The following is a 111100-nucleotide window of genomic DNA, read 5'->3' on the forward strand; positions in this document are numbered from 1 at the left end:
TCGCCGAAGCCGGGACCGGCGCGTTGGCATTCTCGAAGTTCGACATATGGGATTCTTCTGCAACAACGTTGCAGCGAAGGGGGGCCTAGCTTCAACCTAGCATAGGGAACTCTCAGCCCGCCAGCCACCAGGTCTGGATCGTCGCCGCGAAATTGTTCAGCCCGTGCAGCAGGATGGTCAGCCAGGTCGATCCGGTGCGGAAGCGCAAATAGCCGAACAGGAGGCCGATCGTCAGCACCTGGCAGAGGAAGAACCAGTCGTACTGCAGGTGCATTACCGTCCAGACGATCGACGACAGCAGGATCGCGCCATAGGGTCCGAGCGCGGATTCCGACCAGCCGCGGTAGAGCCAGCCGCGCGCGAACAGTTCCTCCCAGAGCGGCGCGGCCACGGCGAAGGCGATCACCAGGAGCCACAGCGCGCTGTGCTCCTGCGCCGATTTCAGCACGTCGCCCATGAAGCCCGGCGACACCTCGCGGCCGGCGGCGCGGGACACCATGTCCCAGGCTCCGACCAGCACGACGAGCGCGACGATGCCGATGATCACGTTCTTCCACGACGTCCCGCGCAGCCCGAGGTAATCGGCGAACGGGATCCGGGTCCGGCGGATCGCGAACCACAGCACCAGCAGCACCATCGGCAGGCCGGCGAGGACCGAGAGCGAGATCGTCAGGCCGTCGGCGACCACATGAGTGATGCCGGCCGTCGACACCTCGCCACCCTGCGCGACGATGCGCCAGACGATGACCGTGACCTGGCCGACGAACATCGCGGCGAAGATCAACAGGCCCCACAGCGCGGTGCCCCAGAATTTCCAGACCCGCCGGGGGAGCGGCGGCGGTTCGATCGCGGCAGTCGCGTCTTGCGGCGTGAGAGAATCCATCAGCGAACCTCGGCTCTATCAATTCGTCATGGCCGGGCTTGTCCCGGCCATCCACGTCTTTCCTTGCCCTGTCGAAGCAAAGACGTGGATGCCCGGCACAAGGCCGGGCATGACGGTGGTCAATGTGGTCATGGCAGCGCCCGCGCCAGCAGCGCGCGCTGATTGGCATCGGATAAGTCCACCGCGCCGTACATGCCGGCGTGGCGTTCGGCAAGCCGTGTCACCGCGAACAGTTCGGCGTTTTTCGGCGAGACCTGGTTGAGCGCCGCGGTTGCTGCCAGGAGCGCCAGCTGCTCGACCGCAAGCCGCGCGACGCGCTCGCTGTCCGGCCGCCGGAACGACTGCCCGATCGAGGCAACAGCCTCGGCGGCGCCGGGCAGGCCCCTGGTCTCCTCGGCGAGCGCGCGCAGCACCGCGAGTGCGGCGTCAGCCTCGCGGCCGAGCGCGCGCAGCACGTCGAGGCACATCACGTTGCCGGACCCCTCCCAGATCGCGTTGACCGGCGACTCCCGGTAATGGCGCGCCAAAATGCCTTCCTCGACATAGCCATTGCCGCCGAGGCACTCCATCGCCTCATAGAGGAAGCCGGGCGCGCTCTTGCAGGTCCAGTATTTGATCGCCGGCGTCAGCAGCCGCATATAGGCGGCCTCGCCCGCATCGGCCGGCGCGCGATCGAAGGCACGGCAGAGCCGCATCACCAGCGCGATCGACGCCTCGACATGCAGCGCCATGTCCGACAGCACCGCCTGCATCAGCGGCTGGTCGGCGAGATGCTTCTGGAACACGCTGCGGTGCCGCGCGTGATGGAGCGCATGCGCCAGCCCCGAGCGCATCAGCCCGGCGGATGCGATCGCGCAATCCTGCCGCGTCAGCTGCACCATCTGGATGATGGTGCGGATGCCCTTGCCCTCCTCGCCGATCAGCTCGGCATAAGCGCCGTGGAATTCGACCTCCGACGAGGCATTGGAGCGGTTGCCGAGCTTGTCCTTCAGGCGCTGGAAGTGGATCGCGTTGACCGTGCCGTCGGACGCAAAGCGCGGCATGAAGAAGCAGCTCAGCCCATTCATGGTCTGCGCCAGCACCAGGAAGGCGTCGCACATCGGCGCCGACATGAACCATTTGTGCCCGGTGATGCGCCAGGCCTCGCCGGCGCGCTCGGCGCGCGTCATGTTAGCGCGCACATCCGTGCCGCCCTGCTTTTCCGTCATGCCCATGCCGAGGGTCATGCCGCGCTTGGTCCACCACGGCGCAAAGGTGGGATCGTAGGCGCGCGTTCCGATCACCGGCATCGTCTTCGCCAGAATGTCCGGCTGCGAGGCCAGCGCCGCGACCGAGGCGCGCGTCATCGTGATCGGGCAGAGATGGCCGGTCTCGACCTGGGAAGCGATGTAGAACTTTGCCGCACGCACCACCTCGGCCGCTCCGCCGGCCGGCTTGCCGTCGGCGCTCCAGGTCGAGTTGTGCACGCCTGCATGCGCGGAGTGCGCCATCAGCTCGTGATAGGCCGGATGAAACTCGACCTCGTCGCGGCGATTGCCCCTGGCATCGAACAAGCGCAGCTTCGGTGTGTTCTCGTTAGCGATGCGGCCGCGCTCCGCCATCGCGTCCGAGCCCCAATGCTTGCCGAAATCCGACAGCTCAGCCGTTGCCGCCGCCCCGCCATTGGCGGCAACCGCCGCGGCGAGCGGCGCATCCACCGTGAACAGGTCGACATTTTCGAACGGCGGCGACTGGTTGAAGACGTCGTGGGTGGCAAACGGAGCCTGCGTCATGGTCTCCTCGGCAACTGGTCTGCACGCATGCGGCCGGGACAACCGGCCTCTTCCGGCCGGGATCACGGGCCAGCCGCGGCGCGATGGAATCGGAGGATCATAAGCCTGCGAGCCGACGCGGGGCAGCGAAAAATGCGCATTCGGCCGCGTGCTGGTGAATCGGGGGTTATCGGGGTCCGCGCAGCCGATGTCCGCTCCGATCGCGGGGCGATATCGCAGCAGGGCCCATCAACGGACGCCCCTTGGGCTGTCCGCTATCATCAGCCGCCGCCGTACGGCCGGAACCGGCGATCCGGGCTGCCGTTCACCCGTTCCTCCGTGCGTCCGCCGCTCCTGCTGCAGGTTTTCCGCTCGGTTTCTGCAGCAACCAAATGCGCTCTGCGTTGTTGCAGTCCTAGCCATGCGCAGGGAAAAACAGGCAACCAATCACCAAGACGCGCTCTTTTAGGCCCTCCCAACCGAGAGAGAACTGATGATTGATAGATCTGAAACGCGCGGTACTGTGCGGAAACATCCCGGAATACTGAGAATATCCGCCATCGGCGTCGCCGGATTGCTCTCTGTCCTGATGCTCACCGCGGTGACGCCGCCGATCGTTGCGGATCAATCCGATCGTGCCGTGGTCAACGCCCCCGTTACGCTTTTGACCGCGCCGATCAGCGGCGAAGTCGGCCTGTTGACGGTGCTTCCGGGCCGGGACGTCCGCGATGGCGAAACGCTGGCGCGGATCAGCAATCCAAGGATCGATCGCGGGACGCTGATCGCGTTGCAGGAAAAGGCGTCCGACGCACGGCAGAAGCTCGATGCGACGCGCGCAAAGCACGAATCGGACTTCAACTATGTTTCGTCCCTCGATGGCGAGATTGCTGATCAGACCAGCCAGCTCAAGGGTCAGTTACAGTCGCGGATCGAGGAGCTTCGCGCCCGTGTTGCTCAATCCAACGCCGCGAGCGGTGAAAAGAAGGCCCTGGTCGACCGCCAGACCAATATGGTGACACGCAATGCCGCGAGTAACGACATGCTCCGGCCGACAACTCAGCAATATGCCGCGACCATACATGGTGCGGACGCAGAGGCCGCCAAGCTGAATCAGAAGATGGCACAGCTCAACGCCCTGAGCAGGGGTATCTATGTCGGCGAGGAACTGGTTGCTCTCAACAATCTGGCCCAGAAGCGCAGGGACATCGATCTCGACGCCACGCGGATGAAAATCGAGCAAAAGCAGCAAGCCGCAGTGCTTGCCGATCTCGAGCACCTGATCGACGCCGAAACGCGCAGGCTGGCGACGCTGGCGGATGCCGATGTCGTCGCGCGCGGCCAGGGCAAGGTCTCGAGCGTCGGCGCCGCGATGGGGCGGCATGTCAGCGCCGGTGATACTATCAGCTCCGTCATCGACTGCGACAAGCGCTTTGTCGTCGCCATCTTTTCCTACCGGCAGGGCCAGAGCATGATGCCCGGCACCCGCGTTCGCATCGACGGGAGTTCGTTGCGGTCCGGCGTCGTCACTGCGGTCGTACCGAAGACCAGCGACAAAGCCGATGAGCGCTTTGCCGTTCCGTTCCCGCAAACCGAGCGGCGCGAACTCTACGCCATCATCACGCCGGACCAGGCAGGCGACGGCGGACCGGTGCAGCAAGCGGGGACCGCCGACGCGTCCGCCTGTCCGGTCGGCCAATGGGTGACGGTGACGCGCGAGAATGGTGTGGTCCCCTCGATGTCGGTCACTTGGCACCGGCTCGGCCACTACGTTGCGTCGTGGATCGGCGGCGACGCAGGCACCGCCGATACCGCGCAGAAGACGCCGCCGGATGCGGATGCCCGGCGCGCCGGTATCGCTCGTCTGCATGACGCTTTCCATGCCTCGGAGCCGCCGCAGCCGAAGGCCGACGACAACGAACCACCACCCGGAACTCGTGCCCTCGTATCGCAATGAAATCGGCCATCGCGATGATGCTGTGCGCGGCGATCGTGGGCGCGCCGGCGGCAGGCCACACGGCGCAAACCGCAAGCACGTTCTGCGCCGGGCTGAAAAAGGCGGTCGCGCCGCACAGCAGCGCGGCCGACGCGGTCTTCGTCCGCAGCTATGAGCCCGGCGAGGATGAAGCGGCCCTTCCCGCGGGTCTCGCCACGACGGCGTTCGTCTACGACAATGCGCTCGCCGTCATTGCGCTTGTTGCCTGCGGCAACGTGTCGGATGCAAGGCCAATCAGCAACGCGCTCAGCCGCGCCGCAGGCAACGACCGGAGCTTCGATGACGGCCGTGTGCGCAATGCCTATCGTGCCGGCGCGGTGAACCAGCCTATTCCCGATCTACCGGGCTGGTGGGACGGACATGCCAGGGTCTGGGCGGAGGATCCGGCGCAGGACGGCACCTCGACCGGAAACGTCGCCTGGGCTGCCTTGGCACTGCTGACGCTGCATCAGGCAACCCACGATCCTCGATATCTCGCCGACGCGGAGCGCCTGGTCGATTGGATGATCGGCGCAACCGCTTCCGAAAATGGCTTTTACGGCGGCTTTCACGGCTACGATCCGAAGCAGGTCAGGCTCACCTGGATGTCGACCGAGCACAACGCCGACGTTCACGCCGCCGCTCGCTGGCTGTTCCGCCTGACTGGCGAACGGAAATACGACAGCGCGGCAGGACAGGCGCGGCGGCTGCTCGATCGCGCCTTTCGCGGCGATCACTTCCTGCTTGGGACGAAGCCTGACGGCAGCCTCGCGGACGAGGGCCTGCTCGCGCTCGACGCGCAGCTTTGGCCGTGGATGGCGATGCCTGAATCGCCCGCAGCATGGAAGAGCGCGCTCGGCTTCGCAAAAGCGCGGCTCGGGGTCGACGGCGGTTTCGATTTCAACGGCGATCGCGACGGCCTCTGGGTGGAGGGCACCGCGCAGGCGGCCTTGGCCTACCGGATCAGCGGCGACCTACACGAGAGCGATCGACTGCTGGCAGACCTGAAGGCGGACCAGACGTCGTCCGGCCTGCTCAATGCGTCACGGCCGGCGCGGCTGACGACGGGATTATCGATCGATCCGACCAGCGGCGGCGATCCCGACTTTTTCTACTACCGCCGCCCGCATCTCGGCGCGACGGCGTGGGCCGCGCTGGCCGAAACCGGCTGGAATCCGTTCACCGGCAAAAGGATACGCTAATGTTCCCATCCGCCGCGGATATCGTGTCAGTCCTGACCATCGACGTCGGCATTTTGCTCGGGCTTCTGGTCATGGCTCGGCTGTTGGAGCCGTCGCATGCCAGCCACCGTACGCTGTTCGGGACGACCACGGCGGCCCTTCTCGTCATGTATGCGCTGTGGCGATGGAGCGATACGCTGCCGCCGTTCGAGTTATCGGCGCAAAGTCTTTGGCCGCGGCTCTTCATTGCGTTCGAGTTGCTCGCGATCCTCTACACGCTGATCTCGATCGTCATCCTGTTCCGCAGCACCGACCGCACCGCGCAGGCCGACGCCGCCCAGCAGCTTTTGGCCGCGGACAATCGCGATCCCGCCGTCGACGTCTTCATCTGCACCTATGACGAGCCGCTCGAAATCCTCCAGCGCTCGATCCTGGGCGCGCTGGCGCTCGACTATGCCAATGTGACGGTGTGGGTTCTCGATGACACGCGACGCGACTGGCTGCGGGACTATTGCGAGCGGGTCGGCGCACGCCATCTGACGCGGCCTGACAACAGGGGTGCCAAGGCCGGCAACCTCAACAACGGGTTGGCCGCGGCTGGCCGTGCGACCGCCGCGCCGGTCATTCTGGTGCTCGATGCGGATTTCGTGCCGCGGCGTGACTTCTTGAAACGCACGGTCGGCCTGCTGCTGTCCGATCCGGAGGTTGCGATCGTGCAGACCCCGCAGTTTTACTACAACGCCGATCCGATCCAGCATAATCTCCTGGCTGAGAAGAGCTGGGTCGACGATCAACGCTTCTTCTTCGACGTCTTTCAACCCGCCAAGGATGCGTGGGGCTGCGCGTTCTGCGTCGGCACCTCCTTCGTCGTTCGCCGCGACCGGCTCGACGAGATCGGCGGCTTTCCCGAACAGGCGATCTCGGAGGATATCAACCTCACTTACACCATGCTGGCGCGCGGCTATCGCACGGTCTGGCTGAACGAGCCGCTCAGTTTCGGACTTTCGGCCGAAGGCATCCCGGAATATGTCACTCAGCGCGCTCGCTGGTGCCTTGGCACCATACAGGTTGCCCTGCTGCGCAACGGACCGCTGTTCGGCCGCGGCTTCAGCTTCACCGAGCGCTGGCACTATGTGCACGGCGTGCTGAACTGGCTCTCCAAACCCTTCATGGTGCTGCTATTGATCGCACCGACGATCTATTGGTTCGGCGGGCTGCCCGCGTTCGAAGCCGATTATCATTCCTTCCTGCGCTATGGCATGCCGGCGCTGCTCGGACAGATTATCTACATGAGCTGGATATCGCGCGCGCGGACGCTGCCCTTGTTCATGGAGGCCACCCACGCCGTCACCTGCTTTGCGGTGACCGCAACGCTGCTCAGCGCCATCGTCAAGCCGTTCGGACGTCCCTTCAAGATCACCGACAAGGGAGGTGATCGATCGGCGCCGCGCATCCACTGGAAACTCGCCGCCATTTTCGGATTGATCGCGGCAAGCTCCGCCGCAAGCATCGTGTGGGCGTACGTCTCCCCGTACGGCGCCAGCGAGATTTCCTCGCTCGATTTCTTCAACATGCTGTGGGCGGCGATCGCGATGCTGATCGCCTTCATCGCGTTCCTGGTCTGCTTCGAGCTGCCTCGCTCCGGTCACATGTTCGAGACGGACGAACTGGTCTGGCTCTTCGGCGAAGGAAAAATCCTGTCGTGCCGCCTGCTCGCGATATCACCGGACTCGGTGCGGCTCTCGGGTCGGTCGGGCGAGGGGCTTGAGCTTGCCGGCTGGCGCTACAGAATTCACCTGGAGGAGCTGGGGTGGACCGACATTTCCATGGTCTCGCGATCCCGCCAAACCGTGCTGGCGCGGCTTGAGCCGAGCGCCGAACAGTATCAGCGTCTGGTGGTGTGGCTGTTCAGCGCGTCGCACGGCAACATCGCCGCCGTCGCCAGTCTTCGCGGTGTGCTGGGCGGATTGCTGCGCCGCGGGTTTATCGGCGCGTAGGACCAGCCTGCGCCCAAGCTCATCGCGTTCAGATGCTGCCATGCTTGGGCGCATGGCGGCCGAGCCAGCGGTCGACCCAGTCATTGACGCGGGTCCGGTTCGCCTCCTTCCTGGAAGCCTGGACAGGAAAAATGTCGCCGCTGCTCAATTGCCGGTTATCTGGATAGGCCGCCAACTGCAGGTTGGACTCATGCGCGGCGCCGTCCACCGGCGAGATGTAGGCAAACCGGATCTCGATCTTGTGCTTGATGTCGGCGCCCTGCCATTTCGGATGATGGCGTGCCAGCAGCTCGGTAAGCTCGCACGGCAACAGATCGGAGGTCGAGCTCCGCGACCCCTCGGTCTTCTCCATGTAGCATTGTTCCTTGACGCTGCTGACGCGCGCGTCGATCGGCCGGAAGTTCAGCCGCTTGTCGAGCTCGCTATAGACATAGAAGCTCGCGACGGCGACAGCGATCATAGCGTAGAGGCCAAGGCGCATGGTTGTGCTTCCGTCCTGTCGAACCGCGTCGGTCAGATCGAACGCGTCTTGTCCGCCTTGGTCTTGGAGGCGAGGACAGGAAACACGTCCCCGGCGCGCAGCGGCTTGCCATTGGGGAAATAGGACATCTGCAGGCTCGACTGGTGGGTGGCTCCGTCGACCGGCGAGACATAGACGACCTTCACCTCGATCTTGTGCTTCACGTCATAGCCCTGCCACTTGGGATGCTCCTTGCGCAGCAGCTCGGCAATCTCGCAGCGGGTCAGATCGGAGGTCGATGTCGTCTTGGTGATGACCCCGCGCTCGACCTTTTCCAGATAGCATTGCTCGCTGACGCCGCTGATGCGGGCATCGACGCGCTGATAATTCGCGCTCTTGTCGTGTCGATCATAGATCAAGACGCCGGCGACGCCGACGACAACAATTGCAATGGCTGCGAAACGCATGCTGCATGCTCCCGTGTTGCCGGCACTTCATACGGCCACAATTAAGGAGTGTTGAAAGGTCGCTCAGCTACTTTTGCGATGGCAAGCGTCGTCTTGCGAAAATGCTTCGGATTTGAGGAAAATCCTGCGCTGGAGCTTCGGTTCTGATTGATCGGAATCGAAGCTCCAGTCTTTGTTCCGACGCGTTTTCTTCAACGCGAACCGGAGTCCACTTCGCTCGAAAACGCTCTACCGCGCCCGGACGATCGGGAAGTCGTAGGCCGGCCGGCCTGCCCCCGGCAGCGAAAAGTGCCACCATTCCTTGGCATAGTTCGCGAACCCCTGCCGGGCCATCGCCGCGACCAGCATGGCGCGCCAGCGTCTCTGCGCCGGCGTGATCGAGCTCGTCGCGGTGTGGGCCTTGACGTCGGAACAGTCGTAGCCGGTGCCCATGTCGACGCTGCCCTCGGGGGCGCGCGCGGCGGCCGGCGCGGTGCAGTCGGCATAGTCCCTGGCCGGATCGAACTTGCGCGAATTGTCGGCGCCAAGATCGACCAGCGTGAGATCGACCGCGGCCCCGGTCGAATGGCCCGAATGGGTGGCGATGTAGCCGAGGCGGAACAGGTCCGTCTTCGAAAAGGCCGGGTTGTAGCGCCGCTCGGCGGCGGTCTCGGTGCCGTTCTTCGACCATGCCACCATGTCGGCGACGGCGCGAGCCGGCCGGTAGCAATCGAACATCTTCAGCGACAGTCTTTGCCGGGCCAGTTCCTGCTGCACGGCCTTGAGCCGAAGCCCGACCTCCCGCTTCACCACGCATTCCGCCGCGCCATAGCCCGCGAGCGGCCGGCCCATGAAATTGTTCGCGCCGGCGTAGCGGATGTCCTGGATGATGGTCGGATCGATGTCGCGAAGGAACGCGAAGTCGCCGGGCAAGTTCTGAGCGAAGGCAGGCGAGATCGCCCCCGGGATCAATGCGATGGCCATCCATGCGATCACGACAATTTTCACGAGGTCTCGCTCCGGCGTCACGGCCGGGTATAGCCCGTCAGGAGGACGGCGGCGCTGCCGCTCCGCCTGTGCCCCGCCATCCACGTCTTGTTCCGGAAACCCCCGCAAAAGCAAGGCGCGGATGTCCCGCGGCGAGCCCCGGCAGGACCGCCGGGAAGGCGGCGATATCTTACTCGGGGAAAACTCCCGCGAGCCCTCTTCGCGCTTGCCCCACCGGCCATCCGCGCCTATAGCTCTCGCTTTAATGACCCCATCATTGAAATCGACTTTTGTCCTCGGTCACCGGCATCTGCTGGGCATCGAGGGCCTTTCCGCTGACGACATCACGGGCCTGCTCGACCTCTCCGAGGAGTATGTCGAGCTCAACCGCCAGGTCGACAAGAAGCGCGCCAGCCTGCGCGGCCGTACCCAGGTCAATCTGTTCTTCGAGGCCTCGACCCGGACCCAATCCTCGTTCGAGATCGCCGGAAAACGCCTGGGCGCCGACGTCATGAACATGTCGGTGTCGTCGATGTCGACCCGCAAGGGCGAGACCCTGATGGACACCGCGGTGACGCTGAACGCGATGCACCCGGACATCCTGGTGGTGCGCCACCACGCCTCCGGCGCGGTCGAGCTCCTGGCGCGCAAGGTTGACGGTTCCGTGATCAATGCCGGCGACGGCAGCCACGAGCACCCGACCCAGGCGCTGCTCGACGCGCTGACGATCCGCCGCAACAAGGGCCGGCTCGAGGGGCTGACGATCGCGATCTGCGGCGACGTGCTGCATTCGCGGGTGGCGCGCTCCAACATCTTCCTGCTCAACACGATGGGCGCACGCGTCCGCGTGGTGGCCCCCTCCACCCTGCTGCCGCCCGGCATCGAGCGGATGGGCGTCGAGGTCGCGCGCGACATGCGCGAGGGGCTGAACGGCGCCGACATCGTGATGATGCTGCGGCTGCAGCGCGAGCGCATGAACGGCTCCTTCGTGCCGTCGTCGGGCGAGTATTTCCACTATTTCGGCCTCGACCAGAAGAAGCTCGGCTATGCCAAGCCGGATGCGCTGGTGATGCATCCCGGCCCGATGAACCGCGGTGTCGAGATCGACACCTTCGTCGCCGACGGCGCGCAGTCGCTGATCCGTGAACAAGTTGAAATGGGTGTGGCAGTGCGCATGGCGGTGCTGGAAGCGCTCGCCCGCAACCTGCCGAACGCGTGAGACCGATGCTGACCGACCGCCGCCCCATCCTGCTCGCCAACGCCCGCGTCATCGATCCGTCGCGCGATTTCGACGGTCCGGGCGATGTCCTGATTGCCGACGGCGTGATCCGTGACGCCAAGCGCGGCATCGGCGCCGCCGGCGTCCCCGAAGGCACCGACATCGTCAATTGCGCCGGCAAGATCGTGGCCCCCGGCCTGATCGACATGCGCGCCTTTGTCGGCGAGCCCGGCGCCAGCCACCGCGAGACTTTCGCCTCCGCCAGCCAGGCCGCCGCGGCCGGCGGCATCACCACCATCATCTGCCAGCCCGACACCTCGCCGGTGATCGACAATTCGGCGACCGTCGACTTCGTGCTGCGCCGGGCCCGCGACACCGCGATCGTCAACATCCATCCGATGGCGGCGCTGACCAAGAGCATGCAGGGCCAGGAGATGACCGAGATCGGCCTGCTCAAGGCCGCCGGCGCCGTCGCCTTCACCGACGGCGACCGCAGCGTCACCAACGCCCAGGTGATGCGGCGTGCGCTGACCTATGCCCGCGATTTCGACGCGCTGATCGTGCATCACACCGAGGATCCGAATCTGGTGGGCGAAGGCGTGATGAACGAGGGCGAATTCGCCACAAGGCTCGGCCTCGCCGGCATTCCCACCGCGGCCGAGTCGATCATGCTCGAACGCGACATGCGGCTCGCAGGCTTGACCGGCGGGCGCTATCACGCAGCCTCGCTGACCTCGATCGAGTCGCTGGAGATCCTCAAGCGCGCCCGCGACGCCGGCCACAATGTCTCGGCCTCGGTCTCGATCAATCACGTGACGCTGAACGAGAACGACATCGGCCCCTACCGCACCTTCCTCAAGCTGGCCCCGCCGCTGCGCACCGAGGAGGACCGCAAGGCGCTGGTCGCGGCGCTGGCCTCCGGGCTGATCGACGTCGTGATGAGCGACCACAATCCGCAGGACGTCGAGGTCAAGCGGCTGCCGTTCGCGGAAGCGGCGAGCGGCGCAGTCGGCCTGCAGACCATGCTGCCGGCGGCGCTGCGGCTGATCCACAATGGCGAGATGGACTTCAAGACGCTGATCCGGGCGATGTCGACACGGCCGGCGGAGCTGCTTGGCCTGCCCGGCGGCACGCTGCGCGCGGGCGCGCCGGCCGACGTCATCGTGATCGACGCCGACACGCCCTGGGTCCTCGACCGCGACGATCTCAAATCACTGTGCAAGAACACGCCGTTCGACGACGCCCGCTTCTCGGGCCGCGTGACGCGGACGATCGTCGGCGGACGGACCGTTTACGAGCACGTCTGAAACTGGGGTGGAACTTAGCGCGACGCGAGTTGCGACATCGCTTCCATCGTTGTGCCAACGACGATGGCCGCGACGTAAACGACAAAGAAAAACTGCTCCAGCCGCCTGCGAACAGAAGCCATGATAAGCTCCCTCATTACCAAGGCCATGGTGCGGATTTATGGTTAATATTTCATTGACGGCACTGCCCCGTTCGGGCCGGACCGCTCCAGGGAACCACTGCGATGTCTGCTGATGGGCTGCTGCCGCTCGCCTTCCTGATCGGCTACCTGCTGGGCTCGATCCCGTTCGGCATGGTGCTGACCAGGATGGCCGGCACGCAGGATCTGCGCACGGTCGGCTCGGGCAATATCGGCGCCACCAATGTGCTGCGCACCGGCCGCAAGGGCCTCGCCGCGGCGACGCTGCTCGGCGACATGTTGAAGGGCACCGTCGCCGTCATCATCGCCGGCACCATCGACGGCCCGAACGCGGCGATGCTGGCGGCGCTGGGGGCTTTCCTCGGCCACCTCTTCCCGGTCTGGCTCAAGTTTCGCGGCGGCAAGGGTGTCGCGACCTATCTCGGCGTGCTGATCGGCCTGTTCTGGCCGGCGGCGCTGATCTTCGCCGTGATCTGGCTCGGCACCGCCTACACCACGCGCTACTCGTCGCTGTCGGCGCTGATCGCCGCGTTCGTGACGCCGCTGTTCCTGTGGTGGTTCGGCCATAACGCGCTCGCCTCGCTGTTCGCCGTGCTGACGCTGCTGCTGTTCTACATGCACCGCGAGAACATCCAGCGCCTGCAGGCCGGTACCGAGGGCAAGATCGGCGAGCGGAAGTGACGTATGTCATTCCGGGGCATCGTGCAGCGATGAACCTCAGGTGCGCAATTGCGCACCGGGGAATCCAGAGGTTGTGGCGCGAGATTCCGGATTCGATGCGGCGCATCGCCCCGGAATGACTAGGCCTACCGCTTCAGCGCGTCCTCGACAAAGCTCGCGGCCGCCAGCGCTTTGGCATCATCGCCAAACCCCGCGATCACGGTGACGCCGACCGGCAATCCGCCCTCGGCGGTCAGTGTCGGCACGTTGACGCAGGGCACGCCCATCAAGGTCCAGAGCCGGTTGTAACGGGGATCGCCGGTCGACGCCAAACCCTCGGGTGCCGCGCCCGGTGCCGACAGCGTCAGCAGCACGTCGACCTCGGTGAGGATCGTGGCCAGCGCCAGCCGTGCGCGCAGCGTGACGTCTATCGCCGCGTCGTATTCGGCCGGCGTGCCACCCCTGCTCTCGTCGAGCCGGCCGCGCAGCAGCGGCGGCATCGCATCGTAGTTCTGGCCGTATTCCCAGGCGAACGACTGATGCGCCTCGAACTCCTGCACCACCGGATGGATCCGCCACGCCTCCGCGACGACCTCGGGCATCGCGAGTTCGCGCACGGTCGCACCGGCCTGCTCCGCCGCACGCGCGGCCTTCTGCAACGCCTCCGCGCCGGAAGGTTCAGGCGCGCCGGCGAAGGCCTGCGTGACGACGCCGATGCGCGGCGCGGAAACCTTCGACGGCACCACCAGCTCGGGCCGCTTCGTCATCGCAGCGAGCCCCAGCGCGACGTCGCGCACGCCGGCGCCGAACAGCCCCACCGTGTCAAGCGTCCAGGAGAAGCATTTCACGCCGACGGTCGGCAGCAGCCGGTAGCTCGGCTTGATCGCGGCGACGCCGCAGAACGAGGCCGGCCGGATCACCGAGCCGCCGGTCTGCGTGCCGAGCGCGAGCGGGATCATCCCGGCGGCGACCGCGGCGGCCGAGCCCGACGACGATCCGCCCGGCGTGTGCGCGTGATTGTGCGGATTGAGCGTTGCGGTCGGATCGTTCGCCGCGAATGCCGTTGTCGTGGTCTTGCCGATGATGGTGGCGCCGGCCTGCTTCAGCGCCATCACGACCGGAGCGTCGGCGCGCGGCCGATGCCCGCGATAGATCGCGGCGCCCATCTCGGTCGGGAGGTCAGCGGTATCGATGATGTCCTTGATGCCGACTGCAATTCCACGCAGCGGCCCGGCCTGTTGCCCACGCGCCTTCTCGTCGAGGCGGACGAAGGCGCCGATGGTCTTGTCCTGCGCCGCGATGGCGTCCCGCGTCTGCGCAATGGCGACATCGGTGGACAATTCGCCGGAGGCGATGCGGCGTTGGAGATCGGCAAGCGAAATCATCGGCGGATTCCTGTTTCTTGACGGTTTTTGGCGGCTTCTTGCCCAGCGCTTTTAGCGCGTCGCGCGCGGCTGCGCCAATGTCGCAGTTGATCACAATCTCAGGTTGGGCGAAGCTGCGCCCCGCATGCATGACCGCTCGCCCAGCCCTCCAAAACTCACCGACACCGAACGGCTCAACCGCCTGCGGCTGATCCGCTCCGACAATGTCGGCCCGCGCACCTTTGCATCGCTGCTCCGCCATTTTGGCGATGCGGCGCACGCGCTGGAGCGCCTGCCTGACCTCGCGCGCCGCGGCGGCGCCTCCGGCCCCGGGCGGATCTGCAGCGAGGCCGACGCCGCCGCCGAGCTCGCGGCCTGCCGCAAATTCGGCATCGATCTCGTCGCGCCGGAGGAAGCGCACTATCCGGCGCGGCTTGCCACCATCGACGACGCGCCGCCGCTGCTTGCCGTGCGCGGCGCGCGCGAGGTCCTGACGCGGCCGATGATCGCGATCGTCGGCTCCCGCAATGCCTCCGGCGCCGGGTTGAAATTTGCAGGCACCCTGGCGCGCAATCTTGGCGATGCCGGCTTTGTCGTGATCTCGGGCCTCGCCCGCGGCATCGATCAGGCAGCGCACCGCGCCACCGTTGCCAGCGGCACGGTCGCCGTGCTCGCCGGCGGCCACGACAGGATCTACCCGCCAGAGCACGAGGATCTGCTGGCCGCCCTGCTCGAGCATGGCGCGGCGATCTCGGAGATGCCGCTCGGCCACGTGCCGCGGGCGCGCGACTTTCCCCGTCGCAATCGTTTGATCTCGGGCGCCTCGCTCGGCGTCGTGATCGTCGAGGCCGCGCATCGCTCGGGCTCGCTGATCACTGCGCGGATGGCGGCCGAACAGGGCCGCGAGGTGTTCGCGGTGCCGGGCTCGCCGATCGATCCGCGCGCCGCCGGCGCCAACGATCTGATCAAGCAAGGCGCCACCTTGGTCACCGAAGCCGCCGACGTCATCAGCGCGGTGACGCCGATCATGGAGCGGCCGGTGATGCTTGGCGCGCGCGAGGACGACGAGCCGCTGGACTTTGCCACTGATAGCGGCGATCGCGCGCGCATCATCGACCTGCTCGGGCCGAGCCCGATCAGCATCGACGATCTGATCCGGATGGCTGACGTGTCGCCGGCCGTTGTCCGCGCCGTGCTGCTCGAGCTCGAGCTCGCCGGCAGGCTCGAACGCCACGGCGGCGGGCTGGTGTCGATGATTTGACGAGCTGAATATCTCGCTCGCGCAAACGCCTGTCCGTCATCCTGAGGAGCGCGCAGCGCGTCTCGAAGGATCGACGGCTCGACTGGTGGCCGTGCATCCTTCGAGACGCCTGCTACGCAGGCTCTCAGGATGACGGGTCTGCTTGTCCGAACGCGAAGGCTCCGAACTCAGCCTTCGCCATTCCGCGCGTCGAAATCGTTCCGCGCGCCCTCGATTTCTGGCAGATGCGCGAACGCCCATTCGCCGAGCGCCATCACAGGCACCGCCAGTCCGCGCCCGAGATCGGTCAGCTCGTAGTCGACCCGCGGCGGAATGGTCGGAAACACCGTGCGCGTCACCAGGCCATCGCGCTCCAGGCCGCGCAGCGTCAAGGTCAGCATGCGCTGCGAGATGCCGTTGATCGTCCTCTTCAGCTCGTTGAAGCGGCGCGGTCCATCGCGCAGCAGCATGATGACCAGCACGCTCCATTTGTCGCCGACCCGCGACAGCACCGAGGCCACGCCGCGGCAGTCCTGATGCGTCCCGGGACCACGCGGCAGGCCGGTTTCGGCGGTTACATCGATGTGCTCGGGTTCCATTGGTGTGCTCGGGTTTCAAAAATGTGCGTTCTTGCGGAGATTTAGGGCGGTCACTCATATAGCGCCAGTTACAAACCTATACCAAAGGTGACCCCAGCCATGAAACTTCTGCACATCGATTCCTCGGTCCTCGGCCCCCACTCCGTCAGCCGCCAGGTCTCGGCCGCTGCCGTCGAGCGGCTGCGCCAGGCCAATCCGGGCCTCGTCGTCAGCTACCGCGACCTCAGCCAGACGCCGCTCGCCCACCTCTCCGGCCTGCACCTCGCCGCCAGCCAGGGCGCGGCGCCGGACCCGTCGGTACGCGACGACATCGCGACCGGCCAGGCGGTGCTGGACGAGTTCCTCGCCGCCGACATCGTCGTGATCGGCGCGCCCATGTACAATTTCACGATTCCGAGCCAGCTCAAGGCCTGGATCGACCGCATCCTGGTCGCGGGCAAGACGTTCAAGTATGGCGCCGGCGGCGTCGAGGGACTGGCCGGCAACAAGCGCGTCATCATCGCGATCTCGCGCGGCGGCTATTACGGCGCCGACACGCCGATGGCCGCGCTCGAGCACCTCGAGACCTACCTGCGCGGCGTGTTCGGCTTCATCGGCGTCAGGAATGTTGAGTTCATCCCCGCCGACGGCATCCAGGTCGGCCCCGAGCATCGCGAAAAGGCGGTTGCGGGCGCGCTGCAGGCCGCCGGCAGCCTGAACGCAGCCTGATGTGATTCAAAGTGCCTGCCGTCGCCTGGCGGCGGCAGGCCGTTCAGGTGGACGAACTCAGAACCAGACGCCCTGTATGCCGAGGATGACGGCGACCAGCGAAATCAACAGGCCGATGCCGGAGAACAGCGCGACCGTCACCAACTGCGTCGTATCTGAACTTTCGGATGCGGGCGAAACCGGGATCGACGTCGAAATGCGGGCTGCTTTCGGCATGGCGGCACTCCAAATGATTCCGTGGTGAAAAATTCCCCGCCCATTCAGGAGTCCGGGCAGTACGTCAAAGGTTCAATGCGCGCGATGATAGTCGCAAGCCAAACCGGCCGGTATGAAACGCTTCACACCGGCCGTTCGATACAATGAGAAACAAACCAGAGCGTTTTCGAGCGAAGTGGATACCGGTTCGCGTGAAGAAAACGCGTCAGAATAAAACCAGAGCCGCGTTCCGATTTAATCGGAACGGAAAGGCTCTATCCGCGATAGATCGGCGCGCCCGCCGGTGATGCCGTTGCACCGCCATCGATGAACAGCTCCTGCCCCTGCACATGCGCGGCGTCGTCGGACGCCAGGAACAGCACGGTCTTTGAAATGTGATCGGGCTCGCCGATCCGCCCGAGCGGCGTGGTCTTGCCGATCCGCTGCTCGAAGATCTTCTCGGCCTCGGGCGTCGCGATCGCCGCGCCCCAGATCGGCGTGCGCACCGCGCCCGGCGCCACCACGTTGACGCGGATGTTGCGCGGCGAGAATTCTGACGCCATCACCCGCGCCATCGCGCGCACGCCGGCCTTGCTCGCGGCATAGGCCGAGTAGCCGGGATTGCCGAGCACGGAGATCACCGAGCCGTTGAGAATGATCGATGCGCCGTCGTTGAGGTACGGCGCGACCGCCTGCACCGTGAAGAACACGCCGGTGAGATTGGTCCGGATCACATTCTCGAATGCGGCCAGCGTGGTGCCGCCCACCGGCGTCTGGCCGGGAATGCCGGCATTGGCGAACAGAACGTCATACTTGCCGAACTTCTCGGCGCCCTGCTTCACCGCGGCTTCCAGCGCCGCGACGTCGGTGGCATCAGCCACCACTGCGAGCGCGTTCGGCCCGAGCTCCCTGGATGCCGCCGCAAGCGTCTCCTTGTTGCGCCCGGTGATGACGACCTTGGCGCCCTCCGCCACGAACAGCTTCGCTGTCGCGAGCCCGATGCCGCTGTTGCCGCCGGTGATCAACGCCGTCTTGTTCGCCAGTCTCATTTCCGCCTCCAGTTGGTTGCATTATTAAACTTCTTTGCCTAGCTAAGGCATACGGTTTAATATTGCAACCACACAAGGTCGTGATGGCCCAAACTCCTGGAGACAGCCGGTGAAACGAACCAGCCTTGCAGGCGACAGCTGTCCTGTCGCACGCGCGCTCGACGTGTTCGGCGACTGGTGGTCGCTCCTGATCATCCGCGACGCCAGCCTCGGCCGGCGCCGCTTCGGCGAATTCCAGGCGAGCCTCGGGCTTGCCAAAAACATCCTTGCCACACGGCTGCGCACGCTGGTCGAACGCGGCATCCTGAAGACGGTCCCCGCCTCCGACGGCAGCGCCTATCAGGAATATGTCCTGACGCCGAAGGGCCACGGCATCTTTCCGATCCTGGTCGCGTTGCGGCAATGGACCGAGGAATTCGACGAGCATCCGGACGAGATCGCGACCATCCTGGTCGACCGCGACAAGGGCAAGCCGGTGAAGAAGCTCGCGCTCTATTCGCAGGATGGACGCGTGCTGGGTGCCGCGGATACGACGCTGAAGCCGCGGCCTGCAGCGAAGCGCGCGCGGCGCCTCGTGAGTGCGTAGGACGGGTGTTGCTGGTACGACACGACGGGCAACTCACCAAAAACTTGTCAATCCTCGCCCGCGAAAATATTTCGCTTTATCCGAATACGCCTCGCGTCGCGAGGATGCGGATGTATGACTCACATACGACGACCCATATTGGGTGTCGTCCCTGCGTTCGAAAGCAGGGACCATAACCACAAATGCGGATTGTTGAACGATGCTGGGACGACGAGTCCCGTTCTCAACACCCGCCGCGGCGTATGGGTCCCGGCCTTCGCCGGGACGACGGCGGTGGATGTGGCGCGAGCTAGCGTTCTTCCTTTCTCCAGGAAGGGTCGCAAATCACGACTTCTGTTTCGCCGCACCGCGCTGTTTGACATCTTGAATTGCGGTCCATCCCCACCGTCGTCCTGGCGAAACGACCCATTACCCAAAATGAGAGTTATTGCGCGACGCTGGGGCCGCGATCCCGTTCATGATCAAATGCGGTGGTTATGGGTCCGGCTTTCGCCAGGACGACGGCCGACCCTGCTTCCCGTAACGCCCCTCACGACAGCTTCCTCCGGCTGCGCGAGCGCAGCTGCTCGTCGGCCTCCAGACGGGCCATCGCGAACAGGCGGTCGAGGACTTCGGTTTGTGGCGCCGGGCGAGTTTGGCGAGTTAGGTCGCGGCGCCTGCGATCAGGACCAGGGCATCGTCGGGGCCGCCTTCCCCAGCCGTCTCGTCGCCCGCCGGTCGCCGCCCGCCGGACGCCTTGCGCTTCCGGCCGCCCCCTGTGCTGCTCAAAAGGCCTAATCCGATTCCTACGCTGTATATAAAGAGATAAGCCCTTTCCGGCCGCAACTCTAGGACGCATTTCGCAACCCTTGGGATAGAAACTCCACAGCTTGGCGCCTCCCTTCAATATCTGGCGATTTGACAGGGACCGCCCCAGCACCCATGTTCGCCCCGACACGGCGGGCCGCGAGTCTAGCGGAACCCACCTTCAAGTTTTCCCGTAAGCTATTGGAATGACATGAATATCGTCATTGTGGAGTCGCCGGCCAAGGCCAAGACGATCAACAAATATCTGGGGTCCTCCTACGAGGTCCTGGCGTCGTTCGGCCATGTTCGCGACCTCCCGGCCAAGAATGGTTCCGTCGATCCCGACGCCAATTTCCAGATGATCTGGGAGGTCGATGCCAAGGCCGCGAGCCGGCTCAACGACATCGCCAAGGCGCTCAAGGGTGCCGACCGTCTGATCCTCGCAACCGACCCCGATCGCGAGGGCGAGGCGATCTCCTGGCACGTGCTGGAGGTGATGAAGGAGAAGCGCGCGCTGAAGGACCAGAAGGTCGAGCGCGTGGTGTTCAACGCCATCACCAAGCAGGCCGTCTCCGAGGCGATGAAGGCGCCGCGCCAGATCGATGGCGCGCTGGTCGACGCCTATATGGCGCGCCGTGCGCTGGACTATCTGGTCGGCTTCACCCTCTCCCCCGTGCTGTGGCGCAAGCTGCCCGGCGCCCGCTCCGCCGGCCGCGTGCAGTCGGTCGCGCTGCGGTTGGTCTGCGACCGCGAGCTCGAGATCGAGAAGTTCGTTCCGAAGGAGTACTGGTCGCTGGTCGCGACGTTGCTGACGCCGCGCGGCGATGCCTTCGAGGCGCGGCTGGTCGGCGCCGACGGCAAGAAGATCGCACGGCTCGACATCGGCTCCGGCGCGGAAGCCGAGGATTTCAAGAAGGCGATCGAAGCCGCGCTGTTCAAGGTCGCGACCGTCGAGGCCAAGCCGGCGCGGCGCAATCCGCAGGCGCCCTTCACCACCTCGACCCTGCAGCAGGAAGCGAGCCGCAAGCTCGGCTTCGCGCCGGCGCACACCATGCGCATCGCGCAGCGGCTCTATGAGGGCATCGACATCGGCGGCGAGACCACCGGCCTCATCACCTATATGCGAACCGACGGCGTGCAGATCGCACCCGAAGCGATCACGCAGGCGCGCAAGGTAATCGGCGAGGACTATGGCAACGCCTACGTGCCGGACGCCCCGCGCCAGTACCAGGCCAAGGCCAAGAACGCGCAGGAAGCGCACGAAGCGATCCGCCCGACCGATCTGTCGCGTCGCCCGGCCACCATCGGCCGACGGCTCGATGCCGATCAGGCGCGGCTTTATGAATTGATCTGGAAGCGCACCATTGCGAGCCAGATGGAGTCGGCCGAGCTCGAGCGCACCACCGTCGACATCGAGGCCAAGGCCGGCTCCCGCGTGCTGGAATTGCGCGCCTCCGGCCAGGTCATCAAGTTCGATGGTTTCCTCGCGCTCTATCAGGAAAGCCGCGACGACGAGGAGGACGAGGATTCGCGCCGCCTGCCCGCGATGAGCGAGGGCGAGGCCGTGAAGCGCCAGAGCCTCGCCGTCACCCAGCATTTCACCGAGCCGCCGCCGCGCTTTTCGGAAGCCTCGCTGGTGAAGCGGATGGAAGAGCTCGGCATCGGCCGCCCCTCGACCTACGCCTCGATCCTGCAGGTCCTGAAGGACCGCGGCTATGTCAAGCTCGAGAAGAAGCGGCTGCACGGCGAGGACAAGGGCCGCGTCGTGGTCGCGTTCCTGGAGAACTTCTTCTCGCGCTACGTCGAATACGACTTCACCGCCGATCTCGAGGAGCAGCTCGACCGCATCTCCAACAATGAGATCGCCTGGCAGCAGGTGTTGCAGGACTTCTGGCGCGGCTTCATCGGCGCGGTCAACGACATCAAGGACCTGCGCGTCGCCGAGGTGCTCGACGCGCTCGACGAGATGCTCGGCCCGCATATCTATCCGCCGCGCGCGGATGGCGGCGACGTCAGGCAATGCCCGACCTGCGGCACCGGCCGGCTCAACCTCAAGGCCGGCAAGTTCGGCGCCTTCGTCGGCTGCTCGAATTATCCGGAATGCCGCTACACCCGTCCGCTCGCGGCCGACAGCGCCGAGAGCGCCGACCGCGTGCTCGGCACCGATCCCGACACCGGCTTCGATGTCACGGTGAAGGCCGGCCGCTTCGGCCCCTACATCCAGCTCGGCGAGCAGAAGGATTACGCCGAAGGCGAGAAGCCGAAGCGCGCGGGCATTCCAAAGGGCACCTCACCGGCCGATGTCGATCTCGAACTGGCACTGAAACTGCTGTCGCTGCCGCGCGAGATCGGGAAGCATCCGGAAACCGGACAGCCGATCACCGCCGGCCTCGGCCGGTTCGGGCCGTTCGTCAAGCACGAGAAGACCTATGCCAGCCTCGAGGCCGGCGACGAGGTCTTCGACATCGGGTTGAACCGTGCCGTCACGCTGATCGCGGAGAAGATCGCGAAGGGCCCGAGCGGCCGCCGCTTCGGTGCCGATCCCGGCAAGCCGCTCGGCGATCATCCGACCCTCGGCGCGGTCGCGCTGAAGAACGGCCGCTACGGCGCCTATGTCGCGGCGGGCGGCGTCAACGCGACGATCCCGAGCGACCGCACCCCCGACCAGATCACGCTCGCCGAAGCGATCGCGCTGATCGACGAGCGCGCGGCCAAGGGCGGCGGCAAAAAGGCCAAGAAGGCCAAGGCGGAAAAGCCCGCCAAGGCGAAGAAAGCCAAGTCCGAGGCGACCGAGACTGACGGCGACGGCGAGGCCGAGCCCGCCAAGAAGGCTGCGTCGAAGAAAGCCGCGGCGAAGCCGAAAACGGATGCGACCAGCAAGGCGCGCGCGCCGGTCGCCTCCGGTGCCAAGACGTCGCCTGCAAAATCATCGGCACCAGCGAAAGCGCCCGCGAAGAAAAGCGCCGGCAAGGCACGAGGATAAGTGAAACGAAAACCCGACCATGGCTTTCCGGGCCGGGACGCCATCGTCGCCTTCATCCGCGCCAATCCAGGCAAGGTCGGCACCCGCGAGATCGCGCGCGAGTTCGGCCTGAAGAACGCCGACCGCGTCGAGCTGAAGCGGATCCTCCGTGAGCTCGCCGACGACGGCACGATTGCCAAGCGCGGCCGCAAGATCCACGAGCCGGCGGCGCTGCCACCGACCCTGCTCGCCGACATCACCGGCCGCGACAGCGACGGCGAGCTGATCGCCACGCCCGCCGAGTGGGACTCGGACGAGAACGGCACCGCCCCGAAAATCCGTATCGAGACGCCGCGGCGGCCGAAGCCCGGCACCACCGCCGGCGTCGGCGACCGCGCGCTGCTGCGCGTCGAAGTCACGGACGAGCAAGACGGCACACCCTATCGCGGCCGCGTCATCAAGGTGATCGATCACGGGCGCACCCGGATCCTCGGCATCTTCCGTCGCAATCCCGATGGCGGCGGGCGCCTGATCCCGGTCGACAAGAAGCAGGCCGGCCGCGAGCTCAACATCGCCAAGGCCGACGGCGGCGGCGCCGAAGACGGCGATCTCATCAGCGTCGACCTGATCCGCACCCGCGGCTACGGCCTCGCCTCCGCCCGCGTCAAGGAGCGGCTCGGTTCGATCGCCAGTGAGAAGGCGATCAGCCTGATCGCGATCAACACCCACGATATCCCGCAGGTGTTCTCCACTTCTGCGCTGCGCGAAGCTGAAGACGCCAAGCCCGCAACCTTGCAGGGCCGCGAGGACTGGCGTGACGTGCCGCTCGTCACCATCGATCCGCCGGATGCCAAGGATCACGACGACGCGGTGCATGCGGAAGTCGATCCCGATCCGAACAACAAGGGCGGCTTCATCGTCCATGTTGCGATCGCCGACGTCGCCTTCTATGTGCGGCCCGGCTCGGCGCTCGACCGCGACGCGCTGCAGCGCGGCAACTCGGTGTATTTCCCTGATCGCGTCGTGCCGATGCTGCCCGAGCGGATCTCCAACGATCTCTGCTCGCTGGTGCCGGGCGAGCCGCGCGGCGCGCTCGCGGTGCGCATGGTGATCGGCGCCGACGGCCGCAAGCGCTCGCATACCTTCCACCGCGTGCTGATGCGCTCGGCTGCGAAGCTACATTATGCGCAGGCGCAGGCCGCGATCGACGGCAGGCCCGATGACACGACGGGCCCTATCCTCGATCCGATCCTGAAGCCGCTGTGGTCGGCCTACGAGCTGGTCAAGCTTGCACGCAACGAGCGCGACCCGCTCGATCTCGATCTGCCCGAGCGCAAGATCCTGCTGAAAGCCGACGGCACCGTCGATCGCGTGATCGTGCCGCAGCGGCTCGACGCGCACCGGCTGATCGAGGAGTTCATGATCCTCGCCAACGTCGCCGCGGCCGAAATGCTGGAGAAGAAGGCGCTGCCGCTGATCTACCGCGTGCACGACGAGCCGAGCCAGGAGAAGGTGCACAACCTGCAGGAATTCCTAAAGACGCTCGACTTGCCCTTCACCAAGCATGGCGCGCTGCGTCCCACGCAATTCAACCGCGTGCTGGCGCAGGTTGCCGGCGAGGACTACGAGCCGCTGGTCAACGAGGTGGTGCTGCGTTCGCAGGCGCAGGCGGAATACTCCGCCGAGAACTACGGCCATTTCGGCTTGAACCTGCGCCGCTACGCGCACTTCACCTCGCCGATCCGCCGCTATGCCGATCTGATCGTGCATCGCGCGCTGATCCGCGCGCTCGGGCTTGGCGAAGGCGCGTTGCCGACCGATGAAACCGTGGAGACGCTCGCCGAGATCGCCGCGCAGATTTCCGTCACCGAGCGCCGCGCGATGAAGGCGGAGCGTGAGACCACCGACCGCCTGATCGCGCATTTCCTTGCCGATAAGGTCGGCGCCTCGTTCCAGGGCCGCATTTCCGGCGTGACGCGATCCGGCCTGTTCGTGAAGCTCGACGACACCGGCGCCGACGGTCTGATCCCGATCCGCACCATCGGCAGCGAATATTTCAACTACGACGAAACTCGCCACGCGCTCATCGGCACGCGCAGCGGCACCATGTATCGCCTCGGCGACGTCGTCGATGTGCGTCTGGTGGAAGCCGCGCCGATAGCCGGCGCGCTGCGATTTGAGTTATTATCCGATGGTCAGGCAATTCCGCGCGGCAGAAAACGCGACAGCGTAAGGGCCGAGCGCCGTGCCGCCGGATTTGACAAGGGACCAAAACGATCAGGCAAGAAGGCGCACAAGGAGCGGAAATCGCGCAAGAAGGATCGCAAGCCGGCGCAGCAGAAGTCCGGCAAATCGAAGCGAGGCAAGTCATGGAAGTGACACCACCGACAGTGGTCTGGACTCGCGAGGCGGCCGAGCCCGAGAAGCGCGACGTGTGGAGCGCGATGAAGCGCGGGTTCCGCTGCCGCTGTCCGCGCTGCGGAAAAGGCAGACTGTTCCGCAAGTTTCTCAAATGCGACGGCCATTGCCCGGTCTGCGACCTCGACTTCACGCCGCATCGCGCGGACGATCTGCCTGCCTATCTCGTCATCGTTATCGTCGGCCATATCGTGGTACCGATGGCGCTGTGGATCGAGACCAATTATTCGCCGCCGGTGTGGCTGCAACTTGCGATCTATCTGCCGTTCACGCTGTTCGCATCGCTGGCGCTGTTGCAGCCGGTGAAGGGAGCCGTGATCGGCTTGCAATGGGCCCTGCGCATGCATGGCTTTGACGAGAATCCCCCTAGCGACATCCCGCCGGTCTAGCTAAACCGGGCCGCAAGAAGAAATGAAAGGGATGAAATGACTGAAGCTGCCGCGCCCGCCGCTGTCGTCCACCAGGGCGAAAAAGAAGCCGACCATCATGCGTATTTCCGGCCGAAGGATGCGGCGACGCTGATCCTGATCGATCGCTCCGGCGCCAAGCCGAAGGTGCTGGTCGGCAAGCGTCACGACAAGGTCGTGTTCATGCCCGGCAAATTCGTTTTCCCCGGCGGCCGCGTCGACAAGGCCGACAACCGTGTGCCGGTCGCAGCGCCGATCACGCCGGAGCTCGAAGCCAATCTGTTGAAGGGCAGCCCGAAGATCACGCCCGGCCGCGCGCGTGCGCTTGCCAACGCCGCGATCCGCGAGGCCTGCGAGGAGACCGGGCTCTGCCTCGGCCGCAAGGTCGAGAAGCCGCACAAGCTCGACGGGCCCTGGGCACCGTTCGCCGACGCTGGTCTCTTGCCCGATCCGTCCGGCCTGTTCCTGATCGCGCGCGCGATCACCCCGCCTGGCCGCGTCCGCCGCTTCGACACGCGCTTCTTCACTGCCGACGCGTCGACCATCGCGCATCGTGTCGAGGGCGTGGTGCATGCCGATGCCGAGCTGGTCGAGCTGGTCTGGGTCGAGATCGGCTCCGAGCCGCTCGCCGACGCGCATGCCATGACCAAGAACGTGCTCGCCGAGCTCGACCGCCGTCTCGCCACCGGGCCGCTCCGCCACGACGCGCCGGTGCCGTTCTTCCATTTCTACGGCGGCAAGATGCAGAAGGACGTGCTGGGGGCGTAGTATGATCCTCGTCATTCCGAGGCGATGCGCAGCATCGAACCCGGAATCCCGAGATTGCGGCGCGAGATTCCGGGTTCATCGCTGCGCGATGCCCCGGAATGACACTGTCGAGAGAGCGGCCAAAAACAAAATAATCTTCCCGATGGCGCGCCGCGAAACGCCTCCCTATCTGTTCCGCTAACGACATCAAGGACGGAACGGGGCAATGGCGAAGCGTCAACTCAAGCTCGGCGCGTTCATGCGGCCGATCAGCATTCACACCGGTGCCTGGCGCTATCCCGGGGCCTGGCCCGACGCCAATTTCAACTTCGACCACATCAAGACGCTGATCCGCAAGCTCGAGGCCGGCAAATTCGACGCCTTCTTCATGGCCGACCATCTTGCCGTGCTGAACATGCCGATCAGCGCGCTGAAGCGCAGCCACACCGTGACCTCGTTCGAGCCGTTCACGCTGCTATCGGCGCTCGCCGCCGTGACGGAGAATATCGGCCTGATCGCGACCGGTTCGACCACCTTCGACGAGCCCTATCACGTCGCGCGGCGCTTCGCCTCGCTCGACCACATCTCCGGCGGCCGCGCCGGCTGGAATATCGTCACCACGTCCAATCCGGACGCGGCGCTGAATTTCGGGCTCGACGACCATATGGAGCACGCCGAGCGCTACAAGCGCGCCCGCGAGTTCTACGATGTCGTCACCGGCCTGTGGGATTCCTTCGCCGATGACGCGTTCGTGCGCGACGTCGAGTCCGGACTGTTCGTCGATCCCGACAAGATGCATGTGCTCAATCATAAGGGCAAATATCTCTCGGTCCGCGGTCCGCTGAACATCGCCCGCCCCGTGCAGGGCTGGCCTGTCATCGTGCAGGCCGGCGCTTCCGATGACGGCAGGCAGCTTGCGGCCGAGACGGCGGAAGCCGTGTTCACCGGCGGCGGCAGTCTGGCCGACGGACAGAAGCTCTACGCCGACATCAAGGGCCGCATGGAGAAGATCGGCCGCGATCCCGAGCATCTGAAGATCCTGCCCGGTGCCTTCGTCGTGGTCGGCGACAGCGTCGAGGAAGCCAAAGAGAAGCGCGCGCTGCTCGACAGCCGCGTGCACTACGACAGCGCGATCGCCTCGCTGTCGGTGATCCTCGGCACCGATGCGTCCGGCTTCGATCCCGACGGACAGTTGCCGCCGATCCCCGAAACCAATGCCAGCAAGAGCGGCCGGCAGCGCCTCGTCGATGTCGCAGCGCGCGACAAGCTCACCGTGCGCCAGCTCGCGCAGCGCGTCGGCGGCTATGGCGGGCTCGCCTTCGTCGGCACGCCGCAGACTATCGCCGACCAGATGGAGGAATGGCTGACCGGCCGCGGCAGCGACGGCTTCAACATCATGTTCCCCTATCTGCCGCAGGGCCTGTTCGAGTTCGTCGACAAGGTGGTCCCGGAACTGCAAAGGCGCGGGATTTTCCGCACGGAGTATGAGGGGCGGACCTTGCGCGAGAATTTGGGCCTGCCGCGGCCGAAAAATCAGTTCTTCGAGGGGTAATAGGCCCGGAATCGAGGTGGTTTTGGTTCGGAAATCCTTGACTTTGAGCGGTTTGTGGCTAGTTTCCGGGCCAAACGCGGGCCGATTTGGCCGGCTCCCGAATTCCCCCGATTTTCGAGGTTTTGCACATGGCCAAGGCGGTCACCATCAAGGTCAAGCTCGTGTCGACGGCCGACACCGGCTTCTATTACGTTGCCAAGAAGAATTCGCGCACCATGACCGACAAGCTGGTCAAGAAGAAGTACGACCCGGTCGCGCGCAAGCACGTCGAGTTCAAGGAAGCCAAGATCAAGTAAGATCGGCTGCTTCCGACGTTTCAAACGGGGCCCTCGCGGCCCCGTTTTTGCTTTCTAGGCTTGCGTCATCCCTCATGATTCCCGGAGCAGTCCCGGGCGTAGGGCTCAGATGATCGCAACCTTGGACGAGGGAAACGTCGGCGGCTACTCGGTCGCTTACGGCCGCGAGGACATCTACTTTCCGGTCTATGTCACGGCAGCCCTCGCCGCGATCTTCCTGACCGCGACCTGGATCACGGGCGCGATCTATTGGCTGGCGCCGGCAGCGGCAGCGGGCGGCTTCACCTATTACAACATCCCCCTGCTGGAGGCTGGTCGTCCGACGATCGGGGCCAACCAGTACGGCATCTTCATCCAGGCCTTCGGGCTGATCCGCTGGCGCGCCATCACGCGCATCGACCTCGTCGAGATCGCTGAGCGCGCGATGACCGTTCACGAGTTGCAGATCGCGCTTAACGGACCGCTCGGCAGCGCGCTGGTGGCCGATTGGCGCAAGCGGCCGGCCTACCGGCTGTTGATGCGCCTGCCGTGGCGCATGGACCATCGTGGCGTGGTCCGCGTCAATCTGGAGCCATTCGACCGGACGCCCGACGAGATCCACCGGACGTTCCTCAGGATGTGGCGTTATTACCGGAGCTAACCCTTGAACGCCTCGTCACGCAGATGCGCGTCTGCGATCTCTGCATCCGGATTGTGTGTGATCGTCATGAACCAAATGAGGCTGAAGAACAGCGACCACGCTGTGTTCCAATAGAACCAGTTCATCGGATCACCTCGAACAGCTTAAATCCGCGCCAGCGGGCGAAGATCGCCAGCTGCGCGGAATGCCGCCAAAGTCTACTGCACGACCTCGCCGTGCAGTGCCAGATCCAACCCTTCGCGCTCGATGTCCCGCGTCACTCGAAGCCCGACGAAGAGATTGATCACGAACAGGATGATCAGGCTCACCACGGCATCATACACGAAAACCGTCGCGACGCCGATGCATTGATTGAGGAACTGCCCGGGATTTCCTTCCAGAACACCTGCCGTTCCACCATACTGCTCGACCGCGAACACCCCGGTCAGCAGCGCTCCGACGATGCCGCCAAGGGCATGGACACCGAAGCAGTCCAGCGCATCATCGTAGCTGAACATGCGCTTCAAGCCGGTGCATCCCCAGTAGCAGCAGACGCCGGCGGCGATGCCGATCGCGAAAGCGCCGACCGGCCCGACGAAACCGGAGGCCGGCGTGATCGCGACGAGGCCCGCCACGGCACCCGAGCAGATTCCGACGACGGTCGGCTTGCCCTTCAACGCCCATTCCACCAGCATCCAGGTGAAGCCCGCCACCGCCGTGGCGATCTGAGTCACCAGCATGGCCATGCCCGCCTGCATTCCGGCCGTGACAGCGGAGCCGGCGTTGAACCCGAACCAGCCGACCCACAACAGCGAGGCGCCAATGAAGGTCAGCACCATATTGTGCGCCGGCCCCGTCTCGACGCGCTTGCCGAGCATGATGGCGCACATCAGGCCCGCGACGCCGGCGTTGATGTGCACAACGGTGCCGCCGGCGAAATCGAGAACCTTGACATACGCAGCGTCGTTGCCGGCCGAGAATATGCCGTCAGGGCCCCAGACCCAGTGCGCGATCGGCGCATAGACGAAGATCGCCCACAGCCCGATGAACCAGAGCATCGCGGAGAACTTCATCCGCTCGGCAAACGCGCCGGCAATCAGCGCCGGCGTGATGATGGCGAACGTCATCTGGAAGCAGATGTAAACGGACTCGGGGATCGTCGCAGCGAGCGGATTGGGATTGCCGATGCCTCCCTTGCCGATGTCGCTCAGGATGTCCTTGAGGAACAGGCGATCGAGGCCGCCGATGAACGGCGTGCCGGCACGAAACGCAAGACTGTAGGTAAGGACGGCAAACAGGATCGTGACCAGGCAGGTGACCGCGAAGCTGGTCATCACGGTATCGCCGACATTCTTCTTGCGCACCATGCCGCCATAGAACAGGCCGAGCCCCGGGATCGTCATCATCAGGACGAGCGCGACTGACGTGAGCATCCAGGCGGTGTCGCCGGAATTCGGCGTGCACTTCTCGAGAATCTTGCCGCCACAGGCAGGCGGCGCCGCCGCATCCTCGGCCAGCGCGAGATCGTTAAACAGCAGGCAAAGGAACGCCACGCCCAACAAGGCAACCACGATTCTCACGAGCTTCTGGCGCGTGTGTGTCGCAGACTCCATCATCGACCTCCCATCACAAGAGAAATGCTGGCGTTCGGAATGGGCGCGGCGCGTTCGCAGCGTGAGCGCTGAAGGACAGCGCGCGTCCGGCTATCGGGATGTCTCGAAGTGCCGCGGTGCGGGTGGCGGGATGCAGCGAAGTCGCAGCGGCATCAGGCCCGACGCAGGGCACAAGGGCCTCCTGCTCGGCGGCGCGGCAAAGGCCGTGGTGCGCGGATGGCTGGAGAATGACGGCGACTAGCCCCATCGCGGCCAGCCCTTCCCAAAGTCCCCAGGCCGGAACCCTCAGCGAGGGTTTCCGGCACGATTTCTAGCCAAATTGAAACAAGATTCGTGCCACCACTGCGCGCCGCGTAACACTTTGAAAACGCTATCGCTTCGATCCGCGGCCGGAACAGCATCGCGCTCCATTGCACGCTCTTGCGGCAAGTGGCCGGTCAAAAACTAGGCAGCATCTGGCGACTGCCCTCGCAAGGAGCAGCCGCCAGCTTCGCAGGGATTCTGCTAAGCGGCCTTCAGCAGCGGCGGCTGCGCCGGCCGGATCAGCGCGAAGGCGAGCTGGATGATGCCGCCGGCAAGGCCCAGCGCGACGCCGATGCGCCAGGCCATGGTGTAGGAGCCGAGCGAGTCGTAGATCAGCCCTCCTCCGTAAGCGCCGAGGAAGCTGCCGACCTGGTGGCTCATGAAGGCGAGGCCCTGGATCATCGCCTGCCAGCGCAAGCCGAACATCTCGGCCACCGCGCCCGCGACCAGCGGACCGACACCCATCCAGAGGAAGCCCATGATCGCGCCGAACAGCAGCGTCGAGCCGGGCGTTGCCGGCAGCATGAAGTACCAGGCGAGCGCCAGCGAGCGCAGGATGTAGATCGCGCCGAGCAGCGCCAGCTTGTTCCAGCGCTGGCCGGCCCAGCCGAAGAACAGCGAGCCCAGCACGTTGAAGCCGCCGATCATGCCGAGCGTCTGCGCGCTCAGCATCGGATCGAGCCCGCAGATCGCGAGATACGACGGCAGATGCGTGGTGAGGAAGACGAGCTGCATGCCGCAGACCATGTAGGCGCAGGTCATCACCACGAAGGCTGCGTTGCCGAACGCGGTCTTCGCCGCCGTCGCCGCGGTGGCGTTGCCGATGTCGTCGCCAGCGGGCTTCGGCAGCGGAATCTTGTCGACGCGCCCGGCGTACAACGCCGCCGGGATCATGAAGATCGAGAGAATGACAAAGCCGGCAAGTCCGACGCGCCAACCGAAACCCTCATTGAGCATCTGGCCGATCGGCGCCGACAGCAGCGCGCCGAGCGAGCCCGCGGCGGAGACCATGCCGAGCACTGTCGAGCGTACCGTCTCCGGCACCGCGCGCGCCGAGACCGACATTGCGATCGCATTCGCGGTGCAGGCGAGCGAAAGGCCGATCAGGACACCGGCGCCGATCATGATGGCAACGAGCCCATGCGCCGTCGTCATCAGCACGAGGCCCGCGATGTAGGCCAGCGCGCCGACCACCATGATCGGGCGAAAGCCGTAACGCACCGTCATCGCGCCGGCGACCGGCTGCAGAAAACCCCAGGCGAGGTTCTGCACCGCGAGCGCCAGCGTGAAGTGGGATATCGAGATGCCGATGTCGTGCGTCAGCGGCTGCATGAAGATGCCGAGGCTCTGCCGCAGCCCCATGCTCAGCGTGAGCATGATGGAGGCGCCGATCAGGATGGGAAGGGTGGGACGCAGGACCTGCAACAGGGGCATTGTTCTTATTCTCCCATAACGGCACGGCACGCGTGCCATGGCCTGCGATTCATGCATGTTTTGGTTACACAGACCTGTGCACTTAGGCTATACAGGGGGCCGACTGTCAAGCGAAGAGGATCACGGCTGGCGCATGGCTTCCCCGCCTCCCAAACAGACCATGAAGGAGCGGATCCTCGAGACCGCTGACAGACTGTTCTACCTGCAAGGCATTCGCGCCATCGGCGTCGACACCATCGCGGCCGAGATCGGCATCAGCAAGCGCACGCTCTACAACCACTTCCCGTCGAAGGACGCGCTGATCGAAGCCTATCTGCAACGCCGCTTCGTGCAGCCGCGTCCCTCCGACAAGCCGCCGGCCGAGCAGATTCTCGCAACCTTCGATTCGCTGGAGCGGCGCTTCTCGGCGAAGGATTTTCGCGGCTGCCCGTTCGTGAACGCGGTGGCCGAGCTCGGGCCGGAGGACGAGGATCGCACCTTCAGGAACATCGCAATCGCCTTCAAGGAAAGCCGCCGGCTCTGGTTTCGCGATCTGCTGCGGCGGCTCGGCGTTGCCGATGCCGAGGGACTTGCGACCCAGCTCACGCTGCTGGTCGATGGCTCGATCGCGCAGGATCTGGTGCGCGACGATCCGGCGATGGCGCACGCGGCCAAGGAAGCCGCGCGCGTGTTGCTGGCAAATGCAGGCGTCAAGGTCGGCAGCCCCGCCCCCGCCGGCAAGAAACGCGCCGGATAAATCCGGTTGCGTGCGGAAGTCAGGTTTGGTTGTTAACACCGACCGCAGGCCACGGCATTCCCGGCTGGATATTCCGTCCGGCGAGATTGGCAGCGACCGCGCGAAGACCTGCTACTTAGAAGACTTGCGGCACAACAGGGGAAACGACCATGGAAGATCTGAAGGTGACGGCCACCGGCTATGATTTCGCGCCGGCGCGCGCGGCCATGCAGCGCTACATCGACAACGATCTCCTGTCCGGCATCTCCTGGACGGTTCTGGTCGGGCGCGACATCGCTGACACGGGCTGCGTCGGATGGGCCGACAAGGAAGCGCAGATTCCGTTGCGCACCGATCACATCTTCCGCGTCTTCTCCAACACCAAGCTGATCACCTCCTGCGCGGCGCTGCTGCTGGTCGAGGAAGGCCGCTTCCGGCTCGACGATCCGATCGAGACCTTCATCCCGCAACTCAGAAACCGCAAGGTGCTGCGGCCGGGCGCGACGTCGATCGACGACACCGAACCGGCGCAGCGGTCGATCACCATTCGCCATCTGCTGAGCCACTCGGCCGGCCTCAGCTACGGCCTGTTCGATCCGGGCACACCGATCTTCAAGGCCTACAACGAGCGCAAGATCCTCAATCCGATGACGACGCTCGCCGACATGGTCGACGGTCTGTCCGATCTGCCGCTGGTGTTCCATCCCGGCTCGTCGTGGGAATATTCCGTTGCCATCGACGTGGTCGCACGGCTGGTCGAGGTGGTGAGCGGCCAGCCGTTCGACAAGTTCATAAAGGCGCGCATCCTCGATCCGCTCGGCATGGTCGACACCGGCTTCCATGTTCCGGAGAAGGATCACAACCGGCTCGTCGCCTATTACGCCGGCGACGATCTGATGGACCCGATGAAGCCCGGGCTGACGCGCACCGACAACGCGCCCTATCCTGGCGCCTATCTGCGCCCGGTGCCGCGCTTCAATGGCGGCGGCGGCCTCGTCTCGACGCTGCATGACATGGTCGCACTGATCCGCAGCCTGCTGCCCGGCGGACCGACGCTGCTGAAGCCGGAGACGATCGCAGAGGCGATGACCAACCAGCTCACGCCGGGCCAATGGATCCGCTTTGCGATGATGGGCGAGCAGCCCGGCAAGACCTACGGTCTCGCCGGCGGACTGATCCTCAACCCCTCCCCGATCGATCATCCCGACGCCGCCGGCGAGCTCTATTGGGGCGGCGTCGCAGGCACGCAGTGGTGGATTTCGCCCAAAACGGGCATCGCCGGCGTCATGATGGCGCAGCGCCAGATGGCGTTCGTCCATCCGTTCTCGTTCGAGTTCAAGCGGATGGCCTATGACGCGGTGAGACGCGGCCGCTAAGGGCACTTCGTAGCCCGGATGGAGCGCAGCGAAAATCCGGGAAGCTGGTGCAAGCGGCGCGATACCCCGGATTGCGCTTCGCTGCATCCGGGCTACGAGATCGCGCTACGCTGCCGCAGACACCACGCGGTTGCGGCCGTCATGCTTGGCGCGATAGAGCGCAGTGTCGGCACGCTTGAGCACATCGGTGACCTGCTCGCCCTTGCGCTCCAGCGTGGTGAGACCGATCGAGATCGTGACGGTGATCCGCTTGCCGCCCTTGTCGACGGTGAAGGGCTCGCCCGCGATCGAGCGGCGCAGCCGCTCGGCGACCATCCCGGCGACATGCAGGTCGGTCTCGGGCATCACGATCACGAACTCCTCGCCGCCATAGCGGCAGGCAAGATCGATGCCGCGGATCGACTTGCGGATACGGACGGCGAATTCGCGCAGCACATCATCGCCGGCATCGTGGCCGTAGGTGTCGTTGATCGCCTTGAAGTAGTCGATGTCGAGGATCATCAGCGCCAGCGGCTTGCCGCGGATCGAGGCCTGCTCCGCCAGCGTCGCGAGGTGGCTTTCCATGTAGCGCCGGTTGTTGAGACCGGTCAGCGCATCCGTGATCGCCATCTCGATCGAGTTCTGCACATTGTCGCGCAGATGATCGGTGTAGCGGCGGCGGCGGATCTGGGTGCGTGCCCGCGCCAACAGTTCGTTCTTGTCGACCGGACGCAGCAGGTAGTCGTTGACGCCGATCTCGAGCCCGCGCATCAGCCGTGTGTTGTTGTCGGCATCTGAGATGGCGAGGATCGGGACCTGGCGCGTGCGCTCCAGCGAGCGGGCCTGGCTGCACAGCCGCAGACCGTCGTAATTGTCGAGGCTGAGCGACACGATCAGCAAGTCGTAATTGCCCTCGGCGGCGTGGAACAAGGCTTCCGACGGATTGATCTCGACGTCGACGTTGTGTTCGGCGGAGAGGATCGGCGCCAGTTTCTCGTAGGACGACGGCCGGTCGTCGACGAGGAGAATGCGGCCGCCGGTGCCCTTGTCGGCGATCGCGCTGCGCTCGGGCGCCTGCATGCCGATCTCGAGCGAGGTGATGGCGCGCATGCGCAGTTCGTCGGTCATCATCTTCAGCCGCGTCAGCGAGCGCACGCGCGCGATCAGCACGACGTCGGACACCGGCTTGGTCAGGAAGTCATCGGCGCCGGCTTCAAGGCCGCGCACGCGATCGGCCGGGCTGTCGAGCGCAGTGACGATGACGACCGGAATGAAATGGGTCGCCGGATTCGACTTCAGCCGGCGGCAGACCTCGAAGCCGTCCATGTCAGGCATCATGACATCGAGCAGGATGATGTCGCATTCGGCGCGTGCGCAAATTTCCAGTGCCTCGGTCCCGTTGGAGGCAGTCAACACATCGAAATATTCGGCTGACAGACGGGCTTCCAACAACTTGACGTTCGCCGGAACGTCATCGACCACGAGGATACGCGCGGACATTGCACCACAACTCCCCTATCCGATAAAGCGTCGGACAGTCTCAATAAATTTGCCGACCGAGATCGGCTTGGACAAATAGGCTTCGCAGCCGCCCTCGCGGATACGTTCTTCGTCGCCCTTCATGGCGAAGGCGGTGACCGCGACCACCGGAATCGCGCGCAGATCGGGATCGTCCTTGATCCAGCGCGTGACCTCCAGGCCGGAAACCTGGGGTAGCTGGATGTCCATCAGGATGAGGTCGGGGCGCAGCTTGCGGACGAGGTCGAGCGCTTCGAAGCCATTGCTGGTGCCCGAAGTCTGATAGCCGTGCGCTTCCAACAGATCGCGAAAGAGCTTCATGTTGAGCTCGTTGTCCTCCACGATCAGGACGGTTTTGGCCATCCCGTCCCTCCCAAACCCAGGAGACGGGCCCGGCTGCGGTACCTCACGCACCGCGCTCGGGGCGCGTCGAAAATGTGAATTCAAACTAGCGCCAGAATCGCTCTAACCCGTTAACCCGAAGTCCAACTTCCGCAGCGTGGTTTCCGTTGCTTGAACACATGAGGAAGACTCGGGCATGATGGGCCTCTCAATAGAGACCATAAGTTAACGGAAAGGCAAACCGGCGCGTTGAAAAAGCCTGTTCACAACCCCCGGGAAGTTGCTGAAATCGTTGCGATTCAGGCGCTCGGCTTCATTGCCGGCGATCCCGAGCGGCTGGGCCTGTTCCTGGCTGAAACCGGAATCGGTCCAGAGACGCTGCGGAACGCCGCGTCCAACCCTCAATTTCTTGCGAGCGTGCTCGATTTCGTGATGCGCGACGACGCCACCGTGAAGGCGTTTGCCAGGGCCTCGGAACTGCACCCGACCAATATCGCCGCCGCCCATCAGGCGCTGGGCGACCCGAAATGGGAGCGCGACGTGCCGTGACGACGGCAGCGGCAGCTTCCGACGGCCCCCTCAGTTTCTGCCGAGACTGCCTCGGCGACCTCGATATCAAGGTGAAGCGATGCAGCCATTGCGGCTCGCCGCGGCTGGTGCGTCATCGCGCCCTGCCCGCACTGGCGCTGGCGCACATCGACTGCGACGCGTTCTATGCCACCGTCGAGAAGCGCGACAATCCCGAGATCGCCGACCGCCCGGTCATCATCGGCGGCGGCAAGCGCGGCGTCGTGTCGGCCGCCTGTTACATTGCTCGCACCTATGGCGTCCGCTCGGCGATGCCGATGTTCAAGGCGCAGGAACTCTGCCCGGATGCGACCGTGATTCCGCCGGACATGGCGAAGTATGTCCGGGTCGGGCGCGAGGTGCGGCAGGCGATGCAGGCGCTGACGCCGCTGGTCGAGCCGCTGTCGATCGACGAAGCCTTCCTCGATCTCGCCGGCACGCAGCGCGTCCACGGCATGATCCCGGCCAAGGTGCTCGCCAAATTCGCCCGCGATGTCGAGCGCGACATCGGCATCACGGTGTCGGTCGGCCTGTCCTGCAACAAGTTCCTCGCCAAAATCGCCTCCGACCTCGACAAGCCGAGGGGCTTTGCCGCGCTGGACCAGGACGAGGCGCGCGAGATGCTGGCCAGCAAACCGGTCGGGTTCATCTACGGCGTCGGCCCCGCGACCCAGGAGAAGTTGGTGCAGCGCGGCTTCCGCCTCATTGCCGACCTGCAGCGCGCCGACGAGAACGAATTGATGAAGCAGTTCGCGAGCGAAGGCCGCCGGCTGTGGCGGCTCGCGCGCGGCATCGACGACCGGAGCGTGGTGGCCGATCGCGGCGCCAAGACGATCTCGAGCGAGACCACCTTTGAGACCGACATCCGCGACTTCGCAACGCTGGAAAGACTGCTCTGGAAACTGTCGGAGAAAGTCTCGGCGCGGCTGAAGACCAGCGAGCTCTCGGGGTCCACCATCACGCTGAAGCTGAAGACCGCGGACTTCCGCCAGCGTACCCGTTCGCAATCGATCCAGACCCCGACCCAGCTTGCCGCCAAGATCTTTGCGGTGTCGCGCGAGATGCTCGCGAAGGAAATCGACGGCACCGCCTTCCGCCTGATGGGCACCGGCGTCAGCGCGCTGCGCCCGGGCGCGCAGGCCAACGATTCCGACATGCTCGACCGCCGCTCGGCGCACGCCGAACGCGCGATGGACAATCTGCGCAAGAAGTTCGGCAATGCCGCCGTGATCAGGGGCATTGCCTATGAGGGGCCGCAGAAGAGCGCGGAAGAGTAATCGGTCGTCATGGCCGGGCTTGACCCGGCCATCCATCAACGAGGACTCTTTGAAAAGCGATGGATGCGCGGGTCGAGCCCGCGCACGACGACTGCGCAGCCCTTCAATCCGCGACCGCAACCGCCTCGATCTCAATCAGCCATTCCGGCGCCGCGAGCGCGGTGACACCGACCAGCGTAGAGGCCGGCGGCTCCATGCCCTCAAAGAACGCCGAACGTGCCTTGCCGATGATGGGACGGAGCTCCGGCTTGTAGCCGACGACCAAGGTCGTGATCTTCACGATATTGGAATAGCTGGCTCCGGCGGCCTTCAGCGCCATGCCGAGGTTCTGCATCACCTGCGTCGTCTGCGCGGCGAGATCGCCGGCGCCGACCACGCGGCCCTCCTCGTCGACGGAGACCTGTCCCGAAATGTAGATCGTGCGCGCGCCGGAGGCGACGACGACGTGGGAGTAAGCCGGATTGTGATGCAGGCCGCTGGGGCGAAGGTGGTTGAGCTCGCTCATGAGGTGCCTCCCTGACACGCGTGTTTGTGGGAAGCCTACTCGTGCCGGACGGTTCCGGCCAGTGCGGTGTCGTGGAGTGCTCGGGCTTGCTCCGCCGTCGTCCCGACGAAAGCCGGGACCCATCCACCGAAGGTGATTGTTGTGCGACGCTGGGGCCACAGCCCCCTTCAACAACTCACCCCTGTGGTGATGGGTCCCGCTTCGCTTGCCCGGGACGACGCTGAGTGGGTGGCGATAGCCAGCCCTCACTTGCAGGGCTTGGAATCCCTGACGTCGAACTTGTCCAGCGCGCCCGAGATCACGAAATCGTTGTAGTCCAGCACCAGTGCACGGGAGACGCCGTTCTCGTACAGCTCGAACGACATCGCGTAGACCGGCGTCTGCTCGCCGTCCTTCGCGCGCGCGTCGCTGTCGTAATAGCTCACCGTCACCGGCCAGCGCGTCATGGCCTTCATCGCATTGCTCGCCGTCGACGGATCGGGCGATGACGGCGCGCGGTCGCCTGTGATCGGCCGGCCGATCACGGTCAGCGTGTTGTAGATCTTCTCGCCGTTGTCGGAGCCGTCATAGACGGTCTGCTCGAGCACCGACTTGCCGTCGCGGGCGGCAGCGATGATGTGCTGGATCTGCTCGGTCGGGAACACGATCTTGCCGTCGATATTGAACGTCTTCTTGACCGGCTGGGTCAGCTTCACGGTGATATGATCGCCGACCCGCTCGGCGATGCCGTCGACCGGCGACGATTCGCTGTCGTTCATCCGCGTGTCGATCTTGAAGCGGTAGCTTTTGCCCGACGCGTCCTCCCAGGACGTGGAGCGAAGATCGGACAGCGTCACCTTGCCCTCGCCGCTGTCGAGCTCGGACACCTGGCGGAATTCGGAGGTGTAGCCTTCGCAGGAGTTGCCGGAGAAATTGTAGAGGATGCGCCCGCGCGCATCGCTGACCGAGTTGGAGCCGCGCGATTTCACCAGGCTGAGGTCGTAGAGCGCCTGATGCGCGAGAAACGGCCCGCTTGCCGCAGCGACCGCGGGCCCCTGAACCAGGCCGGATCCTGCGGCAACGGCGATCGCAAACACCAGGGCACGCGACGGAGTCCGGAACGGCAGGGTCATGTGGTTTCCTCAAGGAGGCAGGGATTCGCCACAATAGTGACGGTGGTATTGCGCCGCAACTGGGGCAAGTCTGACAAAATGGCAATGTATGCAGCGAAATTGCCGTCATTTTCGGCAGCTTTCCGTGCGATTCGGCACGTCATGGCCGCGTTGTCCTCACCTTACCGTCGCTTGCAACCGGCGGCACGATGCGCGAAACAATCGAAACAAACTTGGCCCTGACCGCGTTTCAGGCTTCGTGCAATCCAATTGGGGGACCAAAAATGGCGGGTACCGTCGAACAAAAACTGGCGTCACAGGGCATCACACTTCCCGAGCCGACCTCCCCGGTCGCAAACTATGTCCCCTTCGTCCGCAGCGGAAACCTGCTGTTCGTGTCCGGCCAGGTCTGCTTCAACGCCGAGGGCAAGCTGATCGCCAAGGGCAAGCTCGGCGCCGGCGTCACGCTCGAACAGGGCGCCGCTGCCGCGCGCGGCTGCGCAATCAATCTGCTGGCCCAGATCAAGGCCGCGCTCGGCGACCTCGACAAGGTCGTGCGCGTGGTGCGGCTCGGCGGATTCATCAATTCGGCGCCCGACTTCTTTGACGGGCCGAAGGTGCTGAACGGCGCCTCCGACCTGATGGTCGAGGCGTTCGGCGACAAGGGCCGCCATGCCCGTACCACCGTGGGCGTCGCCTCGCTGCCCGCGGACGCCGCGGTCGAAGTCGAAGGCGTGTTCGAAGTCGCCTGATCGATGCGCGCTCCTGATTGGCTGACGAAACGGCCGGTTGCCCATCGCGGCCTGCACGATGCCGCACGCGGCATCATCGAGAACATGCCGGCCGCGGCCACCGCCGCGGTAGCCGGCAACTTCGCCATCGAGTGCGATATCCAGCTCACCGCCGACGGCGAGGCCATGGTGCATCACGACGATGCGCTCGGCCGCCTCACCGAGGGGGCGGGGCTGCTGGCAACCAGGACGGCGGCCGAGCTGAAGGCCGTCAAGTTCAAGGACACCGCCGAGCAGATGATGACGCTCGGCGATCTCTGCGCGCTGGTCGCCGGCCGCGTGCCGCTGGTGGTCGAGGTGAAGAGCCATTTCGACGGCGACCGCAAGCTGGTGCGGCGGATGGCCGAGGTGCTGGCGTCCTATTCCGGCCCGGTGGTCGGCATGTCCTTCGATCCCGACCAGGTGCTGGCGCTGCGCGAGATCATGCCGAACCTGCCGCGCGGCATCACCGCCCAGCGCACCTATGACGACGGCCATTGGGACAAGCTGACGCCGGCACAGCGCGACAGCATGCTATACCTGCGGCACGGCTTTACGACCGAGCCGCATTTCGTCGCCTATTGGGTCAACCAGCTGCCGGCACCGGAGCCGTGGATCGCCCGCAACGTGTTCGGCTGTGCGCTGCTGGCCTGGACCGTGCGGACGGTGGAACAGCGCGAGCGCGCGGCGCGCTACGCCGACCAGATGATTTTCGAGGGGTTCGTGCCGGGAACCTGACATGTCCGAGACATGCCCTTGCAGTCTTGAACTCGTCGCTGCGACGCACGATGTTGGCGAGGGTTGGTCGTCATCGGCGATGGCGCAATGCGGGGCATGATCCGGAAGTGGAGCCAGCTGTTCCGGAAAGATCATGCTCAAACGAGGCACCGGTCTTCATTCTCGATGGCGTCTTCTGAAATCACCCTAGAGGCTGTAGCCGACATCGGCGGCATTCCGGCCGCCGAATGGGACGCCTGCGCCAATCCCAAGGCGGATGCGGACAGCATCCATCACCTCGACACGCTGGCCTCGCCCGGTTCCGCAAAGGATTGCCAGACCACCGCAAGTTCGAGCTATAACCCATTCGTTTCCCACGCCTTTTTTGCCGCCGCCGAAGCCTCCAAGTCGGCCTGTCCGCGGACCGGCTGGGGCCCGCGGCATCTGATCGCGAAGCTCGATGGCCGGATCGTCGGCGTCGTGCCCTGCTATCTGAAATCGCACTCGCAGGGCGAATACGTGTTCGACCGCGGCTGGGCCGAGGCCTACCACCGCGCCGGCGGCAGCTATTACCCGAAGCTTCAGGTGTCGGTCCCCTTCACGCCCGCGACCGGGCCGCGGCTGTTGATCCGCGACGGCGTCGACCGCGAGGTGATCGGCTCGGCGCTGGCGCGGGGCCTGCGGGCGCTCTGCAACGCCACCGAGGCGTCCTCCGTGCATGTGACGTTCGCCCGCGAGGACGAGGCCAGGTTCCTCGGCGCCCACGGTTTCCTGCAGCGGACCGACCAGCAGTTCCACTGGCACAATCAGGGCTACAAGACCTTCGACGACTTTCTCGGTTCGCTGAACTCCCGCCATCGCAAGGGCATCAAGCGCGAGCGCCGCGAGGCGGTCGCCGCCGGGATCACCATCCACTGGCTGGCCGGCTCGGACATCACCGAGGACGCCTGGGATGCGTTCTTCGAGTTCTACATGGAGACCGGCTCGCGCAAATGGGGCCGGCCGTATCTGACCCGAGAATTCTTCTCGCTGATCGGCGAGACGATGAGCCGGGACGTGCTGCTGGTGATGGCCAAGCGCAACGGCCGCTGGATCGCCGGTGCGATCAACTTCATCGGCTCCGACACGCTGTTCGGCCGCAACTGGGGCGCGATCGAGCACCACCCGTTCCTGCATTTCGAGGTCTGCTACTACCAGGCGATCGATTTCGCGGTTCAGCGCGGCCTCAAGGTGGTCGAGGCCGGCGCGCAGGGCGAGCACAAGCTGGCGCGCGGCTACCTGCCGCAGACCACCTATTCGGCGCATTTCATCGCCGATCCCGGGCTGCGCCGTGCGATCGCCGATTACCTCAAGCGCGAGCGCGACTATGTCGCCGAGGTCGGCCGCGAGCTCACCGAGGCCGGCCCGTTCCGCAAGACGGTCGACGACGACGCTTGACGTCTCCGCCGCCACCTAGGCAATAAATCAGCATCATCGAGGAGCCGCCGCCATGCCCGCCGCCTACGACAACAACAACATCTTCGCGAAGATCCTGCGCGGCGAGCTGCCCTGCTACAAGGTCTATGAGGACGAGCACGTGTTCGCGTTCCTCGACATCATGCCGCGCTCGCCGGGGCACACGCTCGTGATCCCGAAGGCCCCTGCCCGCAACATCCTCGACATCAAGCCCGACGACTACGCCCATGTCGCGCGCGCCTCGCACAAGATCGCCGCCGCCGCGATGAAGGCGTTCGAAGCCGACGGCATCACGGTCCAGCAATTCAACGAGCCGGCCGGTGGCCAGGTCGTCTTCCATCTGCACATGCACGTCATGCCACGCAAGGACGGCGTCGCACTGCTGCCGCCCGCGAGCCACAAGGAAGACGGCAAGGTGCTGGAGGCCAGCGCGGCGAAGCTGATCGCAGCGTTGAAGTAATCCCACCGCTGTCATTCCGGGGCGCGCGGAGCGCGAACCCGGAATCTCGAGATTCCGGGTTCGATGCTTCGCATCGCCCCGGAATGACCGGTTGAGAGATTCTACTCCGTCTCAAAGTCCCCGGCCTGCGGCGGAGCCAGCGGGGTGAACTCGCAGCGATCGGGCTTGACGTCGATCAGCGGCGTCTCGTCGAGGCAGTCGAGGCCGCGCACCAAGATGACGTTGCCCTCGACGCCGACCAGCTTGACGATCGCGGTGCCGATCGGATTGGGGCGCACCGGCGAGCGCAGCGAGAAGGTGCCGCGGGTGTTGCCGTTGTTCTTCGGGCTTTGCAGCACGATGTCGCGGCGCGACTGATGCAGCCAGTACAGCACCTCGAGATTTGAATAGAAATCGACGCCCTTGATCGCGGCGACCCAGGGCTCGAAAATCTCGAGCCGGCACACCGGGCCGTCATGGCGCCCCTGTCGCGGCGTCGCCAGCCGCGAGGTCCAGGGCGTGCGGATGCGGCCGATGAAGACAAGCGCGGCATCGCGCGCCGTCGGCATGTCGACGGCGACCTCGCCCTGGCGCAGTTCCATTTCACGTACCATGTGTCAATCCAGCGATATGTTCAGCGCCTTGACCACGCCCGCCCATCGCGCGCGATCGGTATTCACGAACTTGTCGATCTCGGCCTGGCTCTTCGCATGCAGCGGCGGGAAACCGATCTTGAGCAGCGAAGCGCGGAACGCTTCGTCGTTCAAGGCCCGGTCGAGGCTCGCCTTGATCTTGTCGGCGATGTCGTCAGGCACCCTCGACGGCGCTGCGATACCATACCAGACGCTGACCGCATAATCGGGATAGCCGCTCTCGGCGATCGTCGGCAGATCGGGCAAATCGGGGATGCGCTCCGTCGAGCTGACGCCGAGCGGCCGCAGCATGCCCGATTTGACCGGCGGCAGCGCGGTGCCGAGCGTGTCGAACATCAGCTGGATGTTGCCGGACAGCAGATCGGTCAGCGCGGGTCCTGCGCCCTTGTACGGCACGTGGGTCATCTCGACGCCGGCCATCTGCTTGAACATCTCGCCGGCGAGATGAACCGTGCCGCCGGTGCCCGCCGATCCGAAATTGAGTTTTCCGGGATTCTTCTTCGCGTAAGCGACGAACTCCGCGATCGTCCTCGCCGGCACCGACGGGTGCACCTCCATGATCATCGGCGCGTCCGTGATGACGGACAGCAGGCGAAAATCCCTGGCCGGATCGTAGGGCAGCTTCTTGTAGAGCATCGGATTGAGCACGAAGATCGAGGCGGCCGTCACGAACAGCGTGTAGCCGTCGGGATCGGAGCGCGCCACGGCCTCGGCGCCGATCGCGCCCTGCGCACCGGCCTTGTTCTCGACCACGACCACCTGTTTGAGATCGCGCCCGAGATATTCGCCGACGATGCGGCCGAGCACGTCGGTCGGCCCGCCCGCGGCATACGGCACCACGAGCTTGATCGGTCGCGTCGGATAATCCGCGGCACGCGCCGGCAGCGTCGCCGCCAGCAACGCCGTCAGAGCAACAATGATTAGCGATGATGCGCGCCGCTGCATGCCGTTTCCCCGTTGTCTTGTTCTTGGGGAGCGAGACTAGCGGATAATGCGGACGCCGCAATCAGGCGAGCCAGTATTTGCCAGCGATCATGACGACTTCGCCTGCGATCACGCCGGCGAAGATCGATTTCCTCGCCAGCATGAACACGACAAAGCCGGCGGCGACGGCGCCGTAGCGCAGCCAGTCCGGCACGCTGGCGAGCGCGCCCGGCGGTTGCACCACGATCTGCGCGATGATACCGGCGAGGATCGCGGTGGCGACCGCCCTCACCCAGACCAAGAGTTCGGAGTTCTCGTCGATGCCGCCGCCGAACCACAGGCCGAGCATGCGCCAGATCTGGTTGGGGATGACGCCCGCGACAAACAGGATCGCCAGCGCGTGCCATTCGCCGATGAAACCGCTCATGCGCGCGCCCCGACGATGCCTGCCCTCGCGCGGTGCACGGCATAGGCGATGGTGCCGGCGACGACGCCGCTGACCAGGATGTCGACGCCGCTGTTCAGCATCGCCGCCAGCGGGAACAGCAATAGGCCGAGCACCAGCGCGATGACATCGGCGAGCTCGCGGCAGTTGCGCGCCGTGGAGAACAGGAAGGCGAGCGGCGTCAGCATCAGCATGCCGGCGGCGAACAGCGGCGTGAGGTTGGCCGCGAGCATGTAGCCGATCGTGTTGGCGATCAGGCAGACCGTGACCAGGCCGCAGCCGAGCCCGTGGATGAAGGCGATCCGCCGGTTGCGCGGCACCTGCGGCAGGAAGCGGAAGCATTCGACCCACAGCGTCACGGCGGTGAGATGCGCCACCAGGATCAGATGCCGGCGCTTGGTCTGTTCGGTCCGCATCATCGGCAACACCGACACCACCATCGGAAACAGGCGGATCGCGCTGACGGTGACCGCGATCGCCGATTGCAGCACGGTGGCGCCGGAGCCGAGTGTCGTGATCACGATGATCTGCGCGGGACCGGCCCAGACGAACGCCGTGCTCGCCAGGGTCCAGCCCAGCGAGAAGCCGGAATCATGCGCCAGCGCGCCGATGCCGAGATAGGTCGCAAACAGCACCAGGGTCAACACGGTCGCGCCGATCGACCGTGCGCCCCACAGGAAGGCGCGGAACGAGGTGTGCCATTGCGGAGAATCGAGCGGAGGAAGCGCCACGGGGAACCGGATGGTTTGCAATCGCGGCGGCTTAGGGCGCTGACAACGCAGGGTCAAGCAAGAGACGGCACAGGGCGGGTATGCGCCTTGGTAGCCCGGATGAAGCGCCAGCGAAATCCGGGGCCGCTCTTGCAACCGGCGAGAGCTGTCCCGGATTGCGCTTCGCTTCATCCGGGCTACCGATCCACACAATCACGCCCTGTTCTTCAGCACGAAACACGCCCCGCCCGCCTTGCGAATGCGGTTGCACAGGCCGTCGGCCTCGGGGCGCGTGTCGGCGCCGATGCGCACCTGGTAAAAGGTCGCGCTGCCGCGGGTGCGTAGCCGCGAGCTCAAGAGGCTCGGATCCTGATCGCCGATCACGTTCGACAGCCGCTTGATGGCGCGGGCATACATCGCGAGCGCCTTGTCGCGGCTGAAGCCGGCGGCGAGCTGGACGCCCCAGACCTTGGCGGCCGACAGCGTGATGTGCTGCTCGAGCCCAGCGACGAACGGATTCGGCGCGCGCTTGAGCAGCGCCATCAGCTCGCGGCAGCTCGTGGTCGGCGCGCGCTGCGGCATCTTGCCGTTGCGCCCGGCAGCGGCCCAGTCGTCGACGCTGGAGCCGGTGATCGCGGAGACGTAATTGCGCGTCTCCTGCGGCATGTAGCCGGAGCCGGCGAGCCAATCCTGGATCCGGCGCGGGCCGGCATTGTAGGCCGCGGCCGCGAGGCCGAGATTGCCGAACTGGTTGCGCAGCTCGCTGAGGAATTCGGCCGACTTCGGCAGCGCCTGCACCGGATTGAACGGATCGAGCAACCCGCGCTCGTTTGCCGTGCCCGGCATGAATTGCGCGATGCCCTGCGCGCGCTGGCCGTTGCGGGTCATCGGACCAACCGCATCGGCCTGGAAGCGGCTCTCCTGCCAGATCACGCGCGCGAAGAATTCGAGCGGCAGATCGTTGGCCCGCGCCGCCGACTCGATCATCAGGCACATCGCCTCGCGGGTGTCGCTCTCGCGCACATCGTCCGCGGGCTTGTCGGTCGCCGCCGCGGGCTTCTCGGCCGGCGCTGCGGGCGTATCCGCCGGGGACGCGGCAGGTTTGTCGGCCGATGGTGCGGCCTGCTCTCCCGGCGGTGGCGCAGGCGGCTCCGCCGGCGCGGCCGCGGGCTGCTCAGCGGGCTTGTCCGGGGGCGGCGCTGCCGGCTGCTCGGTGCCAGGCGGCGGCGCCGGGGCCGCGGCCGGAGCGTCCTCCGCGCCGACGCGGGCCGGCGGCACCAGCAGCACAAGCATGACCAATGCGGCGCAACGACCGGTTCGCATGGCAATTCTGTTCCCGTGCGGGCGCGGCTTGACACCGCAAGCTCGTGGTCTAGCTATGGACTGAAATGATGGCGCGCAAAAGGGAGCGCAAAATGGCCGCAGCATCCGACGATCAACTCGGCTTTGCCCCCGATGACGACGCCCCGATCGGCTATATGAAGCGAACCCGCGATTATTACGCGGCTATCGGCTACACCGCCCCCTACCGCTGGGCGCATTACACCTCCGCCCCGTTCCAGCCCCTGAAGAAGCCGCTGAACCAGTCCCGGGTCGCCATCATCACGACCGCGGCGCCGTTCGATCCGGCACGGGGCGACCAGGGTCCCGGCGCGAAATACAACGGCGGGGCCAAGTTCTATGCGGTCTATGACGGCGACACGTCAAAGCAGCACGATCTGCGGATTTCGCACATCGCCTATGACCGCACCCACACCACGGCGACCGACAACGGCACCTGGTTCCCGCTGGCACAGCTCAAGCGCCTCGCCGCGGCCGGCACGATCGGCGACGTCGCGCCGCGCTTCTTCGGCGCCCCGACCAACCGCAGCCACCGCGTCACCATCGAGACCGACGCGCCCGAAATCCTCAAGCGTTGCCGTGACGACAAGGTCGACGCCGCGGTGCTGGTGCCGAACTGCCCGGTCTGCCACCAGACCGTCAGCCTGGTGGCGCGGCACCTCGAGGCCAACGGCATCTCCACCGTCGTGATGGGCTGCGCCAAGGATATCGTCGAGCACGCTGCGGTGCCGCGCTTCCTGTTCTCCGATTTCCCGCTCGGCAATTCCGCCGGCAAGCCGCAGGACGTCGCCTCGCAGGCGTTCACGCTGGAGCTGGCGCTGCGCGTGCTTGAGCAGGCGCCCGGTCCGCAGACCACCGTGCAGTCACCACTGCGCTGGAGCGCGGACCATGCCTGGAAGCGCGACTACAGCAACGCCGATGCGCTCAGCGCCGAGGAGCTGGCCCGCCTGCGCCGCGAGTTCGACGCGCAGAAGGAAGTCGCCAAGGGCCTGCGCGAGCGCGTGGCGTAAGGCTCGGCGCTAGACACGAGCACTTAGCCAACTCAAGGCGTCGTCGCTCGGCTCGACCGGGCGATCCGGTATTCCAGAGACACCAGTCAGTCACGGAGAAGCCGCGGCGTGCTGGCATGGCGCGGACAAGCCCGGCCATGACGGAGCAATGTTGAGGCGAGCTCTCAGGCGGATGGCGCCGCCGCAACCTGTATGGCGGTGAGCATGCCGGTCCGTTCATGGCAGCCGAGATATTCGAAGAACTGCTCGTCGGCGCCTGCCACCGTGACCTCGTGATACAGCCTGAGCTTGGCGTTCGGCCCCAAGGTCGAGAGATACTTCATCGCCGCGCCAAAAATCCTGACATGGGTCGGGTGCGATTCCGCCCAGCGCTCGAGTGCCGCAAGGCTCTTCCACCAGCTCTGGCCGTAGGACTTTTCGGTTGGCCTGCCCTCCGCATCGACAACGCGCATATAGCGGTTGGCATAGCAGCCGATCGGCACACCGTCGTCGCGCAGGAAATCCATGCCCTCGCGCAGCACCGGTTCGACATCGTCGAGATACATCTTGCGTTCCGCTGCCTCGGTATCGCTCCAGTCCTGTCCGGAACGGATCAGGCAGAGATTGTCATGCGCGACCACACGGATGCGTGCGCCGTCGCGGATCACGCGCGGCTCGCCGCCCGGCGTCATCGCGTCGGTCTGCGACAGCGGGATACGGTCGCGCATACCGCCCCAATAGGCGTGCTCCTGCACCTCGCCGCTCATGCCGTCGGCAAGCACCGCGACGCCCTCCGGACGGCCGAGCGACGAGAACAGCGTCTCGTAGCGCGCAACATGCGGCCGCAGCACCTCGATGAAGCGACCGACGCCATCGCCGGCGCCGCTGCCGGTCCAGGCCTCGCGCGCGCCGTCGAACCAGGCGTCGAAACGCCCGGCGTCGTCCCAATAGGCGACCGAGACGACGTTGGTGAAGCCGGCCTGGTCAACATATTGCGCGCGGTCCCAATGCGTCGGACTGTTTTCTCTGGCAAAGCGCGTGGCGATCTGCGCCAGCGCGTCGGTCGCCGCCGCGCTCCTCTCACCGCGATATTGCACGCCGAAATAGGCCATGATCACGCGCGTGACCGCGGGCTTGTGGCGCGCGACGAAGGATGGATAAGGCGGCGCGTAGTCGTCGGGCACACGCCGATGACGCGATCGGACTGTCTGCAAATGAGATGGAATGGCGGATTCCATGGCAGTCGCCTCCCGTTGGATGTCGTGCTTTCAGCTCGCGGCCGCGTCGATCTCCTCAAGGCTGTCGAGCGGAAGCGCGAAATGCTCGACGCGCTTCGAGGGCTTCTTGTTCAGCAGCAGACGCGTGACATCGGGGCGCGAATAGTGCCCGGCCGGATCGGCGGCATTCTTGGCGATCCCGATCGCGCCGAGATCGATATCGGCGAGCAGCAGGCCCTCCTGCTCGGGCGGCAGCTTCTCGGCGATCGAGCTGCCGTCCGGCCCGTAGATCGCGGCATGTCCGCCGCCGACATGCAGCAGCGCGTGCTTGTCGTCGCGGTCGCACATCTCGTCGACCATCGCCTGCGAGACCGTGGCGCAGGGCGCCAGCACGAAGCACGAGCCTTCGACCGCATAGACCCGCGAGGCCGCGTTGTTGACCTCCCAGCCGAGCGCCGGCGCGAACGGATCATACAGCGAGAAGCTCGGCCAGGCCGCGACATGGACCTGCTCGTTCTGGGCGTACATCGCGTATTTCGACAGCGGCTGCAGATGCTCCCAGCAGCACAGCGCGCCGAGCCGGCCGATGCCGGGACGGTCATGCACCGCAAGGTCGCTGCCGTCGCCCTCGCCATAGACGGTGCGCTCGGCATGGGTCGGCCGCAGCTTGCGCCGCTTCGCGATGGTCTCGCCGTCGGGCCCGATCAGCCATTGCGCGAGGTAGAGGCTGCCGCCGTCGCGCTCGGACAGGCCGAGCACCGCGGTCATGCCGGCCTTCTTGACCGCGAGCCGCAGCTTCTCGGCCTGCGGGCTGTCGTAGCTCAGCGAGTTGTCGAAATAGCGCTGCACGAAGCCGCGCCCGATCGCCCAGGCCGGCGAGTCCAGCCAGATGTACCAGGGATAGCCGGGGATGAAGGCTTCGGGAAACGCGATCAGCTTCGCCCCTTTAGCGGCGGCCTCCTCGATCAGCGCGATGGACTTGGCGATGGAGGCGTCGAGGTCGAGCCAGGCAGGTGCGGCCTGCACCACCGCAACGCGGTATTTCGGATGTTCGATGCCCATGATGTCCTCCTCGCGGCCGACGCTTGCGGCCGGTTCGTGCTTGATCGGCCATGGCGGCCTCTGACATCATGCTGCCCCGGGACCGGGCACGCCGTTCGACCAGGACGGAAGGAAAATTCGACTGCGGAGGAGATTCCCCGGCCGTCCCCGGTATGAAGCTTGCTTTGTTTGCGTGGCCAGCGTTTGCACTCGTGAAGGGAGGAAATCATGCCGGCCCTGTTCACCACGGAAGACGCGCCCACCCATCGGCGCCTTGCGCTCTGGCAGGACATCGTCTGCGACGTGTTCGTGCAGCTCGACTGCAAGTCCGACCTCGGCACCGCCTTCCACGGCGCCATCACCAGCGCGCAGCTGGGCGCGGTGAAATGCTCGGTCGTCTCGTCGAGCCGGCAACGGGTGCTGCGTACCCCGTCGCGGATCGCTCGCGCCAGCGAGGATTTTGTTCTGTTCGCCCTCGGCCGGAGTGGCGCGGGCGCCGTGCTGCAGGACGGCCGCGAGACCGTGATCCAACCGGGCGAGTTCGCATTCTACGACACCACCCGGCCCTATGAATTGCGCTTCAACGCCGACTTCACGCAGATCATCTTCCAGGTGCCGCGCGCCATGCTGCACCGGCGCTTTGCCGGCACCCAGGGCTTAACTGCGACCACGTTCACATCGGATCGTCCCGTGCAGCGGCTCGCCTGGCAGTTCATCGCGGGGCTCTCCGAGATCGCCGACAAGCTCGATCCTGACAACGCGATCCGCCTTGCCGACCAGGCCGCCGACCTGATGGCGATGGCGATGAGCGAGCGGCTCGGCGGCGCCGCGCTGCCCGCCTCGACCCACCGCTCCGCGCTGCTCTACCGGCTGAAGGCGCATGTGCTTGCGCATCTGCCGAACCCCGAGCTCAACCTCGCCGAGACCGCCGCCGCGCTCGGCATCTCGCCGCGCTACGTCAACAGCCTTTTGGCCGACGAGGACACCTCGTTCCAGCGCTTCGTGCTGGCGCAGCGGCTGGAGCGCTGCAAGCGCGACCTCGCCTCACCAGCGCACGCGCATCGCCACATCGGCGAGATTGCATTCGCCTGGGGCTTTAACGATCTCTCGCATTTCGGCCGCGTGTTCCGTGACCATTACGGCCTGTCGCCGCGCGACTGGCGGCAAAGCCGGCTGCCGAACTAAAAGCTTTTGAGGGAAGCCATAGGTCTCTTGCGGCGCAAAATAGCCGGGAATCCACGCCCTCACGGATGCAAATATTTACACTAACTGCAACGGGTTCCCCGGCGCCCTTCTTTTCGCTGGGGCGGACCGGTACAGTCGTGCCGTTCATTTGGAGGATTTCCCATGCAGGACCGGCGCCAGAACGTACGCGAGAAGGTGTTCTATGGTGCGGTTGCGGAGATCAATGGACGCGGCTCGACGATGGATTGCGTCGTCCGCAATATCAGCGAAGGCGGTGCCTGCGTTGAATTTAGCGATGCCGCGCACTTGCCCGAAGAGATGAATCTCAGCGTCGCACGCAAGGGCCGCTCGTTCCTGGCCCGCCTGATCTGGCGCCAGGCCAACAAGGTCGGCCTCGCCTTCCGGATCATGACCTCCGACACGCCGGTCAGCGATCTCGACGAGCGGGTCCGCCGCAGCGAGATCAAGAAGCGGCAGCTACAGCGGCGCATCAACGAATTGCTCGGCCAGGGCTGAGCCATCTCGGCTCGGAGCCCTCGTTCCAGTCGCGGCCGGCATCCGGCATTCGGGGTTGCAAAGGCCGGGCTAATCCAGCATGCGGTAACCCCCGCAACGCCGGAACCGAGAGCCACTCCACGACATGTCGTCCGCGATCATTGAGCATCCCGACGGGCTGCCGCAGCCGCAGCGCAATTGGGCCATTCTCACGATCGCGCTCGGCCTCGTGATGGCCGTCGTCGACGGCTCGATCGCCAACGTTGCGCTGCCGACCATTGCCCGGGATCTGAACGCCAGCCCGGCGTTCTCGATCTGGATCGTCAACGGCTATCAATTGGCGATCACGATCTCGCTGCTGCCGCTGGCCTCGCTCGGCGAAATCATCGGCTATCGCCGCGTCTATCTGGCGGGGCTGTTGCTGTTCACGCTGGCCTCGCTGTTCTGCGCGCTGTCGCACACGCTGCCGCTGCTGACGGTCGGCCGCATCCTGCAGGGGTTTGGCGCTGCAGGCATCCTCAGCGTCAACACCGCGCTGGTCCGCTTCATCTATCCGCATTCGCTGCTCGGCCGCGGCATCGGCGTCAACGCGTTGGTGGTCGCGATCTCGGCCGCGGTCGGCCCGACCATCGCCTCGTTCATCCTGGCGGTCGGGACCTGGCCGTATCTGTTCGCCATCAATATCCCGCTCGGTATCGTCACGCTGGCGCTGGGCTGGCGCTTCCTGCCGCACACCAGGCCGGCGGTTCACGCCTTCGACTGGCAGAGCGCCGCGCTGAGCGCCATCGCGTTCGGGTTCGGTATCAGCGCGATCGACAGCGCCGGCCATGGCGGGTCGCTGTATCTCTGCGCATTGGAGTTCGCTGTCGCCGCGGTCGCCTCGCATTTGCTGTACCGGCGGCAGCAGCATCTGCCCTCGCCGCTGCTGCCCGTCGACCTGCTGCGGATTCCGATCTTCGCACTCTCGATCGGCACCTCGATCGCCTCGTTCTGCGGCCAGATGCTGGCCTTTGTCGCGATGCCGTTCTATCTGGAAAATCATTTCGGATATTCGGCGGTTCAGATCGGCCTGTTGATCACGCCTTGGCCGATCGCGGTCGCGTTCGCTGCCCCGCTCGCGGGCTGGCTGGTGGAACGCTATCCGGCCGGCCTGCTCGGCGGCATCGGCCTGCTGCTGTTCGCGACGGGATTGGGCACGCTGGCCCTGATGCCGGCCAACGCGACGCCGGTCGACGTGATCTGGCGCATGGCGCTCGCCGGTGCCGGCTTCGGCCTGTTCCAGACCCCAAACAACCGCACCATGATCGCCGCCGCCCCGCGCGAGCGCTCGGGCGGCGCCAGCGGCATGTTAGGGACCGCGCGCCTGCTCGGACAGACCATCGGCGCCGCTCTGGTGGCGCTGCTGCTGGCGCGCTATCCGGCTGACGGCACCCGGATCTCGCTGATGGTCGGCGTCGGCTTTGCCGTCGTGGGAGCTGCGCTCAGCACGCTCCGGCTGTCCTCCGCCGGCAGCCGCGGCGCCGACCGGGTGCGAGTCCAGGAGGGTCAGCGGCTGAAGGGCGAGTGAAGGCACGGAGACGCCCCTCCCACCGCCAGAAACAAAAAGGCCGGCTGTTCAGCCGGCCTTTTCGTTTGGTTGTTCGCTCGCGCCTCAGACCTTGACCATCGGTCCCTTTGAGGCCGGCCCCTTGGTGCCGCCTCCGCCGCCGTTGGGACCGCCCTTCGGCGGCTTGCGCTTGCGCGGCGGCAGGTTCTCGGGCTTCGGCGTGACCGGGCCCTCGACATATTCGAAGCCGATCTTGTCCTTGGCAGTCGCCTCGTCCTTGACCAGGATGACGCGGACGTGTCCGCCGCCCTTGAGCTGACCGAACAGCACCTCATCCGCGAGCGGCTTCTTGATGTGTTCCTGGATGATGCGCGCCATCGGACGTGCGCCCATCTGCTCGTCATAGCCGTGCTCGATCAGCCAGGCCTTTGCAGGCTCGGACAGCTCGATCGTGACGTCGCGGTCGGCGAGTTGCGCCTCAAGCTGCAGCACGAACTTCTCGACCACCATGCCGATCACCTCGGCATTGAGGTGCGCGAAGGAGACGATCGCATCCAGCCGGTTGCGGAACTCCGGCGCGAACTGGCGATTGATCGCCTCGTGATCGTCGCCTTCCCGCTTCGAGCGGGTGAAGCCGAAGGCCTGCCGCGCAAGATCGGCCGCGCCGGCATTCGTGGTCATGATCAGGATCACGTTGCGGAAGTTGACCTGCTTGCCGTTGTGGTCGGTGAGCCGGCCATGATCCATGATCTGCAGCAGCACGTTGTAGAGATCCGGGTGCGCCTTCTCGATTTCGTCGAGCAGCACGACGCAATGCGGATGCTGGTCCACGCCATCGGTGAGCAGGCCGCCCTGGTCGAAACCGACATAGCCGGGAGGCGCGCCGATCAGGCGCGACACGGTGTGCCGCTCCATATATTCGGACATGTCGAAGCGCAGCAGCTCGACACCGAGCGACGCCGCCAGTTGCTTCGCCACCTCGGTCTTGCCGACGCCGGTCGGACCCGAGAACAAATAGCTGCCGATCGGCTTCTCCGGCTCGCGCAGGCCGGCTCGCGCCAGCTTGATCGACGCCGCCAGCGACTCGATCGCCTTGTCCTGGCCGAACACCGTGCGCTTCAAGGTCTGCTCGAGATGCTTCAGCACCTCGGCATCGTCCTTCGACACGCTCTTCGGCGGGATCCGCGCCATGGTCGCGATCGTGGTCTCGATCTCCTTGATGCCGATCGTCTTCTTGCGCTTGCTCTCGGCGACCAGCATCTGCGCCGCGCCGGACTCGTCGATCACGTCGATCGCCTTGTCGGGCAGCTTGCGGTCGTGGATGTAGCGCGACGACAGCTGCACCGCCGCCTCGATCGCCTCGTTGGTGTATTTCAGCCGATGGTAATCCTCGAAATAGGGCTTCAGGCCCTTGAGGATCGCGATTGCGTCTTCCACCGTCGGCTCGTTGACGTCGATCTTCTGGAAGCGCCGCACCAGCGCGCGGTCCTTCTCGAAGTGCTGACGGTATTCCTTGTAGGTGGTCGAGCCCATGCAGCGGATCGTGCCCGAAGCCAGCGCGGGCTTCAGCAGATTGGACGCATCCATCGCGCCGCCGGAGGTGGCGCCGGCGCCGATCACGGTGTGGATCTCGTCGATGAACAGGATGGCGTTCGGATGCGCCTCCAGTTCCTTCAGGACCTGTTTGAGCCGCTCCTCGAAATCACCGCGATAGCGGGTGCCCGCAAGCAGCGTGCCCATGTCGAGCGAGAACACGGTCGCGGCCGCCAGCACTTCCGGCACATCGCTGTCGACGATGCGCTTGGCGAGGCCTTCGGCGATCGCAGTCTTGCCGACGCCGGCTTCGCCGACGAACAGCGGGTTGTTCTTCTGGCGGCGGCACAGCACCTGGATCGCACGGTTGATCTCGGCATTGCGGCCAATCACCGGATCGATCTTGCCGTCGCGCGCCTTCTTGTTGAGGTTGACGCAATAGGTCTCGAGCGCCTCGCCCTTCTTCTTGGCGTCCTCGTTGCCCTTGGTCTCGGTTTCCTCGTCGACGCCGCGCACCGGCCGCGCCTCGGACACGCCGGGCCGCTTGGCGATGCCGTGGCTGATGTAGTTGACGGCGTCGTAGCGCGTCATGTCCTGCTCCTGCAGGAAGTACGCGGCGTGGCTCTCGCGCTCGGCGAAGATCGCGATCAGGACGTTGGCGCCGGTCACTTCCTCGCGACCGGACGACTGGACGTGAATCACCGCGCGCTGGATCACGCGCTGGAACCCGGCGGTCGGCTTCGCGTCATCGGCGCCGTCAGTCACCAGGTTTTCGAATTCGGTCTCGAGATAATTAACGAGGCTGGTCCTGAGCTTGTCGAGATCGACGCTGCAGGCCCGCATCACAGCCGCCGCATCCGAGTCATCGATCAGCGACAGCAGCAGATGTTCGAGCGTCGCGTATTGATGGTGGCGCTCGTTTGCGATCGCCAATGCACGGTGCAGCGACTGTTCAAGGCTTTGGGAAAAAGTTGGCATTCGCGTCCTCTATGGCCCCCTGCCATCATGATCGCCATTACCGGGTCAGGCAATAACAACCTTCGTGATCGTCTTTGATATAGTTACGACGGATCGTGGCGAAAGACCGGTCCCGCGATGATGGTTTTCTTCTAAATTCGGGGCATCGGGGCGTCGCGCGGCGACGCCCGTGATCGTACGGGAACGCCGTTCACCACCATCAAAAACCGCGATGCAAGACCCATTCCGCGCCTCGCGGCGGGTCAGTCGTTCCAGCGACCTATTTCTTTTCCATCACGCACTGCAGTGGATGCTGGTGCTTGCGCGCGAAGTCCATGACTTGCGTCACCTTGGTCTCGGCGATCTCGTAGGTAAAAACGCCGCACTCGCCGATCCCGTGGTGATGAACGTGCAGCATGATCTTGGTCGCCGCCTCGGCGTCCTTGTTGAAGAATCGTTCCAGCACGTGAACGACGAACTCCATCGGCGTGTAGTCGTCGTTCAGGATCAGGACTCGGTACAGGTTCGGACGCTTGGTCTTCGGCTTGACCTTGGTGATGACCGAGGTCGAGGGGCCGTTGCCCGTCCCATTGCGGTTGTCATCATTGTTCATTTTCGGCGCCGGCGCGGCGGCCACCGCCGGCATCGACGAAACCGGCTCGGAAATCGGGACTGTCAACGTGGATCGCAACATGGCTCAGGCGTTCGAATTCCCCAAGGGAAACCGGATGGCGGGAAACCGGATGGCAATTGGATGGTGGTCGCGATTGCCGCAAGACTGATCGCGGAACCCCCAGCAATGCTTTCCAGATTGCCGCTCCCGGTCCGATCCGGCGGCCGGATCGACTTCCCGAATATGGGCCTCGCGAGGCCCAGCCGCAAGCGCAGACCCGGCGCGGCCCACCGGTCCGATTCCGGGCGCGGCAACCCTCGGAAGGTTAATCATTTCTGCCCGATTTGACAAAGGAGTCGGGCGGCCAATTTAGACGTCATTGAGGATAGCGAGCGCTTTTGCCCGGCTTTTGAGCCTCCCCCGCGCCGCCCTGCCGGGTTTCCCGCGCCCGATTCACCATCTGTTTAGCGGCGCCGGTCGAGATGCCACCGCAATCCATTTCGACGAGAGTGCCATGCTTGGTTCAGCCATTTCCGATCGCGTCTGCGCGGTTGCTCGCCGGTTTTCCAGGGCAAATAACGGCAATGTCGCGGTGATCTTCACCTTCGCAATGCTGCCGCTCCTCGCTTTCGTGGGAGCCGCGATCGACTATACCCGCGCCAACAACGCCCGCTCCGCGATGCAGGCAGCCCTCGATTCGACCGCGCTGATGCTGTCCAAGGATCTGACCATGGGCAACATCACGGCTGCGGATATCCCGAGCAAGGCGCAGACCTATTTCACCGCGCTTTACACCAATAAGGACGGCCAGGGCATTTCCGTCACGGCGAACTACACCACCCCGACCTCGAGCGCGGCGGCCACCATCCTGCTGGGCGGATCCGGCCACATCAAATCCGATTTCATGCAGCTGGCCGGTTTTCCGACGCTGGGTTTCAAGAGCTCGACGACCACCACCTGGGGCAACGTCAAGATGCGCGTCGCCCTCGCCCTCGACAACACGGGATCGATGTCGGACGACAACAAGATCACCGCGCTGCGCAACGCGGTGGCCGGAACCGGCGGGCTGATCGACCAGCTCAGCGCGCTGAGCAAGAACAATGGTGACGTCTATATCTCCGTCATTCCGTTCGAGAAGGTCGTCAATGTCGGCACCAGCAATGTCGGTCAGAGCTGGATCGACTGGACCGACTGGCTCAATCCCCCGACCACGCAGCCCGCCAACGGCACCATGCAGGCAAGCCTGCCGATGAACTGGCACGCGGTCGGACCCGGTGCGCGATGCCCGTGGACCAACAACAACGGCGGCTTCACCTGCCAGAAGAGCCCGACAAATACGGGCAGCGCGAACTACATCCCCTCGAGCGGGACCTATTCAGGCTACATCTGCCCCAGCGTCGATGCGAACTCCTACACGCGCTACAATGGCTGCTGGGTGAGCACGCAGGTCGGCACCGGCGTGTTCTGCAGCGGCTCGACGTCGTGCAGCTGTCCGAAGAATTCGTCGGGTAACGATGTCTCCGGCTGCAGTTGCGGCACCTCCGGCGGCGTCTATCAATGCACCGGCAAGCTGTATACCCACGACTGGACGCAGCCCGGCCCCAACGACACGGCCGACAATCAGGGCCAGCCCCGGGTCAGCGCCGTCGTCGGATGGACCAACAATCAATGGACCTCGACCAACCAGATCCCCACCGTGAAAAACGACTGGCGGCAAGCGTCCACCAACCCGATCGGCAACTGGACGGGCTGCATCGCCGACCGCACCCAGCCGAATGATGCGACCGGCGTGCTGCCGGCGTCATCCGACGTCACCACGCTTTTCCCGGCCAACGAGCTCTTTGAGAACGGCTACTCCTACTGCAGCAGCAACTCCTCGCCGCAGCTCGAGCCGATCATTCCGTTGAGCTACAACTGGACCGCGCTCAAAAATGCGGTCAACGCGATGCAGCCGACCGGCGGCACCAACCAGGCGGTCGGCCTGGCGTGGGCATGGCAGTCGCTACTGGTGGGCGGCCCGTTGAACACGCCGGCGGAGGACTCCAACACCACCTACAACCGGGTCATCATTCTCTTGTCCGACGGTCTGAACACCGAGGACCGCTGGCCCGAATACGGCGACGGCCGCACGCAGGCCTCCGGCAACCCGATCGACGCCAGGCAGGCCCTGCTGTGCCAGAATCTGCAGGCCGCGAAGGACTCCAGCGGCCAGCCGCTGTACACGATCTACACGATCCAGGTGAACACGCACTCGCCCGCCGATCCGACCTCGACCGTCCTGAAGAATTGCGCCAGCACGCCCGACAAATTCTTCATGCTGACCAGCTCGACCCAGATCCTGACGACGTTCAACACGATCGGAACCGCCCTCAGCAAGCTGCGGCTGGCCAAATAGTCCCCGCTTCAGGCACAGCAAAAAAGCCCGGCCAAACAGCCGGGCTTTTCGCTTGTCTTGGTCCGCTGCGCTTACTGAGCAGCGGGCGCGAACTTGGAGACCAGACCCTCATAGGGCTTGAAGGTCTGCTTGGCGCAGTCGCTGTACAGGCCGGCGATCTTCTGCGATTCCGCAACGAAGGTCTCGTAGGACGAGCGCAGGTACTCGGTCTGCGCCTCGAGCGCCTTGTCCAGCGACTTCACGCCCGACAGCTTCTCGACGAACGACTTGGTGTCCTCAAAGGACTTCTTGGCATAGTCGCCATAGGCGGTGGCGATGGCCTGAACGCCGCTCTGCAGGTTGTTCGCCGACGCGGTGACCGACTCGAAATGCTCTTTGCCGTAGTTCTGAATGTCTTCGATCTTGACCATGGATGGAATTCCTTTTCCCAGACTTGAAGGCGCAAATTCCCATTGCCGGGAAGCTCCCGGCCCCCTGACGCCGATAGCCATATCGCATCGCACAATAGAGTCAACGAATATTGTGCGTCGCACAATCCCACAACCCCACAACCCCGAATCTCCGGCATTCGCGATAAACCCCGGGGGACTACGCAACGGTTGCTTAATCTTTTGGAAACTCGGTCCGCCTAACCTGATTCCCGGACTTTGTTCGCCTTCCGACAGACAGCCTCGAAAGCTGTTTGTGAACAACACCTTAGCTAGAAGAGCGACCTGAGCCGCCACCTCGGCCGATGGTTCTGCCCGAAGTGGTTTGTTGCGCAGGCAAGGATCGATGGCCGCCGGGCACAATTTCGCCTCACGAGCCAGTGATCTAGATAGAAATTGGGACGGGGAAGTAGATGCTTCGAACAACCTTGGCCTCCTCGCGGGCGCTGCGAGTTGGCGTTCTTGGGCTCGTGACCGTCACGACGGCGATCCTGATCACGAGTGATAGCGCCGAGGCGCGCCGTCACCGGCGCCACTACGCCCGTCACCACCACAGCCAGGAAGCGCGCGAGAGCTACAGCCCGCAATTCGCGTCGATCATCGTCGACGGCAACACCGGTTCGGTGCTGACCGCCACCAGTCCCGACGGCCTGCGCCACCCAGCCTCGCTGACCAAGATCATGACGCTCTATCTGCTGTTCGAGCGCCTCGATTCCGGAAAGATGAAGCTCGACACCGAAATGCCGGTGTCCGAGCACGCCTCCGAACAGGACCCGACCAAGCTCGGCCTGCGGCCCGGCTCGACCATCAAGGTCGAAGACGCCATCAAGGGCCTGGTCACCCGCTCGGCCAATGACGCCGCGGTCGTGATCGCCGAGGCGATCGGCGGCAGCGAAGACGATTTCGCCCGGATGATGACCCGCAAGGCCCGCGCGCTCGGCATGAGCCGGACCGTTTATCGCAACGCCTCCGGCCTGCCCAACGATGAGCAGGTGACGACGGCGCGCGATCAATCGACCCTCGGCCGCGCGATCCAGGACCGCTTCCCGCGCTACTACCGCTACTTCTCGACCTCGGTGTTTAACTTCCGCGGCCAATCGATCCGCAACCACAACCATCTGCTCGGCAACGTCGAGGGCGTCGACGGTATCAAGACCGGCTACACCCGCGCCTCCGGCTTCAACCTCGTGACCTCGATGCGCCGCGGCAATCGCTTCCTGGTCGGCGTGGTGCTAGGCGGCCGCAGCGGCGGCTCGCGTGACGCCATCATGCGCAACCTGCTCGCCGAGAACGTCGGGAAGGCCGCGACCACCCGCACTGCCGCCGCGATCACCGAACGCAATCCGGCCGACGCCAATGTCGAGGTCGCCGACGCGGATAATGCGCGCGCGCCGGACACCTCGCCCGTCGCGGCATCGGAGCCCGCCGCTGCAGCTGCCGCGATCCAGGCGCCGCGCCCGGCCAGCAAGCCCTCGCTGATGGCGGCGGCCGCCGCTGCGCTGCCGCCGCTCCCGGCCAAGCCGGAGCCGCAGGCCAAGCCCGAGCCGGCGCCGCTGACCTCAGGCGTGATCCAGACCCAGCCGATCGCCGCGATCCCCGGCTCGGCTGAACCGATGAAGCCGGTCAAGGTGAAGACGGTGCAGGTCAAGGCCGGCCAGATCAAGCTCGCCGCGGCTGGCCCGGCGCAGTCCGCGCCTCCGATCACCAACACGATCCCCTCGCGCGGCGAGGTCCCCGAGACCTCCAATGCGATGATGGCGCGGGCCGCCGAGACCTCGAGGCCGGAAATGCCGCCGCAGCCGGCCAATTTCGGCACCGGCAACGGCATCCTCGGCGTGCTGCCGGCCTCGGCCGTCCATGCACCTGCTACCCCGGCGCCGCAGGCCGTCGCGTCGATCGAATCTGCAACCCGCAGCGTGCAGGCCGCCCCGCCGACCAGCTCAGCAAAGCCGAGCGCCGCGCATACCGGCTGGATCATCCAGGTTGGCGCGCTGGAGTCCGAGGGCGAAGCCAACAAGCGCATCGACCTGGCGCGCAGCTCGGCCCGCGGCCTGCTCAGCAAGGCGGACCCGTTTACCGAGGTGGTCGCCAAGGATAATCGCAAGCTCTATCGCGCCCGTTTTGCCGGCCTCGAGCGCGATCAGGCCGAGGCGGCTTGCAAGACGCTGAAGCGCGCTGAGATCTCCTGCATCACCGTTCGCAACTGATCGTCAGCATCTGCTGATTTCGAACGGCCGGCGCCGCAAGCGCCGGCCGTTTTGCTTTTGCCGCCGCGAAAACAGCCGGCCGTCCGCGAGCGGCGCAACCATGAAACTTCTCGTCAAGATTTTACGGTTAAGTTTTCCCGAAAGAGCGATCGGCCACGCCGGAAGCGGCGGGCCAGACGGGGCATCAATCAGAAACGGAAGGCAGCTCTCGGCTGTGGCGTTGGTAGCGTAGCCGGAGTTAGAGATGCGTGCGAAGCAGAGTGTCCTTGGCCTCGTTCACACGGGCCGCGAGGTACGTCGAGCCCCCCTGGTCGGGATGGAGTTTCTTCATCAGGGTTCGGTGAGCCCGGCTGATGTCGTCGCGCGACGCTCCCGGCTGCAGGCCAAGGATCTGATAGGCCTCCTCGTTCGTCATTTTGCCGCCCGACGCCGCACGGCCCTGCCCCCGTGCCCGGTCGCCCTGTGCGTCCTGACGCCAGGCGGGAAAGCGGCGGTCCAGATAGCTTTCAAGTAGCGCGACGCTCTCGGCGTCGAAGCTCGGGACCATCGCCAATAGCTGCGACAGGTCGAACTCATCGAGCATGCGGCCGGCCTGCGGTCCGGCCACGATCTGGCCCCTGAGCACGCCGCTGCCGTGATCGAGGGTCATATCGAGATATTGCGAGCGCACCCGCGAGCTTTGTCCCTGGCTGCGCGAACCGCCGAACATACCGCCGAGATTGGGAAATCCGGTGCTTCCGAACGGCGACCAGCCGAGCAGTCCGGCGCCGAAAATGCCGAGCGGAATTGCCACCGCCAGTTCGCCCCGCACGCCGGTAAAGGCCGCGACCGCCAGCGCGAGCACCCCGCCGCCGATCTTGATCGCGCGCGCAAGCACGGCGGGATTGGCCGCACGGAACATCTGCAGCGCGGAATAAAGGACGACAACGGCGATGACGCCGGCGATCAGCGTTGGCATGTCGGGAATATAGGCGGCCCGGCGGCAAAAAGCATGCGAAGCTTCGTCTCCCCGGCATCAGGCGGAGCCTGACGCGACGCGGCGCTATTTCATCTGGCCGATCAGCTTCGCCGCGCCGCTCGTCGTCTTCGCCAGTTGCAGCAGCGCCTCGCGGCCGCCGGCGGCATAGGCTGCGGCGGCACGCAGCAATTCGCGGAGCTGGGCGGCCGCGCCGGGATCGAACCTGCACCAGGCGCCGCCGGTCAGTCGCGCGATCTCGCGAAACGTTTGCTCGGCGGTCGCATCCCTGCCCTCCTGGAACATGAAGACCGGCACCTTGAGCAGGCCGAGCTCACCGGCTTTGGCGCAGAGATCGTCGGCGCTCTCCTCCATCGCGTCGCCGACGAACACCAAGGCGCGCACCCCTGCCTCGACCGCTTCGCGACGCGTCTCGGACAGCACCTTGCCGATCTGGGTGTTGCCGCCCTGGCAATCGATCTTGCTCATCAGCCGCGCGAGCTGCGCGCTGTCGGAGATCCAGCCCGACGCACGGCATTCATTGAAGCCGCGATAATAGACGAGGCGGATATCGAGACTGCCGAGCGCGCCGGCCTCGCGGAACATGTCCGCCTGCAGCGTGCACGCCATGTCCCATGTCGGCTGCCGGCTCATCGTGGCGTCGAGCGCGAACACCAGCCTGCCGTGGGCGCCGGCGCGATGCGGCGACATCGCCCGCGCCTTGGCGACGAATGCCGCGATGTCGTTCGCGCTGGATGCCGGCACGCCAGGCGCATGGGCCGGGCGTACATCGCTTCCGGATGTCGGTTTGATCGTCTTGCCGGCCATCAGCGCTTGCCTCGTACAGCAAACACTATGTGGGCCGCGGCAGTGGATTGGTCAACGTGAGAGGCCAGCCTGGACCGCGAGCCGCCCGGTCAATTCGTGACCGACGGATCCTTCTTCGTCTCGGTCTTGGTCAGCGAGAGCGACTTCTTGAGCTTATCGGTCAAGGTCTGAGGTTTCTCGACCGGCACGTAAAGCGAGACGGGACCGGGCTCCAGAATCTTCGGCGGCGCATTCCTGGTGTCGACCGGCGCGACAGCGCTGTCGGTATCGGCGAGGAATTTATCGAGCATGGCCTGGATCGAGTCCTTGGCCTTCTCGGGCCCGGTGTCACGCATGTCGTTGTGCTGGAAGTTGGTGTTCACCACGGTGATGCCGGCCTTCTCGCATTCGTCGGCATCGGGAACGACGCCCGGATCCGGCTTGAACTGCGAGTCATGCGAACGGAACGACAGGATCTTGAACTTGCCGTCGGTCATGAACGGCACGCGCAGATTGTCCAGCGTCACCACCTTCTTGATCTCGTCCGGATATTGCTTGGCGAAATACATCGCGATATCGCCGCCATTGGAATGGCCGACCATCGTCAGCTTGCTGTAGTCCGCGTTCGGCTTGCGCTTCTTCATCTCCTCGATCGCGAACTTGATGTTGGTGATGCCGCGCTGGTACTGCGGCAGGCGGCCGACATAGAGCTCACCGACCTTGGTCACCATCGGTCCGTCCGACGGCAGGTCGTTCTGAATGCTGATGGTCAGATAGCCGCGCGCCGCGAACACGTTCGCGAGGAAGGAATATTCGGTGAATTTGACGGTATTGCCATGATTGAGGATCGCAACCGGCAGCGTGATCATGCCAGCGTCGGCCTGCATCTCCTTGTCGAAGCGCACGGCAACGTCGACCGCGACCGGCCGCTCATCGCGCGTCGGGTCCTTGAACATGAGAGTTTCATGACGGATCGCCCACTTGCTCGCGGTAAAATAGGCCGCCGTGATCACCACGGAGAGAGAAAGCAGAACGAGAATTCCACGCTTCATGACGTCCTCGAGGTGCCCGCCTTTTTAGGGCTATTCTTGGCCGGAGACTCTTCGGCCTCCTTTTGAGAATATATGTCACAGCGCTGTGACAGGAAGTCTAAAAGTTGGGACTTCGCAGCACGTTCATTGTGCGGTGCACACAACCTTTGTGCATTCGCTTCTGGCGCCATGGTTCTGCGGCACGATAATACCTCAAGACCAACCGACGGGGAGCGGAAACGCGGCTGGCTTGGGAAAACCGGATCTGGCCAGCTTTGTTCCGGCATATTGGCGACGGAGTGGCCGAAAACCCCGCAAGACTACCGTTCTTCTGGACGGGCCAGGAAGTGACGATAGTCACTTCCTGGACGCCCGACGCCCTGGAACCTGCCAGAAGGAGTGCCCGGCGGTCTAGCCGCCGATGATGTCGTCGACTTCCAGCGGCTTGTCGACCTGGCTGAACCATTCGGCCCGGTTGGCGGCCCTGCGGCGGCCGCGCTCGTCGAGCGGCAGCTTGAGCTGGCGCAGCAGGCTCATTACCTCCTCGCGGGCGGTGACGTGACCGAGGCTCGGGCGGGTGCCGAGCGTCGCCTCGTCGATGTCGTCGAGCGCCGTCAGCCCGCGCGGGAAGAATTCGCGATAGACCACCCGCTCGGCAAAGCCGTCGACCGCACGGAACCCGAGCCGCAGCGAGAGCTGTTTCAAGCCGTCGGCCACCAGCTGCTTGTTGCGCGAGCCGAGCATCGAGAGCCGGTTGCGCACCACGATCCAGTCGGTCGAGGCGCCATCGAGCTGGCGGCGCTTGCGTCTGGTGTCGCGCACCATCTCCGCATAATGGCTCTCGCCGGTCACCGCATAGGTCGCGGGATCGACGGTGCCGAGCACGTCGAAATCGAGGAAGCTGTCGTTGATCGGGGTTACCAAAGTGTCGGCCATCGAATGCGCGAGCCGCATCAGGTAGCTGTCCGCGCCCGGGGTATCGATGACGATGAAATCACAGGCGCGTTCCACCGCGCTCACAGCGGCCATGAACTGCTGGAATTCCGCGTTCTCGTTCTCCTCGATCTGCATCGTCTCGCCGTACTTGATGCAGTGGTGTGCCGGGAGCTCGAGGTCGAGCCCGGTGCGTCGCGCCCAGGCCTGGCGATTGCTGATGTAGCGGGTGAAGCTCTGCTGGCGGCAGTCGAGATCGATGCTGGCGACGCGTTGCCCGGCCTTCAGCAGCGCGACGGCGATATGCAGGGCGGTGGTCGACTTTCCCGATCCACCCTTCTCGTTGCCCAGCACGATGACATGTGCGGAGCCGGATTGACCCTGACGAGCCTGCACCAACATGATTCAAATCCCCGCAATGATCTTCAAAGCGAGCGCCGCTGCGGTCAAGTGAAATGCATCGCTGCGACAGGAAATCGATTGCGGCGGTGCTGATGAATCGATCAAGCAAGACTGCTGCGTCGATCGGCGGCTTTGATCCGCGCACGTTCGAGATCGTGTAAGGCTTATCGGCCGGTTTGCCGATCGTGGTTCGGACTTGGTAAGCTGCGTGACCTGCCGAACGCCAACCCGCCCCGCCCAGATTCGTTCCCACCCGGATTGCCCCACGAGCCGAGACCAGATGCCGAGAAATCCCACCGTCGTCCGTACCGTCCCCGCCCTTCGTCGCGCCGTCGACACGCTGCGCGTCAAGAAGGCAACCGTCGCGCTGGTCCCAACCATGGGAGCGCTCCATGACGGCCATGTGTCGCTGGTGCGGCTCGCCAAGCGCCGCGCCAAGCGGGTCGTCGTCTCGATCTTCGTCAACCCGACCCAGTTCGCGCCGACCGAAGATTTCGGCTCCTATCCGCGCACCTGGAAAGCCGACGTCGCCAAGCTCGCCGCCGAGGGCGTCGACCTGATCTGGCATCCCGAGGTGAAGGCGATGTACCCGGACGGCTTCGCCACCAGGATCGTGCCGGAGGGGCCGGCCACCGCCGGGCTCGAGGATCGCTTCCGGCCGCATTTCTTCGGCGGCGTCGCCACCGTGGTCGGCAAGCTGTTCACCCAGGTCCGGCCCGACGTCGCGATCTTTGGCGAGAAGGACTTTCAGCAGCTCCGGGTCGTCACCCAGATGGCCGCGGACCTCGACCTCGGGGTCAAGGTGATCGGATCCAAAACGGTGCGCGAGCGCGACGGTCTCGCGATGTCGTCACGCAACGTCTACCTCTCGCCGGAGGAACGGCGCGCCGCCCCTGAGCTTCACCGGGTGATGAAGCAAACGGCCGGCCGCCTGCGCGCCGGCGAGGATACCGCGACCGCAATGGCTGACGGCGCCGCGGCGATCACCAGGGCCGGCTTCGTGCTCGATTATCTCGAAGTGCGCCACGCCGCCTCCCTGGCGCCGATCGGCTCGCCGAAGGACGGCCCGATGCGGATGCTGGTGGCGGCAAAGCTCGGCAGCACGCGCCTGATCGACAATATCGCGGTCTGAGACCGGACCGGAAAAGTGTGAAACGGTTCATGCGCAGAGAGGATGCGAGCCTGTAATGAGGGCTCGGCCTCATCTGTGCGGCCGGGTGCTTGCGCCACGCTCGCGACGCATGGATGATCGCGCCTTTCAAGGGCGATCGGAATGAACCATTACTTCAGGCAAGGCATTGTTCTTGGCATCGCGCTGCTGGCCGCGGCTGGGACGCAGGCACAGACCCGGCCGCCGGTCGGCGGCGTCAATTCGGCGCCCGGCGCCATGATCTTCTACGTCGCGCATGGTGCGCCTGATGCCTGCGGCCCCGGCTGCTCGAACTGGATCGCGGCCGAAGGCGCGGTGCAATGGGACACCTACAAGCGCCTGCTAGCGATCCTCGACCGGCAGAACGGACGCAAGCTGCCGGTGGTGATCAATGTCAAACCGGGCTCCGACCTCACCGTCGCTGCCAGCCTCGGTCGATGCGGCGGTGGCGGCAACCGAGGTCGAGGCATGCAACGGAAAACCCGAGGAGGAATGCTTTGCACTGAAGCGGCCTGGCGGCCCGCTGGATGCGAAGGAAAAGCTCTCCGGTGTGCCCTGCGAGCTTGCATGTGTATTGATGCTTGCGGGCGGCGTGCATCGTAACCTGCCGCCCGGCAACCGCGTCATCCTGACCGCAAGGATGCAGATCTACGACCGGCTCGCACCCAACGTCTCTGCCGAGCACCGCGAAAGCCTTACCACAATCTTCACCGATCAGTTCCGGAGATATCTCAGCGAGATGGGGATCGGCCATGAACTGTTCGACGTCACCGCCGACAGGGCGGGTAGCCGTTATGTCGAGGTCCCGGCCTCAGAATGGGCTCGGCTGCATCTCGTGACCCAGTGATCCCGGATCACTGCCGTTCGATTGCTCAGAGCAGCCCGATTGCTTACAGCAAGCCGAGGTCGCGCAACTCGCGGCGCATCGGCTCGGGCATCGATGCCACGCTGGCGGCGCTCGACTTGGTGAGATCGGCCGGCGCGGAGTCTGCGGTCAGGTAGCGCCAGCCCTGGAACGGCCGCATCGGCCGCGGCGAGACCGCGATCACCTTGGGCTGCATCACCAGCCGGCAGCGTCCGATGCCGTCCTTGTCGCGGAACGGCTCGATGGCGATGATCTTCTCGCGCGCGGCGATCTCGCCGCGGATCACCCAATAGAGCGAGCCGCCGGCAAGGATCTCCTCCTCGCGCTTCGGCGTCATCCGCGTGATGTGGACGTGACGGAGCGGCAGGCCCTTTTTCTTCGCGGTCGCCATCCGTTCGGCAACCCAGCCCTTGAGTTCCTTGACGGAGTCGCAACCGACGGCGAGCTTGATGAGATGAAGCGGCATGCGCCGGATGTAGCGGCCGGCGAGCGCTTTGAAAAGGGAGCGCTCTCCGCGGCGGTGGATATCGGGACTAGAGCGCCTTTCGAGCCAAACGAAGCCGGAACGGCGCAACGACGGCGGCTCAAGCCGCCGTCATCACGCTCATTGCTCGTTCGCAGCCGCCGGTGCGCTGGCGGCGGCAGGAGGCGACGCCGGCGCGGCCGGGGCCGGCGCGATCTGGACCGGGCGCTTCGCCGCCGGCGGACGCTTCGGGGCTGCGGCGGGCGGCGCGGCGGCGCGCGCGGCCGGCGCTGGTGCGGCGGCGGCCGGCTTTGCCGGCTCGGGCGTCATGATGCTGACCGGCGGCGTGTTCGCCGAACTCGGAAACTCCGCATTGGTCGGCTTGCCGGTGGGCAACGACTGCGGCAGCGCCGCGACCAAGCCGGAGGCAGCCGATGCCTGGGCGCCGGCCGGCGCGTTCCACGACCCTGCGTAGCGCGTGATCAGGTTCTCGTAGGTCCGCTCGTTCATGTTGGCGATGATCTGATGGTTGTCGCCGAGCGAGCGGAACGCGGGGCACGCGGTCGGCGTGCAGTGGTCGCGCGCCATCAGCGCATAGGCGACCAGGCCATAGCGGTCATGCTCGATGGCGCGGCGCAGCGCCTGCAACTCGGTGGTCGAATTGCGCTCGGCAGTCGCGAGGTCGCCGAGCGCAGTCAGGCGCGAGACCTGCGCCGCCGCGTAGCTGACCGCCGCTGCCGCCGTATCCGATGAACCGAACAGCACCTTCTCGCAGGCGTTGAGAACGGCGTCTCCGGCGAGGTCGTCGACGCAGGCCAGCGCCGGCACCGTCTGGCTGGCCAGTTGCGCCGTCCGTGTCTCGGCCGGCGCCGCCTGCCCGCCCGGGCCGAAGCCACGGATCGTCGCGGCGACCGCAACCGCGATCGACAGCAGCGTGATCACGGTCAGCGCGCCGTTGGCGACGGATTTTTCCGCACGCAGCAGCGTGACCAGAACGACGATCCCAAAGAACCCCGCGGCGGCCAGCGTCAGCCACATCGGGAAGGTCGGTGAGCGCCAGATCTGATCCAGCGAGGAAGCCCAGTTCATGCGCGATGTCCCTCAACGCAGCGTAAGCACAATCGGCGACGGCGAACGCCGCCACCCCGACGTCCAACCTTCAGCACAATGGGTCTGCGAACAGGGCCTTTTGACGGCGGCGGCGCGGAACCCGCTCCAGCCGCCGGCTTGCGCGCAACTCCTTCAGGACAGCGCGAGCTGACTCTCCTTGGCCACCCGTTCGAAGGCTTCGGTCGAGCTCTTGATGCGATATTGGCAATCGTCACCGTCGGTCGGCAGCAGACGGATCACTTGATAGGTGCCGCTCGCGGCGGGGCGCGCCACGTTGCTGGCCGTGAAATAGACGGTCTCGCCAATCGAGTACTTATGCTTCAACGCCCTCTCCATTTTCTTAGAGATTGCTGGCTGAGCTGACAGTCCCGATAGCTCAGGCCGGCATTTTGAGAACCCTGCGGCAAGCTAGCACATCGCACCTCCCCAAATCCAGCAAGATTGGGGCATAGCGAAGGTGCGATTTTTGCAGGTTTTTCAGGGCGATAGGCAGCAATTTGCGTGCCAGCCGGAAATTGCCCGCCGAGCCCGGTTGGAACCCTGATTCCACCGGCTCAAGCGGTCTGCGGCAGCTTGCCGCCCGGGCTCGCGCCGTCGACCGCAGCCGGAAGTTGCTGGGCGAGCACCTTGGACAGCTGGTCCACCGGAATGTTGAACCTGGCGGCGAGCTGCTTGACCGTGTCGCTGCCGAGCACCTGCTGGAGCTGCTCAGCGGTGATCGGCAGGTTCTGACCGGTACCGATCCAGGATTTGACCTGCTCGCCGAGCCCGGCCTGCTCGAGCTTGGCGACGATCGCGGACAAGCCGCCCTGCCCGCCATTGCCCAGGACCTCGCCGAGCACGACGGGGATCACCGCCGCGCCAAGCTGGCCAAGCATGCCTTTCAGCTCCGGCGAATTCTCCAGGGAATCGAGAATGCCCATGGTCTAAGTCCTTTCACGACTTGCAAAACCAGCCTTCCCGGATTCGACGCCTTCGGCCCCGCGGCGTCAAGCCGCGATCTTTGCGACCGCTGTCACAATTCGGAAGCGCAGCAACCGTCAGACATCCTCGAATCGGGCGATCCGCAGCGTCTCGGCAACGCCGTCGCGGGTCCATTCCTGGAATGCCGGAAGCTGCATCATGGCATCGACATAGTGCTGCGCCTCGGCCTTCACCGGGATCGCGTAGGTGCGGAAGCGATGCACCACGGGCGCGTACATCGCATCGGCGGCGGAGAATGCGCCGAACAGGAACGGACCCTGCTTGCTGTAGCGCGCATGGCACTCGGCCCAGATATCCTGGATCCGCGCCACGTTGGCGCGCGCATCATCCGACAGCGCGACGGCGCGGATCGGCCGGTGCAGGTTCATGCCGCATTCGTTGCGCAGCGGCATGAAGCCGGAATGCATCTCCGCTGAGATCGCGCGGGCATGCGCGCGCGCGGCACGATCCGCAGGCCAGAGCTTCGCCTCGGGAAATCTCTCGGCGAGATATTCGATGATCGCCAGCGAGTCCCACACCGTGACGTCGCCATCGATCAGCGTCGGCACCTTGCCGGCCTTGCTGAAAGAGAGGATGCGGTCCTTGTCGGCCTGGTCCGTGTAGAGCGGAATGAAGACCTCTTCGAACGGGATGTTGTTGGCGCGCAACGCCAGCCAGGGCCGCATCGACCATGACGAATAGTTCTTGTTGCCGATGACGAGCTTGAGCATGTCCGGGAATCCTGTTGCCTCGGTAGTTTGCCATAGTGCATTGCGCGCGTTCAACCTGTACATGACGCGGATGCGGCCCGGCGCGGACAGTCAGCCGCGCGCTCACGAAGGAAGGCAACATGACCGGCTATTGGACCGACATCCTGGCCGTCGGCTTCTTTGCGCTGGAATGGCTGGTCTATACCATCACGCTGGAGCACACCGCGTATGGGCGCGACAGCCTATCGGCGCGGATGCATGTCTATCGCGAGATCTGGGTGCGGAATCTGCTCAACCGCGACGCACGGATGGTCGACATGCAGATCATGGCCAGCTTGCAGAACGGCACCGCGTTCTTTGCCTCCACCAGTCTGATCGCGATCGGCGGCGGGCTGGCGCTGTTGCGCGCCACCAATGACGCGCTCGCCGTGCTCGGCGCGCTGCCAGTCAACCTCACGCCCTCGCCCGCTTTGTGGGAGGTCAAGTGCATCGGGCTGATCCTGATCTTCATCTACACCTTCTTCAAATTCGCTTGGGCCTATCGCCTGTTCAACTATGTGGCGATCCTGTTCGGCGCGATGCCGCCGGCCGACCAGCGCGACACGCCGGAGGCCGAGGCCCATGTGATCCGCACCACGCGGCTGTTCGAGACCGCAGGCCGGCACTTTAACCGCGGCCAGCGCGCGTTTTTCTTCGCGCTCGGCTATCTCGGCTGGTTCGTCAGCCCCTGGGTGCTGTTCGTCACGACAGCCGCGGTCGTGATCGTGATCTGGCGCCGGCAGTTCGCCTCGAATGCCTGGCAGGCGATGGGAAGCTGACGCGACGGTCGAGGCCGTGCTGCGCTCCCTCTCCCCGTTCTTACGGGGAGAGGGTTGGGGTGAGGGGCTGTTTCCGCATCGACGGAGAGAGACGCGTTCGCGGAGACTCCCCCTCACCCGGATTGCATCTGGCGATGCAATCCGGCCTCTCCCCGCACGCGGGGCGAGGCCGAGTGCGCCGCTCGTCCCTGGTCTACGACGCGAAATCGCGCGGGCTGAAATCGAGGTCGAGCACCTTCCATTCGCCATAGCGATCCCGCGGCAGCATCGCATAGGGCTGGCAGGCCTGCAGCGCATCGGTCGCGCTCTTCAGCAACAGCGGCCCCTTTTCCGAGGCGGTGGCTTCGATCAGCAAGGGTGACGCGGCGAGCTTGCCGTCAGGCTTCATGAACACCCTGAGCTTGATCTTCACGTCGTCGCCCGCACTCAGCGTCGGCGGGAGCTTCAGGCAGGTCTTCAGGTGACGGCGGAATTCGGCAACCACGCTCGAGCCGACATCGGCCTGCTCGGTGGCGGCCGCGTCGAAATTGTCCTTGCCGGGTCCGGGGCCGGACGGCGCGCTGGCTGGCGGTTTCACGGAGATATCGGGCGGCAGGCCGAGCATGACGTTGTATTTTACCGAAAGATCAGGCTCGGGCTGCGCATAGGCAGGCGGCGACGCTGCCGCCTGTTGCTGCGCCGCTGGCTGGGGCATCGGTGGCGTTTGCTGTGCCGGCGTGGGCGGCGGCTCGGCCGCGGCACGTTGCGGTGCCGGGCTGGGCTTGGGCGCCGGCGGCGTCGCCTGCTTCTCCGGCGGCTGCGGCGCGGCCTGCTGCTTCTGCGGCGCGGGCGCCTGCGCCGATGGTTCGGGCTTGGCCGAATCCACCGTCTTGTCGAGCGACGGCAACCGCAACTCGGGCGTCGGCGAAGGGCTCGGTGCCGGCTCGGGCTTGGTCTCGACCTCGGACTTGGCGACCTCCTGCGGCGTCACGATCTCGACCGGCACCGTGTCAGCGGCGACGGGATCGAATTGATGGACCTCCGAATAAAGGAAAATCAGCGCGAGCAGCATCAGGTGCACGAACACCGACGCCATCAGATCCGCGTTTGGCCGAAACTTCATCCCACTCGATCACATCAGTGACGTCTCTCCCCGCCGGGCTACAATACCGGCCGGAACCCGCCTGCCTCAATCCCCATTCGGTCCAAAGCCGCAATCGGCCAGCGGGGCATTAGCATGATCCGGATCAGGACCCAGCCATTTTTCCAAAACTTGATGCTTTCCAAGACTTGATGCTCAGGCAAAGACCCCATGCGTCGCGGGCCCATCATCGCGCGTCAGCGCTCCCGATCGCCGAGATCTCGCGCATGTCGTCAACCGACAGCTCGAAATCGAAGATGTCGATGTTCTCCTGAAGGCGCTCGAGCTTCGAGGTGCGCGGGATCGCGGAGACATTCTGCTGCACCAGCCAGCGCAGGCTGACCTGGGCCGCGGTCTTGCGATAGCGGTCGCCGATCCGCGCGAGCGCGCGGTCGCCCTTGACCCGTCCCTTCGCGATCGGGCTGTAGGCAACGAACGCCATGCCGTGGCGTCGACAGGCCTCGATCACATCGGCCTGGTCGAGATAAGGATGGTACTCGACCTGGTCGCAGGCGAGCGGTTCGGGACATGCCGCCACCGCCTCCTTGATCAGCGCCACTTTGAAGTTGGAGACGCCGATATGCCGCGCCAGGCCCGCCTGCCTGACCCGCGCCAGCGCGCCGAGCGTCTCGGCAAGCGGCACCTGTGCATTGGGCCAGTGCAGCAGCAACAGATCGACCTCGGTCAGGCGCAGCCGCGCCAGGCTCTCCTTCGCCGACCGCTCGAGATCCTTGGCCATGAAATGCGTGGTCCAGACCTTGGTGGTGACGAACACGTCGTCGCGCTTGATGCCGGAGGCACGCAGCCCCTCGCCGACTTCGCGCTCATTGTCATAGATCTGGGCGGTGTCGATGTGGCGATAGCCGAGCCGCAACGCCTGCTCGACGATGCGTGCGCAGGTCCGCCCGCGCAGCTCCCATGTGCCGAGCCCGATTGCCGGGATTCTGGCACCGTTGCCTTCGACGACATTCATGCGCCCATTATGCGCGCATGACGAAGCCCTGCCAACTCGCGGTTCGGTTCCGCGATGGAACGTCGCGACGTCTCACCGCTCCGGCTGGTAGCCGTCGGTTAGCGTCTTCAGGAAGGCGATAATGTCGGCCTCGTCCTGCGCCGTCATCGCCGGCGTGTCGCCGAGATGGCGCTCGAACGGCGGATCGCTGACGTCGACATTGCCGTGATATTTTTCCGGCAGGTCATCGTACTTGCGCACCGTGCCGTCGGCGCCGCGCGGAAAGACCTTCTCCGGATTGGTATCGCGGAAGTTATAGAAGTCGAGCACCTGCTCGAGGCTGATGAAGACGCCGTTGTGAAAGAACACGCGACGCGTTGCCGCGTTGCGCAAGGTCGGCGTCAGAAACATCCCGCAATATTGCGTCTGCTCGGCAATGTCGGTGCGGTAGGGACCGCAGACCCCGAGATCGAAATGGTCGGGATCGCGGTTGCCGGCGAGCGCGGCGTTGCGCGGCGCACCGAGCGCCTCATATTGGTGATCGGTGAACAGCGGCGGCAGACCGTCCCGGGTGGGCTGCGACGTATGGCAGCCGCCGCAATTGGCCTTGTCCGGATCGTTGAACAATTGCAGGCCGCGCAATTCGCTCTCGTTCAATCGCGCCCTGCCCTCCAGCCAGTAGTCGAACTTGCTGGTGTAGGGATGGAAGCTCGGCTCCTCAACCTGATAGCGCGCGACGGCAAACATCGCCTCCGCGACCAGCAGCCGCGAATTGTCGAAGACACCGGCGCCGAACAGCTCGGCGAAGCGCGGCGCGTAGCTCGCCTGGCGCAGCTTCTGCGCCACGATTTCGGTGCTGCCGCCGTCCATCTCGTTGGGATCAAGCAGCGGGAAGATCGCCTGGTCCTGCAGCGTATCGGCGCGGCCGTCCCAGAACAGTCCGCCCTGCGGCACGATGTTGACCGCCGACGCGGCAGTCCCGGTCGCGACCTTCTTGGCGCGCGGAGCCTGCTGGCCGAGCGCGGCCAGTTGCGCGAAGTCGACGACATTGTCGTCTTCGTCCTTTTCCGGCCCGATGCTGAAATTCGGCTGCCGCTCGAGATAGGTCAGGCCCGGCACGGCGCGTGTCCCTTGCCGGGATTGCGCGGGCCCGCCGAGCATCACCGGCCCATCATTGGGTGGCCCGTAAGCGTGGTCCGGACTGTGACAGGACGCGCATGACAATGCGCCCGACGAGGACAGCGACGCGTCGAAAAAAATCTTCTGGCCGAGCTGCGCCATGGCGGACAGCGGAGCAACAGGCGGACGCCTGAGCTGCACCGGGTTCGGATTGGTCCCCGGAAGTCCCTGCGTCTCGACGGCCGCAACGGCGCCGGCCATGCACAGCAGGCAGGCGCCGAGAAGCCACAAGGTGCGGCCATTCATATCAGATCCAGTGTCGTTAAGCGTTTTCGCGCGAACTGTAGACCAGTTCGCGCGAGCAGAACGCGTCAGGGCAGAGCTTCGGTTCTGATTGGATCAGAACCGAAGGGCGTTAGTGGTGATGGTGATCGTCCGGCGCGCTGACGATGACGGTGCCGGCGGTCGGATCGAGAAACAGCGTGTCCTGCCGGTACTCGTGGTCCTGGCCGTGGCCGCGCTCGAAGTCGAACATGTCGGCGATCGATTCGACGTTGTCGTCGAACGAGCCGCCGCCGAGACGCTGGCCGTGCAGCCAGTTGTCCTCGATGAAGCGAACGACGGAGGCCTGCGAGATGCGGGTGTGGCTGACGTAATTCCGCTTGGCGAAGGGCGAGATCACCAGGAACGGGACACGCGTACCGGGACCGCAGCGGCCGTTTACCGGCTGGCCGTTGAGGCCGTTCGGCGGCGTCTGCCTGCCGATACCGCGACCGCACTGGCCGGGACCGTTGACCTGGTCGGCGGTGGGATCATACGAGGCGCTGATCGGTGCAAGGTACTGGTGGTCGTACCAGCCGTCGGAGTCGTCATAGGTGATGATGACGGCGGTCTCGCCCCACTCCTTCTGCTTCTGCAGGAAGTTGATCAGCTCGACATTGCCGGCCTGCTCATCGAGCGGATCGGAGTTGCCGGGATGACCGTCCTGATAGGCCGGCATCTTGATGTAGGAGACGGCCGGGAAGTTGCCGGCCTTCACCGAAGCATAGAAGTCCTCGAGATCGTAGGCGTGATTGGCCGGATCGAGCGTCTTGCTGCCGGGCACATAGGTGTGTCCGACCGCATTCACCGAGCTCGGCCGCGCATGGCTCGGGTTGGCGGTCGACTTGTAATACTGGAACCAGGCGTGGTGCGGGATGTAGTCCACGACGGTGCCGTTGACGTTGCTCGAGAACGTGCTGCGGCCGCAGTTGGTGGTGCCGTTGCTGTTCTTGAGCGTCAGGTCGAAGCCGCCCATGAAGCTGCCCCAGCTAATCTGCTCGGCATTGAGCAGGTCGCCGATGTTCTTGCTGGTCATCAGGACCTGGCTGGTCGTGCTAGAGCAGGCATCGTAGGCAGGGTCGGTATCACCGATCAGCGTCAGGCCGCCCTGGCCGTCGGCGATCGAAGATGACGAGCCGACGATGTTCTGCGCGCCGTTGGTCTGGCCGGAGATCACCTCGAGCGCGCCGGGCGTCGACGGACCAAAGGTGTCGGTCCAGCTGTTGTCGCTCATCGCGAAGTTCTGGGCATAATTCCAGAACGCGGTGACGGTGTTGCCGTCGAAATAGCCCATCACCTGCCCGTTGGTGCCGAACGCGCCGACGCCGCCGGCGGTGCCGCGACCGGTGAATTTCGGAAACAGGTCTTCCTTGCCGTTGTCGACTGCCTGCTGCTCGGGCGTGTAGGCGTGGTTCTGCGACTTGGTGTTGGCCTGGGTGCGGTCGAGGCGGAACGGATTGGTTGCGCCGGTGCCGTTGGCCGGATTGGTGTTCGGGTTATTGGTCAACAGATTGGCGCTGGCGAGATTGTTGACCTTCGGCGTATGCGGCTTCGCCGTGAACGGAATCGAGCCGGTCGGGTTGGTCGCAACCGGGTAGGTTGCGAAGTAGTGATCGAACGAGCGGTTCTCGTTGAAGATGACGACGAGATGCTTGATCGGCGTTTGGGTGTGGATGTCGTGCGGATGATGATCGTGGCCGTTATTGCCCTTGTTGTCGTCCTGAGCGGCGGCGCTGCACATCACCGCAGCGGCAGCAACCAGACAGACTCCGACCGTCGAAAGAAATTTGGCTTTCACCGTAGTGCCCCTTTTTATTTTTAAGGATTTATGACGTCGACCTGCGACAAGTTATCCACCACCGATGACAGCGCTGTGTCGGTCGAATGAATGCGACGAACGATGATGCGCGCTCATGTCCGCATCGGTTGCAGATATCGGGGGACCAATCTTTGCGCGCATGACAGACGCCCTCCTCTTCCGTCTCACGCGATCGGCTATCTGTGGACGCGGTTTCGGTCACAAGACATGGAATTGAACGGATCGCGTTGGAGATGACTGCAGCAGCCAGCAATCATGCGAACAGGTTGTGCACCGCCGGCTGTCGCGGCTTGCTCACGCCCGAAAAAAATCCGCGCCTTCCGGGGATGTGTCCCGAAAAGCGCGGATGCTTGGTCTGGTGGCGGATGAAGGCCGCGATTCAACTCGGCGTGAAGCCTACCCCTTCATTCCCGTGATCGAAGCACTGACCGCGCGCGGATCGCGCTGCGGCCAGCGGCCGCTCTCGACCTGCGCCAGGAATTCGCCGACGATCCGGTTGTATTCGTCGGGCTCCTCGATGTTGATGGCGTGGCCGCAGTTCGGCATCACCGCGAGCGCGGCAGACGGGATGCTCTGCTTCATCAGGATGCCCGGCAGCAGGCAAGGCCAATCCTCGTCGCCGGTGATGATCAGCGTCGGCACCTTGATCCGCTTCATCTCGTCGACCAGCGTGTAGAGCGAAGGGCGCTCCTTCTGTATGCCCTGCTGGGTGTTGGCCGATCCCACCGCCGAATGCTCGGCCAGCATGGCCTTGAACTCGGCATGGCCGCGCGGGTCCTTGTTCTCGTACTGCACGCGGGTCGGCCCGTAGGCGTAGCGCTCGGCGAAGGTCGGCATGCCCTCCTTGCGGATCATGCCCGCGATCACGTCGGCCTCGGCGCGAAACGTCTCGCGCTTATCGAGCTCGGCGCCGTAGCCGCAGCCACCGATGCATAGCGACAGCGCCCGATCAGGGTGACGTAATCCGAAATGCAGCGTCGCAAAGCCGCCCATCGACAGACCGACGATATGCGCCTTCGGCGCGCCGATATGATCGAGCACCGCCAGGATATCGTCGGCGGCGCGCGCCTGCGAATAGGACGAGACCTGCTCCGGCACATCCGACGGCGGAAAGCCGCGCGCATTGTAGGCGATGGTCCGGAAGCGCTTGCCGAAGTGCCGCATCTGCGGCTCGTAGCTGCGCAAGTCGCCGGCGAACTCGTGAACCAGGATCACCGGATGCCCCGATCCGGTCTCCTCGAAATAGAGCCGCACTCCGTCGTCTGTCACAGCATAGGGCATGTTGATCTCCTGCCTTCTCTCTTTGCTTGTTACGGATTTGGTCGCGTTACGGAATGGCCTTCGGCGGCTTGGCGCGGGGCAGATAGGTGCCGTGGTCCTTGCCGCCAATGAGCGTACCGTTATCGACGACGACCTTGCCGCGCACCATGGTCAGCACCGGCCAGCCCGTGACCTCGAGCCCCTCATAGGGCGTGTAGTCCGCGCCGTCGTGGATCAACTCGTGACGGATCGTCACCTTGCGCTTCGGGTCCCACAGCGCGATGTCGGCATCCGAGCCGACCGCGATCGTACCCTTGCGCGGATAGAGGCCGTAGATCTTGGCATGGTTGGTGGCGCTGAAGGCGACGAAGCTGTTGAGGTCGATCCGCCCCTTCACCACGCCTTCGGAGAACAGGATCGGCAGCCGCGTCGCCACGCCCGGGATTCCGTTTGGCACCCAGCGGAAGCTGGTACGTCCCTTCGGCGCAAGCTTGCCCTGCGGGTCGTCGTAACGGAACGGACAATGGTCCGACGAAAACACCGAAAACACCTTCTGCTGCAGACCTTCCCAGCAGGCCTGCTGGCTGGCGACGTCGCGCGGCGGGGGCGAGCAGACGTATTTTGCGCCTTCCATGTTGAGCTGATCGAGATCCTTTTCGGTCAGCATGAGGTATTGCGGACAGGTCTCGCCCATGACCCGCAAGCCCCTTTGCTGCGCGCGCCGGATTTCGTCCATCGCCTCGCGGTTCGAGACATGCACGATCATGATCGGCACGTCGACGAGCTCGGACAGCGAGATCGCGCGATGGGTGGCCTCGCGCTCGACCGGGATCGGCCGCGAAGTCGCATGGAAGCGCGGCGCGGTGTTACCGGTCCGTTCGAGCCGGTCGGTCAGGAAGCGGATGGCGTCGAAATTCTCCGCATGCACCATCAGCATGGCGCCGGTCTCGCGCGCGACCGACATGGTCTCGAGCAACTCCCGGTCCGACAGCGCGAGGCCTTCATAGGTCATGAAGACCTTGAGCGAGGTGTAGCCGTCCTCGACCAGGGCCGGCAGCTCCTGGCCCAGCACATGCTCGGTCGGATCGGTGAGGATGAGATGGAAGGCGACGTCGACATGGCACTCGCCTTCGGCCAGCGAATGGTAATGCTTCAGCGCCTCGCGCAGGGTCTGGCCCTTCTCCTGCAGACAGAACGGCAGCACGGTGGTGTTGCCGCCGAAGGCCGCCGATCGCGTGCCGCTGGCAAAACCGTCGGCCATTACGATGCCGTCGCCGGACGGCTGGGCGAAGTGGACATGGCTGTCGATGCCGCCGGGCAGCACCAGGCGGTCGGTGGCGTCGATGATCGTGACTGCATCGCCGAGATCATGGCCGAGCGCCGTGATCTTGCCGCCGCGGATACCGACGTCGCAGGCGAAGGTGTCGGCCGCGGTCACCACGGTGCCGCCGCGGATAATGGTGTCGAAGGACATCAGTTTGTTCCCTCCTTCGGTGAGCGGTGTTCGATGATTGCGGCGAGTGGCTCGGCCAGCCCGCGCGTCGGCTTCGGATCGGGACGGCGGAAGGTGCCGGCCACCGCCTTGCGCGGCTTGAGCACGGCGAGCGTCTCCGCCTGCCGCACCGCCGCCGCGACCGGATCGACCACCGGCACCGGAATGCGGTCGCGGATTTTTGCCGCGAGTCCAGCAAGCGGTGCGCCCGACAGAATGACGACGTCGGCGTTGTCCTGATCGACCGCACGGTTGGCGAGCGCGACCAGCAGCTCCTCCTTCTCGGCCTGCACCTCCGAGATCGACTGGAAATGACCGTCAAGCGTGCGAATGCCGGCGCAGCGCGAGCTCAGCCCGTGCATGGCGACGCATTCCTCGTACCAGGGCGCCAGCGCGCCGGCGAAGGTGACGATACCAAACCGGCGGCCGAGCATGCAGGCCGTGAGCATCGCAGCTTCGGCCAATCCCACGACGGGGAAGGCGAACAGCTCACGCGCGCCGAACAGGCCGGGATCGCCGAACGCCGCGATGACAGCGGCATCGACGCCGGGGCCGGCTTCGGCCAGCATCTCCAGCGCGATCGCACCACCGATCTGGGCCTCGGCGCGGGTGGCGATATAAGGCACGCCGCGCGCGGCGGTGAGCGGCACGAGCTCGGTGCCGGCCGACGCCGCCTTGCTGCCGGCGGCATGGAGCAGATCCGTCACATCAGCCGTCGTGTTGGGATTGAGCAGCAGGATCTTCATGGCGCAACGTCCCTCGTCTTGCGGCCGCGTGGCCTTGCCGGTGCCTCCGGTGCCGCGGCGTCGTCCGCCTTGTCGTTCATTGCCTTGGCATCCAGCGTCTCGGCGACGATCTCGCCGGTGCGGCGCACGTGGTGGGCCAGTATCTGCCCGGCCCGGGCCGCATCACGCGCCTTCAGCGCCGACAAAATCTCCTGATGCTCTTGCACCGATTCATCCCAGCGGCTGAGCACCGACAGCGCGAAGAAGCGCGCCCGCTCGGCCCGCGCCAGCAGCGCCTCGTGCGTCGCCTTCAACACGGCATTGCGGGCGAAGCCGACGATCGCCGAATGGATCTGCTGATTAACTTGAAAATAATCGCGCAGCTCGCCGCGGCCGTGATGCCATTCGATCTTGTCCTGCAGCGCCGCGAGCCGTTCGAAGTCGTCCGGCTCCATGCGCAGCGCGGCGAGCTCGGCGGCGCAGCGTTCGATGCCGCTGACGGCCTCGAACAGTTCGGCGAGCTCGGCGCGGCGGAACGGCGCCACCACGGCGCTGTGGTTGAGCCGCAGCTCGACCAGGCCCTCGCTCGCCAATTGCTTCAGCGCCTCGCGCAGCGGCGTGCGCGAGACGCCGAGCGCGTCGGAGAGGTCCGCCTCCCCCAGCGATTGCCCCGGCGCCAGCTCGCCGCGCACGATCATGGTGCGCAGCCGCGTCGCCGCCTGCTCGTGCAGCCCAACCCGCGGCACGCGCAGACGGCGCCGTTGCAGCGCGGTCATCGCGCGCTTGGGTTCCTTGTTACGTCTGGTCGCCTTGGGTTCAGTCACCGCTTGCCTTCACTGTCATGATTGGAGATCGCGCCCTCCCACGTGGATCGCGGCGGCCGCGCGCAGATCGGGGTTCGAGAACAGGCTGCCCCAGCCCTGCACGCGCGACGGATCGCAGCCGGCCGCGGCAAGGCATGCCCACAGTGTCACCGCAATCGAATCCAGCACCGGGACGCCAAATCCGCGCTCCAGCCGCTCGGCCGCGCCGGCGCCGCGCATGTTGGTACAGAGCACGACGGCGGCATCGCAGCCCTCGCGCACCACCTCCTCGATCAGCCGCGCGACCTCGGCCTCGCTGACCTCGGCAAAGGAGAAATTGTCCTGCAGCGACAGATGCCGCTCGGCAAAACAGTGCAGCCCCTGCGAATTCCAGTTGGCGACGATCCGCTCCTGCACGTCCTTGCGATACGGCGTCACCAGCCCGATGCGGCTGGCGCCGATCCGCCGCAACACGTCGCGATAGGCCAGCACCGTGGTACAGGCCTTGATACCCGTTGCCGCCGTGATCTCTTCGCACAGGCTCTCGTCGCGGTCGAAACCGAGCCAGCTTGCCGAGGTGCCATTCCAGGCGATGACGTCGACCTTGGCATGCGCCAGCAGCTCGGCCGCGCGAAGAATCTCGCTGGCGTCGAACTGGCGCAGCGCCTGCTCCGACAGCGCGATCTCGGTCACCTTGAAGCGCGAGAAATGCGCCGAGACGTCGTCGACGCCCGATAGCATCGCGCAGGTGATCGGCTCAAGCGCGGTATTCGACGACGGCGTCAGCATGCCGAGCCGGACGGGACGTGTCATTGGTGAGCCTCATCAAGCGGCCGAATCCTTGGCGGATTCGGCCGCATCCGTTTTAGACCGGGAGCTTGCGGCTGTAATCGATCAGGGTCGAGCAGATCAACAGCGCAATGCCCGCGGCGGCGAAATACATCAGGGCCAGGAAATAGGAGCCGGTGGCCTGCACGATGAAGCCGACGATCAGCGGCGTCGTGATGCCGGCGATGTTGCCGCCGAGATTCATGCAGCCGCCGAGGAAGCCGGACTTGCCGCGGCCCGCCAGCGCCGACGGAATCGCCCAGTACATGCCGCACCAGCGCAGGAAGAACAGCGTCGTCGACAGCAGCACCACGACCGCAACCGCGTTGGTGACGTAGGCGACGAGGAAGATCGACACCGTCGCCATGATCGCCGCGATGCCGAACAGCGTGCGGAACACGGTGTTAGGCGACCCTCCCCGCTCCCGCCAGTTATCGCCGATCCAGCCGCCGACCAGTTCGCCGACGAAGCCTGCGAAGAAGATGATGAAGGACGCGCCGCCCAGCGCCTTGATGTCGAAGCCGTGCACCTTGAACAGGTAGGTCGGCATCCAGGTCAGCAGCCCGTAGAACGTGGTGTTGAAGAACATCCAGCCGAGGCACATGCACCACACCGAGCGAAACCGGAAATACGCCATCCAGCTTGCGCCCGAAGACGGCGGCGTCGCCGCATCCTCGATCGCGTGCGCCTCCTCGAGATAGCGCGCCTCGGCTTCATTGACCGACGGATGCTCGCGCGGCACGTTGCGGATGTAGTACCAGGCCCACAGCCCGCACAGCATGGTGCCGACGCCGGCGATGACGAAGGCGACGCGCCAGGAGCTGAACGCCGCCATCAACCAGGCGATCACGATCGAGCCGAGCGCCGCACCAAGCGGTGCGCCGCCGTCCAGCAAGGTGGCGCCGCGGCCGCGCTCGGTCTGCGTCATCCAGATCGCGTTGAGCTTGCCGCCGGCCGGATAGATCGGCGCTTCCGACGCGCCGAGCCCGAGCCGGGTCAGCAGCAGCAGCATCCAGCTGGTCGACAGCGCCGCCAGCGCCTGGAAGAAGCCCCAGAACAGCGTCGCGAGCGCGATCACGATGCGCGGCTTGAAGCGATCGGCGAGCATGCCGCCCGGCACCTGCATCAGCGCATAGGTCCAGAAGAACGAGCTCAGGATCAGGCCCTGCATCGCCGGATCGATATCGAACTCCTTGGCGATGACCGGCATCGCGACCGAGAGCGAGGCGCGATCGATATAGTTGATCGAGATCAGGAACAGCATCAGCAGGAAAATCTTCCAGCGCACGCCTGAAGGCTTTGCCGCATCTGCCATTGCGATGGTGGACACCTGATCGCTCATTGCTCGCTCCTCCCGACAGATTGTTTTGCCCAGCCGCGCCCCTCGTCCTTGACGGTCGCTGGCCTCTCCTGCCCTGCGCGAAGTCTGCTTCAAGGCGGCCAAACCGACAAGCACATTTTGTATTCTGCATGCAATTCAATATATTTCATTGATATAAATCGATATTTTATCAATCTTGCGCTTCAATTGAGCAGCCGATGATCAGGAATTGGGCGTCAGGTCAGCCGCGCGAGGCAGGCGATTGCAGGGAATTGGCCCGGCGTCGCCGCTGCAACAATCGCCCGCCTCGGTGCTCTGCTCACTGCAAAAAGGAGCGTAGCCCGCATGAGCGAAGCGACATGCGGGGACAAAACCAGCCCCGGATATCGCTTCGCTCATTCGGGCTACGTAGGCACGGACAGCGGCGCCCCCGGGGCCGTTGCCCGGGACGCAGTGAGTGAGCTAGCGACGGATGAAGGCCGCCACCACCGCGCTGGAGGTCGCGCAGACAGCGACCACCAGGAACACCAGCGACGTCTGGTTATGCTTGTCCATGAAGTGGCCGATCATCGGCTCGCCGAGACCTGCGAACAGATAGGCGAAGAAATTCATCACCCCGGTCGCGGTCCCTGCCCGCTTGTGGCCGACCAGATCCGGGCACAGCGCCCAGAACGAGGATTGCGGGCCGTAGGTGAAGAAGCCGCACAGGAACAGCACCGTCATCCCGAGAACGATGTCCGAAGTCGGGATCGCGTACATGCACAGCGAGGTGACCGCGGCGAGCGCCATGTAGAGCACGATGGCGAGGTAACGGCGCGAGCCGAACACCTTGTCGGAGACCCAGCCATTGCTGAACGCGCCGACCGCCATGCCGACCGGCAGCGCGATGCTGATCCAGCGCGGATCGATCACCGAGGCGGCGCCGGCCTTGGCCCAGTTGCTGCCGAGGAAGTGCACGGGCACCCACACCAAGAGGCCGTAACGCGCCGCGTTCTGGAAGCCGATCGCGACGCCGGCGACCAAAAGACGCCAGTTCGACAGCACCGCCTTGTAGCGCGCCAGCGAGCCCTCATCGGCGCTGACCGCAGTTTCCGCAGAGGCGACATCGTCGGCCTCGTCATGCGGCGAGGCAAAGCCCATGTCCTCGGGCTTCTCGCGCGCGATCAGATAGAACGCGATGCCGCCGAGCAGCAGCAGCACCACCGGGATGCGGAAGATCCAGCGCCAGTCGAGCTGGAAGTAGCCGACCACGACCAGCGAGGTGACGAACGACAGCACCGAGGCAAGCCCCGCCGCGAATGTATAGAGCCCGTAGACCGTGCCGCGCTCGTGGCGGCCCCACCAGTTCGACAGCAGCCGGCTGCCCGGCGCCCAGCCCATCGACTGGAAATAGCCGTTGATGCCCCAGAACGCGGTGAGGCTGACGATCCCGGTCGAGAGGCTGGTGGCCCAGTTCATGATGAAGGAGAGGATCGCGCCGGCGCTCATCACGCGCCGGCCGCCGAACTTGTCGCCGAGATTGCCGTTGATCGCCTGCCCGACCGCGTAGCACCAGAGCAGCGCCGCGCTGGCCCAGCCCAGCGCCTCCTTGGTGACGCCGAACTCGGCCTGGATGCCGGGAATGGCGAAGCCGAAGGTTTGCCGCCCGGTGTAGAAGAACAGATAGCAGAACATCGCCGCGAACAGCATCCGCCACTGCGCGCGGCGGAACGATGTCGCAAGCTCCGGATTCTGGACTCCGACCGAGCCGACGCCCGACGGACTGAACGTGATCGACATTGAGGCCTCCCCTTTGTTTGGTTGATCGCAGTCGGCCGCCGCGTTGTTCTTGTTGTCCGCGTGCGGCCCTCGTCGAACGCGCTGCTCTAGACCGGCCAGGGCAGCGAATAGGTCTTGACGTTGGTGAAGCTCTTGATCGCCTCCTGCACGCCTTCCTTGTAGCCAAGGCCGGAATCCTTGATCCCGCCGAACGGCGACATCTCGATCCGGTAGCCCGGCACTTCCCAGATGTTGACGGTGCCGACGTCGAGCTCATTGACGAACCGCGTGATGTAGTCGAGCCGGTTGGTGCAGACGCCGGATGACAGGCCGAACGCGGTCGCGTTCGAGATCCGGATCACGCTGTCGATGTCGTTGGGCACGCGGATGATCGGGATCACAGGCCCGAACGTCTCCTGCATCACCAGCTCGCTGGTGTAGGGAATCCGGTCGACCACGGTTGGCGGATAGAGCGCGCCGTCGCGAGCGTTGCCGTGCAGCAGCTCGGCGCCGTCGGCGACGGCGGCATTGACGCGGCGCTCGAATTCCTTCGCCGCGCCCTCATGGATCACGGTGCCGACGTCGACCGTCGGGTCCATCGGGTCGCCGCATTTCAGCTTGCGCGCCTTCGTCAGCACCAACGCGGCGAAATCGTCGGCGACCGCCTCGACGCAGAGGATACGTTTCACGGCCGTGCAGCGCTGGCCGGAATTCTTGGTGGCGCCGGTCACCGCGAGCTCGGCCGCCTTGTCGAGGTCGGCGTCCTCCATCACGATCAGCGGATCGTTGCCGCCGAGCTCGAGCACCAGGCGCTTGTAGCCCGCTTTATTGGCGATGTGCTTGCCGACCCTGACCGAGCCGGTGAAGGTCACGAGATCGGCGTCCGGATCGGTGATCATCGCATCGCCCATCGAATGCGGATTGCCGGTCACCACCGACAGCATTTCCGGCGGCAGCCCGGCCTCGTACAGCACGTCGGCGAGCGCGAGCGCGGTCAACGGCGTAAGCTCGGTGGGTTTCAGCACCACGCGGTTGTTGGTCGCGATTGCGGGGGCGATCTTGTGGCTCACCATGTTGAGCGGATGGTTGAACGGCGTGATCGCCGAGATCGCGCCGAGCAGCGGGGTGCGCGTCGTGAAGATCTTGCGCGCCTTGCCCTGCGGGCTGATGTCGCAGGAGAACGTCTCGCCGTCGTCCTTGATCGCGAGCTGGCCGGCAAACGAATAGACGTCATAGGCGCGCCCGGCCTCGTAGAGCGAATCCTTCCAGCACAGGCCGGACTCGGCGGTGATGAGCCGCGCGAATTCCTCCTTGCGCCCGGCCAGGATCTCGGCGGTGCGCAGCAGGATGCGCTGGCGCTCGTAGCGCGTCAGCTTCGGCTTGAACGCGGCCGCCCTGGCGAAGGCGCTGCGCACATGCTCCGGCCGCGCCGCCGGCACGGTGCCAACCACCTTGTTGGTATAGGGATTGAAGACCTCGACATGCTCGTCGGTGTCGACGAGGCTGCCTGCGATCCGCATCTGCTCGTGGCGAACGGCCGGGCTCTGGATGTTCATGGCACTGTCCTTGGGGTCCGAATGCGTCACTGGATGCGGTTGAGCGCGACGTCGAAGGCGTCGAAATTGCGCAGGGCGTGACCGGCGGGCAGCGCGATCCTGCGGTTGGCGATCAGCGGCACCCGCTCCTCGGTGAGCCCGCCATGCGAGCGCAGCGGCTCGGTCAGGCCCGAGAGATCGTGACGGGACTCGCTGGTGCCGAGCACCTTGTGCCTGGTCGAGATCACGACGATGTCGCCGATCCGGTCCGGCGGCAGCTCGAACCTGGCGCAGGCCTCCTTGCGCGTCAGCGCGACCTCGATGCCGCCGGTCGCACGCAGCCGCGACAGCAGCGTGTCGACGTTGGCGCCCTCCGGCGTGTAGATCGTCGCGAACGAGCCGAGCGAGCCGTGATGCGCGACATAGGGATCGGTGATCGGCAGGATCACGCGTGCGGCGCCCGTACCGGTCCAGTCGTCCATGACGTCCTGGAGGTAGATCACGTCGGGCTTGCCGTCGGGCAGGAACTTGTCGTTCATGCCGTGGTCGGCGGTCGCCACGATGTTGCAGCCGAGCGCATCCAGCTTCGCAAGATAGCCGTCGATCATCGCGTAGAAGTCGTTGGCGATCTTGGTGCCGAGCCCGACCTTGTGCTGGATGTAGTCGGTGGTCGACAGGTACATCAGATCGGGACGGTAACGCTCGACCAGCTTGACGCCGGCCGCGAACACGAAGCGCGACAGATCGGCCGAGTAGACCTCGGGCAGCGGCAGGCCGACGAAATCGAGCACATCATCGATGCCGTTCGCCGCCCTGGTGGCCTGGTCGGCCTTCTCGGACGAGAAGGCGATGGCGCGGCCGCTGGAATAGTCCAGACCGTACGCAAGCAAGGTGCGCAGCTTGTCCTTGGCGGTGACGGCGGCTACCTTGTAGCCGGCGTCGTGGACACCGGCGAGGATGGTCGGTGCGCGCAGGAACTTCGGATCGTTCATCATGACTTCGGCGTTGTTCGCCGTGTCGTAGAAGTAGTTGCCGGCGATGCCGTGCACCGCGGGCGGACGTCCGGTGATGATCGAGAGGTTGTTCGGATTGGTGAAGCTCGGGATCACGCTGGCGGCATGGACGTGCGCGCCCTCCTTCATGAAGCGCGCGAAGGTCGGCGCGACGCCGGCCTCGATCGCCCGCTCGATATAGCCGGGCTCCGAACCGTCGAGGCAAATCACGACGGTTGGCCGCGTCGGCGCCTCGTAGTCGCGCCCGTTCACGGTGATGGTTTTACGATTGTCTTGCATGATGCCTCTCCTCGTCACTGCGCCGTCGTCACGCGTTCGCCGCGCTCGGCATCCGCTGCGTCTGCGCTGCCTCGATCAGCCGTTCCTTTGACCCTAAGAAGTTGCGGCCGCGCTCGCCCTCCAGCGAGTCCGCGATCAGCGCGTGCCATTCGGCGCGCTCGATCCTGTAGGCGGCCGGATTGCAGGAGATGCCGAGCCGCGCCATGAAGTCCTCGAGATCGTCGGCCGCGCGGGCCAGGTCGGCGCCGAAGATCTGCCTCAAGCTGTCCTCGCAGAGCCCGCCCGCCCCTTTGACGCTGCGCAGCACCATCGGCAGCGAGAACGAGCAGGCGATGCCGTGCTGGACGCCGTGCCGCAGCGTAATCGGATAGGACAGCGAATGCGCGATCGCGGTCTTGGTGTTGGAGAATGCCAGGCCCGCGAACAGCGCCGCCAGCGCCATGCGGCTGCGCAGCTCGAGATTGCCGAGGTCGTTGGCGAGCTTCGGCAGCACCTCGAGGATGCTGCGTGCCGCGGCCACCGCGTGGTTGGCCGACACCGGATTGTTGTTGACGTTCCAGATGCTCTCCAGCGCATGCGACAGCGCGTCGAGCCCGGTGCTGACGGTCAGAAGCTGCGGCTTGCCGAGCATCAGGCGCGGATCGATCACGGCATGGGTCGGATAGAGCGACGGACGCGCCAGCGAGTATTTCTTGCCGTTGGCCTCGTCCCACACCGTGCCCCAGCAGGTCACCTCGCTGCCGGTGCCCGCGGTGGTCGGCACCGCGATGATCGGGATCGCCGCGAGGCGCTCGGCACCCTGCTGCGTCTCCAGATAGGTTTTGACGGTCGCGAAGTCGCCGCCGGCGGCCGCGAACACCTTGGCGGAGTCGATCACCGAGCCGCCGCCGAGCGCGACGATCACCTCGGGCTGCCTCGCGGGCCCGGCAAAGCGCGCGGTCTGCTCGGTAAGCAGGCGGTAGTCCGGATTGGGCGCGACGTCGCGAATGGTCAGGACAGACGGTCCCGCCGCGGCGCGCAGCCGCCGCTCGAGCTCGTCGAAGATCGGCTCGCCATAGGTCACGAGCGCGTAGGCGCGCTTGCCGATCAGCCCCGGCAGCTTGTCGAAGCTGTCGGCTCCGAATTCGATCCTCACCGGGTTGGAATAAGTCCAGTCCATCCGCGCGTCCTCCGTTTGGCGCGAAGGTACGGCGCCGGCTGCTATTGACAAATTCATTCTACGGATGCGTTCTATTGATTATGTCAATAGTGTTCAGCCAGCTTCGCGCCTTCCACGCGGTCGCCACCCATGGCGGCTTCACCGCGGCCTCGCGCGTGCTCAACGTCGGCCAGCCGACATTGACCATCCAGGTCAAGGAGCTGGAGGAGAGCTACGGCGTCGAGCTTTTGATTCGGAAGCCGCGGCATACCGAGCTCACCGAGGCCGGCGCCGCGCTGTTCGAGATCACCCGCGGCATCATGACGTTCTGCGACGAGGCTCACGACCTCCTGGCCGCGCACGGCAAGGCGACCAAGGGCCATCTGCGGGTCGCGACCGTCGGGCCGTTTCATGCCACCGAGATCATCGCGGCGTTCAAGCGCGATCATCCGGAGGTGCAGATCTCGACCCTGCTCGGCAATTCCGAACGCACCTTCCGCCACATCGTCGACTTCGAGGCCGACGTCGCGATCCTGGCGGAGGTGCCGGAGGATCCGCGCGTCACCATGATCCCCTACCGCACGCACCGCGTGATCGTGTTCGTCAACCGCGACCATCCCTGGTTCAAGCGCAAGTCGGTCAGGCTGCGCGAGCTGGCCGACCAGCCCATCGTGCTGCGCGAGCGCGGCTCGACCACGCGGCGCGCGTTCGAGGCGACGATGCAGGCCGAGGGCATCAGGATCGAACCGGTGTTCGAGATCGAGAGCCGCGAGGGTGTGTGGAAGGCGGTCGAGCGCGGCCTGGGCATTAGCGTCGTCGCCGACTTCGAATTCGTGCCGCATCCCAATCTGCGCGCGCTGGAGATCAGCGACCGCACCATCAAGACCCAGTACAGCATCGCGCATCACAGCGGACGCGGCCATTCCCCAATCATCAAGGCGTTCATCGACACGGTCCGGCGGATGAAGGGGCGTGATGCTACCGCGAGGGGGTCTTCGGCCCGGCCTTGAGTGCGAACAGCGCCAGCAGCGCGGCCAAGCTCAGAGCCGATGTGACCGCAAGCGTGTAGCCACCGAGCGGCGAGATCAGGAATCCGAATATGAGGGGCGCGAGGGCTTGAGACAGTCGCGACGGCGCGCCGAGCAGTCCCAGGCGGTAGCCGTAATCCTTCGGACCGAATATCGCCAGCGGCAGCGTGCCGCGCGCGATGGTCAGGATGCCGTTTCCGGCACCGTGCAACAGCGCGAACACCCCCGCGAAGCCACCGCCGAACAGGCCGATGACGCAGGCGCCCAAGGGATGTGTGATGCAGGCCAGGCGCGCTGACCAGAGCGGATGGAAGCGCTTCAGCAGGCTCGCTTCGACAATGCGTGCCGCCACCTGCGCCGGGCCGATCAGTGCGCCCGCCGCGATCGCCTGCGCCTGCGTCGCACCGAGCGACTCCAGAATTCGCGGCAGATGAACCGCCATCGCCGACGTCACGCTCCAGGCGGCGGCGAAGGCAAAGGCGAGCAACACCATGGCGCGGTCGATGGCAATGTGCGGCTTCGGCGTGTCGGCCGCGATCCGATGCTCCCGTTTCAGCTTGGGGATCAGGAGGCCGTTGAGCGGCAAACAGATCAGGATGTGCGCCGCAGCCCAGCCGAAACAGGTCCAGCGCCAGCCGATGGTTGCGAGCCCCCACGCGCTCAGCGGCCAGCCGATCGTGCTGGCAAAGCCCGCGATCAATGTAATGCCGGTGATGGAGCGACGGGCGGCGTTGCCGTAAATGCGCCCGAGCGCCGCGAAGGCGGCATCATACAGGCCAAGGCCCATGCCGACGCCGAGCAATAGCCAGCTCACCGCCATCAGCACGCCGCCCTGCGACAGCCCGAGCAGGATCAGCCCCGACGCCAGGATGAGGTTGGACGCGCAGAGCACTTCGCGTCCGCCCATCCGGTCGATCTGGCGGCCGACGCGCGGGCCGAGCAGCCCGGAGATCACGAGCGCCATCGAGAACGCGGCGAACAGCCAGTTCGTCGAGATACCGAGGTCCCGCGCGATCGGATCCGCGAGGATGGCGGGCAGATAATAGCTCGACGCCCAGGCAAGGGTTTGCGTGGTCCCGAGCGCAACGATCAGGACGTTGTCTGCACGGCGGCTCATCCGGCGCGCGCACCCGGCGTCCTGGGCGGGACCACTTCTCCGTCCTCCTTGACGAATTGGCCAATGTCAGTGGCGAGAAGTTCAAGCACAGCCTCGGACGGCCGGCACAGTTTCACGCCGTTCGGCGAGACCACGATCGGCCGATTGATCAGGATCGGATGCGCGATCATGAAATCGATCAACTCGTCGTCGCTCCATTTCGGATTGGCAAGGTCGAGCGCTGCATAAGGCGTGCCTTTCTCGCGGAGCAGCGCGCGAGGCGTCATGCCCATGGCCTTGATCAGGGAGACCAGCGTGTCGCGCGCGGGCGGCGTCTTGAGATACTCGACGATCTCCAGCTCCTCCCCGCTTTGGCGGATCATGGCCAGCGCGTTGCGCGACGTCCCGCAAGCGGGATTGTGGTAAATCGTGATCGTCATCGGATTGCTTCCATCTTCGTTTCGCTCTGCCGCAGGAGCCACGTCATCAGCGCCAGCGCGGCCATCGCCCCCAGAATCTCGGCGACGATGAATCCCGGCAGGTCCTGCGCGCGGATACCGGAAAACGTATCGGTGAATGATCGCGCGATGGCAACGGCCGGGTTGGCGAAAGACGTGGAGGCGGTGAACCAGTAGGCGGCGGTGATGTAGAGCCCGACCAGCCATGGGATAGCGGCCTCGCGAAACCGCACGCCACCGATGATCGTTGCAACCAGTCCGAACGCGGCAACGAATTCCGCAAACCACTGCGGGAACCCGGTCCTCGCCTTGGCGGAGAACTTCAGGAGCGGCAGGCCGAACATGGCATGCGCGATCATCGCACCCAGGACTCCCCCGAGCACCTGCGCCGCGACGTACTGCGCGGCGTGCGGCGGGCGGAGCTCGCCCTTGAGCGTGAACACTAGCGTCACCGCCGGATTGAAATGCGCGCCGGATATCGGTCCAAGGATCGTGATCAGCACCACCAGGATGGCACCGGTCGGCAGCGTATTGCCGAGCAGCGCCAGGGCCACGTCCTTGGTCAGGGTTTCTGCCATGATGCCGGAGCCGACGACGGTCGCGACCAGAAGCAACGTGCCGAGACATTCCGCCACAAGGCGCCGTGGCAGATCGAAATCGCGCATCACGCACGCGCCTTCTTCTTGCTGGTGGAAGGCTTGCACTGGGCGGCGGCGAGCGCCGGCGCGCAGATCTCCGGGTGGCCCGCGCAGCAATCCTTCATCAGGAAGGCGATGAGGTCACGCAAACCGGTGAAATCCGCCGAGTAGATGATCGAGCGCGCCTCGCGGCGCGGCACGATCATGCCGGCGTGCTCGAGGTCCTTCAGATGGAACGACACGTTGGATGGCGACACCTCGACCGCCTCCGCAATCGCCCCCGCGGCCATCCCCTCGGGACCCGCCTGGACCAGCAGCCGCACGATCCGCAGCCGCGTTTCCTGCGACAACGCGGCGAAGGCGGTTCGGGCTTGACGCTCCTCCATCTTTCGATAATCCTACAATTCAACAATCGTTGAAATGAGGATAACAGCCATGGACACGCTTGCCAATACCCGTTCGATCGTCGGCGCCCTGCTTCCGGTGGAAGAGCTGTCATCCGCGGCCCTCCTTTCCGGCCTTGAGGCGCACAAGGAGAAACCGCTGATCTTCAGCTACGACGGCCGGGACGTCCGCCCCAGCTACCACGTGACCGAAGTCAAGACCGGTTCGTTCAGGGCGCTCGATTGCGGCGCGAACCCGGAGAGCTGGAGCGAGACCTTCATTCAGCTCTGGGACATCGAGGAGGAAAACCGCGGTCACATGCCGGCCGGAAAATTTCTTGCGATCATCCGCAAGGTCGACGAGGCCGTCGGCTTCGACCCGCAAGCCCGGCTGACGTTCGAGGTGAGCGACGGTGTTCGGCCGATGCAGATCTATCGCGCCGAACGCATGGATGCCGGCGACGCGGCGATCCGCGTCTATCTCTCGGCGCGTCCGTCGAGCTGCAAGCCGCGCGACCGATGGCTCCAGGACCAGCAGTTCTGCTGCGCACCGAAAGCCAAACAGCCGTGCTGCGGGTGATGGATGCTTGAACGCCTGATATGGCCAGACGTGTCACGCGGATTGGCGCTCGCGGCAAGACTGCCCGGAAATTGCCGATCACTGAGTTGCCCGACAGGTCAAGCCTCCGAAGCAAAAATATTTCGCTTTATCCGAAGCGCAACTCAGTGTATGAATAACGCGTCTCACCCGATCGAGGGGCGCTGCGCATCGTCACGGGTGTTGCGGTGAGATGCGGTGGACGCGGCAAGCGCAACTGACGGGTGCGCATGATGCGGACGGCGAAATCGTGCAGGCCTGACGCCCTAGCGGCAGGTGTCCTCTCGCAAAGTGCGCAAGCGTTTGCGAGGGCGGCGACAAAAAAGCCCAGTCTCGCCGGGGAGAGCACGTATAAGCCGTAACCCATCGCGCAGGGAAAGCCGGGTTGTTTCCGGTTACACCTGTGGTCCTACCCCCGAGCTTTCTACCTTTTGCTCGGGGCCCATGGGTGCGATCGGCACCCGGCTTTCCCTGCGCCCTCTGTTCAAGAGAGGGCGGAACAAAAAGCAAGCTCGGGCAGATCATGTCGCGAGGACGCGGAAGCTTGATTCACAGCTCGCGCAACACGCTCGCTGTCGTCCCTGCGAAAGCAGGGACCCATAACCACAGATCGGCATTGTTGCGGGACGGTCGAACGAACGAGTCCCGTTCACAACACGGGCCGCGGAGTATGGGTCCCTGCTCCCGTGCGCAATTGCGCACTAGGCAGGGACGACACCGAGATTGCAGCGATGATAGAGCGCGCCCTACCCGCTCAAGCCGCCGTCGGCTCGCTCGACAGCGCGGCGAACACCGTCTCCGGCGAATGGGCGATCACGGCGAGCAGCGCGCGGGCGGGTCCACGCGGCGCGCGCTTGCCCTGCTCCCAGTTGCGGATGGTTTCCACCGGCACGCCGAGCTTGGCGGCGAATTCGAGCTGGGTGAGCTGGGCCCGGCGGCGCAGATCGCGTACGGCCGGCTGCGCTGCCGCAGGCTGCATCGCCGCCTGGTCGGGATGTGCGGGCACGAGCGGGATTTCCTGCCCGTCGCGCAATTCGACGATCCGTCCGTCCGCCTTGAGCCGCAACCGCTGCATGATGGCCCCCGTGATGGCCCCTTGGAGATAGCGGCATCATCGATGAAGCGCGTTAAGTTCGGATTAACGATAAGCGGCCCGGCGCGGCTCGCGCCCGGACCATGCGCCGCCCTGCCCGCGAGCGCGTTACTTGAGGCCGAACCACAGCGTGGCGATGCCGAGGAAGGAGAAGAAGCCGACCACGTCGGTGACGGTGGTGACGAAGGTGCCGGAGGCGACCGCGGGGTCAGCCCGCACCCGTTCCAGCACCATTGGGATCAGGATGCCGCCGAGCGCGCCGGCCACCAGATTGCAGATGATCGCAAGCCCGATCACGATGCCGAGGCCGGGGATCTTGAACCAGGCCACCGCGGCGACGCCGGTGATGACGGCAAAGGCGATGCCGTTGACGAGCCCGACCATGGTCTCGCGCAGCACCACCCGCATCGCGTTGTACGGGCCGAGCTCACGGGTGGCGAGCGCGCGCACCGCGACCGTCATGGTCTGGGTCGCGGCATTGCCGCCCTGGCTCGCCACGATCGGCGCCAGCACCGCAAGCGCCACCATCTTCTCGAGCTGGCCCTCGAACAGACCGAGCACCGACGAGGCCAGGAACGCGGTGGCGAGATTGACTAGGAGCCAGTTGAAGCGACCGCGGGCGATGGTCCACACCGTGTCGGACAGCTCTTCGTCGCTGGTGACGCCGCCGAGCGCCTTCAAGTCTTCGTCTGCCTCCTCCTCGATCACGTCGACGACGTCGTCGATGGTGATCACGCCGACCAGCCGGTCGATGGTGTCGACCACGGGAGCTGCGACCAGGTTGTACTTGCCGAACATCCGCGCGACCTCTTCCTGGTCCTCCAGCGCGGAGACCCGGCGGCGGTCCTCGTCGATCAGGTCCTTGATCGGAACCGGGCGGCGCGTGCGCAGCAGCACGTCGAGCGGCACCGCGCCCAGCAGGTGCTTGTCGGCATCGACCACATATATTTCGTAGAAGCGATCCGGCAGATCCGGCGTGTCGCGCATATAGTCGATCGCCTGCCCGACATTCCAATCCGGCGGCACCGCGATGAACTCGGTCTGCATCCGCCGGCCGGCGGAATTCTCCGGGTACAGCAGGCTCCGCTCGATGTCCTCGCGCTCGGCCGCCGGCAGCTTTTCCAGGATCTCTTCCTGGTCCTCCTCGTCGAGGCTCTCCAGGAGCTCGACGGCGTCGTCGGATTCGAGCTCGCGGACGCCCTCGGCAACCGTCTCCGGCTCGAGTTCCTCGAGGATCTCCTCGCGGACCGTCTCGTCGACCTCGTTGAGCGCCGAGAAGTCGAAATCGGTGCCGGTGATCTCGACCAGGGTGACGCGGTCGACCGGCTCCAGCGCCACGATCAGGTCGCCGAGATCGGCCTCGTGCAGTTCCGCCACCACCTCGCACAGCAACGGCCGGTCGGCGGCGTGGATGGCCCGGGTGATCGCCGCGACGAATTCGCCGCGGAGCTCGCCCTCCTCGTCCCGCATCGGCATCCGGGCCAGCGGATCGGCCTCGGCGGGTTCGGCAACGTCGAAATTCTCGGCCATGCCGTGTTTCGCCGGTTTGACAGGAGGGGAAAAACTGGTTGGATGAGTGCGGAACGGATTACCTAATCGGTGGGGCCCAGTGCAATGAGAAAGATGTCGAGCGCACCGCGACCGCTCCGGAAGGCTTTCGCGGCGCTGGTCGCGCTCGCGCCTGTTGCACTGTTCGGCTCGGCGCACGCCGCCGAATGCCAGCGCAAGGACGCGCTCGGCACCTCACGTGTACTCGAGGTCGACCCCGCGACCTATCCGCGCGTCGGGCTGAAGAGCTTTCCGCAGACCCTGCCGCTCAGGGATGGCGAGGTCGTGCTGACCTTCGACGACGGACCGACGCCGGGGGTCACCGACAAGGTGCTGACGGCGCTGGCGGCCGAATGCGTGCAGGCAACCTTCTTCATGGTCGGCCGCAACGCGGCCGATCATCCCGATATGGTCCGCAAGATCGCGCGCCTCGGCCACAGCATCGGCTATCACAGCTGGGACCATCCGCATCTCAACAAGCTCCCGCTGGATCAGGCCGAGGCGAACATCAACCGGGGGATCGAAGCGGTCCAGAAGGCCCTGCGCGGCACCGCAAGCACGGTCCCGAGCACGCCATTCTTCCGGTTCCCCTATTTCGAATCGACACCCGCCCTGCTGGACCATCTGGAAAAGCGCGGTATCGCGGTGTTCGGAGCCGATTTCTGGGCCAGCGATTGGAACAAGATGACCCCCGAGGAGGAACTCAAGCTGCTCACCGGGCGGCTCGAAGGCCACCGCAAGGGAATTATACTGCTGCATGACCCGCAAATGCGGACAGCCGAGATGCTGCCCGCCTTCTTGAGGTACCTGCAGGAGCATAAATACCACGTCGTCCACATCGTCCCGGCGGCGCTGAAAACCGTGTCCGACCGGACACATTGAACCCGGGACGCTAGGTGGATTACAGACCGTTAAGGCGGCATTCATGGCGCCGCACCTAAGGATTCGTCAGTGCGTTTGGAATGCGGCCGAGATTCGATGATTGCAAACGTCCTGGTGATGATCCGGAAGCGGTCGCGGACCGTGGTCCGCGCAGCGCTGCTGGGCTGCGGCTTGATGACGCCGTACGCGGCCCTCGCCGCAGACTGCCCTAACCCCAACGCACTCGGCACCTCGCGGACCCTCGTCGTCGATCCCAAGGAGCATCCCCGGATCGGCACCATGCAGTACCCGGAGACCTTGCCGCTCGCCGATCACGAAGTGGTACTGACCTTCGACGACGGGCCGCTACCTAAATATAGCAACCAGGTGCTGGCCATTCTCGCCAGCCAATGCGTCAAGGCGACCTTCTTCACCATCGGCTCCCAGGCCCGGTTCAATCCGGAGGGCGTGCGCAAGCTGATCGCGGCCGGACATACCGTCGGCACGCACAGCCAGAACCATCCGCTGACGATGAACAAGATGTCGCTCGAGAAGGTGCGGCAGGAGGTCGACGACGGCATTGCCTCGACGCTCGCAGCCCTCAATGGCGACAAGAGCAAGCTCGCGCCGTTCTTCCGGATTCCCGGCCTGATGCGCGCCGAGATCCCGGAGGCCTATCTGGCGTCCCAGGGCATCCAGGTCTGGAGCGCCGACTTCCCCGCGGACGACTGGCGCCACATCTCGCCGCAGCGGGTCTATGACCTCGCGATCCAGCGGATCGAAGCCAAGCGCAAGGGCATCTTGCTGCTGCACGACATCCAGCCGCGCACCGTTGCGGCGCTGCCGCGCATCCTCAACACGCTGAAGGAGCGCGGCTACCGGATCGTTCATGTCGTGCCCGCAACGCCCGATCGCCCGGCGACGCCGACCCAGCCGCAGCAATGGTACCTGCATCCGCCGACCGAGACGGTGGCGACCACGCGCTGGCCCAGGATTCCGAACTTCGTCTTCACCGCGACGCGGACGCTGCCTGCCCCGGTGCTTGCCGACATGGATTGGCGCGATGCCGACATCCTCGACCACGCACAGCGCACCCGGGTCGCGATGCCCGTCCGCACGCTGTGGCCGCAGCCCCAGCTTGCGCGGTTCGCATCCGTCCCGACATTGCCGGTCCCGGCGCCCGACGTGTTCCGCGTTCCCGAAGCGCTCGACCTGACCCTGCTCGCAGCCCGATCGGCGGCCAATCGCCGCCTCGTGCAGCGTGCGACAATTGGCGTTGGCGTATCGCGCGCGCAGGCGTTCTCCGCGCGCCAGGCCAGGCATCCGAAGCAGGCTGCGCATCAGGCGCCCGGCCCGGCGCACGGCCGAGGCCACGGCGCGCCCTTGCATGTCGTGCCGCCGGCTGCCGACAACGCGTCAGTCCACGTCGCCAATAATGTGAAGAAGCGCACGCCGCGCGCCGAGGCGGCGGCGGCCGGCAAGCGCGTGCCTGATTGACGTGATCTAGCTGGCCACGATCTTGGCGACGCAGAGCAGGATCACCAGCGCCAGGAACAAGATATCGATATAGGATTTGATCTCGCCGGCATGCCTGAGCACGGTGACATCGGCGACGATCTGCCTGCGCGAGGCGACAGCATTTGGCCCCTCGCCGGCCGCCGCGGCGAGCCGTCGCGTCTCGCCCTCCAGGCGCTCGATGCGCTGGAAGAAATAGAACGAGCGCAGGCCGGAAAAGGCGTGCATCGCCGCATAGACCAGGACCAGAATTGCGACCGTCGCGCGCTGCTCGTACTTCTCCAGAAGGTTCAGCGTGAAATAGACCAGCCCCAGGAACACGAAGTTGGAGACCACACGGTAGACGTAGCTCGCAAAGATCATCAGGCGCTCCGGTAAGGCAAGCTTGCAGCCGCGCGATTGGGGGAAAGCGGTCGGCTTCGGTCGGCAACACCAAACCGGTAAGGCCATGCATCCGCGAATCTACCTGACCGGTGTTACATGACCGCATCGACCTGCACCTCCACGTCACCCGCCTGCACTCGTCGGACCTGCCCCCGGAGGCACGGGCCGGCATAGCCGGCGAGCGGCCATGCTCCGAAAAGTCCAGCGATTTCAAGGATCAGCTGAGGTGTGGTGCGCTCGGAGGGACTCGAACCCCCACGGTGTTACCCACTGCCACCTCAAGGCAGCGCGTCTACCAATTCCGCCACGAGCGCTTGGGATACCGGATGGAACCCCGAAGGCACCGCCGGATCGACGGGGCCATGTAACAAATCACGGATGCAGGGACAAGGCGATTAATGCGGGAATTAACTGCGAACCCCGGGAGATTTCGGCAGCATTTGCTTGACCTCGACCGCAATCCGGTTGCGGTCGACTAGGACCACCCCGCTGGCCACCGGCAGGTTGTTGGCGAGGATCTTGACCTCGTCGGCCTCGGTGGCATCCAGTTCGATGATGGCACCGCGGGATAGCCGCATGACCTGGTGAATCGGCATCGTGGTGGTGCCGAGGACCACCATGAGATCAACGCTGACTTTATCGAGGGTGGGCACTTCTGAACCGCCGAACGGGAACTAGATTGTGGGTTCACCTGACCACGTTAGGGTTAGCTAATGGTTAACGACCGCCAGAGCCTCGATTTGACGACCTTTGCGCGCCCTTCGGGCGGCGAAGCGGTCGAATGGCGGATTTCCGACCGCGCGGTGCCCTACCTCGATTCGCTCGCCGCAATGGACGAGCGGGTAGTGAACATCGCGACGGGCGCGGCCCCCGAACTGGTATGGCTGCTGGAGCACCCGCCGCTCTATACCTCCGGCACCAGCGGCAAGGCCGACGATTTGCTCGCGCCGCGCTTTCCGACCTTCCAGAGCGGCCGCGGCGGCCAGGTCACCTATCACGGCCCGGGCCAGCGCGTCGCCTATGTGATGCTCGACCTCAAGCGGCGCCGGCCCGATGTGCGCGCCTATGTCGCTTCGCTGGAGGAATGGATCATCCGCACGCTGGCCGCCTTCAACGTCCGCGGCGAGCGCCGCGAGGACCGCGTCGGGGTCTGGGTGCGGCGCCCGGACAAGGGACCGGGCCATGAGGACAAGATCGCCGCGATCGGCGTGCGGCTGCGCCGCTGGGTCTCCTTCCACGGCATCGCGATCAATGTCGAGCCTGATCTTGCGCACTTCCAGGCCATCGTGCCCTGCGGCGTGGTCGATCCGCGCTATGGCGTCACCTCGCTGCTCGATCTCGGACTGCCGGTCACGATGGCCGATGTCGACATCGCGCTCCGGCAGGCATTTGCCGAGGTGTTCGGCGACACCGCAGCGCGCCTGCCGGAAGCGACGTCATAGGCTTCACGCCGCCTTCTGCGGCGCGACCTCGAGCTTCCCGGCGATGTAGCGGCGCTCCTGGGTAAGGCCGCCGAAGCCGTAGGCGTCGCCCTTCACCTCGTCGACATGGGCGTAGCTCTCGGTATGCAGCGGCCCGAGCAATTCGCCCATCCGCTTGAACAGCGCCGCGAGATAGGCCGCCTTCTCGTCCTTGGTGTTGGTGCCCTCGGTGACGTGGATGTCGAGCCAGTAGCTCGCAAGCCCCTGCTCGGCGAGCGACTTGCCGCCTGCGAACCAGTCGCCGGCATCAGCCGACCTCACGATAACAGCGGTGACCTTCGGATCCTTGTGCAGAATCCGTGCGGTCAGGTCCGACACGGCGGCGGCGATGTCGGACTTCAGCGACGGCCTCTCGCGCGAGGTCGCGTAGGTGACGGTGATGAGCGGCATGATCGGTCTCCTTGAATCCGGTTGGCGCGGGTCAATTGCGCCTCCTCTAGCTAGACCTTCGCGCATCATCTTGGTATCTTATCTAGATTAATAACAATGATAACAATCTTTGATCATGACCGCCACGCTCGATATCGACACCGTGCAGGCCTTCCTCCTCGTCGCCGAGCTGCAAGGCTTCACCCGCGCCGCCGAGGCGCTTGGCACCACGCAGGCGGCGATCAGCATGAAGTTGCAGCGGCTCGAAACGGTGCTGGGCAAGCGGCTGGTCGAGCGCTCGCCGCGCGCGGTGCGGCTGACCGCCGACGGCGCGGCCTTCCTGCAGCACGCCCGCGCGCTGATCGAGGTGCATGATCGCGCGCTGGCCGGCGAGAAACCGGCGCGGCAGCAACTCACGCTCGGGATCAGCGATCACGCCGCGGGCCCGGAGCTGGTACCGCTGCTGGAGCGGCTGCACGCGATGGCCTCCCAGCTTGCCCTCTCCGTGACCATCGGCTTCTCGCGCGAAATGCTCGACGCTTATGATGGCGGCGAGCTCGACGCCGTGATCGTGCGCCAGGAAGGCAGCCGGCGCGGCGGCGAGAAGCTGACCGAGGACGAATTCGGCTGGTTCGCCGCCAAACGCTTCGTCTGGCCGCGCGGCGATGCGCTGCCGCTCGCGACCCTGGCGCCGCCCTGCGGCGTGCGCGCCCTCGCCGTGCGCGCGCTTGACAAGGCCGGCATCGCCTGGACCGAAAGCTTCGTCGGCGGCGGCGTCACCGCGGTGGTGGCGGCCGCGCTTGCAGGGCTTGCCGTCGCGCCCCTCGTCCGCCGCATCGCGCCGCCGGGCCTGGTCGATATCGGCCCTGCCCACAAGCTGCCGCGGCTCGGCACGTCGAAGGTGATGCTGCATTCGAAAGTCAGCGATCCCGCCAAGCTCGCGGCACTCAGGACGCTGGCCGCGACGTTTCGGAGCGTGGCGTCTGCGGCATAGGTTGAACATCGTAGCGGTTCACATCGAGTCTTCGCCTGCCGCCAGTTCGCACATGACGAACCAGTAGGTCAGGCCGGCGACAAACCCGGCCACGACGAACAGGCAAACCAGTCCGGATGTCCAGACAGCCGGGGATCGTAGAAGGACAGTGATGCTCAACGCACCGATCGCCGCGCCTGCGCAGGCGAAAAATCCCGCGGCTCGGATATGGAACTCCTCGGTGAACCAGACGACGATCGCCGTGGGAATTGCTGTGAGCAGACAAGTGATGACGAAGATCGCGGCCGACGGAAGCAGCATCACGACGATGCCGTAGAGCAGCCGCGCGACATCGCCGTGCGACGTCATCATCACAATGGTCTGACCGACGGCGGAAATCACCGCAGTCGCCGCGCCACAGCCCGCAAGCCAACCTCCGAATGCACGGGAACAGGTGCTGCACATCGAGGCCTCCTCACAGGATCGCATCGAACGCGCTGCGCAAGGTTTCGTGTCGGAACACAAAGCCGTTGCTCAGCGCCTTGTTCGGCAGCACGCGCTGGCCGCCGAGCAAGAGCTCGTCGGCGAAATCGCCGCCAACGGCGCGGAGCAGCGCCGCCGGCACGCGGAAGATCGCCGGCCGGTGCAGACGGCGTCCGAGCTCCTCGGTGAATTTCATGTTGGTCACCGGGATCGGCGCGGTCGCGTTGACAGGACCGGACAGTTCAGGTCTCGCAATCACATGCGCGATCAGGCGCACGAGGTCGTCGCGTTCGATCCACGACATCCACTGCTTGCCCGAGCCGAGCGGGCCGCCGAGGCCGAACTCGAACGGCGTCAGCATCCGCGTGATGAAGCCGCCATCGATGCCGACCACGAGACCGATGCGCAAATATGCCACGCGCACGCCGTGATCCGCGGCCGGCTTCGCCGCATTCTCCCAGGCCTCGCACAATTCGTGACTGAAGCAGGCGTGGGATTTCGCCGACTCCGTCAGCACCTGGTCCTGCCAGAGCCCGTACCAGCCGATCGCGGAGCCGCTCACGAGTACCGACGGCTTGCGTTCGAGGCGCGCGATCAGCTTGATCACGTCAGACGTCATGTCGATACGTGAGGCGATGATCTTGCGGCGCTTGGCCTCGGTCCAGAGGCCGTTGCCGATCGGCTCGCCCGCGAGATTGACGATGGCGTCGATCCCGTAGTCGGCGGGCAATTGGTCGAGGCTCGTGACCAGCGTCACCGGCGGCGGCAGCATGTCGGCCTTTGCCGGATTTCGGATCAACGCAATCACCTGATGGCCGGATGCGGTGAGGCTCGCGACCAGGCGGCTGCCGATGAAGCCGGTAGCGCCGGTGACCAGCACGGTCTGCCGCGCCGGCAATTTCTCGACCAGCGTCGCGGCCGGCACGCTGGCCAACCGTCCGAGGCGCCTCGTCGCGGCAAAGTCGCGCGCGCCGAACAGCGCGACGCCGAAGGCCGCAGCCGTCGCGAACAGACTTAACGGACCCGCATAGGCCGGCGCGACGGCGGTCGGCAGCATCGCCCAGCCGATCAGGACCGGCACCAGCAGCACGAGGATGGCGCCGTAATTGATCGCCAGCAGCGTGTGATTGATCCGCTCGCTCGGCGGCAGCTTTCGGCTCAGATCCTCCTCGACGAAATCCATCAAGGTGATGACGACCTCGACGACGAGGACGGCCATGATCGCGATCGCAAGGATGCCGTGCACTTGCAGCCAGCCGAGCACGAGGAACAGCAGCGCATAGAGCATGTTGCGCACGCTGTGCAGCTGCAGCTCGTGGCGCTGCGAGGGACGCCAGGCCAGCCGCTCGGTGAATTCGTGGTGATAGAACGTATCGAATGCGCCCATCGCAATCTGGATGGCGACAAGTGTCCAAAGCAGCGGCGTCATGGCGTGGCCTCCCTGAACACAGCGGACTGACGGATCAGCCTGCCGAAACGCGGGTGGATGATCTCCAGCGTGAAGCGGAAGTCACCGCAGCCGAGATCGGAATGGGTCACGGTGAGATCGCCCGGCGTGAGCCATTCGGGCAGCGGCAGGCGAAACGGGCCGAGTTGCAGCGAATAGCCGACGCTGCGAAACACCAGCGCCTCGTGCTCGACCGCGATCCGCAGCGCCATGCTGACGCCGAAGCCGACATATTCCTCGAGCCCGGTCGAACCGGCAAAGCGCTTGGCGGAATGAATCACCTGCGGGAAGCCGTCGCGGCGCGCGCAGATGCGGGTCCAGACCTGGCCGCCGCTTGCCGCGTCCTCGGTGACGGTGACGATCATCGGCACGCGCGTTTCGGTGCCGGTCGGGAACGGTCCGCCGATCAGCCGCGCGGCCTGCGCCAGCCACCAGCCGATGCGGCTGCACGCGGCTTCCTCGACCTCGCCGACATAGACGACGGTGTTGCCGTCCTCGAACCGTTTCGAGAAACGCCGCCAGATCGCAACCGGCAGGCGGCCCCAATCCTCGTCCGACAGCAATGCGCGGAAGCGGTGGTCGTCGAGCAGCTTTATATCGGAAGCCGGCGCTGTCTTTAAGGCGGATATCCTTGCTGACGCCATCGCACGCTCCCGTTACGCCGCCGCCTTTATTTGGCCCTGCCCGTGGGCAGGAAACTCACGATCTTCTCGCCGAGCTTGATCAACGCGACCAGGCGCGGCCGCGGCACGTTCAGCATCTGCGTGTACCAACGGTCGACCAGCTCGGTGAATGTCAGCATCTCCTTCAGCCGCTTGCTGGCGAGCGGGCTGATCGCGGGATCGTCGGCCGCGTCGGAGACGCAGGCGCGCAGCGCTACAAGCGCGGGATCGATCTCGCGCTCCTTGCGCCCCGCCGCGATCCTGGCCGCGACCTCCCAGATGTCGGTCTCGGCCTCGAAGTGGTCGCGGCGGTCGCCAAGGATCGGCACCCGCCGGATCAATCCCCAGGACAACAGCTCCTTGATCGAGTTGGAAACGTTGGAGCGCGCCATGCCGAGGGTGTCGGCGATGTCTTCCGCCGTCATCGGCGCTTCGGCAAGGTAGAGCAACCCGTGGATCTGGCTGACCGAACGGTTGACGCCCCATTCGTCGCCCATGTCGCCCCAATGCAGGATGAAGCGCTCGACGACGGCGGGAAGTTTTTTCTTGGCGGTTATTTCTGTCATGACAGAAATATCAGACGGTTCGGAGCAGAAGTCAAGGCTGGCCGTGCTGTCCACGACGGCGCACGAGACATGGCAGGTCTCCTGACCTATCCGGCGCCTCGGCGAATGCCGTGCATCGGAGGTGAGGAGTTTTCCTTTGTGGCCCCCGAGCTCTTCGTCCAAGCTGATCCGCGTGGATGATGGGCCGTGCGCCGGGTTGCCCGGCGTCGCGGCCGCAAGGGAGATTGCGCATGCCAGCGTCCGACAAGGAGTTCGTTGGATCCATTCCAGAGCTTTACGACCGGCTCCTCGTGCCGATGATTTTCGAACCCTACGCACGCGATCTGGCGCAACGCGCCAAGGCTCTTGGCCCGCGCGACCTGCTTGAGACGGCAGCCGGCACCGGCGCCGTCACCCGCGCGCTGTCGTCCGCGCTCGGCAGCGACACCAGGATCGTGGCGACCGACCTGAATGAGCCGATGCTCGAACGAGCGAAGTCACAGATGCCGAGCGGGACCGCAATCACCTGGCGGCAGGCCGATGCACTGAACCTGCCGTTCGACAATGCGAGCTTCGACGTCGTCGCCTGCCAATTCGGCGCGATGTTCTTCCCCGATAAGCCCAAGGGTTATTCGGAGGCGCGCCGCGTGCTGAAGCCGGGCGGCCGTTTCCTGTTCAGCATGTGGGGTCGCATCGAAGACAACGAGTTTGCTGACGTGGTGACCCGGGCATTGGCGGAGGTCTTTCCGGCCGATCCGCCGCGCTTCCTGGCGCGCACGCCTTATGGCCACTGCGCGGCCGACCCGATCCGGGCCGATCTTGCAGTCGCGGGCTTCGGCAAGATCGAAATCGACGACGTTCGGCTGCAAAGCCGGGCCAATGCGCCTCATGATCCTGCGATCGGCTTTTGCCAGGGATCACCGTTGCGCGGCGAGATCGAGGCGCGCGGCGGTATCGGCCTTGATGCGGCGACCGAGCACGCCGCATCGGCCGTTGCGCGCCGCTTCGGCAGCGGCGCGATCGAAGGCCGGATTCAGGCGCTGGTGATCTCAGCGGCCGCGTAACGACGCGCTTCAGATCGTGGGCAGGACCGAGAACCGCTCCCCTGCCCGGCGCTGGTTCAAAAGATCGGAATTGCCAGATGCGGCGTGCACGGCAGCGACGCGCGCCGAGAACGGACCGCGGCCACATGCCGTGATCATTTCAGTGACGACGTCGTCGGGACCGGCGAATACCGCCTCGACGCTGCCGTCGCGGCGGTTGCGGACCCAGCCTTCGAGGCCGCGTGCGTTTGCCTGCTCGTCGACCCAGCCGCGATAGCCGACACCCTGGACGCGGCCGCTGATGGTGACGTGGCGGATCACGCCGCTCATTTCTTCAGACCGAGGAACTCGCCGCTGCGCGCCTTGGTCTCCGCCTCGCGCATGACGCGGCCGGTCAGTTCGGACGAGGCGATACCCTTGAGGTTCTTCGGCGAGGTGCCTTCGCGCAGCGCCTTCAGCGTCTCGTAGACGGCCTGGGTTGCGGCCGCGAATGGCGCGTGGCCTTGCAGCGCGATCCTGACGCGCCGGCTTGCCAGATAGTCGAGCGCGGTCATCTCCTCCGGCGCGCCGCCGAGCACGATCGGCAGCGTCGTCGCGGCCGAGAGCGCCTCCAACTCGCCACGCGATTTGATGCCGGTGAAGAACAAGCCATCGACGCCGACCGCCTCATAGGCCCTGGCGCGTGCGATCGCATCGTCGAGACCAGTGATCGAAACGGCACCGGTCCGGCCCAGGATGACGAGCGACGGATCGCTGCGGCCGTCAAGCGCCGCCTTCATCTTGCCGACGCCTTCCTCCAGCGAGATCAGCTGGGTCTTGGCCTGGCCGAACACCTGCGGCAGCAGCGTGTCCTCGATGGTGAGGCCGGCCGCGCCGGCGGCCTCCACCTCCTGAACCGTGCGGCGGACATTGAGCGCGTTGCCGTAACCGTGGTCGGCATCGACCAGCACCGGCAGCGTCGACGCACGCGACATGCGGCGTATCTGCTCGGCGAATTCGGTCAGCGTGATCAGCGCAATATCGGGATCGCCGAGCACGGCGAGCGACGCCACCGAGCCGCCGAACATGCCGAGCTCGAAGCCGAGATCCTCCGCAATCCGGATCGAGGTCGCGTCATAGACCGAGCCCGGGCGGATGCAGATCGATCCGGTGAGTATCGATCGCAGGGCTTCGCGGCGTTTGCGGAAGGCCATGATGTGTCTCCATCCACGTCATTGCGAGGAGCAAAGCGACGAAGCAATCCATCTCTCATCATATGAGGCTAGATGGATTGCTTCGCTGGCGCTCGCAATGACGGTGCTAAGCGAACTCCAGGATCAGCGCGTCGACCGCGAGCGTGGCGCCGGCGGCGGCGTGGATCTTCTTGACCGTGCCGTCACGCTCGGCGCGCAGCACGTTCTGCATCTTCATGGCTTCGACCACCGCCAGGGTCTCGCCGGCCTTGATCTCCTGCCCCTCGGTCACCGCGATCGACACCACGAGACCGGGCATCGGGCACAGCAACTTCTTGCCGGTGTCGGCGGCCGAGACCACCGGCATCAACCGCGCCGAGGTCGCCTCGGTCTCGGTGAAAACATAGACCGGGATCTCAAAACCCTGATGCGCGAGGCGGAAGCCGTTGTTGATCGCCCGCACCTGCACGGCGACGAAGTTGCCGTCGATGGTGCCCTGCCAAACCGGATCGCCCGGCACCCAGCCCGACACCAGATTGTGCGGATTGCCAGGGAGCCCGTCGGCGGCAATGAAGCGCACCGCGATGGCGTCACCCTCGCGGGCGACATCGAGCGCGATCTCGGCGCGGTCGAGCCACACCGCGCGGCGGCGCTCGCGCAGCACCACGCGGCCGCCCATCTGGCCGGAGATCTGCCGCTTGCGCTCGCCCAGCACGTGGTCGATGGCGGCGCCGACCGCAGCCAGCCGCCGCGCGAACTCGCCCTCGGGTGCGTGCGCCGAAAATCCCTTGGGGAACTCTTCCGCAATGAAGCCGGTCGACAGCCGGCCCTCGCGCCAGCGCGGATGGTTCATCAAGGCCGACAGGAACGGAATGTTGTGCCGGATGCCGTCGACATAGAAGGCGTCGAGCGCGGTCGCCTGCGCCTCGATCGCCGCGGCGCGCGACGGGGCGTGGGTGACGAGCTTGGCGATCATCGGATCGTAATGGATCGAAATCTCGCCGCCTTCCTGCACGCCGGTGTCGTTGCGGATCGTGATGCCGTCATGGCTGGCCTCGGCCGGCGGACGGTATTTCACCAGGCGCCCGATCGACGGCAGGAAGTTGCGGAACGGATCCTCGGCATAGACGCGGGATTCCACCGCCCAGCCGGTCAGCGTCACGTCCTTCTGCGCGATCGCGAGCTTCTCGCCGGCGGCGACGCGGATCATCTGCTCGACGAGATCGATGCCGGTGATCAATTCGGTGACGGGATGCTCGACCTGCAGGCGGGTGTTCATCTCCAGGAAGTAGAAGCTCTTGTCCTGGCCGGCGACGAATTCCACGGTGCCGGCCGAATCGTAGTTCACGGCCTTCGCCAGCGCGACGGCCTGCTCGCCCATCTTGCGGCGGGTGGTCTCGTCGAGCAGCGGCGACGGCGCCTCCTCGATGACCTTCTGGTTGCGGCGCTGGATCGAGCACTCGCGCTCGCCGAGATAGATCACATTGCCATGCTTGTCGCCGAGCACCTGGATCTCGATGTGCCGGGGATCGACGATGAATTTCTCGATGAAGACGCGGTCGTCGCCGAACGACGACTTCGCCTCGGCCTTGGCGAGGTTGAAGCCTTCGGCGACCTCCGCCTTCGAATGCGCGATGCGCATGCCCTTGCCGCCGCCGCCGGCGGAGGCCTTGATCATCACGGGGTAGCCGATCTCGTCGGCGATCTGGACGGCGTGCTTGTCGTCCTCGATGACCCCGAGATGACCCGGCACGGTCGAAACCTTCGCCTTCGCCGCGGCCTTCTTGGATTCGATCTTGTCGCCCATCGCGGCGATGGCGCCGGGGTTCGGACCGATGAAGACGATGCCGGCGGCTTCCAGCGCGCGCGGAAACGCCTCGCGCTCGGACAGGAAGCCGTAACCGGGATGCACCGCCTGCGCGCCGGTCTTGCGGCAGGCCTCGACGATCTTGTCGATCAAAAGATAGCTCTCGGCCGCGGCGGGCGGTCCGATCAGCACGGCCTCATCGGCCATCTCGACATGCAGCGCGTCGCGGTCGGCCTCGGAATAGACGGCAACCGTCTCAATCCCCATACGGCGCGCAGTCTTGATGACCCGGCAGGCGATCTCGCCGCGGTTGGCGATCAGGATTCGTTTGAACATGCTCTTCTTGCTTGGGCTTTTTCGGACTTCGAATTGTCCATTTGGCAGGATTCCTCCCCGCGCAATCTGGCACGGGCGATTGGGCGTAACCACTCCGTTGGTACAGCAAATTGCCCCGGAGGCAACGGTCTAATGCAGACCCTGCCCGCTGCCCGGCCAGTCCCTGGTCAGTCCTCGGCGGTAGCCCGATCGGTATTTCAGCCCGAATAGGTCTTGAAGCGGCCACGCGAATGAGCCTTCGCGACGGCCTTCATCAGCTCGCTGACCTCGTTCTCCAGGAATTCATTGGCCACGATCAGCGCCCGGATGGTGGCGCGCAAATTCCCGCCGCAGGCGGAAATGGCCTGATCGACAGCGGCTTCCGGCCCGTCATCGTCGTCAGATTCGGGCCGTGCAGACATCATGGGGTATCCGGGATTCAGGTGGTGCATCATGTTCCTATTTTGTTCTCATCAAGTCAATTGGATCTTTGATCGGGCGCGGCCTCCTGGGCCGTCTTTCTCTTCCGCCGCCAGCGCGCGAGGCATTGCAGGCTCCAAATGCCGGTGATGATTTCGGCGGAGGACGTTGATAACGAAACTCGCCCATGCGCATCCCTTCAATGGCAATGTCCGGCCGTTCTGCGCCACGGAATGCCGATCGGGATGTGACGGTTCGCACGCCCCGCTCGCGAACAGTCCTTGGTTGGATCGTACCGGCTTGTGCTAGAAGTTCGGCTGCCCGCCAAAGATCTGAAGTTGAGAAAATGCGGTTTCGAAATCCGGTCGCCACGACGCTTCTCCTGGCCTTCCTGTCTGCAACCACCAGCCCGACTGCAACCGCAGGCCCCACGGCCACTGCGGTCATCAAGGACGCCGGCACCGTTCAGCTCGGCAACACGACCTATCGGCTCGACGGCATCGACGCGCCGGCGGTCGATCAGCTCTGCATCGACGAGCACGCCGACGCCTGGACTTGCGGGATCGAGGCGCGCGACCAGCTGACCAGGCTGATCGGCGGCAAGCCAATTCATTGCGACGATATCGGCGTCGATCCGACCTTCAAGAAGCGCCGCCTCGGCGTCTGCAAGATCGAGGGCGACCCGACCAGCCTCAGCCAGGTGCTGGTCCAGAAGGGCTATGCTCTCAATGTCGAGGGGTCGGCCACTGGCCGATTCAAGCCGGATGAAGCCACCGCCAAGGACAATCGCGCCGGGCTCTGGAAGGGCTGCTTCGTGGCGCCGCGCGATTTTCGTACGGCCAGGAAGGATGGCGCCCTGCTCGGCAACGCCTGCCCCGCCGACCGTGACACGCAGATCCGCAATGTGCTCTTCCCCGACGACCTGCCGATGCCGGCCAGCTGCAACATCAAGGGCAAATACGCCGTGCGCGCCCGCGTCACCGGCAATGTCGGCATTTATCATCTGCAGGCGTGCCGCAGTTACCCGGGCCTCGGCAATCCGGATCGCTGGTTCTGCTCCGAGGAAGATGCACAGGCCGCTGGGTTCCGCCGGGCCTATAATTGCCGGCCGCCCAAGAGCAAATGAAGAGCTCGTGGATTGCATCGTCATTCCGGGGCGCGAAGCGAACCCGGAATCTCGAGATTCCGTGTTCGACGCTTCGCATCGCCCCGGAATGACTCAGCCTAACGATTGCCGTAAATCAAGCTGGCAAAGCTGCCGCGTCCTGTGTGAGACTGCACCGAGAGGTTGCCGGCGCGTATGACCCCATCCGATCCCGCTGATGTGCTTCCCGAAGCTGCGGCAGCCGAACGGCTGCGGCAGCATCTTGAGGAGATCGCGCGCGAACGCGATCGCGCCCATCGCGAGCTCCAGGAGCGCGAAGCGGAGCTGGCGCGGATCCAGCGCATCGCGCGGGTCGGCGGACTCGAGATCGATTTCCGCGACGGCGTGCGCAACCGCCGCTCTCCCGAATATCTCCTGGTGCATGGGCTGCCGCCCGAAGAGATCAACGAGACCTATGAGAACTGGGTCGCGCGCATCCACCCCGAGGATCGCGAGCGCACGATCCGGCACCTGTTCGGCGTGCTCAAGGCCGGCGGCGAAGACTACACGGCCGAATACCGCATCATCCGCCCGAACGACGGCGAGAGCCGCTGGATCCGCGTCGTCGCCAAGATCGAGCGCGACCGCAGCGGCCGTGCGCTGCGGCTGGTCGGCGCCGATCTCGACGTCACCGAT

111 protein-coding genes and 1 tRNA gene (2 of these 112 only partly in view) are annotated in these 111100 nt (G+C 65.3%); 44 read left to right on the forward strand and 68 right to left on the reverse strand.

All coding sequences use genetic code 11. The annotated features are described in order from the left end of the window. The 3 genes from ACZBJS_RS00590 to ACZBJS_RS00600 form a co-directional block, all read right to left on the reverse strand. On the reverse strand, nucleotides 1-46 hold the beginning of the coding sequence (locus ACZBJS_RS00590; protein ID WP_057020779.1) for a CPBP family intramembrane glutamic endopeptidase. 698 nt of this gene lie to the left of the window's left edge; the window shows 46 of its 744 coding nt (coding positions 1-46); it begins with the start codon at nucleotides 44-46; the stop codon falls past the left edge of the window. Between the two features lie 66 nt (nucleotides 47-112). Then, complete coding sequence (locus tag ACZBJS_RS00595; protein ID WP_463438257.1) at nucleotides 113-883, reverse strand: CPBP family intramembrane glutamic endopeptidase; 771 nt, start codon at nucleotides 881-883, stop codon at nucleotides 113-115. Between the two features lie 128 nt (nucleotides 884-1011). Next, nucleotides 1012-2655: an acyl-CoA dehydrogenase family protein gene (locus tag ACZBJS_RS00600; RefSeq protein WP_316395001.1), complete on the reverse strand. Its 1644-nt coding sequence runs from the start codon at nucleotides 2653-2655 to the stop codon at nucleotides 1012-1014. Between the two features lie 766 nt (nucleotides 2656-3421). On the opposite strand from ACZBJS_RS00600, the gene ACZBJS_RS00605 reads away from it, so the two are divergent. Genes ACZBJS_RS00605 through ACZBJS_RS00615 form a run of 3 tightly spaced genes read left to right on the forward strand, consistent with a single transcriptional unit; the run spans nucleotide 3422 to nucleotide 7784 of the window. Then, a complete protein-coding gene (locus ACZBJS_RS00605) occupies nucleotides 3422-4588 on the forward strand; it encodes an HlyD family secretion protein (protein WP_316395003.1) in 1167 nt (388 codons plus the stop codon). Continuing rightward, entirely contained in the window at nucleotides 4585-5808 is a 1224-nt protein-coding gene (locus ACZBJS_RS00610) for a hypothetical protein (RefSeq protein WP_233475702.1), read from the forward strand. The genes ACZBJS_RS00605 and ACZBJS_RS00610 overlap by 4 nt, the downstream gene beginning before the upstream one ends. Beyond that, nucleotides 5808-7784 carry a glycosyltransferase family 2 protein gene (locus ACZBJS_RS00615; RefSeq protein WP_310885871.1) on the forward strand — a complete coding sequence of 659 codons (1977 nt, stop codon included), beginning with the start codon at nucleotides 5808-5810 and terminating at the stop codon, nucleotides 7782-7784. The genes ACZBJS_RS00610 and ACZBJS_RS00615 overlap by 1 nt, the downstream gene beginning before the upstream one ends. 28 nt (nucleotides 7785-7812) lie before the next feature. Here the strand turns inward: ACZBJS_RS00615 and ACZBJS_RS00620 are convergent, their stop codons facing one another. From ACZBJS_RS00620 to ACZBJS_RS00630, 3 genes are all read right to left on the reverse strand, one after another. Further along, nucleotides 7813-8265, reverse strand: coding sequence for a hypothetical protein (locus ACZBJS_RS00620; RefSeq protein WP_168858162.1), 453 nt, complete (start codon nucleotides 8263-8265; stop codon nucleotides 7813-7815). Nucleotides 8266-8297: 32 nt separating this feature from the next. Continuing rightward, nucleotides 8298-8711 (reverse strand): hypothetical protein, encoded by a 414-nt coding sequence (locus tag ACZBJS_RS00625; protein ID WP_092078151.1) that lies wholly within the window; start codon nucleotides 8709-8711, stop codon nucleotides 8298-8300. Between the two features lie 228 nt (nucleotides 8712-8939). After that, nucleotides 8940-9674, reverse strand: coding sequence for a M15 family metallopeptidase (locus ACZBJS_RS00630; RefSeq protein ID WP_141341939.1), 735 nt, complete (start codon nucleotides 9672-9674; stop codon nucleotides 8940-8942). 268 nt (nucleotides 9675-9942) lie between these two features. Here ACZBJS_RS00630 and ACZBJS_RS00635 point away from each other — a divergent pair, with 268 nt between their 5' ends. The 3 genes from ACZBJS_RS00635 to plsY all read left to right on the forward strand — a co-directional run bounded on the left by ACZBJS_RS00635 (nucleotide 9943) and on the right by plsY (nucleotide 13024). Continuing rightward, on the forward strand, nucleotides 9943-10896 hold the full coding sequence (locus ACZBJS_RS00635) for an aspartate carbamoyltransferase catalytic subunit (protein ID WP_026192854.1): 954 nt from the start codon (nucleotides 9943-9945) through the stop codon (nucleotides 10894-10896). Nucleotides 10897-10901: 5 nt separating this feature from the next. Further along, nucleotides 10902-12203, forward strand: a complete 1302-nt coding sequence (locus ACZBJS_RS00640) for a dihydroorotase (protein ID WP_316395008.1) — start codon at nucleotides 10902-10904, stop codon at nucleotides 12201-12203. Nucleotides 12204-12427: 224 nt separating this feature from the next. Continuing rightward, nucleotides 12428-13024, forward strand: a complete 597-nt coding sequence (plsY, locus tag ACZBJS_RS00645) for a glycerol-3-phosphate 1-O-acyltransferase PlsY (RefSeq protein ID WP_316395009.1) — start codon at nucleotides 12428-12430, stop codon at nucleotides 13022-13024. A gap of 125 nt (nucleotides 13025-13149) precedes the next feature. Here the strand turns inward: plsY and ACZBJS_RS00650 are convergent, their stop codons facing one another. Beyond that, nucleotides 13150-14388, reverse strand: a complete 1239-nt coding sequence (locus tag ACZBJS_RS00650; protein WP_316395010.1) for an amidase — start codon at nucleotides 14386-14388, stop codon at nucleotides 13150-13152. 124 nt (nucleotides 14389-14512) lie between these two features. Here ACZBJS_RS00650 and dprA point away from each other — a divergent pair, with 124 nt between their 5' ends. After that, the gene (dprA, locus tag ACZBJS_RS00655) at nucleotides 14513-15628 is read left to right on the forward strand and encodes a DNA-processing protein DprA (RefSeq protein ID WP_463438261.1); all 1116 of its coding nucleotides are present in this window, start codon (nucleotides 14513-14515) and stop codon (nucleotides 15626-15628) included. Between the two features lie 167 nt (nucleotides 15629-15795). Here dprA and ACZBJS_RS00660 read toward each other — a convergent pair whose 3' ends face one another. Then, complete coding sequence (locus tag ACZBJS_RS00660) at nucleotides 15796-16206, reverse strand: winged helix-turn-helix transcriptional regulator (RefSeq protein WP_316395021.1); 411 nt, start codon at nucleotides 16204-16206, stop codon at nucleotides 15796-15798. Between the two features lie 99 nt (nucleotides 16207-16305). On the opposite strand from ACZBJS_RS00660, the gene ACZBJS_RS00665 reads away from it, so the two are divergent. Then, nucleotides 16306-16914 (forward strand): FMN-dependent NADH-azoreductase, encoded by a 609-nt coding sequence (locus ACZBJS_RS00665; RefSeq protein WP_018271979.1) that lies wholly within the window; start codon nucleotides 16306-16308, stop codon nucleotides 16912-16914. 57 nt (nucleotides 16915-16971) lie between these two features. Here the strand turns inward: ACZBJS_RS00665 and ACZBJS_RS00670 are convergent, their stop codons facing one another. Both ACZBJS_RS00670 and ACZBJS_RS00675 read right to left on the reverse strand, forming a co-directional pair. After that, nucleotides 16972-17130: a hypothetical protein gene (locus ACZBJS_RS00670; RefSeq protein WP_168858167.1), complete on the reverse strand. Its 159-nt coding sequence runs from the start codon at nucleotides 17128-17130 to the stop codon at nucleotides 16972-16974. A 254-nt stretch (nucleotides 17131-17384) separates the two neighbouring features. Further along, nucleotides 17385-18158: an SDR family NAD(P)-dependent oxidoreductase gene (locus ACZBJS_RS00675; RefSeq protein WP_229163205.1), complete on the reverse strand. Its 774-nt coding sequence runs from the start codon at nucleotides 18156-18158 to the stop codon at nucleotides 17385-17387. A gap of 109 nt (nucleotides 18159-18267) precedes the next feature. Here ACZBJS_RS00675 and ACZBJS_RS00680 point away from each other — a divergent pair, with 109 nt between their 5' ends. The 8 genes from ACZBJS_RS00680 (at nucleotide 18268) to ACZBJS_RS00715 (ending at nucleotide 28552) form a co-directional block, all read left to right on the forward strand. Beyond that, a complete protein-coding gene (locus ACZBJS_RS00680) occupies nucleotides 18268-18744 on the forward strand; it encodes a winged helix-turn-helix transcriptional regulator (RefSeq protein ID WP_057020794.1) in 477 nt (158 codons plus the stop codon). A 997-nt stretch (nucleotides 18745-19741) separates the two neighbouring features. Further along, nucleotides 19742-22513 carry a type I DNA topoisomerase gene (topA, locus tag ACZBJS_RS00685; protein WP_057020795.1) on the forward strand — a complete coding sequence of 924 codons (2772 nt, stop codon included), beginning with the start codon at nucleotides 19742-19744 and terminating at the stop codon, nucleotides 22511-22513. Continuing rightward, nucleotides 22514-24871 carry a ribonuclease R gene (gene rnr, locus ACZBJS_RS00690; RefSeq protein WP_463438262.1) on the forward strand — a complete coding sequence of 786 codons (2358 nt, stop codon included), beginning with the start codon at nucleotides 22514-22516 and terminating at the stop codon, nucleotides 24869-24871. Further along, nucleotides 24862-25299, forward strand: coding sequence for a DUF983 domain-containing protein (locus ACZBJS_RS00695; RefSeq protein ID WP_018271985.1), 438 nt, complete (start codon nucleotides 24862-24864; stop codon nucleotides 25297-25299). The genes rnr and ACZBJS_RS00695 overlap by 10 nt, the downstream gene beginning before the upstream one ends. Before the next feature lie 36 nt (nucleotides 25300-25335). After that, complete coding sequence (locus ACZBJS_RS00700) at nucleotides 25336-26085, forward strand: NUDIX hydrolase (protein WP_141342741.1); 750 nt, start codon at nucleotides 25336-25338, stop codon at nucleotides 26083-26085. Between the two features lie 205 nt (nucleotides 26086-26290). Next, complete coding sequence (locus ACZBJS_RS00705; RefSeq protein WP_316395026.1) at nucleotides 26291-27616, forward strand: LLM class flavin-dependent oxidoreductase; 1326 nt, start codon at nucleotides 26291-26293, stop codon at nucleotides 27614-27616. 128 nt (nucleotides 27617-27744) lie between these two features. Continuing rightward, nucleotides 27745-27912 carry a 50S ribosomal protein L33 gene (gene rpmG / locus ACZBJS_RS00710; protein WP_018271988.1) on the forward strand — a complete coding sequence of 56 codons (168 nt, stop codon included), beginning with the start codon at nucleotides 27745-27747 and terminating at the stop codon, nucleotides 27910-27912. A gap of 121 nt (nucleotides 27913-28033) precedes the next feature. Next, a complete protein-coding gene (locus ACZBJS_RS00715; protein WP_316395028.1) occupies nucleotides 28034-28552 on the forward strand; it encodes a hypothetical protein in 519 nt (172 codons plus the stop codon). On the opposite strand, the gene ACZBJS_RS00720 is transcribed toward ACZBJS_RS00715, so the two are convergent. The 3 genes from ACZBJS_RS00720 to ACZBJS_RS00730 all read right to left on the reverse strand — a co-directional run bounded on the left by ACZBJS_RS00720 (nucleotide 28549) and on the right by ACZBJS_RS00730 (nucleotide 31881). After that, nucleotides 28549-28677 (reverse strand): hypothetical protein, encoded by a 129-nt coding sequence (locus ACZBJS_RS00720; protein WP_256527872.1) that lies wholly within the window; start codon nucleotides 28675-28677, stop codon nucleotides 28549-28551. The two genes, ACZBJS_RS00715 and ACZBJS_RS00720, sit on opposite strands and share 4 nt — an antisense overlap. 72 nt (nucleotides 28678-28749) lie before the next feature. Continuing rightward, nucleotides 28750-30147: an ammonium transporter gene (locus tag ACZBJS_RS00725; RefSeq protein WP_274612836.1), complete on the reverse strand. Its 1398-nt coding sequence runs from the start codon at nucleotides 30145-30147 to the stop codon at nucleotides 28750-28752. Nucleotides 30148-30648: 501 nt separating this feature from the next. Continuing rightward, nucleotides 30649-31881, reverse strand: coding sequence for an MFS transporter (locus tag ACZBJS_RS00730; RefSeq protein WP_057020799.1), 1233 nt, complete (start codon nucleotides 31879-31881; stop codon nucleotides 30649-30651). 133 nt (nucleotides 31882-32014) lie between these two features. On the opposite strand from ACZBJS_RS00730, the gene ACZBJS_RS00735 reads away from it, so the two are divergent. Together ACZBJS_RS00735 and ACZBJS_RS00740 are read left to right on the forward strand one after the other, a co-directional pair. Then, nucleotides 32015-32617, forward strand: coding sequence for a TetR/AcrR family transcriptional regulator (locus ACZBJS_RS00735; RefSeq protein WP_253623776.1), 603 nt, complete (start codon nucleotides 32015-32017; stop codon nucleotides 32615-32617). A gap of 149 nt (nucleotides 32618-32766) precedes the next feature. Further along, a complete protein-coding gene (locus ACZBJS_RS00740) occupies nucleotides 32767-33972 on the forward strand; it encodes a serine hydrolase domain-containing protein (protein ID WP_316395031.1) in 1206 nt (401 codons plus the stop codon). Nucleotides 33973-34077: 105 nt separating this feature from the next. On the opposite strand, the gene ACZBJS_RS00745 is transcribed toward ACZBJS_RS00740, so the two are convergent. Both ACZBJS_RS00745 and ACZBJS_RS00750 read right to left on the reverse strand, forming a co-directional pair. Then, a complete protein-coding gene (locus tag ACZBJS_RS00745; protein ID WP_168857442.1) occupies nucleotides 34078-35451 on the reverse strand; it encodes a PleD family two-component system response regulator in 1374 nt (457 codons plus the stop codon). Between the two features lie 15 nt (nucleotides 35452-35466). Continuing rightward, on the reverse strand, nucleotides 35467-35832 hold the full coding sequence (locus ACZBJS_RS00750; protein WP_028336390.1) for a response regulator: 366 nt from the start codon (nucleotides 35830-35832) through the stop codon (nucleotides 35467-35469). A 228-nt stretch (nucleotides 35833-36060) separates the two neighbouring features. Between ACZBJS_RS00750 and ACZBJS_RS00755 the strand changes: the two genes are divergently transcribed. Beyond that, nucleotides 36061-36360, forward strand: a complete 300-nt coding sequence (locus ACZBJS_RS00755; protein WP_076834488.1) for a DUF3572 domain-containing protein — start codon at nucleotides 36061-36063, stop codon at nucleotides 36358-36360. Continuing rightward, a complete protein-coding gene (locus ACZBJS_RS00760; RefSeq protein ID WP_316395035.1) occupies nucleotides 36339-37655 on the forward strand; it encodes a DNA polymerase IV in 1317 nt (438 codons plus the stop codon). The genes ACZBJS_RS00755 and ACZBJS_RS00760 overlap by 22 nt, the downstream gene beginning before the upstream one ends. A gap of 103 nt (nucleotides 37656-37758) precedes the next feature. On the opposite strand, the gene ACZBJS_RS00765 is transcribed toward ACZBJS_RS00760, so the two are convergent. Next, on the reverse strand, nucleotides 37759-38160 hold the full coding sequence (locus ACZBJS_RS00765) for a RidA family protein (protein WP_310885857.1): 402 nt from the start codon (nucleotides 38158-38160) through the stop codon (nucleotides 37759-37761). Between the two features lie 245 nt (nucleotides 38161-38405). Beyond that, nucleotides 38406-39272 (reverse strand): cell envelope integrity EipB family protein, encoded by an 867-nt coding sequence (locus ACZBJS_RS00770; protein ID WP_057020803.1) that lies wholly within the window; start codon nucleotides 39270-39272, stop codon nucleotides 38406-38408. A gap of 263 nt (nucleotides 39273-39535) precedes the next feature. Here ACZBJS_RS00770 and ACZBJS_RS00775 point away from each other — a divergent pair, with 263 nt between their 5' ends. The 4 genes from ACZBJS_RS00775 to ACZBJS_RS00790 all read left to right on the forward strand — a co-directional run bounded on the left by ACZBJS_RS00775 (nucleotide 39536) and on the right by ACZBJS_RS00790 (nucleotide 42653). Further along, nucleotides 39536-40003, forward strand: coding sequence for a RidA family protein (locus ACZBJS_RS00775; RefSeq protein ID WP_016845428.1), 468 nt, complete (start codon nucleotides 39536-39538; stop codon nucleotides 40001-40003). Nucleotides 40004-40006: 3 nt separating this feature from the next. Then, nucleotides 40007-40759 carry a glycerophosphodiester phosphodiesterase gene (locus ACZBJS_RS00780; protein ID WP_076834494.1) on the forward strand — a complete coding sequence of 251 codons (753 nt, stop codon included), beginning with the start codon at nucleotides 40007-40009 and terminating at the stop codon, nucleotides 40757-40759. Between the two features lie 165 nt (nucleotides 40760-40924). Next, nucleotides 40925-42175 (forward strand): GNAT family N-acetyltransferase, encoded by a 1251-nt coding sequence (locus ACZBJS_RS00785; protein ID WP_310885856.1) that lies wholly within the window; start codon nucleotides 40925-40927, stop codon nucleotides 42173-42175. A gap of 52 nt (nucleotides 42176-42227) precedes the next feature. Next, nucleotides 42228-42653 (forward strand): HIT family protein, encoded by a 426-nt coding sequence (locus ACZBJS_RS00790; protein ID WP_057020806.1) that lies wholly within the window; start codon nucleotides 42228-42230, stop codon nucleotides 42651-42653. A gap of 101 nt (nucleotides 42654-42754) precedes the next feature. Here the strand turns inward: ACZBJS_RS00790 and tsaA are convergent, their stop codons facing one another. From tsaA to ACZBJS_RS00815, 5 genes are all read right to left on the reverse strand, one after another. After that, nucleotides 42755-43246 (reverse strand): tRNA (N6-threonylcarbamoyladenosine(37)-N6)-methyltransferase TrmO, encoded by a 492-nt coding sequence (gene tsaA / locus ACZBJS_RS00795; protein ID WP_310885854.1) that lies wholly within the window; start codon nucleotides 43244-43246, stop codon nucleotides 42755-42757. A gap of 3 nt (nucleotides 43247-43249) precedes the next feature. Then, a complete protein-coding gene (locus tag ACZBJS_RS00800; protein WP_316395040.1) occupies nucleotides 43250-44230 on the reverse strand; it encodes a Bug family tripartite tricarboxylate transporter substrate binding protein in 981 nt (326 codons plus the stop codon). A 61-nt stretch (nucleotides 44231-44291) separates the two neighbouring features. Continuing rightward, nucleotides 44292-44636, reverse strand: coding sequence for an AzlD domain-containing protein (locus ACZBJS_RS00805; RefSeq protein WP_076834502.1), 345 nt, complete (start codon nucleotides 44634-44636; stop codon nucleotides 44292-44294). After that, nucleotides 44633-45385 carry an AzlC family ABC transporter permease gene (locus tag ACZBJS_RS00810; RefSeq protein WP_028336401.1) on the reverse strand — a complete coding sequence of 251 codons (753 nt, stop codon included), beginning with the start codon at nucleotides 45383-45385 and terminating at the stop codon, nucleotides 44633-44635. Before ACZBJS_RS00810 ends, ACZBJS_RS00805 begins: the two co-directional genes overlap by 4 nt. Nucleotides 45386-45577: 192 nt before the next feature. Continuing rightward, a complete protein-coding gene (locus ACZBJS_RS00815) occupies nucleotides 45578-46687 on the reverse strand; it encodes a lytic transglycosylase domain-containing protein (protein ID WP_253623770.1) in 1110 nt (369 codons plus the stop codon). A gap of 92 nt (nucleotides 46688-46779) precedes the next feature. On the opposite strand from ACZBJS_RS00815, the gene ACZBJS_RS00820 reads away from it, so the two are divergent. After that, a complete protein-coding gene (locus ACZBJS_RS00820) occupies nucleotides 46780-47715 on the forward strand; it encodes a glycine/sarcosine/betaine reductase selenoprotein B family protein (RefSeq protein WP_316395043.1) in 936 nt (311 codons plus the stop codon). A 164-nt stretch (nucleotides 47716-47879) separates the two neighbouring features. On the opposite strand, the gene ACZBJS_RS00825 is transcribed toward ACZBJS_RS00820, so the two are convergent. Together ACZBJS_RS00825 and ACZBJS_RS00830 are read right to left on the reverse strand one after the other, a co-directional pair. Beyond that, entirely contained in the window at nucleotides 47880-48932 is a 1053-nt protein-coding gene (locus ACZBJS_RS00825) for a phenylacetaldoxime dehydratase family protein (protein ID WP_316395045.1), read from the reverse strand. A 30-nt stretch (nucleotides 48933-48962) separates the two neighbouring features. Beyond that, a complete protein-coding gene (locus ACZBJS_RS00830) occupies nucleotides 48963-49973 on the reverse strand; it encodes a carbon-nitrogen hydrolase family protein (protein ID WP_076834510.1) in 1011 nt (336 codons plus the stop codon). A gap of 207 nt (nucleotides 49974-50180) precedes the next feature. Between ACZBJS_RS00830 and ACZBJS_RS00835 the strand changes: the two genes are divergently transcribed. The 3 genes from ACZBJS_RS00835 to ACZBJS_RS00845 all read left to right on the forward strand — a co-directional run bounded on the left by ACZBJS_RS00835 (nucleotide 50181) and on the right by ACZBJS_RS00845 (nucleotide 53199). Further along, a complete protein-coding gene (locus ACZBJS_RS00835; RefSeq protein ID WP_316395048.1) occupies nucleotides 50181-51137 on the forward strand; it encodes an AraC-like ligand-binding domain-containing protein in 957 nt (318 codons plus the stop codon). Between the two features lie 162 nt (nucleotides 51138-51299). Then, entirely contained in the window at nucleotides 51300-51653 is a 354-nt protein-coding gene (locus ACZBJS_RS00840; protein WP_229160680.1) for a PilZ domain-containing protein, read from the forward strand. A gap of 124 nt (nucleotides 51654-51777) precedes the next feature. After that, nucleotides 51778-53199, forward strand: coding sequence for an MFS transporter (locus tag ACZBJS_RS00845; RefSeq protein ID WP_316395050.1), 1422 nt, complete (start codon nucleotides 51778-51780; stop codon nucleotides 53197-53199). Between the two features lie 84 nt (nucleotides 53200-53283). On the opposite strand, the gene clpA is transcribed toward ACZBJS_RS00845, so the two are convergent. Both clpA and clpS read right to left on the reverse strand, forming a co-directional pair. Then, nucleotides 53284-55689 carry an ATP-dependent Clp protease ATP-binding subunit ClpA gene (clpA, locus tag ACZBJS_RS00850; RefSeq protein WP_028336408.1) on the reverse strand — a complete coding sequence of 802 codons (2406 nt, stop codon included), beginning with the start codon at nucleotides 55687-55689 and terminating at the stop codon, nucleotides 53284-53286. Nucleotides 55690-55948: 259 nt separating this feature from the next. After that, nucleotides 55949-56281 carry an ATP-dependent Clp protease adapter ClpS gene (gene clpS / locus ACZBJS_RS00855; RefSeq protein WP_038385792.1) on the reverse strand — a complete coding sequence of 111 codons (333 nt, stop codon included), beginning with the start codon at nucleotides 56279-56281 and terminating at the stop codon, nucleotides 55949-55951. Here clpS and ACZBJS_RS00860 point away from each other — a divergent pair. Then, nucleotides 56274-56450 carry a hypothetical protein gene (locus ACZBJS_RS00860; protein WP_156436563.1) on the forward strand — a complete coding sequence of 59 codons (177 nt, stop codon included), beginning with the start codon at nucleotides 56274-56276 and terminating at the stop codon, nucleotides 56448-56450. The two genes, clpS and ACZBJS_RS00860, sit on opposite strands and share 8 nt — an antisense overlap. Before the next feature lie 345 nt (nucleotides 56451-56795). After that, the gene (locus ACZBJS_RS00865) at nucleotides 56796-58676 is read left to right on the forward strand and encodes a TadE/TadG family type IV pilus assembly protein (protein WP_057020815.1); all 1881 of its coding nucleotides are present in this window, start codon (nucleotides 56796-56798) and stop codon (nucleotides 58674-58676) included. 71 nt (nucleotides 58677-58747) lie between these two features. On the opposite strand, the gene ACZBJS_RS00870 is transcribed toward ACZBJS_RS00865, so the two are convergent. Then, complete coding sequence (locus tag ACZBJS_RS00870) at nucleotides 58748-59086, reverse strand: phasin family protein (RefSeq protein WP_016844841.1); 339 nt, start codon at nucleotides 59084-59086, stop codon at nucleotides 58748-58750. A 431-nt stretch (nucleotides 59087-59517) separates the two neighbouring features. Between ACZBJS_RS00870 and ACZBJS_RS00875 the strand changes: the two genes are divergently transcribed. Next, nucleotides 59518-61311: a serine hydrolase gene (locus ACZBJS_RS00875; protein ID WP_316395056.1), complete on the forward strand. Its 1794-nt coding sequence runs from the start codon at nucleotides 59518-59520 to the stop codon at nucleotides 61309-61311. 238 nt (nucleotides 61312-61549) lie between these two features. On the opposite strand, the gene ACZBJS_RS00880 is transcribed toward ACZBJS_RS00875, so the two are convergent. The 4 genes from ACZBJS_RS00880 to ACZBJS_RS00895 all read right to left on the reverse strand — a co-directional run bounded on the left by ACZBJS_RS00880 (nucleotide 61550) and on the right by ACZBJS_RS00895 (nucleotide 65439). Next, entirely contained in the window at nucleotides 61550-62269 is a 720-nt protein-coding gene (locus tag ACZBJS_RS00880) for a DnaJ domain-containing protein (protein WP_168857452.1), read from the reverse strand. Nucleotides 62270-62353: 84 nt separating this feature from the next. Next, nucleotides 62354-63094 (reverse strand): vWA domain-containing protein, encoded by a 741-nt coding sequence (locus tag ACZBJS_RS00885; RefSeq protein ID WP_168857453.1) that lies wholly within the window; start codon nucleotides 63092-63094, stop codon nucleotides 62354-62356. A gap of 89 nt (nucleotides 63095-63183) precedes the next feature. Next, nucleotides 63184-64125, reverse strand: a complete 942-nt coding sequence (locus ACZBJS_RS00890) for an alpha/beta hydrolase (protein WP_057020818.1) — start codon at nucleotides 64123-64125, stop codon at nucleotides 63184-63186. A 390-nt stretch (nucleotides 64126-64515) separates the two neighbouring features. Beyond that, nucleotides 64516-65439: a division plane positioning ATPase MipZ gene (locus ACZBJS_RS00895; protein WP_076834531.1), complete on the reverse strand. Its 924-nt coding sequence runs from the start codon at nucleotides 65437-65439 to the stop codon at nucleotides 64516-64518. Nucleotides 65440-65719: 280 nt separating this feature from the next. Between ACZBJS_RS00895 and panC the strand changes: the two genes are divergently transcribed. The 3 genes from panC (at nucleotide 65720) to ACZBJS_RS00910 (ending at nucleotide 67436) form a co-directional block, all read left to right on the forward strand. Then, entirely contained in the window at nucleotides 65720-66571 is an 852-nt protein-coding gene (gene panC, locus ACZBJS_RS00900; protein ID WP_076834533.1) for a pantoate--beta-alanine ligase, read from the forward strand. Between the two features lie 141 nt (nucleotides 66572-66712). After that, nucleotides 66713-67192 (forward strand): hypothetical protein, encoded by a 480-nt coding sequence (locus ACZBJS_RS00905; protein ID WP_316395060.1) that lies wholly within the window; start codon nucleotides 66713-66715, stop codon nucleotides 67190-67192. Continuing rightward, entirely contained in the window at nucleotides 67182-67436 is a 255-nt protein-coding gene (locus tag ACZBJS_RS00910) for a hypothetical protein (RefSeq protein WP_463438263.1), read from the forward strand. The genes ACZBJS_RS00905 and ACZBJS_RS00910 overlap by 11 nt, the downstream gene beginning before the upstream one ends. 43 nt (nucleotides 67437-67479) lie before the next feature. Here ACZBJS_RS00910 and ACZBJS_RS00915 read toward each other — a convergent pair whose 3' ends face one another. From ACZBJS_RS00915 to ACZBJS_RS00935, 5 genes are all read right to left on the reverse strand, one after another. Then, nucleotides 67480-67920 (reverse strand): DUF1489 family protein, encoded by a 441-nt coding sequence (locus ACZBJS_RS00915; protein ID WP_028336418.1) that lies wholly within the window; start codon nucleotides 67918-67920, stop codon nucleotides 67480-67482. Nucleotides 67921-68058: 138 nt separating this feature from the next. Next, a complete protein-coding gene (locus ACZBJS_RS00920; protein ID WP_253608330.1) occupies nucleotides 68059-69006 on the reverse strand; it encodes a hypothetical protein in 948 nt (315 codons plus the stop codon). Nucleotides 69007-69159: 153 nt separating this feature from the next. Then, nucleotides 69160-69363 carry a hypothetical protein gene (locus tag ACZBJS_RS00925; RefSeq protein ID WP_018272021.1) on the reverse strand — a complete coding sequence of 68 codons (204 nt, stop codon included), beginning with the start codon at nucleotides 69361-69363 and terminating at the stop codon, nucleotides 69160-69162. A 218-nt stretch (nucleotides 69364-69581) separates the two neighbouring features. Then, nucleotides 69582-69950, reverse strand: a complete 369-nt coding sequence (locus ACZBJS_RS00930) for a YidB family protein (RefSeq protein ID WP_092078272.1) — start codon at nucleotides 69948-69950, stop codon at nucleotides 69582-69584. 117 nt (nucleotides 69951-70067) lie between these two features. Next, nucleotides 70068-70721, reverse strand: a complete 654-nt coding sequence (locus ACZBJS_RS00935) for a glutathione S-transferase family protein (RefSeq protein ID WP_463438264.1) — start codon at nucleotides 70719-70721, stop codon at nucleotides 70068-70070. A 119-nt stretch (nucleotides 70722-70840) separates the two neighbouring features. Between ACZBJS_RS00935 and ACZBJS_RS00940 the strand changes: the two genes are divergently transcribed. After that, nucleotides 70841-71518 (forward strand): DUF599 domain-containing protein, encoded by a 678-nt coding sequence (locus ACZBJS_RS00940; protein ID WP_028336422.1) that lies wholly within the window; start codon nucleotides 70841-70843, stop codon nucleotides 71516-71518. Between the two features lie 193 nt (nucleotides 71519-71711). Here the strand turns inward: ACZBJS_RS00940 and ACZBJS_RS00945 are convergent, their stop codons facing one another. The 14 genes from ACZBJS_RS00945 to psrA form a co-directional block, all read right to left on the reverse strand. Further along, nucleotides 71712-72620, reverse strand: a complete 909-nt coding sequence (locus tag ACZBJS_RS00945; RefSeq protein ID WP_316395066.1) for a hypothetical protein — start codon at nucleotides 72618-72620, stop codon at nucleotides 71712-71714. 205 nt (nucleotides 72621-72825) lie between these two features. Then, entirely contained in the window at nucleotides 72826-73611 is a 786-nt protein-coding gene (locus tag ACZBJS_RS00950; protein ID WP_316395068.1) for an aldo/keto reductase, read from the reverse strand. A 72-nt stretch (nucleotides 73612-73683) separates the two neighbouring features. Continuing rightward, nucleotides 73684-75015, reverse strand: coding sequence for a cytochrome-c peroxidase (locus ACZBJS_RS00955; RefSeq protein WP_316395069.1), 1332 nt, complete (start codon nucleotides 75013-75015; stop codon nucleotides 73684-73686). 109 nt (nucleotides 75016-75124) lie between these two features. After that, nucleotides 75125-76771 carry a phospholipase C gene (locus tag ACZBJS_RS00960; RefSeq protein WP_256521415.1) on the reverse strand — a complete coding sequence of 549 codons (1647 nt, stop codon included), beginning with the start codon at nucleotides 76769-76771 and terminating at the stop codon, nucleotides 75125-75127. 474 nt (nucleotides 76772-77245) lie between these two features. Next, nucleotides 77246-78130: an alpha/beta fold hydrolase gene (locus tag ACZBJS_RS00965; protein WP_076834551.1), complete on the reverse strand. Its 885-nt coding sequence runs from the start codon at nucleotides 78128-78130 to the stop codon at nucleotides 77246-77248. A 46-nt stretch (nucleotides 78131-78176) separates the two neighbouring features. Then, nucleotides 78177-79583: a dihydropyrimidinase gene (hydA, locus tag ACZBJS_RS00970; protein WP_316395070.1), complete on the reverse strand. Its 1407-nt coding sequence runs from the start codon at nucleotides 79581-79583 to the stop codon at nucleotides 78177-78179. Beyond that, complete coding sequence (locus tag ACZBJS_RS00975; protein WP_316395072.1) at nucleotides 79583-80347, reverse strand: aspartate/glutamate racemase family protein; 765 nt, start codon at nucleotides 80345-80347, stop codon at nucleotides 79583-79585. The genes hydA and ACZBJS_RS00975 overlap by 1 nt, the downstream gene beginning before the upstream one ends. After that, on the reverse strand, nucleotides 80344-81150 hold the full coding sequence (locus ACZBJS_RS00980) for a GntR family transcriptional regulator (RefSeq protein ID WP_463438265.1): 807 nt from the start codon (nucleotides 81148-81150) through the stop codon (nucleotides 80344-80346). The genes ACZBJS_RS00975 and ACZBJS_RS00980 overlap by 4 nt, the downstream gene beginning before the upstream one ends. A gap of 15 nt (nucleotides 81151-81165) precedes the next feature. Further along, nucleotides 81166-81942 (reverse strand): maleate cis-trans isomerase family protein, encoded by a 777-nt coding sequence (locus tag ACZBJS_RS00985; RefSeq protein WP_076834556.1) that lies wholly within the window; start codon nucleotides 81940-81942, stop codon nucleotides 81166-81168. A gap of 52 nt (nucleotides 81943-81994) precedes the next feature. Next, on the reverse strand, nucleotides 81995-83299 hold the full coding sequence (locus ACZBJS_RS00990) for an MFS transporter (protein ID WP_057020831.1): 1305 nt from the start codon (nucleotides 83297-83299) through the stop codon (nucleotides 81995-81997). A gap of 441 nt (nucleotides 83300-83740) precedes the next feature. Then, the gene (locus ACZBJS_RS00995) at nucleotides 83741-85057 is read right to left on the reverse strand and encodes an MFS transporter (protein ID WP_141342698.1); all 1317 of its coding nucleotides are present in this window, start codon (nucleotides 85055-85057) and stop codon (nucleotides 83741-83743) included. An 86-nt stretch (nucleotides 85058-85143) separates the two neighbouring features. Then, nucleotides 85144-86592, reverse strand: a complete 1449-nt coding sequence (gene phnY, locus ACZBJS_RS01000; RefSeq protein ID WP_316395077.1) for a phosphonoacetaldehyde dehydrogenase — start codon at nucleotides 86590-86592, stop codon at nucleotides 85144-85146. Nucleotides 86593-86618: 26 nt separating this feature from the next. Then, nucleotides 86619-87866: a phosphonoacetate hydrolase gene (gene phnA / locus ACZBJS_RS01005; protein WP_371852169.1), complete on the reverse strand. Its 1248-nt coding sequence runs from the start codon at nucleotides 87864-87866 to the stop codon at nucleotides 86619-86621. Between the two features lie 25 nt (nucleotides 87867-87891). Next, nucleotides 87892-89022 (reverse strand): iron-containing alcohol dehydrogenase PsrA, encoded by a 1131-nt coding sequence (gene psrA, locus ACZBJS_RS01010; protein ID WP_316395079.1) that lies wholly within the window; start codon nucleotides 89020-89022, stop codon nucleotides 87892-87894. Between the two features lie 80 nt (nucleotides 89023-89102). On the opposite strand from psrA, the gene ACZBJS_RS01015 reads away from it, so the two are divergent. Further along, on the forward strand, nucleotides 89103-90011 hold the full coding sequence (locus ACZBJS_RS01015; RefSeq protein WP_057020835.1) for a LysR substrate-binding domain-containing protein: 909 nt from the start codon (nucleotides 89103-89105) through the stop codon (nucleotides 90009-90011). Here the strand turns inward: ACZBJS_RS01015 and ACZBJS_RS01020 are convergent. From ACZBJS_RS01020 to ACZBJS_RS01035, 4 genes are read right to left on the reverse strand one after another with little or no spacing between them, the layout of a single operon-like run. Then, entirely contained in the window at nucleotides 89980-91146 is a 1167-nt protein-coding gene (locus ACZBJS_RS01020) for an MFS transporter (protein WP_316395081.1), read from the reverse strand. The two genes, ACZBJS_RS01015 and ACZBJS_RS01020, sit on opposite strands and share 32 nt — an antisense overlap. After that, a complete protein-coding gene (gene arsC / locus ACZBJS_RS01025) occupies nucleotides 91143-91565 on the reverse strand; it encodes an arsenate reductase (glutaredoxin) (RefSeq protein WP_316395082.1) in 423 nt (140 codons plus the stop codon). Before arsC ends, ACZBJS_RS01020 begins: the two co-directional genes overlap by 4 nt. Next, nucleotides 91562-92248, reverse strand: a complete 687-nt coding sequence (locus ACZBJS_RS01030) for an aquaporin (RefSeq protein WP_463438288.1) — start codon at nucleotides 92246-92248, stop codon at nucleotides 91562-91564. The genes arsC and ACZBJS_RS01030 overlap by 4 nt, the downstream gene beginning before the upstream one ends. Further along, a complete protein-coding gene (locus ACZBJS_RS01035) occupies nucleotides 92248-92607 on the reverse strand; it encodes an ArsR/SmtB family transcription factor (protein WP_057020839.1) in 360 nt (119 codons plus the stop codon). Before ACZBJS_RS01035 ends, ACZBJS_RS01030 begins: the two co-directional genes overlap by 1 nt. A gap of 49 nt (nucleotides 92608-92656) precedes the next feature. Here ACZBJS_RS01035 and ACZBJS_RS01040 point away from each other — a divergent pair, with 49 nt between their 5' ends. Continuing rightward, nucleotides 92657-93184, forward strand: coding sequence for a DUF6428 family protein (locus ACZBJS_RS01040; RefSeq protein WP_076831204.1), 528 nt, complete (start codon nucleotides 92657-92659; stop codon nucleotides 93182-93184). Between the two features lie 772 nt (nucleotides 93185-93956). On the opposite strand, the gene ACZBJS_RS01045 is transcribed toward ACZBJS_RS01040, so the two are convergent. Both ACZBJS_RS01045 and mgtE read right to left on the reverse strand, forming a co-directional pair. Then, complete coding sequence (locus tag ACZBJS_RS01045; RefSeq protein ID WP_028343385.1) at nucleotides 93957-94277, reverse strand: helix-turn-helix domain-containing protein; 321 nt, start codon at nucleotides 94275-94277, stop codon at nucleotides 93957-93959. A gap of 126 nt (nucleotides 94278-94403) precedes the next feature. After that, on the reverse strand, nucleotides 94404-95825 hold the full coding sequence (gene mgtE, locus ACZBJS_RS01050; RefSeq protein ID WP_076831207.1) for a magnesium transporter: 1422 nt from the start codon (nucleotides 95823-95825) through the stop codon (nucleotides 94404-94406). Between the two features lie 84 nt (nucleotides 95826-95909). Between mgtE and ACZBJS_RS01055 the strand changes: the two genes are divergently transcribed. Together ACZBJS_RS01055 and ACZBJS_RS01060 are read left to right on the forward strand one after the other, a co-directional pair. Next, nucleotides 95910-96725 (forward strand): polysaccharide deacetylase family protein, encoded by an 816-nt coding sequence (locus tag ACZBJS_RS01055; RefSeq protein WP_057020842.1) that lies wholly within the window; start codon nucleotides 95910-95912, stop codon nucleotides 96723-96725. A 96-nt stretch (nucleotides 96726-96821) separates the two neighbouring features. Next, nucleotides 96822-98201 carry a polysaccharide deacetylase family protein gene (locus ACZBJS_RS01060; protein ID WP_141342694.1) on the forward strand — a complete coding sequence of 460 codons (1380 nt, stop codon included), beginning with the start codon at nucleotides 96822-96824 and terminating at the stop codon, nucleotides 98199-98201. A gap of 6 nt (nucleotides 98202-98207) precedes the next feature. On the opposite strand, the gene ACZBJS_RS01065 is transcribed toward ACZBJS_RS01060, so the two are convergent. The 3 genes from ACZBJS_RS01065 to ACZBJS_RS01075 all read right to left on the reverse strand — a co-directional run bounded on the left by ACZBJS_RS01065 (nucleotide 98208) and on the right by ACZBJS_RS01075 (nucleotide 99256). Further along, a complete protein-coding gene (locus tag ACZBJS_RS01065) occupies nucleotides 98208-98582 on the reverse strand; it encodes a hypothetical protein (protein WP_316395086.1) in 375 nt (124 codons plus the stop codon). A gap of 250 nt (nucleotides 98583-98832) precedes the next feature. Beyond that, nucleotides 98833-98917 (reverse strand) — tRNA-Leu (locus tag ACZBJS_RS01070). Between the two features lie 93 nt (nucleotides 98918-99010). Further along, nucleotides 99011-99256, reverse strand: coding sequence for a FliM/FliN family flagellar motor switch protein (locus ACZBJS_RS01075; protein ID WP_021080574.1), 246 nt, complete (start codon nucleotides 99254-99256; stop codon nucleotides 99011-99013). A 60-nt stretch (nucleotides 99257-99316) separates the two neighbouring features. Here ACZBJS_RS01075 and lipB point away from each other — a divergent pair, with 60 nt between their 5' ends. Beyond that, a complete protein-coding gene (gene lipB / locus ACZBJS_RS01080; RefSeq protein ID WP_057020854.1) occupies nucleotides 99317-100045 on the forward strand; it encodes a lipoyl(octanoyl) transferase LipB in 729 nt (242 codons plus the stop codon). Between the two features lie 3 nt (nucleotides 100046-100048). On the opposite strand, the gene ACZBJS_RS01085 is transcribed toward lipB, so the two are convergent. Next, nucleotides 100049-100474 (reverse strand): tautomerase family protein, encoded by a 426-nt coding sequence (locus tag ACZBJS_RS01085; protein WP_057020855.1) that lies wholly within the window; start codon nucleotides 100472-100474, stop codon nucleotides 100049-100051. Nucleotides 100475-100589: 115 nt separating this feature from the next. Between ACZBJS_RS01085 and ACZBJS_RS01090 the strand changes: the two genes are divergently transcribed. Next, nucleotides 100590-101447 (forward strand): LysR family transcriptional regulator, encoded by an 858-nt coding sequence (locus tag ACZBJS_RS01090; protein WP_057020856.1) that lies wholly within the window; start codon nucleotides 100590-100592, stop codon nucleotides 101445-101447. Nucleotides 101448-101465: 18 nt separating this feature from the next. Here the strand turns inward: ACZBJS_RS01090 and ACZBJS_RS01095 are convergent, their stop codons facing one another. From ACZBJS_RS01095 to ACZBJS_RS01110, 4 genes are all read right to left on the reverse strand, one after another. Beyond that, nucleotides 101466-101828 carry a hypothetical protein gene (locus ACZBJS_RS01095; protein ID WP_143271108.1) on the reverse strand — a complete coding sequence of 121 codons (363 nt, stop codon included), beginning with the start codon at nucleotides 101826-101828 and terminating at the stop codon, nucleotides 101466-101468. A 73-nt stretch (nucleotides 101829-101901) separates the two neighbouring features. Further along, nucleotides 101902-103338: a TIGR01777 family oxidoreductase gene (locus ACZBJS_RS01100; protein ID WP_076831225.1), complete on the reverse strand. Its 1437-nt coding sequence runs from the start codon at nucleotides 103336-103338 to the stop codon at nucleotides 101902-101904. Continuing rightward, a complete protein-coding gene (locus ACZBJS_RS01105) occupies nucleotides 103335-104000 on the reverse strand; it encodes a DUF4166 domain-containing protein (RefSeq protein WP_076831227.1) in 666 nt (221 codons plus the stop codon). Before ACZBJS_RS01105 ends, ACZBJS_RS01100 begins: the two co-directional genes overlap by 4 nt. A gap of 26 nt (nucleotides 104001-104026) precedes the next feature. Then, nucleotides 104027-104584 carry a GbsR/MarR family transcriptional regulator gene (locus ACZBJS_RS01110; RefSeq protein ID WP_057020860.1) on the reverse strand — a complete coding sequence of 186 codons (558 nt, stop codon included), beginning with the start codon at nucleotides 104582-104584 and terminating at the stop codon, nucleotides 104027-104029. A 230-nt stretch (nucleotides 104585-104814) separates the two neighbouring features. Here ACZBJS_RS01110 and ACZBJS_RS01115 point away from each other — a divergent pair, with 230 nt between their 5' ends. Beyond that, nucleotides 104815-105627: a class I SAM-dependent methyltransferase gene (locus ACZBJS_RS01115; RefSeq protein WP_076831230.1), complete on the forward strand. Its 813-nt coding sequence runs from the start codon at nucleotides 104815-104817 to the stop codon at nucleotides 105625-105627. Between the two features lie 9 nt (nucleotides 105628-105636). Here the strand turns inward: ACZBJS_RS01115 and ACZBJS_RS01120 are convergent, their stop codons facing one another. The 4 genes from ACZBJS_RS01120 to ACZBJS_RS01135 form a co-directional block, all read right to left on the reverse strand. Continuing rightward, nucleotides 105637-105936, reverse strand: coding sequence for an acylphosphatase (locus ACZBJS_RS01120; protein ID WP_057020862.1), 300 nt, complete (start codon nucleotides 105934-105936; stop codon nucleotides 105637-105639). Beyond that, nucleotides 105933-106799, reverse strand: a complete 867-nt coding sequence (locus tag ACZBJS_RS01125) for an isocitrate lyase/PEP mutase family protein (RefSeq protein ID WP_253623764.1) — start codon at nucleotides 106797-106799, stop codon at nucleotides 105933-105935. The genes ACZBJS_RS01120 and ACZBJS_RS01125 overlap by 4 nt, the downstream gene beginning before the upstream one ends. Nucleotides 106800-106905: 106 nt before the next feature. Next, nucleotides 106906-108921 (reverse strand): acetyl-CoA carboxylase biotin carboxylase subunit, encoded by a 2016-nt coding sequence (locus ACZBJS_RS01130; protein WP_141342728.1) that lies wholly within the window; start codon nucleotides 108919-108921, stop codon nucleotides 106906-106908. Nucleotides 108922-109118: 197 nt separating this feature from the next. Next, complete coding sequence (locus ACZBJS_RS01135; RefSeq protein ID WP_316399113.1) at nucleotides 109119-109325, reverse strand: hypothetical protein; 207 nt, start codon at nucleotides 109323-109325, stop codon at nucleotides 109119-109121. A gap of 341 nt (nucleotides 109326-109666) precedes the next feature. Here ACZBJS_RS01135 and ACZBJS_RS01140 point away from each other — a divergent pair, with 341 nt between their 5' ends. After that, nucleotides 109667-110446 (forward strand): thermonuclease family protein, encoded by a 780-nt coding sequence (locus tag ACZBJS_RS01140; protein WP_076831238.1) that lies wholly within the window; start codon nucleotides 109667-109669, stop codon nucleotides 110444-110446. Nucleotides 110447-110620: 174 nt separating this feature from the next. Next, a protein-coding gene (locus ACZBJS_RS01145) for a PAS domain-containing hybrid sensor histidine kinase/response regulator (RefSeq protein ID WP_463438266.1) crosses the window boundary here: on the forward strand, nucleotides 110621-111100 show its 5' portion. 1989 nt of this gene lie beyond the right edge of the window; only the first 480 of its 2469 coding nucleotides appear in the window; the start codon lies at nucleotides 110621-110623; its stop codon lies beyond the right edge, outside the window.

The organism is Bradyrhizobium sp. KZN70725, from assembly GCF_055264925.1.

Bases quoted from the DNA above. Each gene is read 5' to 3' on its own strand.
- ACZBJS_RS00650 (WP_316395010.1), bottom strand. From the start codon at position 14,388: ATGATTTCGCTTGCCGATCTCCAACGCCGCATCGCCTCCGGCGAATTG.
- ACZBJS_RS00985 (WP_076834556.1), bottom strand. From the start codon at position 81,942: ATGACACGTCCCGTCCGGCTCGGCATGCTGACGCCGTCGTCGAATACC.
- lipB (WP_057020854.1), top strand. From the start codon at position 99,317: ATGGTTAACGACCGCCAGAGCCTCGATTTGACGACCTTTGCGCGCCCT.
- ACZBJS_RS00625 (WP_092078151.1), bottom strand. From the start codon at position 8,711: ATGCGTTTCGCAGCCATTGCAATTGTTGTCGTCGGCGTCGCCGGCGTC.
- ACZBJS_RS00770 (WP_057020803.1), bottom strand. From the start codon at position 39,272: ATGACCCTGCCGTTCCGGACTCCGTCGCGTGCCCTGGTGTTTGCGATC.
- ACZBJS_RS00875 (WP_316395056.1), top strand. From the start codon at position 59,518: ATGCTTCGAACAACCTTGGCCTCCTCGCGGGCGCTGCGAGTTGGCGTT.
- clpS (WP_038385792.1), bottom strand. From the start codon at position 56,281: ATGAACAATGATGACAACCGCAATGGGACGGGCAACGGCCCCTCGACC.
- ACZBJS_RS01130 (WP_141342728.1), bottom strand. From the start codon at position 108,921: ATGTTCAAACGAATCCTGATCGCCAACCGCGGCGAGATCGCCTGCCGG.
- ACZBJS_RS00820 (WP_316395043.1), top strand. From the start codon at position 46,780: ATGGCCGCAGCATCCGACGATCAACTCGGCTTTGCCCCCGATGACGAC.
- ACZBJS_RS00785 (WP_310885856.1), top strand. From the start codon at position 40,925: ATGGCGTCTTCTGAAATCACCCTAGAGGCTGTAGCCGACATCGGCGGC.
- ACZBJS_RS00960 (WP_256521415.1), bottom strand. From the start codon at position 76,771: ATGTGCAGCGCCGCCGCTCAGGACGACAACAAGGGCAATAACGGCCAC.
- ACZBJS_RS00930 (WP_092078272.1), bottom strand. From the start codon at position 69,950: ATGGGCATTCTCGATTCCCTGGAGAATTCGCCGGAGCTGAAAGGCATG.
- ACZBJS_RS00845 (WP_316395050.1), top strand. From the start codon at position 51,778: ATGTCGTCCGCGATCATTGAGCATCCCGACGGGCTGCCGCAGCCGCAG.
- ACZBJS_RS00965 (WP_076834551.1), bottom strand. From the start codon at position 78,130: ATGCCCTATGCTGTGACAGACGACGGAGTGCGGCTCTATTTCGAGGAG.
- ACZBJS_RS00610 (WP_233475702.1), top strand. From the start codon at position 4,585: ATGAAATCGGCCATCGCGATGATGCTGTGCGCGGCGATCGTGGGCGCG.
- ACZBJS_RS00815 (WP_253623770.1), bottom strand. From the start codon at position 46,687: ATGCGAACCGGTCGTTGCGCCGCATTGGTCATGCTTGTGCTGCTGGTG.
- ACZBJS_RS00990 (WP_057020831.1), bottom strand. From the start codon at position 83,299: ATGAGCGATCAGGTGTCCACCATCGCAATGGCAGATGCGGCAAAGCCT.
- ACZBJS_RS01040 (WP_076831204.1), top strand. From the start codon at position 92,657: ATGGACACGCTTGCCAATACCCGTTCGATCGTCGGCGCCCTGCTTCCG.
- ACZBJS_RS00630 (WP_141341939.1), bottom strand. From the start codon at position 9,674: ATGGCCATCGCATTGATCCCGGGGGCGATCTCGCCTGCCTTCGCTCAG.
- ACZBJS_RS00700 (WP_141342741.1), top strand. From the start codon at position 25,336: ATGACTGAAGCTGCCGCGCCCGCCGCTGTCGTCCACCAGGGCGAAAAA.
- ACZBJS_RS00940 (WP_028336422.1), top strand. From the start codon at position 70,841: ATGACCGGCTATTGGACCGACATCCTGGCCGTCGGCTTCTTTGCGCTG.
- ACZBJS_RS01030 (WP_463438288.1), bottom strand. From the start codon at position 92,248: ATGCGCGATTTCGATCTGCCACGGCGCCTTGTGGCGGAATGTCTCGGC.
- ACZBJS_RS00920 (WP_253608330.1), bottom strand. From the start codon at position 69,006: ATGAACTGGGCTTCCTCGCTGGATCAGATCTGGCGCTCACCGACCTTC.
- ACZBJS_RS00840 (WP_229160680.1), top strand. From the start codon at position 51,300: ATGCAGGACCGGCGCCAGAACGTACGCGAGAAGGTGTTCTATGGTGCG.
- ACZBJS_RS00740 (WP_316395031.1), top strand. From the start codon at position 32,767: ATGGAAGATCTGAAGGTGACGGCCACCGGCTATGATTTCGCGCCGGCG.
- ACZBJS_RS00995 (WP_141342698.1), bottom strand. From the start codon at position 85,057: ATGTCGATCACGTTCAGTCCGTCGGGCGTCGGCTCGGTCGGAGTCCAG.
- ACZBJS_RS00975 (WP_316395072.1), bottom strand. From the start codon at position 80,347: ATGAAGATCCTGCTGCTCAATCCCAACACGACGGCTGATGTGACGGAT.
- ACZBJS_RS01045 (WP_028343385.1), bottom strand. From the start codon at position 94,277: ATGCAGCGGTTGCGGCTCAAGGCGGACGGACGGATCGTCGAATTGCGC.
- ACZBJS_RS01020 (WP_316395081.1), bottom strand. From the start codon at position 91,146: ATGAGCCGCCGTGCAGACAACGTCCTGATCGTTGCGCTCGGGACCACG.
- ACZBJS_RS00945 (WP_316395066.1), bottom strand. From the start codon at position 72,620: ATGAAGTTTCGGCCAAACGCGGATCTGATGGCGTCGGTGTTCGTGCAC.
- topA (WP_057020795.1), top strand. From the start codon at position 19,742: ATGAATATCGTCATTGTGGAGTCGCCGGCCAAGGCCAAGACGATCAAC.
- ACZBJS_RS00825 (WP_316395045.1), bottom strand. From the start codon at position 48,932: ATGGAATCCGCCATTCCATCTCATTTGCAGACAGTCCGATCGCGTCAT.
- ACZBJS_RS01100 (WP_076831225.1), bottom strand. From the start codon at position 103,338: ATGACGCCGCTGCTTTGGACACTTGTCGCCATCCAGATTGCGATGGGC.
- dprA (WP_463438261.1), top strand. From the start codon at position 14,513: ATGCATGACCGCTCGCCCAGCCCTCCAAAACTCACCGACACCGAACGG.
- ACZBJS_RS00870 (WP_016844841.1), bottom strand. From the start codon at position 59,086: ATGGTCAAGATCGAAGACATTCAGAACTACGGCAAAGAGCATTTCGAG.
- ACZBJS_RS00760 (WP_316395035.1), top strand. From the start codon at position 36,339: ATGGGAGCGCGACGTGCCGTGACGACGGCAGCGGCAGCTTCCGACGGC.
- ACZBJS_RS00895 (WP_076834531.1), bottom strand. From the start codon at position 65,439: ATGTTGGTGCAGGCTCGTCAGGGTCAATCCGGCTCCGCACATGTCATC.
- ACZBJS_RS01105 (WP_076831227.1), bottom strand. From the start codon at position 104,000: ATGGCGTCAGCAAGGATATCCGCCTTAAAGACAGCGCCGGCTTCCGAT.
- ACZBJS_RS00675 (WP_229163205.1), bottom strand. From the start codon at position 18,158: ATGAGACTGGCGAACAAGACGGCGTTGATCACCGGCGGCAACAGCGGC.
- ACZBJS_RS00640 (WP_316395008.1), top strand. From the start codon at position 10,902: ATGCTGACCGACCGCCGCCCCATCCTGCTCGCCAACGCCCGCGTCATC.
- ACZBJS_RS01055 (WP_057020842.1), top strand. From the start codon at position 95,910: ATGAGAAAGATGTCGAGCGCACCGCGACCGCTCCGGAAGGCTTTCGCG.
- ACZBJS_RS00835 (WP_316395048.1), top strand. From the start codon at position 50,181: ATGCCGGCCCTGTTCACCACGGAAGACGCGCCCACCCATCGGCGCCTT.
- arsC (WP_316395082.1), bottom strand. From the start codon at position 91,565: ATGACGATCACGATTTACCACAATCCCGCTTGCGGGACGTCGCGCAAC.
- ACZBJS_RS00660 (WP_316395021.1), bottom strand. From the start codon at position 16,206: ATGGAACCCGAGCACATCGATGTAACCGCCGAAACCGGCCTGCCGCGT.
- ACZBJS_RS00620 (WP_168858162.1), bottom strand. From the start codon at position 8,265: ATGCGCCTTGGCCTCTACGCTATGATCGCTGTCGCCGTCGCGAGCTTC.
- ACZBJS_RS00600 (WP_316395001.1), bottom strand. From the start codon at position 2,655: ATGACGCAGGCTCCGTTTGCCACCCACGACGTCTTCAACCAGTCGCCG.
- mgtE (WP_076831207.1), bottom strand. From the start codon at position 95,825: ATGGCCGAGAATTTCGACGTTGCCGAACCCGCCGAGGCCGATCCGCTG.
- ACZBJS_RS01035 (WP_057020839.1), bottom strand. From the start codon at position 92,607: ATGGAGGAGCGTCAAGCCCGAACCGCCTTCGCCGCGTTGTCGCAGGAA.
- ACZBJS_RS00705 (WP_316395026.1), top strand. From the start codon at position 26,291: ATGGCGAAGCGTCAACTCAAGCTCGGCGCGTTCATGCGGCCGATCAGC.
- ACZBJS_RS00670 (WP_168858167.1), bottom strand. From the start codon at position 17,130: ATGCCGAAAGCAGCCCGCATTTCGACGTCGATCCCGGTTTCGCCCGCA.
- ACZBJS_RS00595 (WP_463438257.1), bottom strand. From the start codon at position 883: ATGGATTCTCTCACGCCGCAAGACGCGACTGCCGCGATCGAACCGCCG.
- ACZBJS_RS00905 (WP_316395060.1), top strand. From the start codon at position 66,713: ATGAACCATTACTTCAGGCAAGGCATTGTTCTTGGCATCGCGCTGCTG.
- ACZBJS_RS00725 (WP_274612836.1), bottom strand. From the start codon at position 30,147: ATGATGGAGTCTGCGACACACACGCGCCAGAAGCTCGTGAGAATCGTG.
- ACZBJS_RS00750 (WP_028336390.1), bottom strand. From the start codon at position 35,832: ATGGCCAAAACCGTCCTGATCGTGGAGGACAACGAGCTCAACATGAAG.
- ACZBJS_RS00615 (WP_310885871.1), top strand. From the start codon at position 5,808: ATGTTCCCATCCGCCGCGGATATCGTGTCAGTCCTGACCATCGACGTC.
- clpA (WP_028336408.1), bottom strand. From the start codon at position 55,689: ATGCCAACTTTTTCCCAAAGCCTTGAACAGTCGCTGCACCGTGCATTG.
- hydA (WP_316395070.1), bottom strand. From the start codon at position 79,583: ATGTCCTTCGACACCATTATCCGCGGCGGCACCGTGGTGACCGCGGCC.
- ACZBJS_RS01135 (WP_316399113.1), bottom strand. From the start codon at position 109,325: ATGATGTCTGCACGGCCCGAATCTGACGACGATGACGGGCCGGAAGCC.
- ACZBJS_RS00665 (WP_018271979.1), top strand. From the start codon at position 16,306: ATGAAACTTCTGCACATCGATTCCTCGGTCCTCGGCCCCCACTCCGTC.
- ACZBJS_RS01115 (WP_076831230.1), top strand. From the start codon at position 104,815: ATGCCAGCGTCCGACAAGGAGTTCGTTGGATCCATTCCAGAGCTTTAC.
- ACZBJS_RS00890 (WP_057020818.1), bottom strand. From the start codon at position 64,125: ATGAAGCGTGGAATTCTCGTTCTGCTTTCTCTCTCCGTGGTGATCACG.
- ACZBJS_RS01140 (WP_076831238.1), top strand. From the start codon at position 109,667: ATGCGGTTTCGAAATCCGGTCGCCACGACGCTTCTCCTGGCCTTCCTG.
- ACZBJS_RS01120 (WP_057020862.1), bottom strand. From the start codon at position 105,936: ATGAGCGGCGTGATCCGCCACGTCACCATCAGCGGCCGCGTCCAGGGT.
- ACZBJS_RS00695 (WP_018271985.1), top strand. From the start codon at position 24,862: ATGGAAGTGACACCACCGACAGTGGTCTGGACTCGCGAGGCGGCCGAG.
- ACZBJS_RS01060 (WP_141342694.1), top strand. From the start codon at position 96,822: ATGATTGCAAACGTCCTGGTGATGATCCGGAAGCGGTCGCGGACCGTG.
- ACZBJS_RS01015 (WP_057020835.1), top strand. From the start codon at position 89,103: ATGTCAATAGTGTTCAGCCAGCTTCGCGCCTTCCACGCGGTCGCCACC.
- ACZBJS_RS00775 (WP_016845428.1), top strand. From the start codon at position 39,536: ATGGCGGGTACCGTCGAACAAAAACTGGCGTCACAGGGCATCACACTT.
- psrA (WP_316395079.1), bottom strand. From the start codon at position 89,022: ATGGACTGGACTTATTCCAACCCGGTGAGGATCGAATTCGGAGCCGAC.
- tsaA (WP_310885854.1), bottom strand. From the start codon at position 43,246: ATGGTACGTGAAATGGAACTGCGCCAGGGCGAGGTCGCCGTCGACATG.
- ACZBJS_RS01085 (WP_057020855.1), bottom strand. From the start codon at position 100,474: ATGCCGCTCATCACCGTCACCTACGCGACCTCGCGCGAGAGGCCGTCG.
- ACZBJS_RS00830 (WP_076834510.1), bottom strand. From the start codon at position 49,973: ATGGGCATCGAACATCCGAAATACCGCGTTGCGGTGGTGCAGGCCGCA.
- ACZBJS_RS00865 (WP_057020815.1), top strand. From the start codon at position 56,796: ATGCTTGGTTCAGCCATTTCCGATCGCGTCTGCGCGGTTGCTCGCCGG.
- ACZBJS_RS00880 (WP_168857452.1), bottom strand. From the start codon at position 62,269: ATGCCAACGCTGATCGCCGGCGTCATCGCCGTTGTCGTCCTTTATTCC.
- plsY (WP_316395009.1), top strand. From the start codon at position 12,428: ATGTCTGCTGATGGGCTGCTGCCGCTCGCCTTCCTGATCGGCTACCTG.
- ACZBJS_RS00730 (WP_057020799.1), bottom strand. From the start codon at position 31,881: ATGCCCCTGTTGCAGGTCCTGCGTCCCACCCTTCCCATCCTGATCGGC.
- ACZBJS_RS00720 (WP_256527872.1), bottom strand. From the start codon at position 28,677: ATGAACTGGTTCTATTGGAACACAGCGTGGTCGCTGTTCTTCAGCCTC.
- ACZBJS_RS01090 (WP_057020856.1), top strand. From the start codon at position 100,590: ATGACCGCCACGCTCGATATCGACACCGTGCAGGCCTTCCTCCTCGTC.
- ACZBJS_RS00925 (WP_018272021.1), bottom strand. From the start codon at position 69,363: ATGGAGAGGGCGTTGAAGCATAAGTACTCGATTGGCGAGACCGTCTAT.
- rpmG (WP_018271988.1), top strand. From the start codon at position 27,745: ATGGCCAAGGCGGTCACCATCAAGGTCAAGCTCGTGTCGACGGCCGAC.
- ACZBJS_RS01125 (WP_253623764.1), bottom strand. From the start codon at position 106,799: ATGGCCTTCCGCAAACGCCGCGAAGCCCTGCGATCGATACTCACCGGA.
- ACZBJS_RS00805 (WP_076834502.1), bottom strand. From the start codon at position 44,636: ATGAGCGGTTTCATCGGCGAATGGCACGCGCTGGCGATCCTGTTTGTC.
- ACZBJS_RS00780 (WP_076834494.1), top strand. From the start codon at position 40,007: ATGCGCGCTCCTGATTGGCTGACGAAACGGCCGGTTGCCCATCGCGGC.
- ACZBJS_RS00950 (WP_316395068.1), bottom strand. From the start codon at position 73,611: ATGAATGTCGTCGAAGGCAACGGTGCCAGAATCCCGGCAATCGGGCTC.
- ACZBJS_RS00935 (WP_463438264.1), bottom strand. From the start codon at position 70,721: ATGCTCAAGCTCGTCATCGGCAACAAGAACTATTCGTCATGGTCGATG.
- ACZBJS_RS01065 (WP_316395086.1), bottom strand. From the start codon at position 98,582: ATGATCTTTGCGAGCTACGTCTACCGTGTGGTCTCCAACTTCGTGTTC.
- panC (WP_076834533.1), top strand. From the start codon at position 65,720: ATGCCGAGAAATCCCACCGTCGTCCGTACCGTCCCCGCCCTTCGTCGC.
- ACZBJS_RS00735 (WP_253623776.1), top strand. From the start codon at position 32,015: ATGGCTTCCCCGCCTCCCAAACAGACCATGAAGGAGCGGATCCTCGAG.
- phnY (WP_316395077.1), bottom strand. From the start codon at position 86,592: ATGAACATCCAGAGCCCGGCCGTTCGCCACGAGCAGATGCGGATCGCA.
- ACZBJS_RS00635 (WP_026192854.1), top strand. From the start codon at position 9,943: ATGACCCCATCATTGAAATCGACTTTTGTCCTCGGTCACCGGCATCTG.
- ACZBJS_RS00885 (WP_168857453.1), bottom strand. From the start codon at position 63,094: ATGGCCGGCAAGACGATCAAACCGACATCCGGAAGCGATGTACGCCCG.
- ACZBJS_RS00915 (WP_028336418.1), bottom strand. From the start codon at position 67,920: ATGCCGCTTCATCTCATCAAGCTCGCCGTCGGTTGCGACTCCGTCAAG.
- ACZBJS_RS01110 (WP_057020860.1), bottom strand. From the start codon at position 104,584: ATGACAGAAATAACCGCCAAGAAAAAACTTCCCGCCGTCGTCGAGCGC.
- ACZBJS_RS00800 (WP_316395040.1), bottom strand. From the start codon at position 44,230: ATGCAGCGGCGCGCATCATCGCTAATCATTGTTGCTCTGACGGCGTTG.
- ACZBJS_RS00790 (WP_057020806.1), top strand. From the start codon at position 42,228: ATGCCCGCCGCCTACGACAACAACAACATCTTCGCGAAGATCCTGCGC.
- ACZBJS_RS00955 (WP_316395069.1), bottom strand. From the start codon at position 75,015: ATGAATGGCCGCACCTTGTGGCTTCTCGGCGCCTGCCTGCTGTGCATG.
- ACZBJS_RS00745 (WP_168857442.1), bottom strand. From the start codon at position 35,451: ATGTCCGCGCGTATCCTCGTGGTCGATGACGTTCCGGCGAACGTCAAG.
- ACZBJS_RS00765 (WP_310885857.1), bottom strand. From the start codon at position 38,160: ATGAGCGAGCTCAACCACCTTCGCCCCAGCGGCCTGCATCACAATCCG.